A 115343-nucleotide genomic window follows, 5' to 3' on the forward strand; every position below is an offset into this window, starting at 1 on the left:
CAACACCTCTTTTACACCGCTTTCGACCGAGTGGATCGAACCGTTAATAGAGCCAAACACCACTGCCCCAGTAACTCCTTCCGGCTTCGCTAAACTGAAGCTCAAGCGCTGTCGAAAACTGCGCAACTCTTTGTTTACCAAGGAGTTTTCCGTTTCGACTGCGCCGGAAGTGGGGCGAATTATAGGCTTCCAGATTCTGCCGTCAAGGGTTAATTGACGCTTTATTCAGGCTTTAGCGTAATACGCGCAAAAGCCTTCTTACCAGCCTGACAAACATGGGTCGCACCCAATGCATATATATAGGTACGATCAACCACCTCACCATCTATACGCACACCACCAGAACCAAGAAGGTCGCGCGCCACTGCCGAATTCTTCACCAGGCCCGCCTTATTAAGGACGGCGGCAATCGGCATATCTTCGGTAGCAGTCAATTCGATCTCAGGCAGATCATCCGGCAACTCACCATCCTTCATGCGATTGCCAGCCGCGCGATGAGCATTCGCCGCAGCCTCTTCACCATGGAAGCGCGCTACGATTTCTTCAGCCAGCTTGATCTTTATGTCACGAGGATTGGCGCCAGCCTCTACATCAGCCTTAAATACGGCAATCTCATCCATCGAGCGGAAGCTCAGCAACTCGAAGTAGCGCCACATCAGCGCATCCGGAATAGACACCAGCTTGCCATACATCACGCCTGGCGCTTCCTGAATCCCGACGTAGTTGCCCAGAGACTTGGACATCTTCTTCACGCCATCCAGGCCTTCAAGCAAAGGCATGGTGAGGATGCACTGCGCCTCCTGCCCATAAGAACGCTGTAACTCGCGCCCCATCAGCAGATTGAACTTCTGATCTGTACCGCCCAGCTCGACATCGGCACGCAGCGCCACCGAGTCATACCCCTGAACCAGCGGATAAAGGAACTCATGGATCGCGATCGGCTGATTGGTCGAGTAACGATTGTTGAAGTCGTCGCGCTCAAGCATGCGCGCTACGGTGTACTGCGAGGTGAGACGAATGAAATCCGCCGGCCCCATCTTGTCCATCCAGGTGGAGTTGAACGCCACCTCGGTCTTGGCCGGATCAAGAATCTTGAATACCTGACTCTTGTAAGTCTCGGCATTTTCGAGGACCTGCTCACGAGTCAACGGAGGACGCGTTACGCTCTTGCCGCTCGGATCACCAATCATTCCGGTGAAGTCGCCTATCAGGAAAATCACCTGATGCCCCAAGTCCTGGAACTGACGCAGCTTATTGATAAGCACCGTATGACCCAGGTGCAAATCCGGCGCGGTCGGATCGAAACCAGCCTTAATACGTAGTGGCTGACCACGCTTGAGCTTTTCGACCAGCTCGGACTCGACCAACACCTCTTCCGCACCACGTTTGATCAGCGCTAGCTGTTCTTCAACCGACTTCATAACAGACCCGCAAGGCTCAGATTCAAAGGGAACCAACCATACAAGATCGCGGACTAATTACAAGTTTTGCCCGGCGTACGGAGGCCAATCCACGAACAGAGTGTCCGCGGGCTTGCTTCACAGATGATTTGGTTATATTTTATACAGTTATTTCATCTTCATCATGTCATTCATCTTTTCCAATTCATCTTTATCAAAGTCAAATTACCTATGCTCACAGAACCGACTAAGGCGCCGCCGCTTTATCCGAAGACCCACCTGCTCGCCGCAAGTGGTATTGCCGCTCTTCTCAGCCTGGCGCTCCTGGTATTCCCTTCAAGCGATGTAGAAGCCAAAAGAACGACTCTGAGTCTTGACCTGGAAAGCCCGGTTCAGCAACTGACACAAGATCAAGACGCTTCCGATGCGGAACAAGCCACAAATGAAGCGCTAGCGCCCCCATTTGCACAAATCGAAAACAGCCCCGAAGACAGCAAGGAAACCGCTCAGGCACGGCCTGTTCCAGCGGTTGTAGAAGAGAAAAAAACCCCTCTTCACAGGGAAGTTATTGTTGCCAAAGGCGACACGCTCTCCACACTGTTCGAGAAAGTCGGTCTGCCAACGACATCGGTGCATGAAGTCCTGGCCAGCGACAAACAGGCCAAACTGTTTACTCAGCTCAAGCACGGCCAGAAACTCGAGTTCGAATTGAGCCCCAATGGCCAGTTGAACAACTTGCACAGCAAGGTCAGCGACCTGGAAAGCATTAGCCTGACCAAAGGTGCCAAGGGCTTTGCTTTCAACCGTGTCACCACCAAGCCCACAGTACGCTCCGCCTACGTTCATGGCGTGATCAACAGCTCGCTCTCGCAATCCGCCGCACGTGCCGGTCTGTCTCATAGTCTGACCATGGATATGGCCAGCGTGTTCGGCTATGACGTCGACTTCGCCCAGGATATTCGTCAGGGTGACGAATTCGATGTGATCTACGAACAAAAGGTCATCAACGGTAAAACCGTCGGCACCGGCCCGATCCTTTCCGCACGCTTCACCAACCGCGGCAAGACGTACACCGCCGTGCGCTACACCAACAAGCAAGGCTCCAGCAGCTACTACACCGCTGATGGCAACAGCATGCGCAAAGCCTTTATCCGTACTCCCGTGGACTTCGCCCGCATCAGCTCGCGCTTCTCCATGGGGCGTAAGCACCCGATCCTGAACAAGATCCGCGCCCACAAAGGTGTCGACTATGCAGCCCCTCGCGGTACGCCGATCAAGGCCGCCGGTGATGGCAAGGTTCTATTGGCCGGCCGCCGCGGTGGCTACGGCAACACCGTGATCATCCAGCACGGCAATACCTATCGCACGCTCTATGGCCACATGCAGGGCTTCGCCAAAGGCATCCAGACTGGCGGCAACGTCAAGCAGGGCCAGGTTATCGGTTATATCGGCACCACCGGGCTCTCCACTGGTCCACACTTGCACTATGAGTTCCAGGTCAACGGTGTACACGTCGACCCGCTGGGCCAGAAGCTGCCAATGGCCGACCCGATCGCCAAAGCGGAACGTGCGCGCTTCCTGCAGCAAAGTCAGCCGCTGATGGCGCGGATGGAGCAAGAGAAAGCCACCATGCTGGCTTCGAGTAAACGCTAAGTCATGGCGCTCTATATAGGTGTGATGTCCGGGACCAGCCTTGATGGCCTGGATATCGCGCTGATCGAGCAAGCACCGGCGATCAAGCTGATCGCCACGCATTACATCCCCATGCCTGAAACCCTGCGCGCCGAGATGCTTGGCTTGTGTGCCAGCGGCCCGGACGAGATTGCCCGCTCCGCCATCGCCCAACAGCACTGGGTGCAACTGGCCGCTCAGGGCATCCGCACCCTCCTCGCTCAACAGAAACTGAAGCCTGAAGATATTCGAGCGATTGGCAGCCACGGGCAAACCATTCGCCATGAGCCTGCACGGGGCTTCACTGTCCAGATCGGCAATCCAGCCCTGCTGACCGAGCTCACCGGCATCACCGTCGTCAGCGACTTCCGCAGCCGTGACGTTGCCGCTGGCGGGCAGGGTGCTCCGCTGGTTCCAGCCTTCCACGAAGCGCTGTTTGATGAGCGTGCAGGCAATCGCGCAGTGCTGAATGTCGGCGGATTCAGCAATCTCAGCCTGATCGAGACTGGCAAGCCCGTCGCAGGCTTTGACTGCGGCCCCGGAAACGTTTTGCTTGATGCCTGGATTCACTCGCAGCGCGGCGACAACTTTGATCGCGATGGCCAATGGGCCGCCAGTGGGAAGGTAGGGCCCGCGCTGCTGAAAGCCTTGCTCAGCGACCCCTTCTTCCTGGCCAAAGGCCCAAAGAGCACCGGTCGTGAAGTATTCAATCTTGAATGGCTCCAGCAGCATCTGCGCTGCCTGCCAGAATTTTCCGCCGAAGACGTGCAAGCGACACTGCTTGAATTGACCGCACTGACCATCGTCGAGTCATTACAAGCAGCGCAAAACGGGACGCAAGAGCTGCTGGTCTGCGGCGGTGGCGCCCACAACGCAGCATTGATGAGCCGCCTCGCCGCCCTGCTGCCAAACACCAAAGTCAGCAGCACCGCTGCTTACGGCGTAGACCCGGACTGGGTCGAAGCCATGGCGTTTGCCTGGCTGGCCCATTGCTGCCTGGAAGGCATTGCAGCCAATCGCCCCAGCGTCACCGGTGCTCAAGGCTTGCGTGTACTCGGTGCTATCTATCCCGCTTGATCGATAGACAGCAAAACGCCGCAGAGCTCTGAAGCCATGCGGCGTTGAGTGAAACGGGTACAGCGCTGATCGATCAGATCGAGAACGAAGAACCGCAACCACACGTCGTAGTGGCATTCGGGTTCTTGATTACGAAACGAGAACCTTCCAGACCTTCCTGATAATCCACCTCGGCGCCTGCCAGGTACTGGAAGCTCATCGGATCGACTACCAGACTGACGCCTTCGCGCTCAACGATGGTGTCGTCATCGGCCACTTCTTCATCGAAGGTGAAGCCGTATTGAAACCCAGAACAACCGCCGCCCGTAACGAATACGCGCAGCTTCAAGCGATCATTACCCTCTTCATCGACCAGGCTCTTTACCTTGTGCGCGGCACCGTGGGTAAATTGCAAAGCCGTGGGGGTGAAGGATTCGACGCTCATGCTGACTATCTCCCGGCGTTACGCCGCCATAATGCGTGATGACGCGCATTATCCGCTTCTCCTAGAAAAGCGGTCAACTATTGTTATGGTATAGCAAGTAGGAGCGAGCTTGCTCGCGATGGTCGTTAACGGTGACACGTACTTCCTGGATAAACGTGGCGCCTTGGAATCCATCGCGAGCAAGCTCGCTCCTACAGGAGATAACTCCCTTACGGCAGCATCCCGGCGTGGGACAGGCCCAAGCGCTCATCCAGACCGAACAGGATGTTCAGGTTCTGTACCGCCTGACCCGACGCTCCTTTGACCAGGTTATCGATCACCGACAACACGACCACCAGATCACCGTCTTGTGGGCGATGAACGGCGATACGGCAGACATTGGCGCCGCGTACGCTACGGGTTTCCGGATGACTGCCCGCCGGCATGACATCGACGAATGGCTCATTGGCATAGCGTTTTTCAAATAACGCCTGCAGATCCACCGACCTGTCCACAACGGTCGCGTAGAGCGTCGAGTGAATACCACGAATCATTGGCGTCAGATGCGGGACGAAGGTCAGGCCGACATCCTTGCCGGCTGCGCGACGCAGTCCCTGGCGAATCTCAGGCAAATGACGATGCCCTTTGACCGCATAGGCCTTCATGCTTTCGGAGGTCTCGGAATACAGCGAACCAACGCTGGCACCGCGACCGGCGCCGCTGACACCCGACTTGCAGTCAGCGATCAAGCGTGTGGTATCTGCCAGCCCAGCCTCAAGCAATGGCAGGAAGCCCAATTGCGTGGCCGTTGGATAGCAACCCGGCACCGCAATCAGGCGCGCCTGTTTGATTTGCTCGCGATTGACTTCAGGTAAACCGTAAACGGCTTCTTCCAGCAGCTGTGGCGCGCCATGAGGCTGGCCGTACCACTTGGCCCATTCATCAGCATCCTGCAAACGGAAGTCTGCCGACAGGTCGATAACCTTGGTGCCCGCTGCCAGCAACTCGCCCGCCAATGCATGAGCAACACCGTGCGGTGTGGCGAAGAACACCACATCACAGGCAGCCAGTGTCTCGATGTCCGGCACGCTGAACGCCAGGCCGTCGTAATGGCCTCGCAGGTTCGGGTACATGTCGGCAACGGCCAGGCCCGCCTCGGATCGGGAAGTGATCACTACCACTTCAGCTTGCGGATGCTGTGCCAACAGACGCAACAGTTCGACACCGGTGTAACCCGTGCCGCCGACGATACCGACCTTGACCATATACCTGCCCTCAACGAACCACTGGAAAGCCGTCGATAATAGGGGCCGCGCAGGCCTGCGACAACCGTCAAGGTGACGTACGGAGGCTCAAGCCTCTACTATTCGGACTACCGTGAACCTGGGAATAACTAAAAATGCTGTATCTGTGGCTCAAAGCTTTTCACATTATCAGTCTGGTCTGCTGGTTTGCCGGCCTGTTTTACCTGCCGCGACTATTCGTCTACCACGCGCAAAGTGAAGACAGCGTTAGCAAAGAGCGCTTCAGCATCATGGAGCGCAAGCTATACCGCGGGATCATGGGCCCGGCGATGATCGCCACGCTGGCATTCGGGATCTGGCTGATCAGTCTCAACCCGAGCACCTACTTCGGCCAAGGCGCCTGGATGCACGCTAAGTTGACCCTCGTGGTAATCCTGATTGGCTACCATCATATGTGCGGCGCACAGGTAAAACGCTTTGCCCGCGGCGAAAACACCCGCAGCCACGTTTTTTATCGCTGGTTCAATGAAGTGCCTGTTCTGATATTGCTGGCAATCGTAATTCTGGTCGTTGTGCGGCCGTTCTAAATCCTACTAGTCGCAACTATTCGGGGTACTTTCAATGTCGCTGCCCGCCCTGCTAGAAGAACGCTTGCGTCTGCCTGTCGTGGCAGCGCCGATGTTCCTGATTTCCAACCCGCAGTTGGTACTGGCTTGCTGTCGTAACGGCGTGGTCGGGAGCTTTCCCGCTCTCAACCAACGTGAAAGCAGCGGTTTCAAAGCCTGGCTCGAGGAAATTGAAGCAGGACTGGCGGCGCTGGAAAATCCTGCGCCCTATGCCGTGAATTTGATCGTTCACCATAGCAACCCGCGGCTTGAGGCGGATCTGGCGATCTGTATCGAACACAAAGTGCCGATTGTCATCACCAGCCTCGGCGCGGTGAAAGAGCTCGTCGATGCGGTACACAGTTATGGAGGGCTGGTGTTTCACGATGTCACAACTCGTCGCCACGCTGAAAAAGCCGCTGAAGCTGGCGTGGACGGATTGATTGCGGTCGCCGCCGGTGCTGGCGGACATGCCGGGACCTGGAGTCCGTTCTCACTGATTGCCGAAATCCGCCAGTTCTTCGACAAGACCCTGCTACTGGCCGGTTGCTTGAACCACGGCCACGAGATTCTTGCCGCACAACTGCTCGGTGCGGATCTGGCGTATTTCGGCACACGCTTTATTGGCACAACCGAAAGCCACGCACCTGAAGCTTATAAAGAGATGCTACTGAGCTCCAAGGCCGCCGACATCATTCACACCCCAGCGGTGTCCGGCGTCCCCGCAAGCTTCATGCGCCAGAGCCTGGTAAATGCCGGTTTCGATTTGGGGGTGCTGCAGGGCAAGGGTGAAGTCAACTTCGGGTCGAAACTCAAGCCCCTCAGCGACGAAGCCAAAGCCTGGAAAACCGTTTGGTCGGCTGGCCAGGGGGTAGGTGAAATTGATGATCTGCCCAGCGTCGATCAATTGGTGGCACGCCTGGACGCCGAATACCGCAGCGCGCAAGAGCTTGCCACGCGATTGCCAAAACGCTGGCCGCGCTGAGGCCGTTGGACAGCACAACAGCCAAAGCGCTGTCTTCACTCTGGCTGGTCTCGCTTGCCGCGGTGCTCATCGACGCAATCGCTGGCGGCCTTACACTCTCAAAGATGAGTACGAGAGCAGCTCGCCGAGGAGCTACGAAAACATCGAACCAGCGACAGATGCAGCCCAATCAGCTCAGCCCCCTGTAGACTCTGCGCAAGAATGAAAAGCGCTCTGCGCCTGTGACACCTTTGTCCCAGGTGCGAAGCCGTTGCGATGGAGATTTGCATGACCCGTTACGCTCTGATCACTGGTGCTTCCAGCGGCATTGGCCTGGCCATGGCCGAAGCACTGGCAAGACGTGGCCGCAGCCTGATTCTGGTGGCCCGCCAACGTGATCAGTTGGAAAGCATTGCGATAGAACTGACCCAGCGCTTTGGCGTGGAAGTATTGTTCCGTGCCTGCGACCTCGGAGAGCCGCTGCGCCTCTCCGGCTTTTTGCTGGAGCTTGAAGAAGGTGACCGTCAGATTGATTTGCTGGTCAATTGCGCCGGCATCGGCACCTGCGGTCCGTTTCTGGCCCAGGACTGGATGACGGAACAAGACCTGATCGAAGTGAACATTCTCGCCCTCACCCGTTTGTGCCATGCCGTTGGCAACACCATGGCTCTTTATGGTGGCGGGCAGATTCTGAATGTCGCATCGATCGCGGCCTTTCACCCAGGCCCCTGGATGAGTACGTACTACGCCAGCAAGGCATATGTCCTGCATTTCTCGGAAGGTCTGCGCGAAGAGCTGAAAAAATGCGCGGTAAAGGTATCGGTGCTCTGCCCTGGGCCGACGCGCACTGCCTTCTTCCGCACCGCTCAGCTCGACGCAAGCAAGCTGGAAAGCAGCAAGCTGCTGATGAGCCCCGAGGAGGTTGCGCTCTACACCGTACGCGCTTTGGAAAAGAACCGCGCAATCATTATTCCCGGGCGTCGCAACCGCTGGCGCGCCTTTGTTCCACGCCTTGGCTCACGCTGGCTCATACGAAAAATTGCCGGTGTCATCAACAAGACTTACTGCCCGCGTTAACTCACAACCATGTAAAGGGCTGGGCGCAGGCAGGTCACCTGAGTACACTCAGCCCGGACCAACACAACGGAGCAACAGCTGTGGATACTCTGTTCACCAAGATCATCAACAGAGAAATACCCGCGAAGATCATCTACGAGGATGACCAGGTACTGGCCTTCCACGATATTGCCCCACAGGCACCGGTACACTTTCTGGTCATTCCGAAGAAACCGGTCCGCACGCTTAACGACCTCACAGAGGATGACAAGGCGCTGGCTGGACATATGCTGTTCACCGCCCAACGTCTGGCCAAAGAACTTGGCTGCGAAGCAGGCTTTCGTGTGGTCATGAACTGCAATGAGCTGGGCGGGCAGACCGTCTATCACATTCATATGCACGTGCTCGGCCAGCGTCAGATGCACTGGCCTCCGGGCTGATTGCTCTAGAACCCACCTTTGCGGCACACCCTTCGCACCATTGCAGCCAAGGGTGTGCTGATCCAGCGCAGGCTTCGCCTCATCGATTGGGGTAAACTGGCCACCGTGATTCTTCCCGGAGGTAAGCATGACTACCCAACGTCACTACTCGCCGATTGACCGTCTTTTGCTGCAAGCCGACGCGGCCATGCGCACCCTGCTGCCTTTCAGCGGCCAGCCCTATCGCCCTTCACCGGCCATCGTGCAGCCTGACGCGCAGTTGAGCGATGCGGACGCCCGGCACGTTGCCGGCCTGATGCGCATCAACCATACCGGCGAAGTCTGTGCCCAGGCGCTGTATCAGGGCCAGGCCCTGACCGCCAAGCTGCCGCAGGTGCGGGCCGCGATGGAGCATGCCGCCGAAGAAGAGATCGACCACCTGGTCTGGTGCGAACAACGCATCCGCCAATTGGGAAGCCATACCAGCCTATTGAACCCGTTGTTCTACGGCATGTCGTTCGGCATTGGCGCGGTTGCCGGGCTGATCAGCGACAAAGTCAGCCTCGGCTTCGTGGCCGCGACTGAAGATCAGGTATGCAAACATTTGAATGAACACCTGGAGCAACTGCCTGCCGAAGACGAGAAGTCCCGGGCAATTCTCGAGCAGATGCGCATCGATGAAGAGCTGCACGCCGAAAGCGCCCTGGATGCCGGTGGTTTCCGCTTCCCGGCGCCAGTCAAGTTCGGCATGAGTCTGATGGCCAAGGTCATGACCAAGAGCACCTATCGGATCTAGTCTGTAACCAAAACTGCGGGCACAAAAAAGGGCGCTGAATAAGCGCCCTTTTTTTGCTTGGCAGATCAGCTCGACATGTTGCGAGCGTAGAAGATCTCCAGCATTTCGTGCTTCACCCGCTCAGTAACCTGAGCGCGCTGTTCGACCGACAAGTTGCTGGTGGCGTCGCCGAACAGGTAGTTATCCAGTTCGAAGTTCTTGAGCAGCATCTTGGTGTGGAACAGGTTCTCTTGGTACACATTCACGTCGGTCATCTGGTAACCGTCGCGGGTGTCCTCGGAGAGGTAATTCTGAATCGAGTTGATCTCGTGATCGATGAAGTGCTTCTTGCCTTCAACATCACGGGTGAAACCGCGCACGCGGTAATCCACGGTAACGATATCCGAGTCGAACTGGTGAATCAGATAGTTGAGCGCTTTAAGCGGTGAAATAACCCCGCACGTCGACACATCGATATCCACACGGAAAGTCGCGATACCGTCCACCGGATGAATCTCCGGATAGGTATGTACGGTGATGTGGCTTTTGTCGAGGTGAGCCAGGATGGTCTCGGGCAGTGGCCCCGGGGATTCTTCGATCTGGCTGTCGGTAGGTGTCACCGGCTGCTCGGAAATCAGAATGGTCACGCTGGCGCCTTGCGGATCGTAATCCTGACGGGCGATGTTCAGGATGTTGGCACCAATGATATCGACAACATCGGTAAGAATCTGCGTCAGGCGTTCGGCGTCGTACTCTTGGTTGATGTACTCGACGTAAGCCTGTTGGTCCTGCGGGGTTTCCGCGTAGCAGATGTCATAGATGTTGAAGCTCAAGGTCTTTGTCAGGTTATTGAACCCGTGGAGCTTGAGTTTGCTTTTCACCGTTAAAAACTCTCTTTGTATGCGGCCCGGCCGCGTGATCAAGCATGCCCGTCAGATGCGAACGACGCACCTGCGTAGGACGGTTAACACCTCTTCGCGATGGCGATTTTGGTTGTCTGCTCGGGCAAGTGACCTGCCTTGAAAGCGATCACTGCCCTGAAAAAAGTGGCGCATTATGCAGACCTCGGCCAATGATCGCCAGAGTCTGCACTGCTTTTATGATACTTGAATGTCGATTCAACCGAGTTCGACAATCTCATAGTCGTGAGTAATGGCGACGCCGGCGGCACCGAGCATGATCGACGCCGAGCAATACTTCTCGGCCGACAGCTCGATCGCGCGTTTGACCTGAGCTTCTTTGAGGGCCCGCCCCTTGACCACGAAATGCAGGTGAATTTTGGTGAAGACTTTAGGGTCTTCAGTGGCGCGCTCAGCCTCAAGGAAGGCTTCGCAGCTTTCCACTGCCTGGCGAGACTTCTTCAAGATGCTGACCACATCGAAATTGCTGCAACCGCCAAGGCCCAGCAGGAGCATTTCCATGGGCCGCACACCCAGGTTGCGACCGCCGCTTTCTGGCGGACCATCCATTACGACCACATGACCGCTGCCCGATTCACCGAGGAACATGGCTTCGCCAGCCCATTGGATGCGTGCCTTCATCGCCAAGACTCCACTGCTAAAAAAGGGTCGCCAGCTTAGCACAGGGCTCAGAAAGGACAGCGTTTTGCATCCAGCTCAGAGACTGCCGCTTCCGATAGGTAAATTCCCGAATCTCTACAGAATGCGTCTGTTAAGCTGGCGCCAAATCAATGGCGTTTGGCCAGCTATTTGCAGCATCTTGCGCTCGATAAAAAAGCTAAAACGAAACCACACCGTGCAGTCTTTTCGGGATTCAACCATGGTTGCTATTACCCCCACACCCAAGATCAAGAACCTCGACAAATTGTTGATGCACTGCCAGCGCCGACGCTATCAGGCCAAAAGCAACATCATCTGTGCTGGCGATCGTTCGGACACGCTGTTTTTCATCATCAAAGGTTCAGTCACCATCCTGATCGAGGACGACGATGGCCGGGAAATGATCATCGCCTACCTCAACTCAGGTGACTTCTTCGGTGAGCTGGGCTTATTTGAACAAGCCGGTCATGAACAGCAACGCAGCGCCTGGGTACGGGCCAAGATCGAATGTGACGTGGCGGAGATCAGCTACAGCAAGTTCCGCGAACTGTCCCGGCAGGACCCGGATATTCTCAACGTCGTCAGCGGCCAGATTGCCCAGCGCCTGCGCGATACCACGCGCAAGGTCGGCGACCTGGCGTTCTTCGACGTCACCGGCCGGGTAGCCCGTTGCCTGCTGGAGTTGTGCAAGCAACCGGATGCCATGACCCATCCAGACGGTATGCAGATCAAAGTGACCCGTCAGGAAATCGGTCGGATCGTCGGCTGTTCACGAGAAATGGTCGGGCGCGTACTCAAGGACCTGGAAGAGAGCAACCTGGTAAATGTCAAAGGCAAGACCATGGTGGTATTCGGCACTCGTTAAGCCGGCAGCAACTTCGCCAGTAGCTGTCGATACAGGGTATCCAGCCGCTTGATTGCATCCGGGGCGGCGAATTGCTCATGTAAGGCGATGTGGCTCTGAGCACGAACACGCTGTTCAAGACCACAGGCTTCATTGAAACGGTTGACCGCCGCGACCATCGACTCGCGCTCGTTGTCCAGTAACAGCGCACCGTGCACCAACCCCACCGGACGCTGGCCGCCCTTGCTCTGACGCCAACGCTGAGCGGTGCCCACCATCTTGCGACCATCGAGATTGACGTTAAAACGCCCGTCGCAGAATGCGCCGTCGACTTCTCCCAGAGAAGGTGTGCCGCCGAGTTCAGCGAGCAGCTCACAGATCGGATCGCACAACCGGCGATAGGCGATTTCGATCCGGCCCTGATCACCTTCACTGCGTGGCGGCGCGTAGACCAGTGCAATATTGATGGTTGCCGAAGATTGCGGCACCGGCTCACCACCGGTCTCGCGCAACAACACCGGCCAGCCGCTGGCGGCCAGCTCAATACTTGCCGCCTCAAAGCCTGGCAGGCGGCTCAAACGTCTGGGCATAACCAGCGCTCGATCACTCGGCTGCCAGAACAACAGGCCAAACTCGAGTTCGCCAGCGCAAACAGAGGCCAGCAAATCCTGCTCGGCGCGCAAACCGGCTTCAACGGTCAAGGCAATGGGCTGAGTCATGGCAGTACGAATCCTTTGCAATGGCGCACGTATGTATAAAAAAAGCCGGCATCGCCGGCTTATTCACTCAATCAGGTTCAGTCGAGAGTGGAGCCGCTCACCGGCACACCACGCTCAGGGAAAAACAACCGTTGCAGCTCAGTCCCTGGATTCTCCGCGCGCATGAACGCCTCGCCAACCAGGAACGAATACACTTCGCTGATCTCCATCAGCTCGACATCGGCACGATTGAAGATGCCACTCTCGGTAATCACCAGGCGATCACGCGGGATACGCGGCAGTAGATCCAGGGTGGTTTCCAGGTTGACGTCGAAAGTATGCAGATTGCGGTTGTTAACGCCCACCAGCGGTGTGTCGAGGGTTTTCAAGGCCCGCTCCAGTTCGTCACCGTCGTGCACTTCAACCAGCACATCGAGGCCAACGCTTTTCGCCACGGAGGCCAGCTCGGCCATTTTCACGTCATCCAGAGCGGAAACGATCAACAACACGCAATCAGCGCCCAGCGCCCGGGCCTCAACGATCTGATACGGATCGACCATGAAATCCTTGCGGATAACCGGCAACTTGCACGCTGCCCGCGCCTGTTGCAGATAAGCGTCGGCACCCTGGAAGAAATCGATATCAGTGAGCACTGACAGGCAAGTCGCGCCGCCTTTCTCGTAGCTCCTGGCGATATCTGCCGGCACGAAGTTCTCGCGGATCACGCCTTTGCTTGGCGAGGCCTTTTTGATCTCGGCAATCACTGCCGGGTGTTTGAGCTTGGCCTGGGCGATCAGCGCCTTGGCAAAACCGCGAGGCGCATCAGCTACCTTGGCCAGTGCTTCCAGCTCGGCAAGCGTCACGCGAGCGCTGCGCTCAGCGACTTCTTCAACCTTGCGCGCGAGAATCTTTTCCAGAACCGTCGGCACACTCATCCTTCATTCTCCATCTTGAATACCGCGGTGAACGCGCCCAACTCTTCGAGCTTCTCCCGAGCCAGCCCGGTGTGCAGTGCATCGTGAGCCAGGGCAACACCCTCTTTGAGGCTACTCGCATGATCGGCGGCATACAGCGCGGCGCCGGCATTGAGCACGATCATTTCCGCAGCTTTGTGGCCGTTCTCGGTTTTACGACGCCCAAGGGCATCGCGAATCAATTCAAGCGACGCCGCCGGGCTTTCGACCACCAGGCCGAACAGACTCTGACTTTTTATACCAAGGTCTTCCGGCTGGACCCAGTACTCGGTTATTTCGCCATCTTTCAGTTCAGCAACAAAGGTCGGTGCCGCGAGGCTGAATTCGTCCAGACCATCCTGGGAATGCACCACCAGCACATGCTTGCTGCCCATACGCTGCAACACTTCGGCCAATGGACGGCACAACGCCTGAGTAAACACGCCAACCACCTGATGCTTCACGCCGGCCGGATTCGTAAGCGGGCCAAGCATGTTGAACAGCGTACGCAGGCCCAAATCGCGGCGCGGCCCGGCGGCGTACTTCATTGCGCCGTGATGGGACTGAGCGAACATGAAGCCGATGCCGACATTATCGATGCAACGGGCTACTTGAACGGGTGTCAGGTTCAGGTAGATGCCGGCTGCCTCCAGCAAATCGGCACTGCCGCTTTTTCCGGAAACCGCACGGTTACCGTGCTTGGCCACAGTACAACCGGCCGCGGCGACCACGAACGAGGCCGCTGTCGACACGTTGAAAATGTTCGCGCCGTCACCGCCGGTGCCGACCACATCGACCACGCCATCGAGGGTTTTCAGTTCGACCTTGTCCGCCAGCTCACGCATGACCGACACCGCCCCGACGATTTCGTCGATGCTCTCGCTTTTCATGCGCATGGCCATCATAAAGGCGCCGATCTGCGCGTCAGTGCATTGCCCGGTCATGATCTCGCGCATGACATCGCGCATCTCATCAGTACTCAGGTCCAGGTGGCCGACGATACGGCTCAGGGCAGTCTTGATATCCATGGAAAGTCCTTAGCGCGTGCCGCCGCTCTGTTTGAGGAAATTGGCGAACAGCTCGTGGCCCTGCTCGGTGAGGATCGACTCTGGGTGAAATTGCACACCCTCAATGTTCAGCGTTTTGTGGCGAAGGCCCATGATCTCGTCGATGGAGCCGTCTTCACATTGAGTCCAGGCAGTCAGTTCCAGGCAATCGGGCAGGGTTTCGCGCTTGACGATCAGCGAGTGATAACGCGTAACCGTCAGCGGATGATTCAAGCCTTCGAACACACCCTTGTCCTCGTGGAATACCGGGCTAGTCTTACCATGCATGACTTGACGGGCGCGCACCACATCGCCGCCAAAGGCCTGGCCGATGGACTGATGTCCAAGGCACACACCCAGAATGGGCAACTTGCCGGCGAAGTGCTTGATGACTTCCAGGGAAATGCCGGCTTCAGTTGGAGTGCACGGGCCTGGGGAGACAACGATGCGCTCGGGTTTGAGGGCTTCGATTTCGGCAATGGTGAGTTCATCGTTACGCACCACTTTGACGTCTGAACCCAGCTCGCCGAGGTACTGCACAACGTTGTAGGTAAAAGAGTCGTAGTTATCGATCATCAGCAACATGTGGGTTACAACCTCTTGAATTCACTGACTTTTAATACGGCCTTCGTATGATTTACCCGCAGCGTCTCCCGCTCTGTCAGTCGCTGGACTTCAACCAGCACAAGCGGTGTTTTACACGGGCAAAGAAGGCAAATCGGTACAGGTCCGGCCGGGCCGGCAGAGAAAAGTTAGGCGCGCCAACGCCAACGGGCGTGGGCCTTAACAACTCGCATCAAGAGTTTGCTGACGATCAACACAGGGAAGGTCTCATTCATACGTCCCGGCACAGTAACTTAGCTGAGCAGAGGGTGCAATATGGCGCAGCCCAAGCCTGAACAAACAATCGATGCGGCCTTTGGCCATAGCTTAAGCGCAAAAGTTTTTGGTACTGTCGTTTCGTTCTCTACAACAATAAATAAATGGACTTGCTCATGATCAAACAGACGTTGTTCGTACCGCTCGCCGGCTGTCTTCTCGCGCTGGCTTGCGCTCAAGCGATAGCGGCTCCCTCCCCCTATTCCAAATTCATCGTGTTCGGCGACAGCCTGAACGATGCCGGGCAGTTCACCGATCCGGGTGGCCCGGCCGGTGCGACGTTGCGCTTCACCAACCGCACCGGCCCGATCTACCTGGATGGCAGCGGTGAAATTCGCGCCGCCAATTCGACGCAGCTGCTGGGGGGAAAACTGGGGTTTTCGCCTGACCAGACGGCTGCCTCGACCTCGGCAGTACGCGCCAACCAGGGCCTGCCTGACGGCAACAACTGGGCTGTCGGCGGCTACCGCACCGACCAGATCCTCGACTCGATCACCACCACATCAGACACAGGCGAACGCAGCCGAGCGGGTTACCTGCCGACGAATAACTTCCGCGCCGACCCGAATGCACTGTATTACCTCTCGGGCGGTGGCAACGACTTTCTCCAGGGTCGAGTGACCAGCCTTGACGGGGCTAACGCCGCCGCCGATCGCCTGGTCAGCAGCGTGCAAACCCTGCAACAGGCCGGTGCCCGCTACATCATGGTCTGGCTGCTGCCAGACATCGGACTGACCCCGGCTATCAACGGCACACCGCTGCAAGCGTTCACCTCCCAGCTCAGCGCCCAGTTCAACACCGAACTGGTGAGCCGACTGCAGAGCGTCAACGCCGAGATCATCCCGCTCAACATTCCGCTGCTGCTTAAAGAGACGTTCGCCAACCCGGCACAGTTCGGCTTGGCCACCGACCAGAACCTGACCGCCACCTGCTTCAGCGGCGACAGCTGCACCGAGAACGCCCGGTACGGCATCAACAGTGCCACCCCTGACCCGACCAAGCTGATCTACAACGACTCGGTCCACCCGACCGAAACGGGGCAACGCCTGATTGCCGATTACGCCTACTCCCTGCTGGCCGCGCCATGGGAGCTGACGTTGCTGCCGGAAATGGCCCAGGGCACCCTACGCGCGCATCAGGATGAATTGCGCAACCAGTGGCTGGCTGACTGGGAAAACTGGCAAGGCGTTGGCCAATGGCGAGCAATTGTCGCTGGTGGCGGCCAACACCAGGACTTCGACACCCAAAGCAGCGGCGCAAGCGCCGACGGCAACGGCTACAACCTGAACATCGGCGGCAGCTACCGTCTCGATGAAGCCTGGCGCGTCGGTGTGGCTGCCGGTTTCTACCATCAGAAGCTTGATGCAGGTCAGGACGACTCGGAATACAAACTCAACACGTACATGGGCACAGCGTTCGCCCAGTACCAGCAGAACCGCTGGTGGGCTGACGCCGCAATGACCGCCGGGCATCTGGACTACGACAGCCTCAAGCGCAAGTTCGACCTTGGCGTTAACGAACGCGGGGAAAAAGGCGATACCAGCGGCTATGTGCTGGGCATCAGCGGTCGCCTGGGTTACGACATCGCGCAACAGGCAAGCAGCCCATGGCACCTTTCGCCGTTCGTGAGCGCCGATTTCGCCAAGGTAAAAGTCGATGGTTACTCGGAAAATGGCACCGACGCTACTGCGCTGACGTTCGATGACCAGTCCCGCAACTCCAGGCGCCTTGGCGTCGGTATCCAGGGCAAGTATCAGGTTACCCCGCAGACGCAAGTGTTTGGCGAGTTTGCCCACGAACGCGAGTACAACGACGACACCCAGCACCTGACCATCAACCTTAACAGCCTGCCGAACAACCGGTTCACCCTGGCCGGTTACACCCCGCAGACCAACCTGAACCGCCTCAACCTGGGCGTGAGTCACAAACTCACTCAGGACCTGGCACTGCGGGCCAGCTACAACATCCGCAAGGATGACGACTTCACCCAACAAGGCATCAACGTGGGTGTCAGCCTGGACTTCTAAAGGGCAAACGAAGGTTGTTGCCTGGACGGTCGACAAGATCAAAAGATCGTCCGAACGCGGCCCAAACCTCCGGCAGCTCCTACATGGGGAATTGAAGGCAATAAAAAACGCGGCGCCCTCGCAGGCACCGCGTTTTTTATGGATCAGCGTTAAGGCGTCTGTTCGGCGAGGGCAACAGCGCGGAACATTGCGCGGCGCTTGTTCAGCGTCTCTTCCCACTCCAGCGCAGGCACTGAGTCAGCGACGATACCGCCACCGGCCTGCACATGCAGTTCGCCGTTTTTGATCACCGCCGTGCGAATCGCAATCGCGGTGTCCATGTTGCCGTTCCAGGCGAAATAACCCACCGCGCCGCCGTAAACGCCGCGCTTGACCGGTTCCAGTTCATCGATGATTTCCATCGCACGGATCTTCGGCGCGCCGGACAAGGTGCCCGCCGGCAGAATCGCCCGCAGCGCGTCCATTGCCGTCAGGCCGGCTTTCAGTTGGCCAGTGACATTGGAGACGATGTGCATCACGTTGGAATAACGCTCGATGACCATCTTCTCGGTGAGCTTCACTGATCCGATTTCCGAGACCCGGCCAGTGTCGTTGCGACCCAGGTCGATCAGCATCAGGTGCTCGGCGATTTCCTTGTCATCGGACAGCAAGTCTTCTTCCAGCGCCAGGTCGGCCTCTTCATTGGCCCCGCGTGGGCGGGTGCCAGCGATTGGCCGGACGGTGATCAGATTGTCTTCGACCCGTACCAACACTTCCGGCGAGCTACCGACGACATGGAAGTCGCCGAAGTTGAAGAAGTACATATAAGGCGTCGGGTTGAAGCAACGCAGCGCCCGATACAGATCAATCGGCGCCGCCTTGAAGTCGATGGACATGCGTTGCGACGGCACGACCTGCATGCAGTCACCGGCGAGGATGTATTCCTTGATGGTGTCCACCGCCCGCTCGTAATCGTCCTGGGTGAAGCTGGAACGGAATACGGGATCTGCGGCCTGTTGCTTGCTGAAGTCCAGACCGCGACGCGGGGTGATCGGCTGGCGGAGTTTTTCCAGCAGCTCTTGCAGGCGCGCCTGCCCATTCTCGTAAGCGTTTTCCTGGGAAGGATCAGCCAGGACAATCGCATGCATCTTGCCAGCGAGGTTGTCGAACACCACCACGGCATCGGAAACCATCAGCAGAATGTCCGGTACGCCCAGTGGATCCGGGTTCGGGCATTTACCCAAACGCTTCTCCACATAACGCACGCAGTCATAGCCGAAGTACCCCACCAGCCCGCCGTTGAAACGCGGCAATCCGGCGATGCTCGGCACGTTGTAGCGTGCCTTGAACGCTTCAACGAATGTCAGCGGATCTTCGGATTCATGGCTTTCGATCTCCACACCATCGTGGGTGACACTGATGTGATGATCATGGACACGCAACACGGTGCGGCATGGCAGGCCGATGATCGAATAACGCCCCCACTTCTCACCGCCCTGCACGGACTCCAATAGATAGGAGTTCGGCTGATCGGCCAGTTTCAGGTAGATCGACAGCGGTGTGTCGAAGTCGGCAAGGGTTTCACAGGCAAGCGGGATGCGGTTGTAGCCGGCAGCGGCCAAACGCAGGAATTCTTCGCGGATCATGAGTAGCCTCGTGGCTTGAGGGTCTAACGGTCAGTAATGCAAACACGCCGGATAGCCGGCCAGAATCAAGTCAGGCGCGCCAACGCCAGCGGGCCAGGGCCTTGATGACTTTCATCCAGAGCTTGCGAGTGACCACCACGATGGAATCTCTTGGAGGGGGTTGAGCAACGTCGGGCAACGTTATCTCAGCGGCAGGATCCAGGCAACCGGGAATTAAAAAGCGCAGATCATCGATCACCAGCGCCGGCGACTCTTCGGCAATCGGTCGACCGTGATTGTAGCCATAGCTAAGCGCGACACACTTCACACCTGCCGCTTTCGCCGCCAGTACATCGCTGCGCGAATCACCGATGAACAGCGATTGGGAGGCTGGCACGTTGGCCATTTTCATCACGAAAAACAGCGCCGCAGGATCGGGTTTCTTCTGCGCCAAGGTGTCGCCGCCGATGATCCAGCGGAAATACCGGCCGATCTTCATCTGATCCAGCAGCGGCGCGACAAAACGCTCAGGCTTGTTGGTGATCAGGGCCATTTCCACGCCCTGTTTGTGCAGCCATTTCAAGGTTTCGCGCGCGCCGGGGTAGACCACGGTCAGTTCATGACCGTCCGCATAGGCCTCCATGAAAATCTCCAAAGCCTGTTCGGCTTCGGCATCGTCGACGTCAGCATGATCAATGCTTTCGGCAAGCGCGCGACGAACCAGCACTTGCACGCCGTTACCGACCCACTCACGCACAGGCTCAATACCGACGGGCGAGCGTCCCAGTTTGAGCAGCATGTTATCCACAGCCACCGCGAGGTCAGGGACCGAATCGATCAACGTGCCATCCAGATCGAACATCACCAGCCGTGGCAAACGCCCGGGAAACAGCTGCTCAAAGCCATTCATGGGCGAGCCAGTGCCAGTTCGGAACGCATCTTTTCAATTACCTCCTGGTAATTCGGAGCATTGAAGATCGCCGAGCCAGCGACGAAGGTGTCAGCACCCGCCTCGGCGATTTCGCGGATGTTGTTGACGTTCACCCCACCGTCGATTTCCAGACGAATGTCACGCCCGGACGCATCGATCAGCGCCCGCACTTCACGCAGTTTGTCGAGGGTGGCGGGAATGAACTTCTGCCCGCCAAAGCCCGGGTTGACGCTCATCAGCAGGATCATGTCGACCTTGTCCATCACGTACTTGAGTACGTCCAGCGGGGTCGCCGGGTTGAACACCAGACCCGCCTTGCAACCGCCTTCGCGGATCATTTGCAAGGAACGGTCGACATGCAGTGTGGCTTCCGGGTGGAAGGTGATGTAGGTCGCACCGGCTTCGATGAAGTCGCCGATAATGCGATCCACCGGGTTGACCATCAGATGCGCGTCGATTGGCGCGGTGATGCCGTATTTGCGCAGCGCGGAACAGACCATCGGGCCGATGGTCAGGTTCGGCACGTAGTGGTTGTCCATGACATCAAAGTGGACGATGTCGGCGCCAGAGGCGAGAACGTTATCCACTTCCTCACCCAGACGGGCGAAATCGGCGGAGAGAATCGACGGAGCAATAGCGAAGGGCTGCATGACGCACCTTTTCTGAGCAGAATCACGATGGCGCGCATTGTATACCTCATGCTTTCCAACGCGCACTGTGGCCTCAATGATCTAGTACGCGGTGCGATAGATTTTCTCGATATCGACAGCGCTCAGTTTACGCGGATTGTTGCGCATCAAACGCTCGATCCCCGCGGCCTCCACAGCCATGGCCGGTATCGCCTCCTCAGGCACCCCGAAACTACGTAACCCTTGGGGTATCTCCACGGTGGCACACAACTCGGCCATCGCCTCCACGGCCCTATCGGCCGCTTGATTGGCACTCAGCCCGGCGGTTTTCACGCCCATGGCCTGGGCAATATCCTGCATGCGCTCGACGCAGGCCATCTTGTTCCAGGTCATGACATGCGCAAGCAACAAGGCATTGCTGACGCCGTGGGCGATATTGAACCGCCCGCCCAGCGGATAGGCCAACGCATGCACCGCGCCGACTCCGGCATTACCGAACGCCATACCGGCCATCAGGCTGGCGGTGGCCATGTCTTCGCGGGCCTGCAGATTGGAAGGATTGGCGTAGGCCTTGGGCAGCGCTTTGGTGATGAGTTTTATCGCGCCGATGGCCAGTGAGTCGGTGATCGGCGAAGCGTTCAGCGACAGGTAGGACTCAATGGCGTGAACCAGCGCATCCATACCGCTGGCGGCGGTGACGCTGCGCGGACAGGTCAGGGTCATCTGCGGGCTGACCAGCGCCACATCCGGCAGCAGGTAATCACTGATGATGCCTTTCTTCAATTGCGCGACCTTGTCGGAAAGAATCGCCACATTGGTGACTTCCGACCCCGTACCGGCGGTGGTCGGGATCGCGATCAGCGGCGGGCCTTTGCGCGGCACTTGATCAATGCCGAACAGATCCTCGAGGGCACCGTGGTAGCCGGCGTACGCGGCGACACTTTTGGCAATATCGATGGCACTGCCGCCGCCCAGGCCGATCAGACCGTCGTGCCCGCCTTCGCGGTAAACGCGCATGCAGTCTTCGACAATGGCGATTTCCGGGTCAGGCAGAACCCGGTCGAAAATTTCATAAGAGCGTTCACCCATTTGCGCCAGCGCAAGCTCCACCGTGCCGGATCTCACCAGCGCGGCATCGGTGACAATCAATGGGTGGTCAATGTCCAGGCGGGTCAGCTCGGCGGCCAATTGCTCGATGGCGCCAGCGCCGGTGATTAGCTTGTGGGCGATTTTGAAGGAAGACAGACTCATCGGCTCGGCCTCTTATAGTTTTGGGGGCTGGGCACAAGAGTAGCTGGGGATTGGGGTTTGTCTGCTATTGATCCGGTGAATGTAACAAAGATCCAATGCGGGGACTTGCTCGCTATGACGGCGAAACATTCGACATTTATGCCGACTGACAGACCGCTGTCGCGAGCAAGCCCGCTTGAAAAACTTCTACCTTCAGACTGGCGCCGTACGCAGCTTCTCGCTGCGCCCACGCAACCATTCCAGGGTCAGCAGCAGGATCACCGAAAAAGCAATCAGCAGCGTCGCGGCGGCGGCGATGGTCGGGCTAAGGTTTTCGCGGATGCCGCTGAACATCTGCCGAGGCAACGTTGCTTGCTCCGGGCCGGCGAGGAACAGCGTTACCACTACCTCATCGAACGATGTCGCGAAGGCAAACAGTGCCCCGCTGATCACCCCAGGCGCGATCAACGGCAACGTCACCCGACGGAAAGCCGTCAGCGGTGATGCGCCCAGACTGGCGGCAGCACGCACCAGGTTTTGATTGAAACCTTGCAACGTAGCCGACACGGTAATGATCACGAACGGCACACCCAACACCGAATGCACGACGATCAGCGAGGTATAGCTGTTGCCAAATCCCAGCGGGGCGAAGCACAGATAGCTGGCAACACCAATGATCACCACCGGCACCACCATCGGCGAAATCACCAACGCCATCACCAACGGTTTGCCGGGGAAGTCGCCGCGCGTCAGGCCGATGGCTGCCAGCGTGCCGAAAACCATCGCCAATACAGTTGCTGCCGGGGCGACGATGATGCTGTTCTTCAGGGAGCGCATCCACTCCGCCGAGGCGAAGAAATCCTGGTACCAATGCAGCGAGAAACCTTGCAGCGGGTAAACCAGGAAGCTGCCCGAGTTGAACGACAGCGGAATGATCACCAATACCGGCAAGATCAGGAACAACAGAACCAGCCCGCAGAGAATGCGCAAGCTGTAGAACCAGACCCGCTCAACGGGCGACTTGTAAGGGCTCAACATTTCGATTCTCTCCTTAGCTCAGGCGCAGGCGACTGGCGCCCACCAGCCAGCTGTAAATCAGGTAGAGCACGATGGTCGCCAATAGCAGCAAGCCACCGAGCGCAGTCGCCATCCCCCAGTTGATACTGGTGTTGGTGTAGAAGGCGACGAAGTAACTGACCATCTGATCGTTCGGGCTGCCGAGCAGCGCCGGGGTGATGTAGTAACCAATTGCCAGGATGAACACCAACAGGCAACCGGCGCCGACACCGGCATAGGTCTGCGGGAAGTACACCCGCCAGAAGCTGGCAAACGGATGGCAACCGAGGGAAATCGCCGCCCGCATATAGGTTGGCGAGATGCCTTTCATCACGCTGTAGATCGGCAGAATCATGAACGGCAGCAGGATGTGCACCATGGAGATGTAAACCCCGGTACGGTTGAACACTAGCGCCAGCGGTTTATCAATCACACCCATCGCCATCAGCGCGCTGTTGATCAGGCCACCCGACTGCAGCAAGACAATCCACGCCGCGACTCGCACCAGAATCGAGGTCCAGAACGGCAACAGCACCAGAATCATCAACAGGTTGCTTTGCCGGGACGGCAGATTGGCCAACAGATAAGCCAGCGGATAAGCCAGCACCAGGCAGATAGCGGTAATGATCAGGCCCATCCAGAAGGTGCGGGCGAAGATATCGAGGTAAATAGCCTGGTCTGGTGTGGCCGGGGCCACTTCGCCCAGGTCGTCGATGCGGTGATCGACAGCCGCCAGCAGGTAATAGGGTGTAATGCTGCTGGTGTTGCGGCGGATCGCCTGCCAGTACGCCGGATCGCCCCAACGCTCGTCGAGACTTTCCATCGCGTCTTTATAAGAGGCCGGTTCAGTCTTGAACGGCAGCGCTCGCGCGGTTTTGGTCAGCAGGCTGCGATAGCCGGCCAACTCCATGTTCAGTCGCTTGGACAGATCGCCCAAGGTTTGATTCTTGCGGGCTTCGGCCAGGTCTTCGCTGACGGCCTTGTAAACTGGCTCAGCCGGCAAACCTCGACCATCCCAGGCAGTTACCGCCGCCACAGTGCGCGGCATACCACCGACCACTTCCGGGTTACCGACGCTCTTGTAGAGCAGCGCCACAATCGGCACCAGGAACACCAGCAACAGAAACAGCACCAAGGGCGCGATCAAAGCCTGGGCCTTCCAGCGGTTGACCCGCTCGGCATGTGCCAGACGCTGCTTCAAGGTGGGGCTGGTGACCTCGTTCAGGGGAACGGTGATGGCCATAGCAAACTCCGGAAATCTTTAAACGTTTCAGAGGGCGGCATCCCGTTTCGGAATGCCCCCCTGCTCATCTGAAAATACACAACTGTTGCAGGAGCAAGGCTAACTCGCGATCGAGATGATGCGGTCTTTCAGCAAAACCGCGTGTACCTCATCGCGGGCAAGCCCGGCTCCCACAGGAGCGTGATTACTTCGCAGCCCACGAGTTGAAGCGCTGCTCCAGTTGCTCACCGTTATCAGCCCAGAAGCTGACGTCGATCTGCACCTGGTTGGCGATGTTTTCCGGAGTGGTCGGCATGTCTTTCAGAACATCTTTGGCCAACAGCGGTACGGCTTGGGTATTAGCCGGGCCGTAGGCAATGTTTTCTGAATAAGTCTTCTGCTGCTGCGGCATGACCGAGAACGCGATGAATTTCTTCGCAGCTTCGGCACGGGCTTTATCCAGACCTTTTGGGATCGCCCAGGCGTCGAAGTCGTAGATACCGCCGTTCCATACGACTTTCAGGTTGCTTTCTTTCTGCACGGCAGCGATCCGGCCGTTGTAGGCCGAGCTCATCACGACGTCACCAGAGGCCAGATATTGCGGCGGCTGAGCGCCCGCTTCCCACCACTGAATGCTTGGCTTGAGCTCATCGAGCTTCTTGAAGGCACGGTCCTGACCATCTTTGCCGGCCAGCACTTTGTAGACATCTTTGGGCGCGACGCCGTCGGCCATCAAAGCGAACTCCAGGGTGTACTTGGCGCCTTTACGCAGGCCACGCTTGCCCGGGAATTTCTTGGTGTCCCAGAAATCCGCCCAACTGGTCGGTGCGCTTTTCAGCTTGTCGGCGTTGTAGGCGAGCACGGTCGACCAGACGAAGAAGCCAACGCCGCAAGGCTGAATAGCACCTTTGACATAGTCTTCGGATTTGCCGAACAGGGCTGGATCGAGCTGCTCGAACATGTCTTCGTCACAGCCGCGGGACAGCTCTGGCGACTCCACTTCCACCAGGTCCCAGGACACGCTCTTGGTGTCGACCATGGCTTTGACCTTGGCCATTTCACCGTTGTATTCGCCGGCGACGATTTTGCCGTGGCCCGCGGCTTCCCAAGGTGCGTAGAAGGCTTTGGCCTGAGCCGCCTTGTTCGCCCCGCCGAAGGACACCACCGTCAGGTCCGCGGCCGCCATTGCGTGTGCCGCACCCATCATGCCCAAAGCCAGGGCGGTGAATTTCAGGGATCTCAACATTTATTGTTCTCTCCACGTGCAGGGTTTGTGTTGGTGAAGCAAGGGGGCGATCAGTTCGCCTCTAGAAGTGGGTCGAGCGCGCGAACGTGTTCGACCTGCCAGCCAAGCGGTACCACATCACCAACCGCCAGAGCCGGATCCAGCTCGGCGATCGGTTGTTTCACGAAGAAGTCGGTCTTGCCACAGACTTCCAGGCGAACGCGGACGTGGTCGCCCAGATAGATGAATTCCGCCACGCGCCCCGAGAAGCGGTTGACGCAGGATTCGCTGGAGCCATTGAGGCTCACGCGCTCCGGACGAATGGACAGGGTCACTGGCTCGCCGGTCTTGCCGACATTCACCGCCAGCGCTTCGACCTTTTCACCGCGCCCCAGCTCAACCACGCAGCGATCGCCGTTGTGGCTGTGCAAACGGCCGTTGAGACGGTTGTTCTCGCCGATGAAGTTGGCGACGAAGGTATTTTTGGGCTTTTCATAGAGCTCGCGCGGTGGCGCAATCTGCTGGATTTCGCCTTGATGGAATACCGCCACGCGGTCGGACATGGTCAGGGCTTCGCCCTGGTCGTGGGTCACGTAGACCACGGTCACGCCCAGGCGTTGGTGCAGGTGTTTGATCTCCATCTGCATGTGTTCACGCAGTTGCTTATCCAGTGCCCCCAGTGGTTCGTCCATCAGCACCAGTTGCGGTTCGAACACCAACGCCCGGGCCAGAGCCACACGCTGCTGCTGACCACCGGAAAGCTGCGCCGGATAACGCTTGGCGAATGCATCGAGCTGAACCATGCTCAGCACGCGCTTGACCCGGTCACTGACGTCGCTTTTGTTCAGGCCACGCACGGTCAGCGGGAACGCCAGGTTCTCGGCCACTGTCATGTGCGGGAACAACGCGTAGTTCTGAAACACCATGCCGATGTCGCGTTTATGCGGCGGCACGTTGTTGATCGAACGCCCGGCCAGCTGGATTTCACCGGCGGTCGGGGTTTCGAAACCGGCCAGCATCATCAGACTGGTGGTCTTGCCGGAGCCGGAAGGCCCGAGCAGTGTGAGGAATTCGCCTTTGCGAATCTCCAGGTTGAGGTCTTTGACGATCAGGTTCTCGCCGTCGTAGCTCTTTTGCACTCCACGAAAGCTGACCAGAACATCATTTGCCCCAGCACTTGAATCGACCTCGCTCATACCCACACCTTTTGTTTTTGACTGCCGTGGACTAAGCCTAGTGGAGCCTCACAACCACGCAAATCGGGGGGTATGAGAGATTCGCCTAAGCCGGATGGAAGGTTCGGGGTAGGGATTGCCCTACACGAATGGCGTGATTGGGCATGTCACGAGGGAATGGGCGCGATGGCCTGTATTGGAAGCCATATAACGCGGGAATCGGACCTTACAGGCATGTCGTAAATGGGTATGGCTACACGCACTTCGTAGCAGCTGCCGAAGGCTGCGTTCAAGTGCGAAGCGCTCGCAAGTCAGGCAATCGAGATTTATCCGGGTAAATCGCGTTTGGAAGTTTTACGACCGCTTCGCGGCCGAACGCAGCCTTTGGCAGCTGCTACGGTTATGTGGCGTCCAAAGGAGACGCGTTACAGGAGCTTGTGTTTCATTGCGTATTTCACCAGCTCGGCCAGCGAAGTGATATTGAGTTTTTGCATCAGCCGCGCCTTGTGGGTGCTGATGGTTTTGCTGCTCAATGCCAATTGCTGGGCAATGTCGTTAACGTTCGCGCCTTGGGCCAGCCGTTCGAACACCGAAAACTCACGTTCAGACAGCAATGAGTGCAACGGCCGCGAGTCGGTCAGCCCCACTTCAAACACCATCCGGTCGGCCAGATCCGGGTCGATATAACGCCCACCTGCCGCGACCTTGCGGATCGCGGTCAGCAGCAGTGCCGGATCGCTGTCCTTGGTGGCATAACCGGCAGCCCCGACTTTCAACGCACGAGCGGCCATTTGCGCTTCGTCATGCATCGACAGCACCAGAATCGCCGGAGGATTGTTCAGCGCGCGAATCCGCGGGATCGCCTCCAGGCCATTGACGCCGGGCATGGAGATATCCAGCAACACCACTTCACAAGGGACATGTCGCAAAACGTCCAATAGCTGCTCGCCATTGCACGCCTCACCCACCACCAACAGGTCCTTGGCCAGGCCAATCAACTGTTTGATGCCTTCGCGGACGATGGTGTGGTCTTCGGCTACCAGTACACGGATCACGCATCTCTCCTAATCCAACGGCACTCGCACGCTCAATGTCGTGCCTTCGCCCAGCTCACTTTCCAGCGACAGACTGCCGCCCATGATCAACACCCGCTCGCGCATGCCCACCAGACCAAACGAAGTCGGGCGGCCTGTCGCCGGGACAAATCCCTGACCATCGTCGCTGACAGTCAGGCATAAATCGCCACCTTCGCGGGTCAGTGTCAATTCAACAGTATGCGCCTGAGCATGGCGCATGACATTGGTCAGCGCCTCCTGAAGGATACGGAACAGGCCAATGGCCTTGGCGTCGCTAAGGACCGGCAAATTTTCCGGTACCTGGACCAGACACGGAATCTGCGTACGCGCCTCGAAACGTCGCGCCTGCCACTCGATGGCCGAGGCGATGCCTGCATCAAGAATTGGTGGACGCAGCGCCGTGGCAACATCGCGCACCAACTGGAACAGCTGCGCGATCAGACGCTTCATGCTGTTGAGCCGTTCGTTCAAACCCGGGTCAAGATGCGCGTAAGCCAGCTCGCACATAGAGGTTTCCAGTTTGAGCACGGTCAGCATCTGCCCCAACTCATCGTGAACCTCCCGGGCAATGCGGGCCTTTTCCTCTTCCCGCACACTTTCCAGGTGAGCGGACAACTCGCGCAGTTGCTCGCGAGAACCGGCCAACTCCAGCTCGATACGCTTGCTTTCGCTGATGTCCCACACAATCCCGTCCCAGACCGCCGCGCCGTCTTCGAGACGACGGGTGATCGCCTTGATTTCCGCCCAACGCTGCTCGCCCTGACGCGTCACAATCCGCCCTTGCCAGGACCAGTCGCTATCCGTATCCAGCGCTTGATCCTGGGTCTGGTGATAGCTGGCTTTGTCGTCGGGATGGACCAGGCTGCGCAAGCCTTTGTCGCGATGGCTCAACGTCGCCGGCGAATAGCCCACCAGGTTTTCACTGCCTTCACTGATATAGGCGAAGTCGATCTGCCCGGTGACCGGCGCCCGCTCCAGGCGAAACACCAGTCCCGGTACGTTGGCGGCGATGCCTTGTAGTCGCGCCTCGCTTTCCTGCAAGGCGGCCAGGGCACGTCGACGCTCAGTGACGTCGTTGAGATAGACCACCAGATACTCACTATCGCGAAAGCGCAGGAAGCTCAGCGACACGTCAGCAGGCAGGATGCTGCCATCGGCACGAACACAGCTGGTTTCGAAGCTCTGCGGTCCGTCGTCACTGGCACGGGCGCGCTTCCAAAGCGTCAGCCAACGGTCCATATGCAGGTCAGGCTCGAAGTCGATCAAGGGTCGGTCGATGACGCCGCCCGGTGCATAACCGAGCATTTCTTCGGCCGCCCGATTGGCGTAGCGGACATGGCTGTCCCAGTTGACCCAGAGGATCCCCACGGTGCTTTGGTCGATGGAAAACTGCGTCAGGCGCAAGGCTTCTTCGCTGGCCTCACGATGGGCGATGTCCTCTCTGGCTGCCAACAAACGCTGCTCAAGGCATCGTCGCTGGCGACGCAGCCAGGTGACGATGGCCATGCTGCTGAGCAACAACACCGCCAGCAATAGACAGAGGTTCTGCCAAAAACCCGGCGACTCGACCAGACGCGGGTATTTGGGTTGCAGCCAGCGACTGTGTAGCTGTTCCAGATCTCGCGCCGGAATCGCATGCAGCGCCCTTTCAACGATCCCCGCCAGCTCAGGCCAGTCACGTCGCGTGGCGACTCGCAGCAATTGCGGCAGGCCGATATCACCGACCACCGCCAGACCGGTGAACTCCGGCTCGGCCGACAAACGACTGAGCTGCGCTTCATCCACCACGGCATACCGGGCTTGCTGGCTCAAAAGCAACTGCAAGGCCTGACGCTCCATCGGCACACCCTGCAAATTGAGATGGCCGTAAGTGCTGCGCAGGTAGTCGGCAACCGCACTGGGCATGCGTACAGCGACACGGGACTGGCTGTCGAGCTTCTCCAGGTCCACCGCACCGGCGCCTTTACGCTCACTGACTACCAGTTGTGGTACACGCATATAAGGATCGGAAAACTGCCAGAGTCGCAGCCCCGCCGGGGTTTGAGTCAGGCCGGGGGCAATGTCGACTTCACCGTCACGCACGGCGGCCTCCAACTGTTCCTGATCTGCAAAGTTGCGCCAACTCAGCTCGACCTTGAGGGCTTGGGCCAGCCACTGCATGAGCTCGACATTGGCCCCGGACAATCGCTGCAAGCGGCGATCAAATTGGGCGTATGGCGCTTGCATCACTAGCCCGACACGCAGCTCGGCGTGTTGCTCAAGCCATTGACGCTGATCGACATTCAACTGCGCGGGCGCAGGGGCCGCCAACGCGATCAAGGGAAGGCAAAAACAGCCGATAACCAACAGGCAGCGAAAACGCATCATCTGAAGTCTCACACACTGACAAATACTGACCAACCCATTAGGCTGCCGGGATTACTTCTGGCCTGGAATATCCGATGCCCCCTGTCTACCGCTTGGCACTGCACGCATTGTGCCTGTCGCTGATCCTGCCTTGTGCCTTTTCAGTCGAAGCTGCCGATCCTACCGGCGCCACGGCAAAAACCGCAGAAGAAAAACCGGTAGAGCGCCAGCTGCTGCTTGAGCGTAGTCAGGAAGAAGCGACGGCCCTTGAGCGACAAATCCCACAGCAGGAGCAGCAACAGTTGCAGGCCGGCAGCGACAGCTTCCTCACACTCTGGAAACCGGCCAATGCCAGTGAACCCAGCGGTGCGGTCATTATCATCCCCGGCGCCGGCGAAACCGCTGACTGGCCTCAAGCAATCGGTCCATTGCGGCAAAAATTGCCAAACGCCAACTGGGGCAGCCTGAGTATTACCTTGCCCGACCTGCAGAGCGACGCCAGCCAGCCGCGCAGTGTCGAAGCCGCGCCCGCGCCTGCCCCTGTGGACACTAGCAGCAAAGACGCCAGCACCGCTGCACCCAAACCCATCGAACAAGCGGCTGGCGGTGAGGCTGACATCACTGATCGTGCCGCCGCCGATAGTTCTGAGGAGAAAATCAAGGCTGACGCCGAGCGGATCTTCGCCCGAATCGATGCGGCAATTGCCTTTGCGCGGCAGCAAAACGCTCGCAGCATTGTCCTGCTGGGACATGGTACCGGGGCTTATTGGACCGCGCGTTACCTGAGCGAGAAACAACCGCCGCACGTAGAGAAGTTCGTAATGGTCGCCGCGCAAACGCCACTTAATGGAAAACCTGAGCTGGCACAACTGACGCCGACCTTGAAAGTCGCAACTGCCGACTTTTTCTATAATGACAAGGAGCTGGCACGCAGCGCCGCTTTGGCACGTCTGCAGGCGAGTAAACGCTTGAAGAGCGCACGCTTCACTCAGGTGTCTTTGAAGGCGTTGCCTGGAAACAGCACCGCCGAACAAGAGCAACTGTTTAGGCGCGTTCGCGGCTGGTTAAGCCCACGGAACACCGGCAACTGAACGGCCCTATTCGCGGGCAACCCGCCAGGATCGCAGCCAGCGGCAGCTCTTGCGCCGAGCGGATCTCGACCTGGCACCGAGGATATACACCGAACCGTAGGCGATGCCAAAGGTTCGGGTCGTGCTCGGATGATCTTTTCAGGGTCACCTGAATGCCTAACGAAAATCCCGCCGCTCACGGATCAACGCATAAGCGTTGTGCAGCTCGCGAGTTTTCTCGGTTGCCTCGCGCACTTGAAACGGGGTCGCGCCAGTGCCAGCAATCTTGTCCGGGTGATGGCGGCTGAGCAGGCGCCGGTAAGCACGCTTGATCTGCAATGGCTCGCTGGTGGCCGTCACACCCAGCACCTGCAAAGCCTCTTGATAAGCCCTGCCACTGTTGGCCAGGCTTTTTTTATGCGGCTCGTAGTCACTGGCCAGCGCTTGCACCTGTTGAGGTGTCCAGCCCAGCCATTTACCCCATAGATTAATCAGCTCTCGTTCGGCGCTGCTGGCTCGACCATCAGCCCAGACCATACGCCAGCAGGCGCGCAAAACGCCCTCGGCTGCATGCGGTTGGGTACTCAAGCGGCGCAAATACCCATGCAAGCGATCATGCCCGGACTTACCCCGATTGAACGCAGCGATGGCTCGCTTTTGCGCCGGTCCACTCATATCGAGTGAACGCATTTCCTGACGAGCCTGCTGGATATGCCCCTCAACCACCTGGCCATCGCTCTTGGCCAGTCGCCCTAACAATACGAACAACAGCTCATCATTGCGCAGCGCCGAACGCCCGCTCAAACGTTGGCGCAAATGGTCCCAACTCTGCAGTTGCAAGCGCCTATCCAGCGCCTGCCCCAACAATGCACCTAACATGGCCCCCGGAATGCTGGCTATGGCAAAGCCCGCTCCGGCTCCGATCAGAGTCCCTGGCCACAACATATCAGCGGCTCGCTTCCAGCAATTGTTCTACTTGCGCCAGACGTTCAAGGGTTCCGACATCAATCCAGCATCCATGCATGTGTTCGCCCGTGACCTGCCCTTGAGCCATGGCTTCGCGCAACAGCGGCGCCAATTTGAAGGAACCGGCGACGCACGTAGAGAACAGCCTTGGATGCAAAACCGAAATACCACTGTAAGTCAGCGCGGCTGAACCCGTCCCGGCGTCGTGTATCTGACCGTCCACCAGACAAAAGTCCCCCCCTGTCGGGTGATGCGCCGGGTTGTCGACCATCACCAGATGAGCAAGTCCGGCAATCGGTTGGCGCAAAGCCGTGAAGTCGTAATCAGTCCAGATGTCACCATTGACCACCAGGAACGGTTCATCACCCAACAGCGGCAACGCCCGAAAAATACCGCCTCCGGTCTCCAGCGGTTCCCCCTCCGGCGAATACTGAATGCTCACACCAAACTGCGATCCATCGCCCAGATAGTCTTCAATTTGCTGACCCAGCCAGGCATGGTTGATGACGATCTCGGTAAAACCTGCCACCGCCAATGCCCGAATGTGGTACTCGATCAATGGCACACCCGCGGCACGAATCAATGGCTTGGGCGTCGCCAGGGTCAGCGGACGCATGCGCTCACCTTTACCGGCCGCGAGAATCATTGCTTTCATACGGGCGCTCCAACCGGCTGGCGCAGGCTCGCCAACAGCTCACCCAACTCCGCCAGCTCTGGCCTGCGGGCCAGCACTGCTTCTATATAGGCAAAGAAACGCGGTACATCGCCCAGATAACGCGGCTTACCGTCACGGTGGCAGATGCGGGCAAAGATCCCGATCACCTTCAAATGACGCTGCACGCCCATCAGATCGCTGGCACGCAGGAAGTCTTCAAAATCAGACTGTACCGGGATACCCAATTTACCCGCCTGGTGCCAATAGTCTTTCAGCCAGCCATGCACGCGAGCGTCAGGCCAACTGAGGAATGCATCCTTGAACAGGCAGGTCACGTCATAAGTGACCGGGCCGTAGACTGCATCCTGGAAGTCCAGCACGCCCGGGTTCTGCTCGCTCAACATCAGGTTGCGCGGCATGTAGTCGCGATGTACCAGCACCTTGGGTTGGGCCAGAGCGCTGTCGATCAATAGATCGCTGACCCGTTGCCAGAGCGCCAGTTGTTCCTGATCAAGCTTGATACCCAGCTCACGGCCCACGTACCACTCGGGGAAGAGTTCCAGTTCGCGGCGCAGCAACGCCACGTCATAACTGGGAAGCACGGCATCCATTGGCAACTGCTGGAAGGCCAGCAATGCCTGCAGCGCGTCCTTGAACAAATCGTCGGCATTTTCGCCGTCGATCACGTCCAGATAGGTCTTGTTGCCCAGGTCATTGAGCAAAAGAAATCCGCGCTCGAGGTCCTCGGCATAAATTATCGGGACGTTTATTCCGGATTTCGCCAGCAATAAAGCGATATCCACGAAGGGTTTACAGTTTTCCTGAGGCGGTGGAGCGTCCATCACGACGAAGCTACGACCCTCCCCTTCCCAGCGAAAATACCGCCGAAAACTCGCGTCGCTGCTGGCCGCAGTCAACGTAGCCGGGGGCACGGCGCCCCAGCCGCGTGCTGTAAACAGAGTTGCCAATTGCTCATCGAGCCAAACTTTCAGGTGTTGCAAGCGTACATCTTGGTCAGGCATTGCAAGGGTCTCCGACGGCGCTAGCCGTCAAGCGGGTCATGCTTTATTATCCAGCATCTTTTTCAGACCATCGAGAGGCGTGCGGCCCACACCGCGGGCAGATGGCACGCAGGAAGCCCGGACTAATAAGATGGCATTGAAATCCCCCGCGTTTCGTAAAAAATTTCCGTTGTTGGTTACCGGCAGTTTGCTGGCCCTGCAACCTTTAGCCACTCAGTACGTGGTCGCCGCGGAACAGTATGACTGCTCAGTGTCTACTTCGGGTGCCTGGGACTGCGCACCAAAATCCAACGCTGCTCAATTGCCTCCGCGCCCTGTGCATGACGCGAATGCAGTCAGTTCCACCGGCGAGAGCCCGGCAGCCAACAGCGCCGGCAACGAAACCGCTACCAAGACCACGCTCGTCACCGAGGCCAAGGGCCGCGGCCTGCAGTCGCGCAGTGCCGACTACAGCCACCTTGACTGGGTGCCTCGTGAGAAGCTGACTGCTGCGCAATTGGCCGAGACCGGTCCTTATTGCTCTGGTTCCTATATCGAACCGATTCGTCCGGGCATGAATGACACGACGAATAAAAGTGACGCTCCAACGTTTATCGGCGCCAAAGCATCGCGCTATGAGCAAGAGCAACAGGTCGCGACCCTGGCCGGTGACGTGGTCATGCGTCAGGGCAGCATGCAGGCCGAGGCCGACGAAGCCAGCCTGTATCAAGCTGAAAGCCGTGGCGAGCTGAGCGGCAATGTCCGCATTCGCGACAACGGCGCGCTGCTCGTCGGCGATCACGCCGATGTGCAGCTCGATACCGGCGAAGCCAAAGTCGATAACGCTGAGTACGTGATGCACAAGTCGCGCGTGCGCGGCAGCGCGCTGTACGCCAAACGTGCCGAGAACGCCATCATCCGCCTCAAGGATGGTACGTACACCACGTGCGAACCGAACAGCAACGCCTGGCAGCTCAAGGGTAACAACATCACCTTGAACCCGGCGACCGGCTTCGGCACCGCGACCAACGTGACGCTGCGGGTCAAAGACATTCCGGTGTTCTACACCCCGTACATCTACTTCCCGATCGATAACCGTCGCCAGTCCGGCTTCCTGCCACCGACCATTGGCAGCGGTACCAAAACCGGCCTGTTGCTGGTCACCCCGTACTACTTCAACCTGGCACCCAACTACGATGCCACGTTGTATCCGCGCTACATGAGCAAGCGCGGGATGTTGATGGAAGGCGAGTTCCGCTACCTGACCAAGAGCAGTGAAGGTCAGTTTGGTGCTGCTTACTTGAATGACGACGACACTGAACGCAGCAAGCAGACCGGTTACGAAAAAACCCGCTACATGCTCAACTGGCAGCACAAGGGCGGACTTGATTCGCGCACACTGACAGAAGTCGACTACACCAAGATCAGCGATCCGTATTATTTCCAGGATCTGGAAACCGATCAGATTGGTGTCAGAACTGCCGACTACGTGAACCAGCAGGGTGTCGTCACCTACCGCGGCGACGATTACGTCGCGCGAATCAACGCACAAGCCTATCAGCTGGCAACCGTCTCCAATATCACACCGTACAACCGCTTGCCGCAGATCACCTTCAACGGTGCGCTGCCGTACCATCCAGGCGGGCTGAATTTCGCGTACAACACCGAAATCGTACGCTTTGACCGTAATTTGAAAAACGGCGACTTTATCGATGAAAACGGCAATGCCTCGCCACGGCTAGATACAAACGTTGTGGGTCTGGCGCGTGCAAACGGTGACCGCCTCGATCTTGAGCCGGCTGTCAGTCTGCCGCTCAACTGGACTTACGGCTTCCTGAAACCATCGCTCAAGTACAAGTTCACCCAGTACGATCTGAGTCTCGACGGAACAGGCAAGAGCCAGATCGTTGCGCAACAGCAAGCAGCGGCAGCGGCCGGTACCGATAACATCAATGGCGACTTCAACAACAATCAGAACCGCGGCGTGCCTATCGCTAGCATCGACAGCGGTCTGTACTTCGATCGCAACACTCAATGGTTCGGCAAAAACTACCGCCAGACCCTTGAGCCGCGCCTGTTCTATCTCTATGTCCCAGAGAAAGACCAGACCGACATCCCGGTCTTCGACACTGGCGAGTACACGTTCAACTACGCTTCGCTGTTTCGCGACAACCGCTTCTCTGGCTCTGATCGTGTCGGCGACGAGAACAAGCTGTCGCTGGGCGTGACCAACCGCTGGATCGAAGACAATGGCTTTGAGCGCCAACGCATCAGCGTCGGCCAGGCCGTTTACTTCAAGGATCGCGAAGTCCAGTTGCCGGGCATCGATGCAACCACCCGCAACGATGCACACTCCAAGGTTTCGCCTTACGCGCTTGAGTACGAATACCGCTTCAACCGTGACTGGCGCACCACCGCCGACTACAACTGGGACCCGGACAGCCGCAGCCCTCGCTCCGGCAGCGCGATGTTCCATTACCAGCCGGAAGACAACCCGAACAAGGTCATCAACGCCGGTTATCGCTATCGCAATGATCAGGTCCGTTATGACCAGACCACCGGTAAGTGGACAGTGGGTGGTGGCGACTACGGCACTCCAGGCACTCCGGGATTCGTGAAAGACTATTACAAGATCAAGCAGCACGATTTCTCGGTGATCTGGCCGGTCGTGCCGCAATGGAACGCCATCAGCCGCTGGCAGTACGACTACAACCGCAACCGCACTCTGGAAGCCTTCGGTGGTTTCGAGTACGACAACTGCTGCTGGAAACTGCGCCTGATCAACCGTTACTGGGTTTCCTATGACGAGTTCAGTCAAGAAGCCCCGCAAAACGAAAAAGGCGACCATGGCATCTTCCTCCAAATTGTTCTGAAGGGTCTCGGTGGCGTTACTGGCACCAAAGTAGAGAGCTTCCTTAACAAAGGCATTCAAGGTTATCGTGAACGTGAAGACCAAGCTTTCTGATTGTCTGCGCCCGCTGATGCTGGGCGCGCTGTTACTGGGTACCGCAGCGAACGCTGCGGTGCAGTCCATCGATAAAGTGGTGGCCATCGTCGATAACGACGTAGTCATGCAGAGCCAACTGGACCAACGGGTTCATGAAGTTCAACAAACCATCGCCAAGCGCGGTGGCGGCATGCCGCCAACCGGCGTGCTGAACCAGCAGGTGCTCGAACGCCTGATCGTCGAAAACCTGCAACTGCAGATCGGCGAACGTTCCGGCATCCGTATCACTGATGAAGAGCTGAACCAGGCGATCGGCACCATTGCCCAGCGCAACAATATGACCGTGGACCAGTTCCGCGCCGCCCTGACCCACGACGGCCTGTCTTATGAAGACGCTCGTGATCAGGTTCGCCGCGAGATGATCATCAGCCGTGTACGTCAGCGCCGTGTGGCTGAGCGTGTTCAGGTATCAGAGCAGGAAGTGAAGAACTTCCTGGCCTCGGACCTGGGCAAAATGCAGCTGTCCGAAGAGTTCCGTCTGGCCAATATCCTGATTCCTACTCCGGAAAGCGCAAACTCTGAAGCGATTCAGAATGCCGGACGCCAGGCTGCCGATGTCTATAGGCAACTCAAGCAAGGCGCCGATTTCGGTCAGTTGGCAATCGCCAGGTCCGCCAGTGAAACCGCGCTGGAAGGCGGCGAGATGGGCTGGCGTAAAGCCGCGCAACTGCCACCACCGTTTGATCGCATGCTGAGTTCGATGTCTGTCGGCGAAGTGACCGAGCCGATGCGTACTCCAGGCGGCTTCATCATTCTGAAGATCCTGGAAAAGCGTGGAGGCCAGACTCAGGTGCGCGACGAAGTGCACGTGCGCCACATCCTGATCAAACCAAGCGAAATTCGTAGCGAAGAAGAAACCAAGCGTCTTGCCCAGAAACTCTACGACCGGATTGAAGCCGGCGAAGACTTTGCTGAACTGGCGAAAAGATATTCGGAAGACCCGGGCTCCGCGCTTAACGGCGGCGACCTGAACTGGATCGACCCGAACGCCCTGGTGCCCGAGTTCCGCGCAGTGATGGCCAAAACCCAACAGGGCCAGCTGTCCAAACCGTTCAAGAGCCCTTACGGCTGGCACGTCCTGGAAGTCCTTGGCCGCCGCGCCACCGACAGCACCACCCAGGCCCGCGAGCAGCAAGCGATGACTGTACTGCGTAACCGCAAATACGACGAAGAGCTGCAAACCTGGTTGCGTCAGATCCGTGACGAAGCCTACGTAGAGATCAAACTCCCTGGCGCTGACCGGGCATCGCAGTGAAACCCAAACGTTTCGCGCTGACACCGGGCGAGCCTGCCGGTATAGGTCCCGACCTGTGCCTGCTGCTCGCCGCGCACCCCCAGCCGCATCCCCTGATTGCCATTACCAGCCGCGACCTGCTCCTTGAGCGGGCCGTGCAGCTGGGTGTGGTTGTCGACCTGCTACCGGTTACCCCGGATAGCTGGCCCGATCAACCCGCCCCAGCTGACAGCCTGTATGTCTGGGACACCCCACTGCAGAGCAAGGTCATCGCCGGTCAGCTGGATAAATCCAATGCATCGTTTGTACTGGAAACCCTGACCCGCGCCGGCCAAGGCTGTCTGGACGGGCACTTTGCCGGAATGATCACCGCACCTGTGCATAAGGGCGTGATCAATGAGTCGGGAATCGCTTTCTCCGGCCACACCGAGTTTCTCGCAGACCTGACCCACACCCCTCAAGTGGTGATGATGCTCGCCACACACGGCTTGCGGGTCGCGCTGGTCACCACGCACCTGCCACTGCGGGAGATTGCCGATGCAATCACCCCTGAACGCCTGGAGCGGGTCACACGGATTCTGCACACCGACCTGCAACAAAAATTCGGCATCGCCCAGCCACGCATCCTCGTCTGCGGACTCAACCCGCATGCCGGCGAAGGCGGACACCTGGGCCACGAAGAAATCGACATCATTGAACCAACCCTGGAGCGTCTGCGCGCTGAAGGCATGGACCTGCGTGGTCCCTTGCCCGCCGACACTCTGTTTACCCCCAAGTATCTGGAGCACTGCGACGCGGTGCTGGCGATGTACCACGACCAGGGTCTGCCCGTGCTGAAATACAAAGGCTTCGGCGCGGCAGTCAACGTGACCCTCGGTTTGCCGATCATCCGCACCTCAGTCGACCACGGCACCGCCCTGGACCTGGCTGGTAGCGGAAAAATCGACACCGGCAGCCTGCAAGTCGCCCTGGAAACCGCCTACCAGATGGCCGAGACCCGTTTATGACCGAGCATTACCAACACCGGGCGCGCAAGCGTTTCGGCCAGAACTTCCTGCACGATGCCGGCGTTATCGACCGCATCCTGCGCTCCATACACGCCAAAGCCGAAGACCGCCTGCTGGAAATCGGCCCGGGTCAGGGTGCGCTCACCGAAGGCCTGCTCAACAGCGGCGCCCAACTGGACGTGGTTGAACTGGACAAGGACCTGATCCCGATCCTCAACCAGCAATTCGCCGGCAAGAGCAATTTCAACCTTCACCAGGGCGATGCACTGAAGTTCGACTTCAGCAGCCTGAATGCCGCCCCCAACAGCCTGCGCGTCGTCGGCAACCTGCCGTACAACATCTCCACGCCGCTGATCTTCCACCTGCTGAACAATTCAAGCCTGATCCGCGACATGCACTTCATGCTGCAAAAGGAAGTGGTCGAGCGTCTGGCCGCAGGTCCCGGCGGTGGCGATTGGGGCCGTCTGTCGATTATGGTTCAGTACCACTGCCGGGTCGAACACCTGTTCAACGTCGGCCCCGGCGCGTTCAACCCGCCACCAAAAGTTGACTCGGCGATCGTCCGCCTGGTGCCGCACGCCGTGCTGCCGCACCCGGCTAAAGACCATCGTTTGCTGGAGCGCGTCGTTCGCGAAGCCTTCAACCAGCGCCGCAAGACCCTGCGCAACACCCTCAAAGCCTTGCTGAGCAATGCTGAAATCGAAGCCGCCGGCGTTGATGGCAGCCTGCGCCCAGAGCAGCTCGATCTGGCGGCCTTTGTCCGTCTGGCCGACAAGCTCAGCGAACAAGTCGCCGAGCAACCTGCCGACATCTGACAGACCAGAAGCGTTATCGGGTAGGACACCGGCCCTCATGTCTGGTTTACTACCCGATACTTGGCCTAGACTGACCTCAATCAGTTACGCCCCGCGTCCCGCTTTGCTTTTAAGGCCCTTTGCATGTCCGATCCTCGTTATCAGGTCGACGTCAGCGTCGTCACTCGCTATCTGGCAGAACAGTCACAGCCCGAGCAAGACCGCTTTGCCTTCGCCTACACCATTACCGTAAAGAACAATGGCCTGCTACCGGCCAAGTTGCTCTCTCGGCACTGGGTCATTACCGATGGCGACGGGCATGTCGAAGAGGTTCGCGGTGCAGGTGTGGTTGGCCAGCAACCGCTGATCGACGTCGGCCAGAGCCACACCTACAGCAGCGGCACCGTGATGACTACCCGCGTGGGCAACATGCAGGGGACTTATCAGATGCTCGCCGAAGACGGTAAACACTTCGACGCCATCATCGCGCCTTTCCGCCTGGCGGTGCCCGGAGCCCTGCACTGATGGCGACGTACGCCGTCGGCGACCTGCAAGGCTGCCTCGAACCACTGCAATGCCTGCTCAAGCGGGTCGCCTTCGATCCCGCCAAAGATCGCCTCTGGCTGGTGGGTGACCTGGTCAACCGCGGCCCGCAGTCGCTGGAAACCCTGCGTTTTCTCTACAGCATCCGCGAATCGCTGGTTTGCGTTCTCGGCAATCATGACCTGCACTTGCTGGCCGTCTGGCAGGACATCGAGCGTCTGAAGAAAGCCGATACCTTGCGCGAGATTCTCGAAGCGCCGGATCGCAAAGAGCTGCTTGAGTGGTTGCGCCAGCAAAAGCTGATGCACTACGACGAACAGCGCGAAATAGTACTGGTCCACGCCGGCATACCGCCGCAATGGACGCTGAAGAAAGCCCTGAAGTGCGCAGCCGAAGTCGAAGAAGCGTTACATGACGACAACCTCTTCGCCCCTTACCTGGATGGCATGTACGGCAACGAACCGGTGAAATGGGACAGCGACCTCAAAGGCACTGCTCGCCTACGGGTGATCACCAACTATTTCACTCGCATGCGCTTCTGCACCAGCGAAGGCAAACTCGATCTCAAAGGCAAGGAAGGCATAGATACAGCCCCGCCAGGTTATGCACCCTGGTTCCAGCACAAGGAACGCAAGACCAAAGGCCTGAAGATCGTCTTCGGTCATTGGGCCGCCCTCGCAGGCCAATGCAATGAGCCAGGCCTCTTCGCCCTCGACACCGGCTGTGTCTGGGGCGGCGCCATGACGCTGCTGAATATCGACACCGGTGAACGCCTGGAGTGCAAGTGCGATGCTCAAGGCCACGTCAAACCGCCTGCCACCGACTCCACCCCCGAACAATTACTGACCACCGAAAAGCGCTGAACCGCGCTTTTAGCCAGGCCACAGGAGCCCGCCATGAGCGAATTCAAACGCATCCCCCCCGAACAAGCCCATGCCCTGCGTGAGCAAGGTGCAGTGGTGGTCGACATCCGCGACCCGCAGACCTATGCCCTGAACCACATTAGCGGCTCACTGCATTTGGACAACCACTCCATCTCCGACTTTATCCGCGCTGCGGACCTGGATGCACCACTGGTCGTAGTCTGCTACCACGGCAACTCCAGTCAAAGCGCGGCCGCGTATTTGATCAGCCAAGGCTTCTCCGACGTCTACAGCCTGGACGGCGGCTTTGAGCTATGGCGCACAATTTACCCCTCGGAAATCGCGCAAGGCGTTTCTGAATAATTTTTTTCTAAAGCTCTAGCCCGCGCCCCCCGTGGGCTTGCGCCCTGGCTGACGAACGGTCGACCAGAACTAATTGCGCATTGCGCCTTGACCTCTCTGATTCCGAACTATCCTTAGGCACAGGCCATCCAAATTAGGGGAGAGCCGGTACACCGGCGTTCGGGTCATCGGTATTAGCTTTCAAGGTCAATAGCTTTGAAAGTGTTCTGGGGGGGTACAAGGCAACTGGATTTCAGTTGCACCAGCACTCGACTGACTGATCCGGCGTCGGCTCCACGTATCGAGCGAGGTGACGTCATGAGCATTTTTAGCCACTTCCAACAACGTTTCGAGTCCACACGCCAGGAAGAACTTACGCTGCAAGAGTATCTAGAGCTCTGCAAAAAGGATCGCAGCGCCTATGCCTCTTCAGCCGAACGCCTGCTACTGGCAATCGGCGAGCCGGAATTGCTGGATACTTCTGCCAACTCGCGGCTGTCTCGAATCTTTTCCAACAAGGTGATCCGCCGCTATCCGGCCTTTGAAGACTTTCATGGCATGGAAGAGTGCATCGATCAGATCGTCTCCTACTTCCGCCACGCCGCTCAGGGCCTGGAAGAGAAGAAGCAGATCCTCTATCTGCTTGGCCCCGTCGGTGGCGGTAAATCGTCCCTGGCCGAGAAGCTGAAACAGCTGATAGAGAAAGTGCCCTTCTACGCAATCAAGGGCTCGCCTGTTTTCGAGTCACCTCTTGGGCTGTTCAACTCCACAGAAGATGGCCAGATCCTCGAAGAAGACTTCGGTATCCCACGGCGCTACCTCAGTACCATCATGTCGCCTTGGGCAACCAAGCGCCTGGCCGAGTTTGGCGGTGACATCAGTCAGTTCAGGGTGGTCAAGCTCTACCCATCGATCCTCAATCAGATCGCCGTCGCCAAGACCGAGCCTGGGGATGAAAACAACCAGGACATTTCTGCCTTGGTGGGCAAGGTCGATATCCGCAAACTGGAAGAGTTCCCGCAGAACGACGCAGACGCCTACAGCTACTCCGGAGCTCTGTGCCGGTCCAACCAGGGCCTGATGGAGTTTGTCGAAATGTTCAAGGCACCGATCAAGGTGCTGCACCCATTGCTGACGGCAACTCAGGAAGGCAACTACAACAGTACCGAAGGCTTGGGCGCCATTCCGTTTACCGGCATCTTGCTGGCGCACTCCAACGAATCGGAATGGCACACCTTCCGCAACAACAAGAACAACGAAGCGTTCATCGACCGGATCTACATCGTCAAAGTGCCATACTGCTTGCGCGTCAGCGATGAAGTGAAGATCTACGACAAGTTGCTGTTCAACAGCTCTCTGGCCAAGGCCCATTGCGCGCCCGACACCCTGAAAATGCTTGCGCAATTCACCGTTCTTTCGCGACTCAAGGAGCCGGAGAACTCCAATATCTACTCGAAAATGCGCGTGTATGACGGCGAAAACCTCAAAGACACGGACCCGAAAGCCAAGTCGATTCAGGAGTACCGCGATAACGCAGGGGTCGATGAGGGTATGAATGGGCTCTCGACCCGATTTGCGTTCAAGATCCTGTCCAAGGTCTTCAACTTCGACCCCCACGAGATCGCCGCCAACCCCGTACACCTGCTCTATGTGCTCGAACAACAGATTGAACAGGAGCAATTCCAGGCGGAAACCCGCGAGCGCTACCTGCGCTTCCTCAAGGAGTATCTGGCACCACGTTATATCGAGTTCATCGGCAAGGAGATTCAGACAGCCTACCTCGAGTCCTACAGCGAGTATGGCCAGAACATCTTCGACCGGTACGTGCTCTACGCTGACTTCTGGATTCAGGATCAGGAGTACCGCGATCCGGAAACCGGAGAAATTCTCAACCGCGTAGCCCTGAACGAAGAACTGGAGAAAATCGAGAAACCGGCCGGCATCAGCAATCCCAAGGATTTCCGTAACGAAATCGTCAACTTCGTGTTGCGCGCCCGGGCCAACAACAACGGCAAGAATCCAACCTGGCTCAGCTACGAGAAGCTACGGGTGGTGATCGAGAAGAAAATGTTTTCGAACACCGAGGATCTGCTGCCGGTTATCAGTTTCAACGCCAAGGCCAGCAAAGAGGACCAGCAAAAACACAACGACTTCGTCACACGGATGGTCGAGCGCGGCTACACCGACAAACAGGTACGACTGCTCTCCGAGTGGTACCTGCGGGTCAGAAAATCACAGTAACCCGCTGCCGGTCGCACCGGTTGTCGTTAGCCAGAGGCCTGTGTCAACGATTTCTGTTACACAGGCTTCAGGGAGGTGTTTGAAAGTCGGTAGCGAGGCTCAGACAGAGAACGGGTGGCCCGCACGACGCAGAAATGCGCGTGGCGCCACCCCACTCGACACAGCCCGACCCGCTCTCGGCTTTTCAAGACAGCTTCTAAGGAGCAGTCATGAGCTATGTGATCGACCGACGTCTCAATGGCAAGAACAAGAGCACGGTTAACCGCCAACGGTTTCTGCGGCGTTACCGTGATCATATCAAGAAGGCAGTTGAAGAAGCCGTCAGCCGTCGCTCCATCACCGACATGGAGCATGGCGAACAGATCAGTATTCCCGGCCGCGATATCGACGAGCCGGTGCTTCACCATGGGCGCGGCGGCAAGCAAACGGTGGTTCACCCCGGAAACAAAGAGTTCAGCAGCGGTCAGCATATCCCTCGCCCACCTGGTGGAGGTGGCGGAAAAGGTCCTGGCAAGGCCGGTAATTCCGGCGAAGGCATGGACGAATTTGTCTTCCAGATCACCCAGGAAGAGTTTCTCGAATTCATGTTCGAGGACCTGGAACTGCCCAACCTGGTCAAACGCAACCTGGCCGGAACCGACACGTTTAAAACCGTCCGCGCCGGCATCAGCAATGAAGGCAACCCTTCGCGGATCAATATCATCCGCACGCTGCGCTCAGCCCACGCCAGACGTATTGCGCTGTCCGGCAGCAGTCGGGCAAAACTGCGTGAGGTAAAGGACGAGCTGGAGCGCCTAAGACGCGAAGAGCCAGATAATTTCGGCGATATTCAGGAAATGGAAGCGGAAATCGAGCGTCTTAGCGCCCGCATCAATCGTGTGCCATTTCTCGACACCTTCGACCTCAAGTACAACCTGCTGATCAAACAGCCCAACCCCAGCTCAAAAGCCGTCATGTTTTGCCTGATGGATGTCTCCGGCTCCATGACACAAGCGACCAAGGACATCGCCAAACGCTTCTTTATCCTGCTGTACCTGTTCCTCAAGCGAAATTACGAAAAGATCGACGTGGTGTTCATCCGCCACCACACCAGCGCCCGGGAAGTCGACGAGGAAGAGTTTTTCTATTCCCGCGAAACGGGCGGCACCATCGTTTCCAGCGCCTTGAAGCTGATGCAGGAAATCATGGCCGAACGCTATCCAAGTAATGAATGGAACATCTACGCGGCCCAGGCTTCCGACGGCGACAACTGGAACGATGATTCGCCGATTTGCCGCGACATCCTGATCAACCAGATCATGCCATTCGTGCAGTACTACACTTATGTTGAGATTACCCCGCGCGAACATCAGGCTCTATGGTTCGAATATGAACGGATCGCCGAAGCCTTTGTAGACACTTTCGCCCAGCAACAATTGGTCTCGGCCGGAGATATCTATCCGGTCTTTCGTGAACTCTTCCAGCGCAGGTTAGTGACATGACCGCCAGAGAGCAGAAACGTATCCCTATATCCACCGGCTCAGAATGGACGTTCGAGCTGATTCAGGCCTACGACCGCGAAATCAGTCGTATCGCGAATCGCTACGCGCTCGATACCTATCCCAATCAGATCGAAGTGATTACCGCCGAGCAAATGATGGATGCCTACGCCTCTGTCGGCATGCCACTGGGCTATCACCATTGGTCCTATGGCAAACACTTTCTCAGCACTGAAAAGTCCTACACTCGCGGCCAGATGGGGCTGGCCTACGAAATCGTGATCAACTCAGACCCGTGCATCGCCTACCTGATGGAAGAAAACACCATCTGCATGCAAGCACTGGTGGTTGCCCATGCCTGCTACGGACACAACAGTTTTTTCAAAGGCAATTACCTGTTCCGCACCTGGACCGATGCCAGCTCAATCATCGATTATCTGGTGTTCGCCAAGCAGTACATCATGCAATGCGAAGAACGCCACGGGATCGATGCGGTAGAAGACCTGCTGGACTCCTGCCACGCTCTGATGAACTACGGCGTCGACCGCTACAAACGCCCGTATCCGATCTCGGCGGAGGAAGAACGGCGCCGGCAGAAAGACCGGGAAGAACACCTGCAAAAGCAGATCAACGACCTCTGGCGCACAATTCCCAAAGGGGCGGACAAATTCAGCGACAAGGATAATGCGCGCTTCCCCGCCGAACCTCAGGAAAACATCCTCTATTTCATCGAAAAACACGCGCCATTACTGGAGCCATGGCAGCGGGAAATCGTGCGCATCGTGCGCAAGATAGCGCAGTACTTCTACCCACAACGCCAAACCCAGGTGATGAACGAAGGCTGGGCTACGTTCTGGCATTACACCTTGATGAACGACCTGTATGACGAGGGGCTGGTCACCGATGGGTTCATGATGGAGTTCCTGTCCTCCCATACCAGCGTGGTCTTTCAACCTGGATTCGACAGCCCCTATTACAACGGGATCAACCCCTACACCCTCGGTTTTTCCATGTACCGCGATATCCGGCGGATGTGCGAAGCGCCCACCGAAGAAGACTACCGCTGGTTCCCGGAAATCGCCGGTACCGACTGGCTCTCCAGCATCAAATTCGCCATGAGCAGCTTCAAGGACGAGAGCTTCATCCTGCAGTACTTGTCACCCAAGGTGATCCGCGATCTGAAGCTGTTCAGCATCCTGGATGACGATCAGAAGGAAGATCTGCTGGTTCCGGCGATACACGACGAAGACGGCTATCGGATCATCCGCGAAACCCTGGCGGCGCAATACAACCTGGGCAATCGCGAGCCTAACATACAGATCTACAGTATCGACCGGCGGGGAGACCGCTCGCTTACCTTGCGTCACCAGCAGCACGACCGTAAACCGCTGGGAGATTCCACCGACGAAGTACTCAAGCATCTGCACCGGCTCTGGGGCTTCGATATCCACCTGGAAACCCTGCAAGGCGACCAGGTGATGAAAACCCATCACGTACCGCCGAAAGGCGAGCATAGCGAGGGCGATTACGGCCGACTGGACCTGGCAGTCATCCACCTTTGATTCCCCCAAAACCTCCGTAAGTTCGACGCAAGGGTTATCCTGTCGAGCTAACGGAGGTTTTTTTATGCAGATTTATAAAGTCGGCGGCGCAGTGCGTGATCGCTTGTTGGGCAGGCCTGTCACCGACATCGACTGGGTTGTGGTGGGCGCCACCACGGAAGAAATGCTCGCGAAGGGATATCGCCCGGTAGGCGCCGACTTCCCGGTATTTCTGCATCCGCAGAGTGGTGAGGAATACGCGCTCGCCCGGACCGAACGCAAAAGTGGTCACGGCTATTGCGGCTTCACTTTTCACGCAAGCCCGGAAGTCACGCTTGAAGAAGACCTGATCCGCCGCGACCTGACAATCAACGCCATGGCCGAAGATGACCAAGGCGCCTTGACCGACCCCTATCATGGCCAGCAAGATCTTGATGCCCGCGTACTTCGTCACGTTTCACCCGCATTCGCCGAAGATCCACTCCGGGTTCTGCGGGTAGCCCGCTTTGCCGCACGCTATGCCGAGCTTGGTTTCAGCGTCGCCCCTGAAACCCTCGAACTGATGCGCCAGCTCAGCGAATCAGGCGAGCTTGAAGCACTGACGGCGGAGCGCAGCTGGAAAGAAATTTCCCGCGCCCTGATGGAAAACCAGCCTCAGGTGTTCATTCAAGTGCTGCGCGATTGCGACGCACTTAAAGTATTGCTTCCCGAAGTTGATGCCCTGTTCGGCGTGCCGCAACCCGAAGCTCATCACCCGGAAATCGACAGCGGCGCGCACACCCTGAGCGTCCTCAAACAAGCTGCTCTGTATGCTCAACCACTGACAGTACGCTGGGCGTGCCTGCTACACGACCTTGGAAAAGGGCTGACACCAGAAAGTCAGTGGCCGAAACACATCGCCCATGAACACAAGGGATTGCGCCTGATCAAGGCGGTGAACGAACGCTTCAAAGCGCCAAGGGATTGCCAGGAGCTGGCCTTGCTGGTCGGCGAGTACCACACTCACGGGCATCGCGCCCTTGAACTCAAGCCCTCGACATTACTGGAGCTGCTGCAGAGCTTTGATGTCTATCGTCGACCGCAGCGCTTTGAAGAGTTCATCGCAGCCTGCGAAATGGATGCACGGGGTCGCAACGGCTTCGAGCAGAGAAGTTACCCACAGGCGCAATATTTGAGAGGCGCAGCGAACGCAGCGCGGAACGTGGCGGTTCAGCCGTTATTGGAGCAAGGTTTCAAAGGGCCGGAACTGGGCGAAGCTTTGAAACAAGAACGCCTTAAGGCGCTGAAGAATTACAAAGAGCAGCAATAAGCAAAATCAAAAGATCATCCGAACGCGCCCCTAACCTTCGGTAGCCCCTACACGGATCAGCGTAGGAGCTGCTGAGGGCTGTGATCTTGTCGACCCTGCCTTGCACCCCGTCACAACAGATTCGAAGGCGTTAGCTGCTCACCACGCCACTCAAATGCCACTGGCGCCAAAACCTGATCTATTCGCGCTTCGCTCCACAGTGAAGCAAAGCTCTTGCCGACACCCGGATGCAGTCTGTCGGGCGCGATCAACGACAACGGCCACAGTACAAACGCGTTTTTCAGGATTTCTGCGCGAGGCAGGATCAAACCGTCGAAATTGCCCACCAGATCACCATAAAGCAGCACATCGATGTCCAGCGGCAAGCCCTTGCGATCCGGCGCATAACGACCGTTGTCCGCCTCGATGAATTTCAGTCGACGATCCAGCTCCACGAGTGGCAGATCGGTGTAGGCCGATACCACCAGATTGAAGAACGGACCGCTCTTGATGCCCACCGGCTGGCTTTCAAACACCGCCGAACAGCGCACATCCACCAGAAAACCGGCTAGAGCATCCAGCCCCGCCTGCAAATGAGGTTCGCGCGCGATATTGCTACCGAGACCTAGAAACACCTGAATTAGCGACATCCGCGCTCGATCTCCACACCCACACCCGCGGCGGCGGCAACTGCGCCTGGCTTGGTCAGCTTGAGGTGCAGCCAAGGGATTTGAAACTCACTCATCAGCACTTGCGCAAGACGCTCGGCAAAGGTTTCCACCAGCTGGAACTGCGCCTCTTCGGCAAACGCCTGAATGCGCGAGGACACACTCGCATAATCCAGCGCCAGAGTCAGGTCATCGCCTGCGGCTGCCGGGCGGTTATCCCAGGCGAAGCTCAGATCAAGACGCAGGCACTGTCGGATACCCCGCTCCCAGTCGTAGGCACCGATCACCGTGTCGACTTCCAGGCCCTCGATAAATACTCTGTCCAAGCACTCTTCTCCGCAGCACGACAAGGGCGCAATGCGCCGTTAGAATCAGGGCGTCCTCGCCCGGAATAGTTAGCATGTTTTGGTTACTGGCAATCCTCGCCTACCTGCTTGGCTCTCTGTCCTTTGCCATTTTGCTCAGCCGCCTGACCGGTAACCCCGATCCGCGAATGAGTGGCTCGGGTAATGCCGGCGCAACCAACATGCTGCGCCTGGCCGGTAAAAAGCTGGCCGTCCTGACCCTGCTCGGCGACCTCTGCAAGGGCCTGCTGCCGGTACTGATCGCCAATCTGGCCGGCTTGCCGCTACAGCAACAGGCCTGGGTCGGATTATGCGCCGTCATCGGCCACTTGCTCCCGCTGTACTTCCGCTTTCGCGGCGGTAAAGGCGTCGCCACTGCCGCCGGGATGCTGCTGGGGCTGTACCCGCCTGCTGCACTCCTGGCCATCACTGCCTGGCTGCTGACCTTCTACCTCACCCGCACCAGCTCGCTGGCCGCCTTGATCGCTACACCGCTGAGCCTGCCGCTGCTCGCCTGGCGTGAGCCTGCCGCCTTGCTGCCCATGAGCGTGCTCACAGTGCTGATCGTCTGGCGTCATCGGGGCAATCTACGCGACCTGCTTGCCGGGCGCGAACGGCATTTTTAAATCCCGATGGTGAAGCGACCCAGGATCATCGGCCGCTCCCAACAGGACACAAGCTTACAAAGGCGACAATTGCTCCATCGGCCAGCGGGCCTGCACGCTGATTGCCAGACTTTCCCGCTGTCCGGCCTGTAAACGCTGACAACCGGCAAATGCGATCATCGCGCCGTTATCCGTGCAGAACTCCGGGCGTGCGTAGTAAACATCGCCCTTCATGTCGCCGAGCATTTTTTCCAGTGAAACCCGCAACGCCGCGTTGGCACTTACGCCACCCGCGATGACCAGGCGCTTGAGACCGGTCTGCTTCAAGGCTCGCTTGCACTTGATGGTCAAAGTCTCCACCACTGCCTGCTGGAAGGCCAGCGAGATGTCGCAACGGGTTTGCTCACCGTCGTCCCCAGCGCTGACAAACTGTTGCCAGGTGTTCAAGGCAAAGGTTTTCAAGCCGCTGAAACTGAAATCCAGACCCGGGCGATCGCACATCGGGCGCGGGAAGACGAAACGTCCGGCAACGCCTTGCGCCGCCAATCGAGCGATCTCCGGTCCACCCGGATAATTGAGCCCCATCATCTTCGCCGTTTTGTCGAAAGCCTCACCGGCGGCATCATCGAGCGTCTCGCCCAATAGTGCGTATTGGCCGATCCCGTCGACCCGAACCAGCTGGGTATGCCCTCCAGAAACCAACAAAGCGACGAACGGAAACTCCGGAGGTTGCTCCTCCAGCATCGGCGCCAGCAAATGACCTTCCATGTGATGCACGCCAAGGGCTGGAATACCCCAGGCAAACGCTAGCGCCTGAGCGCATGAGGCGCCGACCAGCAACGCCCCGACAAGCCCGGGCCCCGCGGTGTAGGCGATGGCATCGATCTCGGTCGGCACGCAATCGGCCTCTGCCAAAACCTGACGAATCAAGGGCAGCATGCGCTTGACGTGATCGCGTGAAGCCAGCTCTGGCACCACGCCACCATAGGCACGGTGCAGGTCGATTTGACTGAACAGCGCATCGGCCAGCAGGCCGCGTTCACTGTCGTAAAGTGCGACGCCGGTTTCATCGCAGGAGGTTTCTAATCCCAGTACTAGCATGGGTTTGCGCCTTGTAGAGGCTAAATTCGAAGGCGCGCATAATAGTCGTCACTTCCGGCCCCTACCAGCGGTTTTCGATCAGAGGCTTTGCATTCCTAGCGATGAGGGGTTAACATCCGCAACCCTTAAAAACCGACGTCTTCAAGTGCACTTTTGCCGCGAGGATGTTGACCCCGGTAATGAATGAAGGTAGCTCTGGATGCCAGCCGTCAAAGTTAAAGAGAACGAACCCTTCGACGTAGCTCTGCGTCGTTTCAAGCGCTCCTGCGAAAAAGCCGGTGTTCTGGCTGAAGTTCGTAGCCGCGAATTTTACGAGAAGCCGACTTCTGAGCGTAAACGTAAGGCAGCAGCCGCTGTTAAGCGTCACGCCAAGAAAGTTCAGCGCGAGCAGCGCCGCGCCGTTCGTCTGTACTAATACGCAGACGTTCGTAGCAAGCTTCTGCCAAGCCCGGCCCTCAGCCGGGCTATTGGCATTTGCGGATATCGCTTGATGCTTCACCGTCAAAGCCGCCGATGCGACCGAGACAAATCTGCTTCATCACGTCAGGCCTGGCTTTTTGCCAGCGGTGCACGTCTTTTCTGACGAGCCTTACAAGGCTACCGACGAGCACACCTTACCTGATTCCTCGACAGACGATCAGCCCAAGGCACACTCTCCTGTGCCCGCTTATGAGCTATCCGAGGCCTGCCATTGGCCGCTGCCGGACTCAGAGCAACACATTCAAGTAGTCGAATACTGATTGGAACTAACGTCAGTGGATTTTCGGCAGATACACTTCCCGACAGCGATCACGCAGACGACATCCGGTCGAGCCGCATACTGTTGCGCCTCGAAACAACGACCAGACATCGACCGCCCTTCGCTTGGGTTTAATTTCCGCGCAGTGATGACGAGCACGCCATGGCCGGGCTAATTCCCCAGAGCTTTATTGACGACCTTCTGAACCGCACCGACATCGTCGACGTGGTCAGCTCGCGCTTGCAAATGAAAAAGGCTGGCAAGAATTACACCGCCTGCTGCCCGTTCCACAAAGAAAAAACCCCCTCCTTCAGCGTCAGCCCCGACAAGCAGTTCTACTACTGCTTCGGCTGCGGCGCTGGTGGCAACGCCCTCGGCTTCATCATGGACCACGATAACCTGGACTTCCCCCAGGCCGTCGAAGAGCTGGCCAAAGCCGCCGGCATGGAAATACCCCGAGAAGAAAGTGGCCGACCACACAAACCCCGGCAACCGACCGACTCACCGCTCTACCCGCTGCTCACCGCTGCTGCCGATTTCTACCGCCAGGCGCTGAAAAGCCATCCCGCGCGCAAAGCCGCCGTCGATTACCTCAAGGGCCGCGGCCTGACCGGTGAAATTGCCCGGGACTTTGGCCTCGGATTCGCCCCGCCCGGCTGGGACAATCTGTTCAAGCATCTGAGCAGCGACACACTGCAACAGAAAGCCATGATCGATGCCGGCCTGCTGATCGAGAATGCTGAAACCGGCAAGCGCTACGACCGCTTCCGTGATCGCGTCATGTTTCCGATCCGCGACAGTCGCGGGCGGATCATCGCTTTCGGCGGTCGGGTACTGGGCGACGACAAACCCAAATACCTGAACTCACCGGAAACTCCGGTATTCCATAAAGGCCAGGAACTCTACGGCCTGTTCGAGGCGCGCAAGAACAATCGCAACCTCGATGAAATCATCGTCGTCGAAGGCTACATGGATGTCATCGCTCTCGCCCAACAAGGCTTGCGCAATGCCGTCGCCACGCTAGGCACCGCCACCAGCGAAGAACACCTGAAACGACTGTTTCGCGTTGTCCCCAGCGTATTGTTCTGTTTTGACGGCGATCAGGCGGGACGCAATGCCGCCTGGCGCGCGCTTGAAGCTGCCTTGCCGAGCCTGCAGGACGGACGGCGTGCGCGCTTTCTGTTCCTGCCTGAAGGTGAAGACCCGGACACTCTGGTCCGCTCCGAAGGCACTGACGCCTTCCGGGCGCGCATCAACCAGCACGCACAGCCTTTGGCCGATTATTTTTTTCAGCAGTTGACCGAAGAATCCGATCCGCGCTCCCTGGAAGGCAAGGCCCATATGGCCACCCTCGCAGCGCCGCTGATCGACAAGGTTCCCGGCGCCAACCTGCGCACGTTAATGCGTCAGCGACTCACTGAAATCACCGGACTCAACAGCGAGGCGGTCAGCCAATTGGTGCACAGCGCACCACAGGAAGCTCCGCCCGCCTACGACCCTGGCATTGACTATGACGCCATGCCTGATTACGCCGATTACCACCAACCTCAAGAGGCATATACACCTCAACAGGAGTGGACGCCGAAAAAATCAGGGACTGGCGGCAAGAAATGGGAAAACAAACCCTGGGACAAAAAGGGCAAGCGTCAGGACGATCGCGACCAGCCTCGCGGCCCACGTACCCCGGCAGCCGTGGAGCCGCCAACGCTGGCAGCACTGCGCACGCTGCTTCATCACCCGCAACTGGCCGAAAAAGTTGAAGACGCCGGGCACTTTGCTGCCGAGGACCACACTAATACACAACTGTTGGTAGCACTGCTCGAAGCCGTACAAAAGAATCCTAAGCTAAACTCATTTCAACTGATTGCGCGTTGGCATGGCACCGAACAGGGGCGCCTGCTCAAAGCGCTGGCAGAAAAGGAATGGCTGATTGAGGGCGATAACCTTGAACAACAGTTTTTCGACACCATTACTAGGCTATCTGCACGTCAACGCGAACGAAACCTGGAACAACTTATCAAAAAAGCGAACCAATCTGGGCTGAGTCCAGAAGAAGCAAACCAGATGCGCGACCTGCTCCGTCAAAAGGTTTCCGCATCAAACCCGACCTCAACTGGCGCGTGAGGTCATAGCTCAGGTATAATCCTCGGCTTGTTTTTTGCCCGCCAAGACCTTCAGTGGATAGGGTGTTATGTCCGGAAAAGCGCAACAGCAGTCTCGTATCAAAGAGTTGATCACCCTGGGTCGTGAGCAGAAGTATCTGACTTACGCAGAGGTCAACGACCACCTGCCGGAGGATATTTCAGATCCGGAACAGGTGGAAGACATCATCCGCATGATTAATGACATGGGGATTCCCGTACACGAGAGTGCTCCGGATGCGGACGCCCTTATGCTGGCCGACGCCGATACCGACGAGGCAGCCGCTGAAGAAGCGGCCGCAGCGTTGGCAGCGGTTGAGACCGACATTGGCCGCACCACTGACCCCGTGCGCATGTATATGCGTGAAATGGGTACAGTTGAGCTCCTCACACGGGAAGGCGAAATCGAAATCGCCAAACGTATCGAAGAGGGCATCCGTGAAGTGATGGGCGCAATCGCGCACTTCCCTGGCACGGTTGACCACATACTCTCCGAGTACACTCGCGTCACCACCGAAGGTGGCCGCCTGTCCGACGTTCTGAGCGGTTATATCGACCCGGACGACGGTATTGCGCCGCCTGCCGCCGAAGTTCCGCCGCCTGTCGATTCGAAAACCGTGAAAGCGGATGACGATTCCGACGACGACGACGCCGAAGCCAGCGCTGATGACGAAGAAGAAGCCGAAAGCGGTCCGGATCCGATCATCGCTGCACAGCGTTTCGGCGCAGTGTCCGATCAGATGGAAGTCACTCGCAAGGCGCTGAAGAAGCACGGTCGCGACAACAAGCTGGCAATCGCCGAAATGTTGCTCCTGGCTGAGCTGTTCATGCCGATCAAACTGGTTCCGAAGCAATTCGAAGGCCTGGTTGAGCGTGTGCGTAGTGCTCTCGATCGTCTGCGTCAGCAAGAGCGCGCGATCATGCAGCTCTGCGTTCGTGATGCACGCATGCCGCGTGCCGACTTCCTGCGCCAGTTCCCGGGCAACGAAGTTGACGAAAGCTGGACCGACGCACTGGCCAAAGGCAAAAGCAAATACGCTGAAGCCATTGGTCGCTTTCAAGCCGATATCGTTCGTTGCCAGCAGAAGCTGACTGCGCTCGAGGTAGAAACCGGTTTGAAGATTGCCGAGATCAAGGACATCAACCGTCGCATGTCGATCGGTGAGGCCAAGGCCCGCCGCGCGAAGAAAGAGATGGTTGAAGCGAACTTGCGTCTGGTGATCTCCATCGCCAAGAAGTACACCAACCGTGGCCTGCAATTCCTCGATCTGATCCAGGAAGGCAACATCGGCTTGATGAAAGCGGTGGACAAGTTCGAATACCGTCGCGGCTACAAGTTCTCGACTTATGCCACCTGGTGGATCCGTCAGGCGATCACTCGCTCGATCGCCGACCAGGCCCGCACCATCCGTATTCCGGTGCACATGATCGAGACGATCAACAAACTCAACCGTATTTCCCGGCAGATGCTGCAGGAAATGGGTCGCGAGCCGACTCCGGAAGAGCTGGGCGAACGCATGGAAATGCCTGAGGACAAAATCCGCAAGGTATTGAAGATCGCTAAAGAGCCGATCTCCATGGAAACCCCGATCGGTGATGACGAAGACTCCCACCTGGGTGACTTTATCGAAGACTCGACCATGCAGTCGCCAATCGATGTCGCCACTGTTGAGAGCCTTAAAGAAGCGACTCGCGAAGTACTGTCCGGCCTCACTGCCCGTGAAGCCAAGGTTCTGCGCATGCGCTTCGGCATCGACATGAATACCGACCACACCCTTGAGGAAGTCGGTAAACAGTTCGACGTTACCCGCGAGCGGATTCGTCAGATTGAAGCCAAGGCGTTGCGCAAGCTGCGCCACCCGACGAGAAGCGAGCATTTGCGCTCCTTCCTCGACGAGTGATCAAAAAACCCCCAGCCCTGCTGGGGGTTTTGCTTTCAACAGATTAAATCCCCCGCACTTCACTCCCGCCAAAATGCCCGTCTACACTCGAAACAATCCCCCCGAGCCATAACGAGACCGTTATGCCCAGAATGCTGGCCGTGCTTTTGCTGTCACTGCTTGCCTGGACCTCAACGGCCGGCGCGTTGACGCTCACCGACGAAGAACGTAGCTGGCTTACGACCCACCCGGAACTGCGTCTGGGTGTCGATGCGTCCTGGCCACCTTTCGAGTATCGCGATGAAGAGGGCCGCTACCAGGGGCTGGCGGCGGACTACATCAAGCTGATCAAGGAACGCCTGGGCATCAAAGTCATCCCCATTGAGCCAGTCAGCTGGACCGAGGTGCTGGAACAGGCCAAACAAGGCAAGCTGGACCTCTTGCCAGGGATCATGTCGACGCCTGAGCGCCAGCGCTACCTGTCCTTCACCCGCCCCTATCTGGACTTTCCGATCGTGATTCTTGCTCACGAACGTGGGGCACAACCACAAAAAATCGAAGATCTGTACGGCCTGAAAATTGCCGTGGTGGAGAACTACGCCCCTCATGAACTATTGCGCGCACACCATCCAGACCTGAATCTGGTCGCTTTGCCAAATGTCAGTTCAGCGTTGGAGGCGCTCGCTACCGATCAGGTGGATGCGGTCGTGGGCGATCTCGCCTCCAGTATCTGGAGTCTGCGGCAGCTCAAACTCGATGGGCTCTACGTCAGCGGCGAAACGCCTTATCGCTATCAATTGGCGATGGCCGTACCACAAGGCAATAAGATTCTGATCGGCATCCTCGATAAAGTAATGGCGGATATGAGCCCTGCAGAAATCAACGCCATTCAGGAACATTGGGTGGGGAACGTCCTCGACCACCGCACTTTCTGGTCCGACCTTTTGCTCTACGGCCTGCCCGGCGTCCTTCTGCTGTTCACCGTGTTGGCGGTAGTGATCCGCATCAATCACCGACTCAGCTCGGAGATCTCCCGCCGGGTTGCGCTGGAACAAGAGCTGCGCAGCAGTGAATACCATTACCGCGGCCTGGTAGAGAGCCTTTCAGCGATTGCCTGGGAAGCCCGTATCAGCGACTTCACTTATAGCTATGTATCACCCCATGCCGAAGACTTGCTCGGCTATCCCCTGTATCAATGGCTGATTCCAGGCTTTTGGCGCAACATCATTCATCCCGCCGACCTGACTCGAGCCCAAGCCTTTTGCGACCATGAGGTATTGCTTGGCCGCGATCACAGCCTCGACTACCGCGTCATCACCGCCGACGGCCGCTGCCTGTGGGTTCGCGATATCGTCAGCCTGATTGAACATGGCCATGAACCGGTTCTGCGCGGCTTGATGATCGATATCAGTGAAACCAAGAGAACCGAAGAGGCCTTGCGTCTGTCCGAGCAGAAGTTCGCGTCGGTATTTCAGCAATGTCCGGACATTCTGGTGATCGCACGGCTGTCCGACGGCTGTTTGCTGGAGGTCAATGAAGCCTTTGAGGAGCAGATAGGCCTGAGTGCCGAGGAAGTCATCGGCCAATCCGCCACCGACCTGAATATCTGGGGGATAGAGGGCGTCGGCCCCGTTCTCTTGCAGCGTTTGCAGGGCGGTAGTCTTCGCAATCTGGAGATGCCATTCAGACGTAACAATGGGCAGGTGTTCACCGGTTTGATCTCCGCCGAACCGTTCGAACTCGACACTACCCCCGCACTGGTGGTGGTGGTGCGCGACATCAGTCAACTCAAAGAAACCCAGCAACAACTGCAAACCTCCGAAGAGAAATTCGCCAAAGCCTTCCATGCATCGCCCGACGGCCTGCTGCTGAGCCGCCAGCGCGATGGCCGGTTGATTGAAGTCAATGAGGGTTTCAGTCGCATTACCGGCTTCAATAGTGCGACGTCCCTGGACCGTTCCACACTGGAACTGGGTATCTGGGTGAACCTGAACGAACGCAAACAGTTACTGGAGATGCTGCAACGAGACGGCTTTGTACGCGACTTCAGCTGCCACATCCGCCGAAACGACGGGCAGATCCGTTTATGCGAGCTTTCCAGTCGCCCACTGCCTATTGCCGGCGAGGACTGCATGCTGACGATTGCCCGAGACATCACCGATCGCCACCTGATGCAGGAAAAACTGCAACAAGCCGCCACGGTGTTCGAGAGCACCGCCGAAGGGGTTTTGATCACCGATACGCAACAACACATCAGCGCGGTCAACCGGGCCTTCACGCAAATCACCGGCTACAGCGAAACCGAAGCCCTGGGCCATACCCCCAGGCTACTTGCCTCAGGCTTGCACGACAGCGCCTTCTACGCGGCCATGTGGCATCAACTGACCGCCGAAGGTCATTGGCAGGGGGAGATTTCCAACCGACGCAAAAATGGTGAGCTGTATCCAAGCTGGCTGACCATCAGCGCCGTGCGCAACCGGGACAGACTCATCACCCATTTCGTTGCGGTGTTCGCGGACATATCCAGTTTGAAGCACGCCCAGGCGCGTCTCGACTACCAGGCCCACCATGACCCGCTGACCGGTCTACCCAACCGCACCTTGTTCGAAAGTCGCTTGCTGACGGCGCTGAACGGCCAGCAAGAGCACGGCGGCCAGGGCGCCGTGCTGTTCCTCGACCTGGACCGTTTCAAGCATATCAATGACAGCCTTGGTCACCCGGTCGGCGACCTGCTGCTCAAAGGCATTGCCGTGCGCTTGAAAGAGCAATTGCGCGACATTGACACCGTGGCCCGACTAGGGGGCGATGAATTCATCATCCTGCTTCCCGGCCTGCAGCAAGCCAGTGACGCTGAACACATCGCCACCAAGCTGCTCAATTGCTTTGCTGCGCCCTTCCAGGCCGGCGAGCACGAGTTTTTCATCAGTGCCAGCATTGGTACCAGCCTCTACCCCAAGGACGGCTGTGACGTCGCCACACTGGTCAAGAATGCCGACGCAGCCATGTACCGATCCAAAGCCAAGGGCCGCAACCGGGTTGAAAGCTACACTCGTGACCTCACCGCCCAGGCCAGTGAACGCATAGCGCTGGAACATGAACTGCGCCGCGCCATCGAGCGCAATGAGCTATGTCTCTATTACCAGCCAAAAATCAGCCTGAAGGACCGGTGTGTAGTGGGTGCCGAAGCCTTGATTCGCTGGCGTCACCCAAACTTCGGCGACGTACCGCCCGAGCACTTCATCCCTTTGGCCGAAGAAAACGGCATGATCCTGCAAATTGGCGATTGGGTACTGGAGCAGGCCTGTCAGCAGATGTTCGCGTGGAATAGGGACTACGACGGCTTCGGCCCGCTATCGGTCAACCTGGCCGGCGCTCAACTGCGTCAACCGAACCTGCTCAGCCGGATCGAACAGCTGCTTAAAGATAACCGCCTTAAACCCGGTTTCCTGCAACTGGAAATCACCGAAAGCTTCATCATGAGCCAGGCCGAAGAAGCGCTTGAAGTCCTGCATCAACTCAAACGACTGGGCGTACAACTGGCTATCGACGACTTTGGAACTGGCTACTCCTCCCTGAGCTACCTCAAGCGCCTGCCGCTGGACTTCCTGAAAATTGACCAATCCTTCGTCCGCGGCCTGCCTGACGACCCCCATGATGCGGCCATCGTCCGCGCCATCATCGCGTTGGGTCGCAGCATGCAATTCACCATCATCGCCGAGGGTGTCGAGTCTCTGGCGCAGCAGGAATTCCTCGCCGCCGAGGGCTGCGAACAGATCCAGGGCTACATCGTCAGCGTTCCCCTCCCTGCCGACGAATTCGCCACAAGCTTTCTTCATATAAACGTTTCGGATTTTTCGGATAGCACAGCCGAGAAACCATCGCTATAATCCGCGGCCTACCAAGGGCCTATAGCTCAGTTGGTTAGAGCAGGGGACTCATAATCCCTTGGTCGCAGGTTCGAGTCCTGCTGGGCCCACCAAACAAAAAAGCCGCGCACTGCGCGGCTTTTGCGTTTCTGCGATTCAGCGTTTACTCAGGCAACGCATAAGCAATCACATCATGCCGACCGGGACTTGCCGCAGTCCAATTGCTGCAAGAAATCTCATGGACGGTTCCGAGATCAGCCGCAGGCACGCTCTTCACTAAAAACATAAAATTCCAGCCAGTATTGATCTGGAATATTTATTTCAATAGTGTGAGACCCATAACTCCTGAGCGCAGCTTTTCTGCACCACCCGACAATAAAAAGGATCAAACGACATGATGCGTTTTCTCGGATGTGTATGCGCACTGCTGCTGTCCGTTTCTGCCCAGGCCGAGTTACGCATCGGAGTCACCGTGGGTCAGTACGACAATTACATTTCCTATCTGGTGCAGGCCATGCAGGACCGCGCCAAACAGGTGCCGGGCGGTGCCAGGTTGCAAATTGAAGATTCCGGCAGCGATGTGGTGCGCCAGCTGAGTCAGGTCGAGAGCTTTATCAGCCAGAAAGTCGACGCGATCATCGTCAACCCCGCCGATACCTCGGCGACCAGGAAGATCAGCGAGAAAGTCATCGCTGCCGGCATCCCGCTGGTATACATGAATAGCCGCCCTGAAGTGGAAACCTTGCCGGCCGGCGTAGTTTTCGTCGGCACCGACGAGCACGCCATCGGTCGCATGCAAATGCAATACCTCGCCGAGAAGATGGGCGGCAAAGGCAACCTCGCGGTAATTCTCGGGCGCCTCGCCCACAGCGATACCGGCAAGCGCACCAGCGGGGTCAAGGAGGTATTGGCCAAGTACCCGCAGATCAACATCGTCGAAGAACAATCCGGCGATTGGCAGCGCGAGAAAGGCATGGACCTGATGAACGAATGGCTGACCAAAGGCCAGACCATCAATGCCGTGGCCGCCAACAATGACGAGATGGGCATCGGCGCGGCCATGGCCCTGCGTCAGGCCGGGCGCGATGACATTCTGGTGGGTGGCATCGACGGTACGCCTGATGGTTTGCAGGCGCTGAAAAAAGGCCAACTCGCTGTCAGTGTGTTCCGCGACCCGGTGGCGATTGGCGCAGGCTCCCTCGACGCGGCCGTGAAGCTGATCAACCACGAAGCCCTGCAAGGTGATGTGTGGATCGCTACGCAACTGGTCACACCACAAAACTACGCACAATTGCAGCGCAAGTAAGCGATTCGCTCCTGTGAGCATCGGTGCGTGCGAGTCTGTAACATGCTCGTCTACTGATGCATGCTGCCGGAGAAGACCTTGCCTGACACCCGCCCTCCCGTTCTCGACGAGATCGACCGCCAATTGATCGCGGCGCTGCAGATCAACGCCCGTGAAAGCGTCGCCATGCTCGCCCGGCAGCTGGGCATCGCCCGCACCACCGTAACCTCACGGCTGGCGCGGTTGGAAAAGGCTCGGGTGATTACCGGCTACGGCGTACGTCTCGGTCAGCGGGTGGTCGATGGCGGGTTGCAGGCGTACGTCGGGATCACCGTGCAACCGCGCTCCGGCAAGGAAGTGCTGCGACGGCTCAGCGCCATGGCACAGGTCCAGCAACTGTGTGCGGTCAGCGGTGAGTTCGATTACGTGGCGTGGCTGCGCACCGATTCGCCGGAACAGCTCGACCAGTTGCTCGACCAGATCGGCAGCGTCGATGGCGTAGAGAAAACCACGACCTCGATCATCCTCAGCAGCAAGATTGATCGTGGGCAGCCGGTTTAAGGGTTTAACCGAGCCTTTGGGGACGGCGATTATCCCCTGCGCACATTGAGCCAAACATTCATTTAGCTCAACATTCTCGTCATATTGCTCAATAAGCATCCAGATTGACGACACATTGCGTCTTATTAACGTGCTCCAGGCTCCCTAGAATGGCTGTCATCTTTTCCTATACTCAGCGCTCAACGCCGAGTCGACAGCAAGGTCAGCCATGAACAAGAAAAATCGCCATCCTGCAGACGGTAAAAAACCGGTCACTATTTTCGGCCCGGACTTCCCCTTCGCTTTCGATGACTGGATCGAGCACCCGGCAGGCCTGGGTAGCATTCCGGTGCAAAACCACGGCGCCGAAGTGGCGATCGTCGGTGCCGGGATCGCCGGGTTGGTAGCGGCTTACGAGCTGATGAAGCTGGGCCTGAAACCCGTGGTGTATGAAGCCTCGAAAATGGGTGGCCGTTTGCGCTCTCAGGCCTTTGAAGGAGCTGAAGGAGTCATCGCCGAACTGGGCGGCATGCGCTTCCCGGTGTCGTCCACCGCGTTTTACCACTATGTCGACAAACTCGGCCTGGAAACCAAACCCTTCCCCAACCCACTGACGCCCGCCTCGGGCAGCACAGTGATCGACCTCGAAGGCCAGACCCACTACGCACAAAAACTCGCCGACCTGCCGGCGCTGTTCCAGGAAGTCGCCGACGCCTGGGCTGATGCACTGGAGGAAGGTTCGCGCTTCGGCGAGATCCAGCAAGCGATCCGCGACCGCGATGTGCCACGTCTCAAAGAGTTGTGGAACACGTTGGTCCCACTGTGGGATGACCGCACGTTCTACGACTTCGTCGCCACCTCCAAAGCCTTCGCCAGGTTGTCGTTCCATCACCGCGAAGTGTTCGGCCAGGTGGGCTTCGGCACCGGTGGCTGGGATTCGGACTTCCCCAACTCGATGCTGGAAATCTTCCGCGTGGTCATGACCAACTGCGATGACCACCAGCACCTGGTGGTCGGTGGTGTCGAGCAAGTGCCGCTGGGCATCTGGCGCCATGCACCCGAGCGTTGTGCTCATTGGCCGGAAGGCACCAGCCTGAGCTCGCTGCACAGCGGCGCACCGCGTACCGGGGTGAAACGCATTGCCCGCGCCGCCGATGGCAGCTTCAGCGTCACCGATAACTGGGGCGACACCCGCGAATACGCTGCGGTGCTGACCACCTGCCAGAGCTGGTTGCTGACCACCCAGATCGAGTGCGAAGAGTCGCTGTTCTCACAGAAAATGTGGATGGCACTGGACCGCACGCGCTACATGCAGTCGTCGAAAACCTTCGTGATGGTCGACCGGCCATTCTGGAAGGACAAGGACCCGCAAACCGGTCGCGACCTGATGAGCATGACCCTCACCGATCGCCTGACCCGTGGCACCTACCTGTTCGACAACGGCGACGATAAGCCGGGGGTTATTTGCCTGTCGTACTCGTGGATGAGCGACGCACTGAAAATGCTTCCGCAACCGATCGAAAAACGCGTGAAGCTGGCGCTTGACGCGTTGAAGAAGATCTACCCCAAAGTCGACATCGCGGCGCGCATCATCGGCGATCCGATCACTGTGTCCTGGGAAGCCGATCCGCATTTCCTCGGCGCCTTCAAGGGTGCACTGCCGGGTCACTATCGCTACAACCAGCGTATGTACGCGCACTTCATGCAGCAAGACATGCCCGCTGAGCAGCGCGGGATCTTTATCGCGGGCGACGATGTTTCATGGACGCCGGCGTGGGTTGAAGGCGCGGTACAGACGTCGTTGAATGCGGTGTGGGGCATCATGAAACACTTCGGTGGCGAAACTCATGCGCAAAACCCGGGCCCGGGCGACGTGTTCCATGAAATCGGCCCGATCGCACTGGCCGAGTAACGGGAGTCCGATATGCGCGTAGCTCTCTACCAATGCCCGCCGCTACCGCTGGATGTCGCGGGTAATCTGCAACGTCTGCAAAAACTGGCGATGAAAGCCAAGGACGCTGATTTGCTGGTGCTGCCGGAGATGTTCCTGACCGGCTACAACATCGGTGTCGAGGCGGTCGGCGCTCTGGCCGAGGCGCGAGACGGGGCCTCGGCGCAACACATTGCGGGCATCGCCAAGGCTTCGGGTATCGCCATTCTCTATGGCTACCCGGAGCGGGCCGATGACGGTCAGATCTACAACGCCGTGCAAGTGATCGATGCCAAGGGCCAAAGCCTGTGCAACTACCGCAAGACGCACTTGTTCGGCGAACTTGATCACTCGATGTTCAGTGCCGGCCCCGATGAGTTTCCACTGGTGGAATTGAACGGCTGGAAACTCGGCTTTTTGATCTGCTATGACCTGGAGTTCCCGGAAAACGCCCGCCGTCTGGCCTTGGCCGGTGCCGAGCTGATTCTGGTGCCGACTGCGAATATGGTGCCGTATGACTTTATTGCCGACGTCACCGTCCGCGCTCGCGCCTTCGAAAACCAGTGTTATGTGGCCTACGCCAATTACTGCGGCGATGAAGGTGACATCCACTACTGCGGCCAAAGCAGCATTGCCGCGCCAGATGGCACTCGCATCGCCCAGGCCGGTCTCGATGAAATGCTGATCTCCGGAACGCTGGATCGTCAGTTGATGCTCGACTCCCGCGCTGCCAATCGCTATTTCCTTGACCGCCGCCCCGAGCTTTATGGCGACCTGAACAAGCGCTGATCGGACATTATCCGCTAGCATGAGTGCTTCTCTGTTCTGGAAGTGCTCATGCCCGCGCTGAACCACCCCCATCATCACACTGAAACCCTGGCCAACGGGCTGCAGGTTTCACTGCGTCACGCACCACATTTGAAGCGCTGCGCAGCCGCGTTGCGAGTTGCCGCCGGCAGCCACGACGTGCCGCTCGCCTGGCCCGGGCTCGCGCACTTCCTCGAACATCTGTTATTTCTTGGTACCGCGCGTTTTCCCGCAGACCAAGGATTGATGGCCTACGTGCAAGGTCACGGCGGACAAGTGAATGCGCGCACCAGCGAGCGCACCACGGATTTTTTCTTCGAATTGCCTGCACAGGCATTTGAAGGTGGAGTCGAGCGTTTGAGTGACATGCTTGCCCACCCACGCCTGCACCAGGCCGATCAACTGCGCGAACGGGAAGTGCTGCACGCCGAGTTTATCGCCTGGTCTCGGAATGCATCGGCGCAACAACAGTTCAGCCTGTTCAATGGCCTCTCTGCGGCCCATCCGCTGCGGGCCTTTCATGCCGGGAATCGCTATAGCCTGCTGGTACCGCACCCGGCTTTCCAGCAGGCATTGAGCGAGTTCTATCAACGCTTCTATCAGACCGGTCAAATGACCCTGAGCCTGGCTGGGCCACAGCCTGTTAGCGAGTTGAAGGCCCTGGCGGAGGCGTTCAGCGCAACCCTCGCCACCGGCCAGAAGGTGATGCAGAGTGCGCCACCCGCATTGATGGCGACCGCCGACACCCGTTATCAACAGGCTGGCGAGCACTGTCTGAACCTGCTGTTTGCCTTTGAGCAGCTGCCCGACTCATCACCAGAGGCGCTGGACTTTCTGTGTACGTGGCTAAACGCCTCAAAACCCGGCGGGTTGCTCGCCGGGTTACAAGGTCGCCAACTGATCGATACCCTGAAAACCGCGCCGCTGTACCAGTTCGCCGGGCAAGCGTTGTTGAACATTGAATTCACACTCACCGCCAGCGGATCGAAACAACATCCGTTGATACATGAGCTGTTTTTCGACTGGCTCAGCTTCTTCAACGAGAACGCTGACTGGCCTCAATTGCGCGAGGAATATGCCCTGCTGCAACAGCGCAGGCAGCAGGTCAGCGGCGCACTGGAGCTGGCCCGTCTGGACAAAGAGCAATGGGAGCCGGGCTTGAGCGAACAAGGTGTCGCCGCACTCAAAGCACTCTTGAAGCAGATGCAGCCAACCTCTGTAGATAAACCAGCAGGCGCCTGGCAGCTGCCACCGCCCAACCCCTTTCTACGCCAAGTCACTGCACCCGCCCGGGCCGGGCTGATTCGTGGGCAAACCAGCGCTCACCGCGGCCTGCGGACCTTTGCCCAGGATCGCTCGCGCGGCCGGCGTGATAATTCGAGCATGCTTTTCAGCCAGCAACTGCCAGACAATACCGGCGATGCCGCTGTTTACCTGCGCTGGCGCCTGGACTCTGCGATGCAGGCCAGCCTTCAGCCGAAGCTCGAAAGCAGCCTGTCGGACTTGCGAGAAGACGCCCGTCAGGCCGGTGTCGATTTTTCCTTCAGCGCGCAGGGCAATGAATGGCTGCTGAAACTGTCCGGCGTTCATGGGCCGATGCCGGCGATTCTCGAACAGGCGTTGCAGCGTCTGACAAAACCCGACGCCGACTTCTGGCAAGAACATGGCGAGCCAACCAGGACTCCCCCGCTGATCCCCATTCGGCAGTTGCTAAAAGCACTGCCCGAGCATTGCCTGGGATATTTCCAGCAACCAGCGCAGCAGGCAGTCACTGTGACCGAACTGCAACAACTCTGGTCGAGCGCTCACTGGGATGGGTTGGCACTAGGTTTGCCTGCCCACACACAGACCGCGATCAGTGGCGCACTGAACCGAATGCCGGGCATCCCCGACAACCAGGTATCACCTGCGCGATCGATTCGCTCACAGCGTCTATGGAGTGAGGTGCCAACCGAGTCCAGCGAACACGCGCTGTTGCTGTTCTGCCCGACACCCACCCAGGACATTGCCGACGAAGCCGCCTGGCGTTTACTCGCGCAGGTTTGCCAGTCACCTTTCTACCAGCGCCTGCGGGTGGAGTTGCAACTGGGTTATGCGGTCTTCAACGCGGTGCGGCAGTTCAATGGGCAAACCGGGCTAGTGTTCGGCGTGCAGTCACCAGGCACTTCATTGCGCGACATCCTCGAACACATCGAAATCTTCCTTCAGCGGATTCCTGAACTAATCTTGGCTATTGATGATTCGTCTTTCATTCACCAGCGTCAGACACTCGCGGCACAATTGGACAGCAGCGCCCTGCCCGTCGCCCAAGCCGCGGAACTGCTGTGGCAAGGCAGATTGGCCGGCCATCCGCTGGATTACCTGGAGCCATTGCACAAGGCTGTTTTGACGCTGGACCGACGCACAGTGCTGGACGCCGCTCACCGACTGAATCAGGCCGAAGGCGGCTGGAGGTGTCTAGCCAACGGGCCGTCCCCGGATGATTCCTGGCAAGTGGCAAAATGATCATTACCGGGCTGCAATAAGCTTGCTTCAAGCGTGGAGGCTAATCACCAGCTGGAACTTGCCAAGATAGCCACCTGAGCATCTGAAATCTCCCACTGGAGGTGGACTCTATGTGTAGGTGTCAACCGTCCCACCCACCTGAAGGAGCAACACCATGTCCTGGTCCAAACCCGCTTACACCGACCTGCGTATCGGCTTTGAAGTCACCATGTACTTCGCAAACCGTTAATTTGTAGCGCAGTGCAACGCCTCGGCCAGCCGGGGCGTTTTTATGTTCAGCTTCTGTGTGAAGGAGCGGCCATGTTTGTCCGGATTCTGGGTTCCGCTGCCGGCGGTGGTTTCCCGCAGTGGAACTGCAACTGCGTGAACTGTGCAGGCTTTCGCGACGGCAGCCTGAGGGCCGAGGCGCGTACTCAATCATCCATCGCGATCTCCGATGATGGCGTGAACTGGGTGCTGTGCAACGCCTCGCCGGACATCCGCGCACAGTTGCAGAGTTTCGATCCGATGCAACCGGGCCGCACTCTGCGCGATACCGGGATCAGCGCGATCATCCTGATGGACAGCCAGATCGATCACACCACCGGCCTGCTCAGCCTGCGCGAAGGTTGCCCGCATCAGGTCTGGTGCACCGACATGGTCCATGAAGACCTGAGCACCGGCTTCCCGCTGTTCACCATGCTCACTCACTGGAACGGCGGGCTGAGCTGGAATCGTATCGGGCTCGACGGCACATTCACCATCCCGGCCTGCCCGAACCTGCGCTTCACCCCCCTGCCGCTACGCAGCGCCGCGCCGCCCTATTCGCCGCATCGCTTCGACCCGCACCCCGGCGACAACATCGGACTGATCGTCGAAGACCTGCGCACCGGCGGCAAGCTGTTCTACGCCCCTGGCCTGGGCAAGGTCGACGCACCGCTGCTGGAAATCATGGCTGGCAGCGACTGCCTGCTGGTGGACGGCACGATGTGGGATGACGACGAAATGCAGCGTCGTGGCGTCGGCACCCGAACCGGTCGGGAAATGGGACATCTGGCACAGAACGGCCCCGGCGGCATGCTGGACGTGCTGGAGCGGTTGCCCAAGCAGCGCAAAGTGCTTATCCACATCAACAACACCAACCCGATACTCGATGAAGACTCGGCCGAACGTGCCGAACTTGTACGACGAAATGTCGAGGTGGCTTACGACGGAATGAGTATTGAGCTGTAACAGGGATCGTCTCACGATCAATCGCGGGCAAGCCTCGCACCTCCTGAAACCGCAATTCCCTGTGGGAGCGAGCTTGCTCGCGATGGCGCCCGACCAGACGACATAAAAATTCACGGTTGTTCCGCTGGAGAACCGAAATGCCTGACACACCGCTGTCCCCCGCCGAATTCGAACAGGCGCTACGCGCCAAGGGCGCCTACTACCACATTTATCACCCCTACCATGTGGCGATGTATGAAGGTCGGGCGACCCGCGAGCAGATCCAGGGTTGGGTCGCCAATCGCTTTTACTATCAGGTGAACATCCCGCTCAAGGACGCCGCGATCCTGGCCAACTGCCCGGATCGGGAAGTGCGCCGCGAATGGATTCAGCGTCTGCTCGACCACGACGGCGCGCCCGGTGAAGAAGGCGGCATCGAAGCCTGGCTACGTCTCGGCCAATCCGTCGGTCTGGACCCGGATCAGCTACGCTCCCAGGAGCTGGTCTTGCCCGGAGTGCGCTTTGCCGTGGACGCCTACGTCAACTTCGCCCGCCGGGCCCGTTGGCAGGAAGCTGCCAGCAGCTCGCTGACTGAACTGTTCGCCCCGCAAATCCACCGGTCGCGACTCGACAGTTGGCCACAGCATTACCCGTGGATCGACCCGGCCGGTTATGAGTATTTCCGCACTCGCCTGGGCCAGGCTCGACGTGATGTAGAACATGGTATGGCGATCACTCTGCAGCACTACACTACTCGGGAAGGCCAGGAGCGCATGCTGGAAATTCTCCAGTTCAAACTGGACATCCTTTGGAGCATGCTCGATGCCATGAGCATGGCCTACGAACTGAACCGCCCGCCTTATCACAGCGTGACCGGGCAACGGGTCTGGCATAAGGGAATCACCCTATGAGCTTCGATCGCGGCAAGATCCCGAGCTGGCGGACCGGCTACCGTTACCAGTACGAACCAGCGCAAAAGGGCCACGTGCTGCTGTACCCCGAAGGCATGATCAAACTCAACGAGAGTGCCGCGCTGATAGGCGGCCTGATCGACGGTGGGCGCGATGTCGCGGCAATTATTGCCGAACTGGACGCCCGGTTCCCCGGCGTACCCGAGCTCGGTGACGACATCGAACAATTCATGGAGGTCGCCCGTGCCAAGCACTGGATCGAACTCGCCTGAGCAGGCTCAGCCGCTACCGCCCAGGCCTGAGATCGGCCTGCCATTGTGGCTGCTGGCCGAGCTGACGTACCGCTGCCCGCTGCAATGCCCCTACTGCTCAAACCCGCTGGATTTCGCTGAGCAAGGCAAGGAGCTGAGTACCGAACAGTGGATCAAGGTGTTCCGCGAAGCACGGGATATGGGCGCCGCGCAGTTGGGCTTTTCCGGTGGCGAACCGCTGGTGCGTCAGGACCTGGCCGAGCTGATCGGTGAAGCCCGTAAACTCGGTTTCTACACCAACCTGATCACCTCGGGCATCGGCCTCACCGAGCAGAAAATCAGCGACTTCAAGAAAGCCGGGCTGGACCATATCCAGATCAGTTTCCAGGCCAGCGACGAGCAGGTGAACAACCTGCTCGCCGGCTCGAAAAAAGCCTTCGCGCAAAAACTCGAAATGGCCCGTGCGGTGAAAGCCCACGGCTATCCGATGGTGCTGAACTTCGTCACCCATCGGCACAACATCGACAAAATCGACCGCATCATTGAACTGTGCATCGCGCTGGAAGCGGACTTTGTCGAGCTTGCCACCTGCCAGTTCTACGGCTGGGCGCAGCTCAACCGCGTCGGACTGTTACCGACCAAAGAGCAACTGGTTCGTGCCGAGCGCATCACCAATGAGTACCGCGCCAGACTGGAAGCCGAAGGGCATCCCTGCAAGCTGATTTTCGTTACCCCGGACTACTACGAAGAACGCCCCAAAGCCTGCATGAACGGCTGGGGCAGCCTCTTTCTCACCGTGACCCCGGACGGCACCGCCCTGCCGTGTCACGGCGCGCGGCAGATGCCGGTGCAGTTCCCGAATGTTCGCGACCACAGCATGCAGCACATCTGGTACGACTCGTTCGGCTTCAACCGCTTTCGCGGCTACGACTGGATGCCCGAGCCGTGCCGCTCCTGCGATGAAAAGGAAAAGGACTTCGGCGGCTGCCGCTGCCAGGCATTCATGCTCACGGGTGACGCCAGCAACGCTGACCCGGTGTGCAGCAAGTCAGAACATCACGGCGTGATCCTTCAGGCCCGCGAAGAAGCCGAACACGCTACCCAGACCATCGAACAACTGGCCTTTCGCAATGAACGAAACTCACACCTCATCATTAAAGGTTGAACCCATCAGCGCCGCCGAAGCCGTTGCTGCCGGTATCGACTTCGCTGAATTGCGCGTCGGCCCGCACGGCCTGTTCTGGAATGAATACCGTCCCGAAGACGCTACCTGCCGAATCTGGTACCGGTACGACGGCCAGGCCAGCTGCCTGACGCCGTCGGGGTTCAGCGTACGCAGTCGAGTCTATGAATATGGCGGCAGTTCGTTCTGCCTGAGCGTTGACGGGCTGGTGTTCGTCAACGAAGCGGATCAACAGCTTTATCGGCAATCGCTGCAAGGTGAGACGCCCCAGGCGTTGACCCAGGGCGAGTGCCGCTATGGCGATTTGCAGTTCGCTGACGGCCAGGTTCTGGCCGTCGAGGAAAACCACAATCAACACCGACTGATCGCTATCGATGTCGCCAGTGGACAACGCCGGTTACTGGTTGAAGGCGCCGACTTCTATGCCGCGCCGACCCTGAGCCCAAACGGTCAGCGACTGGCGTGGATCGAATGGAGTCGCCCGCACCAGCCGTGGACCTCTACGCGATTGATGGTCGCCGAGCGTCAGGCCGACAGCAGTTGGAGCGCGCCGCGCTGTGTAGCCGGTGATGGCACTGAAGAATCCCTGCAACAACCTCGCTTTGATGAGGCCAATCGCCTGTATTGCCTGACCGATCGCGGCGGTTTCTGGCAGCCATGGATCGAATCCGAATCAGGCTTGAACCCGCTCTCCAGCGCTGAAGCGGATCACGCACCCGCGCCTTGGCAACTGGGTAGCAGCACATGGCTGCCGCTGGGTGAAGGTGCCTATCTGGCGAGCTGGACCGAGAATGGTTTTGGCCGACTCGGACTGTGCCAAGGCGATGGTTCGCTACAGGATTTCACCGGCGACTACAGCCGCTTTCGCAATCTGGCGCTGGATGAACAGTTTATTTACTGCATCGCTGCGTCACCAATCAGCCCATCAGCGGTGGTCGCCATCAACCGCGACACTCATCGAGTCGAGGTGTTGGCTGGCGGCGTTGCGCCGTTGCCCGCCGACCAGATCAGCTGTCCGCGAACCTTGCGCTACCCAAGTGGCAAGGGTGAAGCCCATGGTTTTTTCTACCCCGCCATGAACGGCGCCACTAAACCGCCTCTGGTGGTGTTTATCCATGGGGGCCCAACCTCCGCCTGCTATCCGATGCTCGATCCACGCATCCAGTATTGGGTGCAACGGGGCTTTGCCATCGCCGACCTCAACTATCGCGGCAGCACCGGCTACGGTCGCGCCTATCGACAGGCGTTGCATTTGAGTTGGGGCGCAGTGGATGTCGAGGACGCTTGTTCGGTCGTCGCCTACCTCGCTGGACAAGGGTTGATCGACGGCGAAAAAGCCTTCATTCGCGGTGGCAGTGCTGGCGGTTACACCACCCTGTGTGCACTGGCGTTTCAGAATGTATTTCGTGCCGGCGCCAGTCTGTACGGCGTCAGCGATCCGACCGCCCTGGTCCGCACCACCCACAAATTCGAGGGTGATTACCTCGACTGGCTGATCGGCGACCCCGAACAGGACGCCGAACGTTACAACGCCCGGAGTCCACTCCTGCACGCAGGCAATATCCGCGTGCCGGTGATTTTCTTCCAGGGTGAGCTCGACGCAGTGGTCGTGCCGCAACAGACCCGCGACATGATCAAGGCCTTGCAGGACAACGGCCTCCCGGCCGAAGCGCATTACTACCCCGATGAACGTCATGGCTTTCGCAAGGCCAGCAATCTGGCCCATGCGCTAGAGCAGGAGTGGTTGTTTTATCAGCGGGTGATGGAGCTGATGGATTTGTAATCAGTCGATGCCACCCAGGCGTCCCGAAAAAATCGTTCGAACGCGCCGCTTCAAGCGAGTATTTCGATACCGTACTTCTGCACGATACTCAGTAGCTTGAGCGCCATGCCACTGGGGTGCTTGTCACCCGACTCCCACTGTTTGACGGTGGAGGCGCTGGTATTCAGATAGCGCGCGAACACTGGCTGGCTGACATTGCTGCGCTCGCGCAATCGTTTGATTTGCTCCGCTGGAATTTCAGCAGGCACCGTCGCCAGGCATGATTCATCGAATTGGCGCATGGTGGTCTTGCTGATAGCCCCGACCGAAAGCAGAGCACTGGCCGAATCATGGATCGACTCAAGTGCTTCACTCTTGAATTTCCTACTCATGGTTTATCTCCACAAACTCTTTCATGTCCAACAACTGCTGGACTTGCCTGTCACTCAGGCCCTCATAGGCCTTGGCCAACTCCCGGAAAGCAACCAGCTCCGACCTGCTGATGTTGCTTTGGTTCTGCTTGGCAAACAAAAACTGAAAATCCAGTAACAACCACCCTTGGCCAAGACAATCGAGCGGTGGCGATTTGCGTCCAAGCGTTTCTTCCACACTCCGCCGCCGAGATTGTCAGCCTGTCCGCTGAGCATTTCGCTGAATGCAGCAATCGGGGCTGCGTCGCAAATCAACGCTTTGCTGGCTTGAGTCGCAAAGCGTTTGGTCTTGAATAACCTGAACATCATAGACATCCCTTTCACAAACATACCACTCAGTGGTATATATCTCCAATGTCAGCCACTGTGGAAACTTTTCGCAGTGGCAGCAGCAGTCCATGCCGATTCCGTTAAAAAGCCATTGTTCTAACAATCGCTCAAGCACGAGGTGGTGTTTTGCAAAGCGCGGAGACAAAAAAACGCCCCATACCAAAAGAATCAGGCATGAGGCGACGCGTTATACCGCGAGACGGTTCGGGAGTCAGAGAGGGGCCAAATTGAGCTGAGCGCGATGGTGCAGACCGGCACCCGGATTGATCAGCGCCTGGGCCTGAGAGGCAATGGCATTCACCAACACCGAAGGGCTGTGACCAAGACTGTTGGCCGCACCAGCTTGAGTGAAATCCAGATACGCGCGGTCTGCGCTGTCCCACAGCCAGGAACCCTGGCCACGAACAAAAATCTGCCGGGGTCGTTCGACACTGGGCATCAGGCACTCGCTGGAAAGGTTATCGCACCGGGATGACCAACACTGATCCGCCGTTAAATCATCAAGGCTTGGGGAATTGCGACGCAGGTTGAACAGACTCATGCACGCAGCCCCTCAAGCGGTAGGCCGAGCAAACGTGAAGACCAGTCTTCGACCCGGCCAGTGCGCATGCGCTTGATCGCAATATCGCGCCAGCGTGAGGACAGCGTCGGGCAATCCACCAGTTTCTTCAAACCTGCATGCTCCAGAGGCTCCTGATAAAAACAGCGTAAGGCCCAGGCCACGGTCAGCCCGGGGTAGCTGCGCTGGATCAGCTCGAATGGCTGATCGGCACTGACGAAACCAGGCTTGAGCACTCGATAGAACCAGCCGCAACGACCTGTGTCCTGCGCCTGTTGCGGCAGAGACTGCAACCCCCAGCGATGGCTCAGGCGATAACACGGCGAACGCGGCTGGCTGATCTGCAGCAAAGAGCCGCCCCAGCGGAACATGTCGCCCAGACACACCTGCTCCTCCGTCAAACCATGGGTCGAGAGGTTTTCGCCGAACGCCGGTGCACACCAACCGATCTGTGGATAACGTTTGCGCCAATAGACATAGTGCTCGGCCGGGTAATGATGCAGAGCGCGTTCCGGGCCGGTGTGAAAACGCGGATCGCCATGCTCATCGCTGCCCAGGCCTTGCGGCCACAGCCAGAGTCGATTTTCAACCCGGTGCTTATCCGTATCGCTGATTAAACCTTGCCCGAGGTTTTTTGCCTTGCCTATGTAAACACCATCAACGTAAACGGTATTCATCGCGCTCTATGGCCCTGTAAGCCTTGTGAAGGCGGTTAGACTAGGCTTCTGAACGGCCATGGGCCATTTCGATTTTCCAGCTTCTTCGATAAGAATTACTTATGGATTTCAAACAACTGCGTTATTTCGTCGCGGTGTATGAAGAAGGCCATGTGGGACGGGCCGCAGAGCGCTTGTCAATCTCCCAGCCGGCGCTCTCGCAACAGATTCGCCAACTGGAACAGAACCTCGACGTCAGCCTGTTCGAACGCAGCAGCAAACGCCTGTTGCCGACCCTGGCCGCCCACACCTTGTATAACCACGCCCTGCCCTTACTCGATGGCATGCAGCGGGCCCGTGAGGCGCTGCGCAACTTCAAGGGGCAGGCGCTGCGAACGCTGGCCATCGGCGTACTGCAGACCGTACACACCAGCCTGGTGCCACAAATGCTGGAGCGGGTGCGCAAAGCGCAACCGCACCTGGTGGTGCAGATCTATGAGCTGACGGGACTTGAAATCGAAAAACGGCTGCTTAACGGTTCACTGGACATTGGCATCAGCTATCTACCGCCGCGCCAACCGGGGCTGCAGGGTGTGCTGTTGTATGAGGATGAGTTGACCCTTGTCATCCCGGCCGAGCATCCGCTGCGCGAATTCAAGAAAGTCTCAATGAGCCAGGCTGCAGAATTACCAATGTTATTGCTGGGAGAGGAGTTCCAGGTGCGGCAGATCTGGCAGGCGCAATTGGCCAATCTCGGACGACGCCCGCAGGTGCAGGCAGAACTGAACAACATGGCCGGGATTCTCGACAGCCTGCCCCACACAAAACTGGCCACCGTATTGCCCGGCCGCTCCCGGCAGGAACACAGCAACAAGGCGTTGCTATGGAAACCGTTGAGTGAGCCGCGGGTACCGCTGAAAGTCGGTCTGGTGTGTCGCGATGTACAACGTCAGCAAGCCACGCTCGAACTTCTGCGCACTTTGCTGGAAGAGGTGATGAATGGCCCGGACGGACGGATGGCGAGCCCGGCAACACTGGATGTGCTGGGCTGAGAGCAGGTTCCTTGCCACAACAACTTTTCTCGCCACAAAAAGAAAACCCCGCCGAAGCGGGGCTTTGCAGACTGTTTCCCTGACATCCATTTCACTCCGCCATCCTGGCAGAATCCTACGTGTCCGTGTTGTTGCTTTGCGCTTCCTGCGCGACGTCCATGTGAAGTAGATTAGCTGTGGATCCAATCTGAGGCTATGGGAGAACGACAGTACGTAATGTAAGAGAATGCTTACATTAGGTAACATTCTTCAGAACTGCGCTGCATCCAGCAGAAACAGCGATTCACTGCCCGCCTTGACCGAGGCGCTCAGCGAGTGAATCCGCGGCAACAGGCGGGCGAAGTAGAAACGTGCCGTGCCCAGTTTGCTGGCGTAGAAGTCATCCTGCGCTTCCTTTCCGAATGCCGCCTTGGCCATCAATGCCCACATGTAGGCATAGGCCATGTAGCCGAATGCCTGCAGATACTCGACCGACGCGGCACCAATCTCGTTTGGATTGTTCTTCGCGCGGTCCAGCAGCCAGGCCGTCAGCTCGTCGAGGGTATCGACGGCATCATTCAACGGTTTGCTGAACTCGGCCAGGTCGGCACTGGCGGTCGCAGTGAAATGACGAATCTCGTCGGCGAACAGTTTATAGAACGCCCCGCCACTACCGACGATCTTGCGACCCACCAGGTCCAGCGCCTGAATACCGTTGGTACCTTCGTAAATCTGGGTAATGCGCACGTCACGAACCAATTGCTCCTGGCCCCACTCGCGGATATAGCCATGGCCGCCGAAGATCTGCTGGCCATGAACGGTGGTTTCCAGCCCCAGGTCCGTGAGGAATGCCTTGGCGACCGGCGTCAGCAAGGCCACCAGATCATCAGCGCGCTTACGGGTAGCGGCGTCTTCGCTGAACTTGGCGGTGTCCAGTTGCATCGCCACGTAAGTGGAGAACGCACGGCCGCCTTCATTCGAGGCTTTCATGGTCAGCAACATGCGACGCACGTCAGGGTGGACGATGATCGGATCAGCAACTTTGTCCTTGGCTTGTGGACCGGTTGGCGAACGGCTTTGCAGCCGATCACGGGCGTACTCGACCGCGTTCTGGTAAGAGCGCTCGCCAGACGCCAGGCCTTGAATGCCGACGCCCAGACGTTCGTAGTTCATCATGGTGAACATCGCCGCGAGGCCTTTGTTCGGCTCGCCGACGATGTAACCCACCGCCTCATCGAAGTTCATCACGCAGGTGGCGGAAGCCTGGATGCCCATCTTGTGTTCGATCGAACCGCAGGTCACCGGGTTACGCTCACCCAGGCTGCCATCGGCATTGACCATGAATTTCGGCACCAGGAACAGCGAGATACCTTTAGGCCCGGCCGGTGCGTCCGGCAGCTTGGCCAGCACCAGATGAATGATGTTTTCGGTCAGGTCGTGCTCACCGCCGGTAATGAAGATCTTGGTTCCGCTGACCTTGTAGGAACCGTCGGTCTGCGGCTCAGCCTTGGTGCGGATGATCCCCAGATCGGTCCCGGCATGAGGTTCGGTCAGGCACATGGAGCCCGCCCAGACGCCGGCGTACATGTTTGGCAGGTACGTAGCTTTGAGCTCTTCGCTGGCATGGGTGTTGATCGACACACAGGCGCCAGAGGTCAGCATCGGATACAGACCGAAGGCCAGGCTGGACGAGTTGATCATCTCTTCGACCTGGGCCGAGACCGCCTTAGGCATGCCCATGCCGCCGAAAGCAGGATCGCCACCGACACCCACCCAGCCACCTTCAGCGTAGGTCTGATATGCCTGTGGGAAACCTTGCGGCGTGGTGACCACACCGTCGCTCCAACGGCAGCCTTCTTCGTCAGCGTTACGGCTCAGCGGCGCGATGCTTTTGCTGGTGACTTTGCCGGCTTCTTCGAGAATCGCCTCGACGGTTTCAGCATCAACTGTGTCAGCCAGAGCAGGCAGTTCGGCCCAGAGTTTGGCGACCTCGAAAACTTCATTGAGGACGAAGCGCATATCGCGCAGGGGCGCTTTGTAGTCAGCCATGGCAAACCTCGTGAGAACTTGACAAGTGATTCGTAGGATCGGTTTTACGCTAGATCCCGAGTGTAACCGAACAACTTTTAAGACACATAGGGTCAGCTAGTGACTATTTTGTAAAGTTTAGTCATCAAGACCAGGCTATAGATTTTCAGTGTAGGTGCGTATGTTTCGCGGGCAAGCCTTGCGGCGCCGACACTCAACCCGCAGCGGCGTCCATACGCACTGCGCCACGGCGGTTTTGACCGAATGCCATGACGCAGTTACGCCCCGCACCCTTGGCACTGTACAGCGCCTGATCCGCCGATTTGAGCACTTCTTCCGGGGTTCGTTGCTCGATCCGCTCGGCCACCCCGATGCTGACCGTTACCGAAACGCTGGAGGCCGAGGCGCCGGCCCGGCGCTGTCGCCCCTGCTGATCGTCCTGAGGGCGGCTGTCCTGGTTGCGCAAATGGATGTCGTAGGTAGCAATCGATTCGCGGATGACCTCAAGGTGCGGCATGCACTCTTCCAGGGTCTTGCCGGCGAATACCAGAGCGAACTCTTCACCACCGTAGCGATAGGCGCGTCCACCGCCGCTGATTTTCGACAGTTTGCTGGCCACCAGACGCAGCACCTGGTCGCCGACGTCGTGGCCGTGGGTGTCATTGAATTTCTTGAAATGATCGACGTCACCCATCGCCAACACATAGTTGCGGCCCAGGCGCTGCAAGCGTTCGTTCAGGGCGCGGCGTCCGGGCAGGCCGGTCAGCTCGTCGCGGAAGGCCATTTGATAGGCTTCGTGAGCGACCGCCGCAGCGATCATCAACATCACCTGGCTGCACATGATGTTCAGGGTGAACGGCAAAATGAAGGTCTTTGGCAACATCCAGAACAGCCCGAGCAAACCCACCAATTGCGCCGCATGCAGCGGCCTTGGGTTGCTCCAGTACTGCACGGCCAGCAGCAGGAACGCGGCGAAGAACACCGGGTAAGACAACTGGATCAGACTCATCCAGCTGCCATACAACGCTGGCCAGCGGATCTCCGCCAACCAGGCCAGCAGCGCTTGCGGAAAACTTTGCTCCAGGCTCAGTGCGACACTGCCAAACACCAGCAACACGGCGAAGCGCGCCACCATGTCCTGAAACAAATGAGTGCGCTCCTGCCAGGCGGCGAACAATCCATACAGCAAAGGCAGCAGCAGGCAGCACAGATGGAACACTACCGCAGCGTCTTCACGGACTTTTCCGTTGTCGCGGTAATAGTCGGTCTGGGTGTCGAGCAGAAAATAGGCGGTGTACACCGTGACCATCAGAAACAGTTCACGCTGACGTCGATAAACCGCGCAGTAAGAACCGCCAAGCAACAGTACCAAGGTCGGCAGCACGTTGAACAACGAGGTGAAGAAGACGTTGAGATCCTTGACGTAGGCAGCCGCAAGCCCCGCGAGCAACAACAGTAATGAGGGCAAAAAATGACTGAAACGTACAGCGCTGGAACGCGGCAAGGGTAAAACTCCGACCCGGCAAATCAATAGATGGCATTGTGCCTGCATTTCTCGCAATTAAGCACACACAGAGTGACGCGCATCACACTGCACACCCTTTAACGGCAGCAAAAGCGTTCTACTTAGCGTTTTAGTCGGGAATTTTTTGCGATTAAGTCGGTGCTGCTGAGTCCTGCAGGAGCGAGCGGTGCGGCGATCCGACTTGCCCGCGAAACAGACGCTGCGGTCCTGCAGATGGACCGCATGGTCTTTCATCGCGGGCAAGTCTCCCTGAAACGCCGGCTTCCCGAGGTACCACCTGACCCGATTTCAGCTCGTCCTTGAGCCGGTAGCTCTGCCCGCAGACCTGCACGACGTGAGATCCAGCAGCACGGAGGTCATCCAGATCAAAGGTCGTTGTTGAATGGCTGCAAAGGCCCCTCTTTGATGGTGCGACCTTTTGCACCGACGGCTTTGAGCGACAACCGCGCATCTACCGCCTGCGAGCTCGTTACCTTGAGACTAAGCGGCCGTGCCACCACGGAGTTTTCGTCACCCAACTCACCTTGTGGAATCACAAGCGACGGATGATCGAATGGCGCTCGCTCCCAGGCGACTCGCGGATCGGTCAACCCGACCTCCAGGAACTTGACCAGTGCGTCCATTTCCGTGGGGGTGAAGTTTATAGGGGCAATATCCGGATCGAGGTTCGAGGTGTTGTGCTGATTCGCGCCGGGATTATCGAATCCACTGGTGTTGTTCGCATCCTGGCCACGCCGATCACCGCCGCGGTTGTAGAACTCTACGACCTGTTGGAGCGTCGCCCGGCTGCCATTGTGGAAATACGGCCCGGTCAAAGCGATGTTGCGCAGCGTCGGCACCTTGAAGGCGCCATCGACGGCATCGCGGAAGCCGATTTTGGGCGTGAGCGTCGGGTCACAGGGTATCGCCGAGCTCAATGGCACTGCGAACAAGCACACGTCGACAGTAAAAGGGTCAGGCACCTGGCCGCCTTGCAGCATGGTGTTGTATTCGCGAGTGAATGACAGCGGGTTACCCCATGGATCCTTATCGCCGACCCCCACGTCCTCAGAGGTCGGGCGCACACCTATGTTGTAGAAGGAGTTGTCATAGAGTGTGGTCAGGCCGTCAGCCATCACCATACGTTCGACGCGCTCATGGGGCGAGAGGCGCAAACGGGTGGCTGCGCCGGTCAATTCCGGCCCGCCGTGGCAATTGATGCACCTGCCCTTGCCAGTGAAAAGATTCATACCCTCCACTTGCTGGGCATTCAATGCCTGACTATTACCTTGCAAGTAGGTATCCAGCGGCGTCTGATCCGAGACCAGGGTGGATTCGTACATCTGGATCGCGAGCCCGAAGAAGAGCGGGAAATTGGCCTCCATCTGGCTATACGGCGCGCCACCCAGCGAAACCTGCTGCGTCGCGTTCCACAGCCGTGGCTGGAAGGCCTTCTGGACCAGTGCACGATAGGAAGGTCGGTGGCCGACAGTGGGGGCCAATACCGAATCGGTTAATGAGATCTGCTGCTGCTTGAGTATCAGATTGTCGAGCATGCGTCGGCCGATGTCCGCGAAGGTGCGCCCGCCGCAGGACATTTCGACTGGGCTGCCGGGAGGTCCTACGGCCTGCGAGGCGGCAGAGGCATCGTTGAGTGCTAGCCGCACCTTGGTCGCAACCCCGCTGGCATCGTTGGTAACGAAGATGGCGGCATCGGGATCGCGATTGCCGAACGGCGAGAAGCCATTGAAGACGTTGTTGGCCCGACCATCCCAGAAATTGCGCACGTTGAAGGCGGCGTTGATCACCGTAGGTGCGTTGCGCCCGGTACTACGACGGACATTGATGCCATTGACCTGGAAGATACCGTCCGGCTGCCGCGTGCAATCGTCGAAACGCGATTGACGCGGCCTGACGAAGTTGGCGTCGAACACGCCTTGTGAGCCGGTCACATCGTCGGTCGAATAGAGGATCGGTGAATTGCGATCGAGCGGATCGGCCAGCACATGGGTCGGAAAGTCGGTTTTCTTGAGCGTGTAGTTCGGGCCGCCCTTGCCACCGGATCTGGTCGTGTATGAGGCCACGTCGCCAGGAATGTCGGCCGCTGCGAACGGCTTGTTGAAGAGCGACGCGACGTTCGCATTGGTGTTTCTCTGGCCGGGGTTGATCTGGTTGGTGATCCGGTGATCGGCCCCGGCGTGAAAGTGGCAAGTCGCGCAAGCGGTGGAGCCATCGCTGCCGACCTCCATGTCCCAGAAAAGGGCCTTGCCCAATTGGATCACCGCTGTGCGATTTTGCACGTAGTCGCCCATCAGAGTGACTTCACGTCCGCCTTCGGTTCCCGAGGGGTCGGGCGGTGTGATACCGCGCAACGACTGCAGGGTGGGTAGTACATCCAGCGCCGGTGGCGCTGCAGGGACGATCTGTGGCACTGCTGTAGCGGCGAGGGTACTCTTGAAGGGCAGACTGACTGCAACCAGGCCGCCTGCGATCGCGCAGGTCAAACGGACAGTTCGAAAGATGTTCATGTGCTTCATCATGATCACACTCCGGGTTCGGGGGTTGTCCCGTTGCGAGATGAACTCCTGGCCAGAAATCTTGCTGCTCGCGCGAGTTATAACACCGACCCTAAGTTGGCTGGCGTGAGACGTAGTTGAACTGGCAAAGTGCTCTCTTTCCCTAGGCTAAATTAAAACGCTCTTTGTCGCCCCGTGGCGGGCGTCTAGGTGGACTGTAGCTGTAATGGAAAATTTTAGTAGTCGAATTTCAAATATTTTTTTGTGTCGAGCGAGCAATTCGTTAGTTTAAATAACAACCGAGCGCAGATGAACAGCAACAAGCAGAAAGAGCGGTTACCCCCCCTCAACTTCGGTGTGAAATTCCCCACTATTGGGTGCAATCCCCCAGTAGCATCCGCGTCTTGATCCACCCAGGATTTCAGCCAACAGCCAATGTTTACGGGGCCTTCATGGCAAATTAAATATTTTTCATACGGCTGGCAGAGTAAATGCAGAGTGGGTTCACCCATCCATAAAAGTTGGAGAGTCGGGAAATAGCAAGTGCCCAATATGCGTGATGATATGGACCGTTGGTTTGCGCCATGAACACCCTGAACATACGAGCGTGCAGGTCGCACTACATTGGTTATCGGCATTGATTATTCCATGGTCATTGAGTGCCGATTCTTACGCTGCCTTATTCAATGTATCGGCAGACGTCAAACTAACCATTACCACATTGAATATTTCGATAACGACATTGCTCATACTGTTTTTTATGGCGCGTGTATGTTTGCGCTTTAACAATTTACGCAAAAGCTCGTCCAGGCCGGGTGAATTACCGGCCGCCTTTGTCCTGCTCTCAGCCCGCGAGAAAGGCTTAATCGACAACTCACGGCGGCCAGCGACATCAGACGGGCTATCCAAGCCAATCCCTGTACTCCCCCCCCCCACACAAAATCACAAAAAATACTGCGAGAAAAAATCACTGCATTGCTCGGTACCGGTACGAGCGATCTGCGGTTGACGGTTGAGGCGGTGCGCCTGGGTTGTGGCCTGACACAGCAGGCCTGCCCCCATCCTCAACTTCGCGCCACACTCCCCGTGTCTGGGGACATATCCCCCCACATCTGCGCTTCGAACAGGCCTGTGCGGAGTGCAAAAAAAGACGCCGCAGCCAGCATTTCCGCGCTTTAGCGACTGATTGTGCAATTAGGCACGACAACTGCTTTACACGCTCCAGGCTCAGGGAAATATCTCTCGCGAGCCCCAATTCGACGCTGCTCTGCTCCGTATTTTTTGCGCAAGCCTTAGTGCATCACCGGGTAGGCGAGTCGATTGACCGGCAACTGGCCCAGCAAGATACTGGAGAGGACCATGAGCATACGTGAAAAAGCAAAAACGCTAGCCACACCACCGTTTCACAAACGATTCAACGGCATCATCGCTCGTCCCACACTGATCGCCGGTGCGGTCGCCTTCGCACTGGTCCTTGGGGGGGGAGGTTATGCACTTGCCAAGGGTGGGACCGCCAGGCCCCCCGCCGCGGGCGGAACAGCGCAGTTCCCAACGCCCACGCTCCCTGACCCGCTATTCGCGAACCCGAATGCGGTTCACCAATTCGACGTCGTTGGCTTTATCCAGAACATGACCCTGGACACCAGCAATGCGGGCTGCCCTAACACCAGCGCCCCTGGCCGCTTTGGTGGTACGGTCCAACTGAATGGCGTCACGTATACAGTCCCTTGCAACACTGTTATCCAGATGCCGGCCAATACCCTGACGTGGGCCCAATTCGTCAACGGCGGATCGCTGGCCCTCAATAAAGTCCCGCCTGCTTACCCATCGTTCGAGATCCATGTGGTTGGCAATACCGTCGGCACCAAGCAAATCGCCGGGCTGATCACTGTCTCCCAGCAATCAGTCAACGCCGGCAGCGGCGTCATCACCAACATCGACTACGCCACTGGCAACATCCAGGTTGACAGCGGCAACCCGCTGCAGCCGACGATCATCCAGATCAACGATCCGAATGGACGCTTTGGCCGTCCCCAGAGCCCTGACCCTCGCTTCTCCGTCGATGACGCCAACCCGACTATCTACGCCGCCACCGGCTACCCGATGTGCGTGCCACGCACGGCAGGTGGGAGCGACGCACTCTGCCCAGAGAAAAACCGGCCAAAGGTCGTTTCCGCGACCAGCTCTAACAACTGCCGAAACTTCAGCCAGGCCGGCGTAGTTCCCCCTGCAAGCGGAGAGCTTCCCCCGCCGATTCTGGGCCAGCTCTATTGCAGCCAGTACGTCATGAAGAAATTCAGCGATCCTACACGCACGGCGACGGACCCCGACCCGACCCAGCAAGCGCCGTTCGAAGTCGGCGACTTTATCAAATACGCTGGCACGCTGTTCAAGTCGACTACAGTGGGTGCCCCGGACTTCATCTCGGCGCACACGATAGAGGCCAGCATCGGGATCTACACTCAGCCTGGTACGCAGCCCAGCTACCTGGCTATCGGAGGGTTTGGCATCGGCAGCGCCGACCCCGCGGCGACGGCTATCAACGGTGCGGCGCAGGAGGCGGCGAATCGGATTTTCCTCGAAGCATTGACTACCGACGTCAAAACTCCGGTCGACATTTACCTGATGGACGTCGATCCCTCGACTGGCGCGCAAACCAACCGCTGGGTGACACCTTATGAGATGACGGGTGAGTGCAACCCTGCACTGACCCTTCCAACGAGCTGTTTCGGAGCCTCGGGTGGCATCACGACCCAGAACGTTGGCCCTCAGCCGCAACGTGCCAGGATTCGGGCGACCAAGGCGCCGCTTGGGCTCCTCAGCCAGCCAACTCGTACCCTGCGCGTCATGGTGCGCTCACTCTGCGTTCCGACGGCGACCGCCAGCCAGACTGTAGTGGACAGTTGCTTGCAAAATGCCAGTAAGGTAACAGTGGCCAACGGTCTGATTGCGGGACAGTATGTGGCGCCGGTGTTTGAGTTCATCTTTCCGGAAAACATCAGACCGGGCGACCCCATCGTCCCGAACGACTTCTGGCACCTGCCGTTCCTGCGCAATGGGGAAGGTGCAAGCACCCCGACTGGCGTCGGCCCGCTGGAGCCTACCCCGTGGTGAGCATGGTCTGACTACTCAGGAGCAAAGCCTTACAAGCCCGGATGCAAGGTCCGGGCTTTTTTCATTCAAAAAAAAAACCGCGGCTCCCGGAGGAGCAGCGGCTTTTGAAGGACTGCGTCAGGGCTTAGTAACCCAGACCGAAGTCTTCTTCTTTCATGCCCATCAGGTTGCTGGCACCCGACAGCATGGTGGCTACGTGAGTGCGGGTACGCGGCAGGATGCGCTGGAAGTAGAAGCGCGCAGTCTGCAGCTTGGCGGTGTAGAACGCCTCTTCGGTGGTGCCGGCAGCCAGTTTTTCCGCCGCCAGACGCGCCATGTCAGCCCAGAAATAAGCCAGGCAGGCATAACCGGAGTACATCAGGTAATCCACCGAAGCGGCACCGACTTCTTCGCGATCTTTCATGGCAGCCATACCGACCTTCATGGTCAGCTCGCCCCACTCTTTGTTCAGCGCAGCCAGAGGTTCGACGAACTCTTTGAGCGCTTCGTTGCCTTCGTTGGTCTGGCAGAACTTGTGGACAATCCTGGTGAAGCCCTTCAGAGCCTCGCCTTGAGTCATCAACACTTTACGGCCCAGCAGGTCCAGCGCCTGAATACCCGTGGTGCCTTCGTACAGCATGGAAATACGGCTGTCGCGAACGTTCTGCTCCATGCCCCACTCGGCGATGAAGCCGTGGCCGCCGTAGATTTGCACGCCGTGGTTGGCGGATTCAAAGCCCACTTCAGTCATGAAGGCTTTGGCGATAGGAGTCATGAAGGCCAGCAAAGCGTCGGCTTTCTTCTTCTCTTCCTCGTCCACACCGTACTTGACGATGTCGACCTGTTTGGCAGTGAAGTAAACCATTGCACGGTTGCCTTCGGCGAAGGCCTTCATGGTCAACAGCATGCGGCGTACGTCAGGGTGCACGATGATCGGGTCAGCGGCTTTGTCCGGCGCTTTCGGGCCAGTCAGGGAACGCATTTGCAGGCGATCGCGAGCGTATTTCAGGCCGCCCTGGAAACCGATCTCGGCGTGAGCCAGACCTTGCAGAGCAGTGCCCAGACGCGCGGTGTTCATAAAGGTGAACATGCAGTTCAGGCCTTTGTTCGCCGGGCCGATCAGGAAACCGGTGGCCGCGTCGAAGTTCATCACGCACGTCGCGTTACCGTGGATACCCATCTTGTGTTCCAGGGAACCGCAGGTCACAGCGTTGCGCGAACCGACCGAACCGTCAGCGTTTGGCAGGAACTTGGGAACGATGAACAGGGAAATGCCTTTGGTGCCGGCCGGTGCATCCGGCAGACGTGCCAGAACGATGTGGACGATATTGTCGGCCATATCGTGCTCACCGGCCGAGATGAAGATCTTGGTGCCGGTGACTTTGTAGGAACCGTCAGCCTGAGGTTCGGCCTTGGTGCGCAACATGCCCAGGTCGGTGCCGCAGTGCGGTTCGGTCAGGCACATGGTGCCGGTCCATTCGCCGGAGACCAGCTTGGTCAGGTAAGCCTCTTGTTGCTCAGGTGTACCGTGTTCGGAAATGGTGTTCATCGCGCCATGGGACAGGCCTGGGTACATGCCCCACGACCAGTTGGCTTCGCCAACCATTTCGCTGACTGCCAGCCCCAGCGACTCAGGCAAGCCTTGGCCGCCATGCTCTACGTCATGGGCCAGACTCGGCCAGCCACCTTCGACGAATTGCTTGTAGGCTTCTTTGAAGCCCGTCGGGGTCTTAACGCCGGTTTCGCTCCAGGTGCAGCCTTCGGTGTCACCCACACGGTTCAGCGGAGCCAACACCTGCTCACAAAACTTGGCGCCTTCCTCGAGAATGGCGTCAACCATATCCTTCGTTGCGTCCTGGCAAGCCGGCAGGCTCTGATAGTGCGCTTCGTAACCGAGCAGTTCGTCACGAACGAAGCGAATATCACGCAAGGGGGCCTTGTAGTCAGGCATAGCGATAAACCTCTGCTGATGAAACCGGGAATGAACGACCGCGTTGGTTTGTCGTGGCGGTCAAACAGTTGTTTGAAACATACGTTTACGACCAAACCTTGTCAAGCGTCGATCATTTGCCGTTCGTCATCGCCTGCCGCAACGCCACGCACGCAAAGGCCCACAGCCATTACCTGCGCAAAGACGGTGTAGGAAATATTAGTTGAAAGAGAAGGACATACCCGACAGAACGCCATGCAACGCACGGCGCAGGAGCAAAGAAAATCAGCGAGCGATCACGCGTAGGTATTGATCAGCGTACCGAGCATTTCATCGGACGCCTTGGCGACTTTGACGCCCAGTTCCGCCTGAATCTTGCCCATGGACATATCGACCATGCTGCTGGCCAGATCCGATTGCTGGCTGCGATCTACCGAGCGCAGGCGATCGACCTGGGCTTCGGAAGACTGGCTGGTGAGCGCGCGTTCGACAGTTGTGTTGGCGATCTGGCCGGCGGCCTGATCGACACGATTCTGCCCTGTCTGGAGAGTGCTCAGACCAGCGTAGAAAGCGGTATTCCCTGAGATTTCCATGGAAGAACTCAATCCTGCAGAGGATAAACAGCGTCCATTGAAGCAGACCCACCCGGAAAAGGCCCGACAAAAACACTAATGGCATAGTGCCTTATCATAGGCAAAATCTAGTCTAGAAGGTCCAGTTGCAAATACTCGGCCACCGCTTCTGCTGTGACAACCTTGAGCTTGGGCACCCGACCGAGACACGGCGCGGGCAACCGTTCGGCCAGAGTCGCGAGATTCTCCTCCAGACGCGAAGTCTTGGGGTCGATGATGTTGGCCACCCAACCCACCAACTGCAGACCGTCCCGGGCAATCGCCTCGGCCGTCAGCAACGCATGACTGATGCAACCCAGTCGCACACCCACTACCAGAATCACCGGCAAAGCCAGGGCCATCGCCAGGTCCGACAGGTTGTCCTGATCGGCCAACGGCACTCGCCAACCGCCAGCGCCTTCGATCAACGTGAAGTCGGCCTGCTGGCCCAGAATATGCCGCATCGGCGCCAACAACGACTGAACAGTGAGCGCCACACCCGCCTCGCGGGCCGCCAGATGGGGTGCGATCGCCGGCTCGAACGCCACCGGGTTGACCTCGGCGTAACTCAGCGGCAATGAGCATTCAGCCAGCAACGCCAGTGCATCGGCGTTGCGCAGCCCCTTGGGCGTCACCTCACAGCCGGAGGCCACCGGTTTACCCGCCGCCGTGCTCAATCCCGCCGAGCGTGCAGCATGCAACAGACCTGCGGCGATGGTGGTCTTGCCGACATCGGTATCAGTGCCGGTGATGAAATAGGCTGCACTCATAAAGGTTTCTCCAACACCGCGTAGACCACCTGGTAAGTCGCAGGCAGCCCTTGTGCCTGACGAAACTGTTCATAGGCCTGGATCAAACCGAGTATCCGCGCCCGGCCCGTCAAACCACCCGGCCGACCGGGGTTCAGATTGTGCGCGCCCAAGGCTTTGAGCTCGTGAGTCAGGCTGCGCACGTCCGGGTAATGCAACACATGCGGGCGAGTTTCCAGGCTGACTACACGCAAACCGCTGGCAGCACACAGCTGCTGATAAGCGCTGAACTGGCGGAAGCGATTGACGTGAACCATGCCATCCACCTGGCTCCAGCTATCGCGCAATTCATACAACGTACCGACGCACAGACTGGCAAACGCCAACACGCCGCCAGGCTTCAGTACGCGATGCGCCTCACTCAGCACTGAGGTGAAGTCCGCACACCACTGCACCGCCAGGCTGGAAAAAACAAGCTCGCAACTCTGCGCCTGCAACGGTAAACGCTCGGCATCGCCAGCGATGAAATGTACTGCACCACCTAACGGGCGAGCGTGGTTGAGCATGCCTTCGGCAATGTCCAGCGCCAGCCCTTCGCTCTCGGGGAATGTCTGACCCAGAACGCGACTGAAATAACCCGTGCCGCAGCCCATATCCAGCCAGCGACCGGGGGAGAAGTCACCCGGCAAGCGGCTCAGCAATTCACCGCCAACCGCCCGCTGCAACTCGGCCACGCTGTCATAACTGGCCGCCGCGCGGGAAAAGGACGCCGCTACCTGACGCTTGTCGGGCAGGCCGCCGGGAAGATTGGGAAGGGACAAATCAGTCATCACCGGACTCATGCAAAAAGGCCTGGATCGCCCCCGCCACACCGTGGGGGTCTTCCAGAAGAAACGCGTGGCTGGCCTGTTCAATCAGACCGATTTCGACATCCGGCAACAACGCCAGCAACGCCCCCGCCGCTTCGGCCGGGACCAGGCCGTCGAGCCCGGCAAACAGATGCAACTGCGGGCCACGGAAGGATTGCAAGGCCTGGCGGGTATCCAGTTGCGCGAGCAACTCCAACCCGCTCAACAGGGCTGAAGGCGGTGTATTCGGCGCACCACCGAGCAACAGACGCGCTATGCCGCGCGGGTCATTGGCGCCTTGGGCGCAGAGCAGGCCGAAGCGCTTAAGCGTCCCCCGCGGGTCGGCCCCGCACCCGGCAAGAAACGCATCAAAGGTTTCCCCCTGCATCGCGCTCGGCCATTCGTCATGGGCAACAAAACAAGGATTACTGGCCATCGTCAGCAAACCGCAGCAACGATCGCCACGTCGGGCGGCCAGTTCCGAGGCGAGCATGCCACCCAGTGACCAACCACCCAGCCAGGCATTGTCCGGCAGGATTGCGTCGAGTTCGTCGAGCCACTCATCCAGGTCACCCGATTCAAGCTCCGGCAACGGTTCGATATCGACCCGCAGGTGTTCGTCCAGCCCCTGCAAAGCAGCCGCCAGCGGCTCCAGCGGCGAAATGCCGAGGCCCCAACCAGGCAGCAGAATCAGTCGATCACGCATGGTTTGGCTCCGGTCCCAATTCGCTAAAGCAGTCTGCCAGTCCATTTAACAATAGCTGGACCTGAGCCTCGCTGTGGGCCGCGGACAAAGTCACACGCAAACGTGCGCTGCCGGCCGGCACGGTCGGCGGACGGATCGCAGTGACCATCAAGCCGCGCTCGCGCAACATCTGCGAAAAGCGAACGGCGCGCCCGCTATCGCCGATCATGATCGGCTGGATCGGCGTAAAACTGTCCATCAATTCCAGACCAATCTGCTCGGCGCCGTGGCGGAACTGGCGGATCAGCGCATTCAGGTGCTCACGTCGCCAATGCTCGCTGCGCAGCAGTTCGAGGCTTTTGAGCGTGGCACAAGCCAGTGCCGGCGGTTGGCTGGTGGTGTAGATGTACGGCCGGGCGAACTGGATCAGGCTTTCGATCAGCTCTTCGCTACCGGCGACGAACGCCCCCGCCGTGCCGAAGGCTTTACCCAGCGTGCCGACTAATACCGGCACATCCTCCTGACTCAAACCAAAGTGCTCGACGATCCCGCCACCGTTGGCACCCAACGGACCAAAGCCGTGGGCGTCATCGACCATCAACCAGGCGCCTTTGGCTTTGGCTACCCGGGCCAGTGCGGGCAAATCGGCGAGGTCGCCGTCCATGCTGAACACGCCATCGGTCACCACCAGCGTGTTGCCGGTGGCTTTTTCCAGACGCTTGGCCAGGCTGATCGCATCGTTATGCAGATAGCGATTGAAGCGAGCGCCGGACAACAGCCCGGCATCCAGCAACGATGCATGATTGAGCCGGTCTTCCAGCACCGTATCGCCCTGCCCGACCAGCGCCGTAACCGCGCCGAGGTTGGCCATGTAACCGGTGGTGAACAGCAGCGCCCGCGGGCGGCCGGTCAAATCGGCCAAGGCTTCTTCCAGCGCATGGTGCGGGGCGCTGTGGCCGATCACCAGATGCGAAGCGCCACCGCCCACGCCCCAACGAGCCGCCCCGGCGCGCCACGCTTCAATCACTTGCGGGTGATTGGCCAGGCCCAGGTAATCGTTGTTGCAGAACGCCAGCAACGGCTGACCGTCGACCACCACTTCCGGACCTTGGGGGCTTTCAAGCAGAGGACGATGGCGATAGAGGTTTTCGGCACGACGAGCAGCAAGGCGTGCGGCGAGATCGAAAGACATGCAGGCCTCGGGGGCAGATCACAGGATGTGGGTAATTGCCCAATCCCAATGTAGGAGCGAGCTTGCTCGCGATGACGGTCTGACATTCAACATTGATGTTGACTGTGCCACCGCTATCGCGAGCAAGCTCGCTCCTACAGGGGGGCGAGGTTCAAACAGCGGCGTTATAAAACTGCTCGCTGCTCTTCTGTTCCACCAGCGCCTGCTCGATGGCCGCCTGATGCACTTCGTCAGCGTGCTCTTCGCGAGCTTCCGGCAGGATGCCCAGGCGCGAGAACAGTTGCATGTCCTTGTCAGCCTGCGGGTTGGCGGTGGTCAGCAATTTATCGCCGTAGAAAATCGAGTTGGCACCGGCAAAGAAGGCCAAAGCCTGCATCTGCTCGTTCATCGCCTCACGGCCAGCGGACAGACGCACGTGGGACTGCGGCATCAGGATTCGCGCAACCGCCAGCATGCGGATGAAGTCGAACGGATCGACGTCATCGGCGTTTTCCAGCGGCGTACCGGCGACTTTTACCAGCATGTTGATCGGCACCGACTCCGGATGCTCTGGCAAGTTGGCCAGCTGGATCAGCAGATTGGCGCGGTCATCGAGGGACTCACCCATGCCGAGGATGCCGCCGGAGCAGATTTTCATTCCGGAATCACGCACGTACGCCAGCGTTTGCAGGCGCTCGCCGTAAGTACGAGTCGTGATGATGCTGCCGTAGAACTCGGGCGAGGTATCCAGGTTGTGGTTGTAGTAGTCCAGACCGGCCTGGGCCAGGGCTGCGGTCTGGTCCTGATCGAGACGGCCAAGAGTCATGCAGGTTTCCAGGCCCATGGCCTTCACGCCTTTGACCATTTCCAGCACGTAGGGCATGTCTTTGGCCGACGGATGTTTCCAGGCTGCACCCATGCAGAAACGGGTCGAACCAATGGCCTTGGCGCGAGCGGCCTCTTCGAGGACCTTCTGCACTTCCAGCAGTTTTTCTTTTTCCAGCCCGGTGTTGTAGTGACCGGACTGCGGACAATATTTGCAATCTTCCGGGCAAGCACCGGTTTTGATCGACAGCAGCGTCGAGACTTGCACGCGATTGGCGTCGAAATGCGCGCGGTGCACCGTCTGCGCCTGGAACAGCAGGTCATTGAAGGGCTGAACGAACAGCGCTTTGACTTCGGCTAAAGACCAGTCATGACGCAGGTTGGCAGTGGTGCTGGCGCTCATTGGCAATTCCTTGTTTATGCTTGGCAAGCGGCTGCGGCATGTAATACCCACAGACGCGACACGGATGTTCGGCATATTTAAGGAAGAGACATGCACTGTCAACCACAATACAAAGGACCGGTTTACATCTGGTTAAAAAACAAACAGACCTGTTTGCTCTGTGACGAACTCACCGACACCCCTCACCCCATCTGCACACCTTGTGAAAGTGAGCTGCCCTGGCTCGGTGATCACTGCCAGGTTTGCGCCCTGCCCTTGCCCATGGCCGGTTTGACTTGCGGCCAATGTCTGAAAAAGCCCCCGGCCTTTCAACAGGTCGTGACACCCTTTACTTACAGCTTTCCGATCGACAGCTTGATTACCCGTTTCAAGCACAACGCAAAGTGGCCGTTTGGGCGCTTGCTGGCCGAACTACTCAGCCAATCGCTGCAACATCGCTTTGATGAAGACCTCGCACGGCCCGACGCCCTGGTCCCTGTGCCCTTGGCCAACAAGCGCCTGCGCGAGCGCGGCTACAACCAGGCGGCGATGCTCGCTCACTGGCTCGGCGACAGCCTGAACCTCCCCTGCGAGGAACGCCTGCTGTTGCGGACTCAGGACACTGCCGCGCAACAGGACCTGGATGCCAAGGCGCGAAAACTCAACCTGCGAAGGGCATTCACCCTGCAGCCCGATGCGCAGATCAAAGGCCGGCACCTGGCTTTGATCGACGATGTACTGACCACCGGCGCCACCGCCGAAAGCCTCGCCCGCTTGTTAATGAACGCGGGAGCCCGACGGGTCGACGTCTATTGCCTGGCCAGAACCCCCAAACCCGGCGAGTTGACCTGACTTGACTCTCACGCGCCAAGGCGCCAACGTCCAACCCCATCAATACAGCTCGTAGCGCGCCGCCATGTCCTTGCCCACGCTTTTGACTCAACACATCGTCCGTCGTCCACAGCGCATCGCCTTGCTGCAACACATTGCCGAGCAAGGCTCGATCACACGCGCCGCAAAAAGCGCGGGATTGAGTTACAAGGCGGCCTGGGATGCCATCGATGAGTTGAACAACCTCGCACAGAAGCCTTTGGTCGAACGCAGCGTCGGTGGCAAGGGCGGCGGTGGCGCGAAGTTATCCACAGAGGGTGAGCGGGTATTGCGGCTCTATCAACGTCTGCAAGCCTTGCAAGCTCAGGTGCTGGAGGCCGCGGAAGATGCCAGCGACCTGGACCTGCTCGGCCGTTTGATGCTCAGGACCAGCGCGCGTAATCAACTGCACGGCAAGGTCGTGGCCATCGACAGTCAGGGGCGCAATGATCTGGTCCGCCTGGAGCTGGCCGAAGGACTGACGATCCAGGCGCAGATCACCCACGACAGCACCCTGCGATTAGAGCTGGAAATGAGCACTGAAGTGGTCGCGTTGATCAAGGCTGGCTGGCTCGATTTGCTGGCCATCGATCAATCTGCAACACCTGGACACAATTGCCTGAGCGGGATTATCGAAGAAATTCTCGACGCCGAAGACGGCCCCAGCGAGGTACGGATCGCCCTGCCTAACGGGCAAACCTTATGTGCGTTGGCCGAGCCGTTACACCTTAGAACCTTGGTGCTGACGACTGGAAAACCCGTCCTGGTGCAGTTCGCACCGTCCAACGTATTGCTCGGCACACCGCTATAACCAAGGGCGGACGCATATCCCGTAGCAGCTGCCGAAGGCTGCGTCCGGCTGCGTGTAGCAGCTGTCGAGCCTGCGAGGCTGCGTTCGGCTGCGCAGCAGTCGTAAATTCAGGCACTGCAATTCTGACCTTTTATTGAGTTAACCGGATTGCGAGTGCTTCGCCCTCGGACGCAGCCTTCGGCAGCTGCTACGGGGGCTCGGCGCAGCTTGAAAAATTATTGAAACATTTCCTTCATCGGCGCTCGTTAAGGTGCCTGCAAAAACCTGCAGGGAGCTTGATGTGAATCTATTGGAAGAAAACCAGCCCACCGACCTCGAAAAAATTGTCGGCCTCAGCCGCCGCGGCTTTATCAGTGCCGGCGCCTTGTGTGGCGCGGCAATGTTTCTGGGCGGCAACCTGCTGAGCCGCAGCGTTCTGGCAGCCAGCGTCAGCACCGGCTCAAGCGAACTGCTGGGTTTCAACAGCATTGCCACCGCCACCAGCGACACCATCACCCTGCCGCCGGGCTACACATCGTCGGTACTGATCAGTTGGGGCCAGGCGCTGCAAAAGAACGGCCCGGCCTTCGACCCGAGCGGCAATGGCACAGCCCAGGCCCAGGAAGTCCAGTTTGGCGACAACAATGACGGCATGAGCCTGTTTGCCTTCCCCGGCGACCACGACCGCGCGCTGATGGCGATTAACAACGAATACACCAACTACCGCTACCTCTACCCCCATGGCGGCATGCCGCAGTCGGCGGAAGATGTGCGCAAGGCTCTGGCCAGCGAAGGCGTCTCGGTGATCGAAGTGCAACGCAAAAACGGCCAGTGGCAATTCGTCCAGGGCTCGCGCTACAACCGCCGCATCCACGGCAACTCGCCGCTGCGCCTGAGCGGCCCGGCCGCCGGGCATGACCTGTTGAAAACCAGCAATGACAAGCACGGCAAAAAAGTCCTCGGCACATTCCAGAACTGCGCCAACGGCAAAACGCCGTGGGGGACCTATCTGACCTGTGAAGAGAACTTCACCGACTGCTTCGGCAGCAGCAATCCCGAGCAGAAATTCGACACCGCGCAGAAACGCTATGGCGCGGTAGCGACCAGCAAAGAAATCAACTGGCATCAACACGACCCGCGTTTCGACCTGGCGAAAAACCCCAACGAACTCAACCGTCACGGCTGGGTCGTGGAGATTGACCCGTTCGACCCACAGTCAACCCCGGTCAAACGCACCGCCCTTGGCCGCTTCAAACATGAAAACGCTGCACTGGCCGAAACCAGCGATGGTCGCGCCGTGGTGTACATGGGCGACGATGAGCGCGGCGAGTTCATTTACAAGTTCATCAGCCGCGACAAAATCAATCACCGCGACCCGAAAGCCAACCGCGACCTGCTGGATCACGGCACGCTGTATGTTGCGCGTTTCGATGCCGGCGACGGCAACCCGGATCATCCAAAAGGTCAGGGCCAGTGGCTTGAGTTGACCCATGGCAAAAACGGCATCGATGCCGGCAGCGGCTTTGCCGACCAGGCGCAAGTGTTGATCCACGCGCGCCTTGCCGCCAGCGTGGTCAACGCCACACGCATGGACCGTCCGGAATGGATCGTCGTCAGCCCCAAAGACGGCCAGATCTATTGCACCCTGACCAACAACGCCAAGCGCGGCGAAGACGGCCAACCGGTCGGCGGCCCGAACCCGCGGGAGAAGAACGTCTATGGGCAGATTCTGCGCTGGCAGGAAAACCGTGACGACCACGCGGCCATGAGCTTTTCCTGGGATCTGTTTGTAGTGGCGGGAAATCCTGCCGTACATGCCGGTAAACCCAAAGGCGGCTCGTCGAACATCACCCCGCAGAATATGTTCAACAGCCCGGACGGCCTGGGTTTCGACAATGCTGGCCGACTGTGGATTCTCACCGACGGCGACGTCAGCAACAGCGGAGACTTCGCTGGCATGGGCAACAATCAGATGCTCTGCGCCGATCCGGCCAGCGGTGAGATCCGTCGGTTCATGGTCGGCCCGGTGGGTTGCGAAGTAACCGGTATCAGCTTCTCGCCGGATCACAAAACCCTGTTCGTCGGTATTCAGCACCCGGGCGAGAACGGCGGTTCGACCTTCCCGGAGCACTTGCCCAACGGCAAGCCGAGGTCGTCGGTAATGGCGATCACCCGTGAAGATGGCGGAATCATCGGCGCGTAACGATCGTTCCCTACGCTCTGCGCGGGAATGCAGCCAGTGAGCTTTGCGTCACTGCCCAAGCGATGCTGCGCGTCCAGTGAGACATTCCCACGCAGAGCGTGGGAACGATCAACCACTAAAGACGCTCCGTCTGCGCTACCATGTCTGGCCGGACGCGGCAGCCTGCTGCGCGCAGGAGTCAGCATGGCCCATCCGTTTGAAACCCTTACACCCGACCTGGTGCTCGATGCTGTTGAAAGCATCGGCTTTCACAGTGACGCCCGTATTCTGGCGCTCAACAGCTACGAAAACCGCGTTTACCAGGTCGGCATCGAAGACTCCGAGCCGCTGATCGCCAAGTTCTACCGCCCACAGCGCTGGACCAACGAGGCGATCCTCGAAGAACACCGCTTTACCTACGAACTCGCCGAATGCGATGTTCCAGTGGTAGCCCCCATTGTGCACAACGGCGAAAGCCTGTTCGAACACGCGGGTTTTCGTTTCACCCTGTTCCCACGCCGTGGCGGCCGTGCGCCAGAGCCGGGCAACCTGGATCAGCTGTATCGCCTCGGGCAATTGCTTGGCCGTTTGCATGCGGTCGGTGCCACCCGTCCATTCGAACACCGCGAAGCCCTCGGGGTGAAAAACTTTGGCCAAGATTCACTGACGACCTTGCTCGAAGGCAATTTCATTCCTCGCAGCTTGCTTCCTGCCTACGAGTCGGTCGCCCGCGATCTGCTCAAGCGGGTGCAAGAGGTCTACCAGGCCACGCCCCATCAGAACATCCGCATGCACGGTGACTGCCACCCCGGCAACATGATGTGCCGCGATGAAATGTTCCACATCGTCGACCTTGACGACTGCCGCATGGGCCCGGCGGTGCAGGATGTGTGGATGATGCTCGCCGGCAACCGTCAGGAATGTCTCGGTCAGCTGTCCGAATTGATGGACGGCTACAGCGAGTTCCATGACTTCGACTCGCGTGAGCTGGCGCTTATCGAACCGTTGCGCGCGCTGCGTCTGATGCACTACAGCGCCTGGCTGGCCCGACGTTGGGATGATCCGGCATTCCCCCGCAGCTTCCCGTGGTTCGGTACAGAGCGTTATTGGGGCGATCAGGTATTGGCATTGCGCGAGCAGCTTGCCGCACTCAATGAAGAACCTTTGAAGTTGTTCTGATCCCTTGTAGGAGCGAGCTTGCTCGCGATATGGACGTTAACGATAACGCGTGTTTTCTGAATAAACGCGTCGCCCTTGAGTCCATCGCGAGCGAGCTCGCTCCTACAAAAAAAGCGAACACGACACATCTATACAACCACCCTACAATCACTGCTTTGTTAGCTGCCTAAGCAAGGATTCTGCATGCAAGCCGCCAACCCGCGTCGCGGGTACACTCTGGGTCTGACCGCCTACATCATTTGGGGACTGTTCCCGCTCTACTTCAAAGCCATCGCCAGCGTGCCCGCTGTGGAAATCATCGTCCACCGGGTGCTCTGGTCTGCGCTGTTCGGCTCACTGCTGCTATTGGTCTGGAAGCACCCTGGCTGGTGGCGCGAACTGCGCGAAAACCCGCGGCGACTGGCGATTCTGGCCTTGAGCGGCATGCTGATCGCGGCCAACTGGCTGACCTATGTGTGGTCGGTGAATAACGGCCGCATGCTCGAAGCCAGTCTCGGCTATTACATCAATCCGCTGGTGAACGTGCTGCTGGGCATGCTGTTGCTGGGCGAGCGTCTGCGGCGCATGCAGTGGTTGGCAGTGAGCCTGGCGACCATTGGTGTGGCGCAGCAAGTCTGGCAAGTCGGCAACCTGCCGTGGGTATCGCTGATACTGGCGCTGACCTTTGGTTTCTATGGACTGATCCGCAAGCAGGCACCGGTCAAGGCGTTACCCGGGCTGGTGGTGGAAACCTGGATGCTGGTACCGATTGCCCTTGCGTGGTTGCTGCTCAACCCGGTAGCGACCAGCGCTCAGGTTGAGTTCTGGGGGACTTCCCAAGCGTGGTGGCTGGTGGCCGCAGGGCCAATCACCCTGGTGCCGCTGGTGTGTTTCAACGCGGCGGCACGACACTTGCCCTACACCACCCTGGGCTTCCTGCAATACATAGCGCCGACCCTGGTGCTATCGCAGGCAGTGCTGTTGTTTGGCGAGCATTTGTCTTCAAGCACCTTGATCGCATTCGTGTTTATTTGGGCAGGTCTGGCAATTTACAGCGTGGATGCCTGGATCAGCCTGCGCCGGCGCGCCTGATCAAAAAACACACAAAGCTCTGCAGGCCAGGATTGACGTGGCCTGCAAGCATCTTTCCCAAGGTTATCCACAGCGTGATCCCCGCCGTTTGTGCACAAGCCCTTGAAACTGTTCGTTTTTTGCTCAGTTCCTGAAGAACCCCGGCCGGCCCGGGCTTGCGGTGCATCTCTACAGGTTATCCACAGGCAGGTGCACGTTTTACTTGGATAACCTTTGCCTCTGGCTTACACCTCGCTACGCAACACCAATTCGACCATCAAGTCATCCGCCAGAGTTTCCAGGCGCGCCTGCAATACATCCAGGGACAAGGTCAACGGCACCGCCAGAATGGCTTCGGCATGGAACAGCGGTTCGCTACTCATGGGTGCCGGCCGCACATCAGTGACCAGCCGCTCCAGGTTCACACCCTGTTCGGTCAACAGCCGCGTGATATCGCGCACAATCCCCGGCCGGTCATTGCCCACCAGCTCCATAGCGATCGGCTTCCAGGTGCAGGATTGCTCGATACTGCTTTCGGCAATCATCACGCGGATACCTTGCTCTGACAGCCCTTGCAGCGCATCCACCAATTCATCATAGGCTTCGGCCGGCACGCCGACCCGCAGGATCCCGGCGAATTGCCCAGCCATGCGCGACATACGACTTTCCAGCCAGTTGCCGCCGTGCTCGGCAATGCACTGGGCGATGCGCTCGACCTGACCGGCTTTATCCGGGGCGAATACGGTAAGTACGAGGTGGTCCATGGCGCAGCCCTCTTGTCATGACTTTTATTATAGAAGGGCAAGTATAGGCAAGCCTTGCATCCATGCGGTCAAACTGCCTTGCTGCTTACCCTGTAGGAGCGAGCTTGCTCGCGATGCTGTCAGAGGCGCCGCCACATTGAACTCTGCTTGTGTCTGTCCGGGCCTCATCGCGAGCAAGCTCGCTCCTGCAGAAAACTAATCGTGTACTGTTTTTATATTTATCTGGAACAATCCAATAGTTTTTTGAGAACATCCTGTCCCCCAGCGTGACCGGATAGCTGGCTTAAGTCGCTAAACGACGTATTTAGTCTAATTTTCACAACCGCAATTCATCATGTAGTATGCCGTAGCGCGCACTACATAACGTTGGATCGATGTCTGCCAAGGCGCCATCGCAACCCCGAAAAGCCCTATCAGCAAGGCTTGGAGCCGTTGATTGGACCCACCCAGCCGCCAGCAATGGCATGTACTGGTGCGGGGGTTTGTGGTTTAAATGGCCAGAGGCTTCATTGTTAAATTGAAGAGCTGAAAAGCGAAATAGCTGAGCAGAGTGAGGCAAGCAATGACTGAACACGTTCAAGTCGGTGGCCTGCAGGTCGCCAAAGTCCTGTTCGACTTCGTGAACAACGAAGCCATTCCCGGTACCGGCCTCACCGCCGATAAGTTCTGGGCCGGTGCTGACAAGGTCATTCATGACCTGGCACCGAAGAACAAAGCCCTACTCGCCAAACGCGACGACCTCCAGGCGCGAATCGATGCCTGGCACCAGTCCCGAGCAGGCCAGGCCCATGACGCCGTGGCCTACAAAGCCTTTCTGCAAGACATCGGTTATCTGCTGCCAGAAGCGGCCGATTTCCAGGCAACGACGCAAAACGTCGACGACGAAATCGCTCGCATGGCCGGTCCACAACTGGTCGTACCGGTGATGAACGCCCGCTTCGCCCTCAACGCCTCGAACGCTCGCTGGGGCTCGCTGTACGACGCGTTGTATGGCACTGACGCCATCAGCGAGGCCGACGGCGCAGAGAAAGGCAAAGGCTACAACAAGGTCCGTGGCGACAAGGTCATTGCCTTCGCCCGCGCCTTCCTCGACGAAGCCGTGCCATTGGCGGCCGGCTCCCACGTCGACTCCACCGGCTACAAGATCGTCGACGGCAAACTGGTGGTCAGCCTTAAAGGTGGCAGTAACAGCGGCCTGCGCAACGACGCACAGCTGATCGCCTTCCAGGGCGACGCCGCGGCGCCGTCCGCGATCCTGCTGAAAAACAATGGTCTGCACTTCGAAATCCAGATCGACGCCAGCTCCCCCGTCGGCCAGACCGACCCTGCCGGCGTCAAAGACCTGCTGATGGAAGCTGCGTTGACCACCATCATGGACTGCGAAGACTCGGTCGCCGCTGTCGATGCCGATGACAAAGTGGTGATCTACCGCAACTGGCTCGGCCTGATGAAGGGCGACCTGTGTGAAGAAGTGTCCAAGGGCGGCAAGACTTTTACTCGCACCATGAATGCCGACCGCCGCTACACCGCGCTCGACGGTAGCGAACTGAGCCTGCACGGCCGTTCCCTGCTGTTCGTGCGTAACGTTGGCCATTTGATGACCATCGACGCGATTCTCGACAAAGACGGCAACGAAGTGCCGGAAGGGATTCTCGACGGTCTGGTCACCAGTCTCGCAGCGATTCACAGCCTCAACGGCAATAGCTCGCGCAAAAACAGCCGCACCGGCTCGGTCTACATCGTTAAACCGAAAATGCACGGCCCGGAAGAAGCGGCGTTCACCAACGAGCTGTTCGGTCGCATCGAAGAGGTTCTCGACCTGCCACGCAACACCCTCAAAGTCGGCATCATGGACGAAGAGCGGCGTACCACGGTCAACCTCAAGGCCTGCATCAAAGCGGCCAGCGAGCGTGTGGTGTTCATCAACACCGGTTTCCTCGACCGCACCGGCGATGAAATCCACACCTCCATGGAAGCGGGCGCGATGGTGCGCAAAGCGGCCATGAAGTCAGAGAAGTGGATCGGCGCCTACGAGGACTGGAACGTCGATATCGGTTTGAGCACCGGCCTGCAAGGTCGCGCCCAGATCGGTAAAGGCATGTGGGCCATGCCCGACCTGATGGCCGCGATGCTCGAGCAGAAAATCGCTCATCCGCTGGCCGGCGCCAACACTGCCTGGGTGCCATCGCCGACCGCAGCGGCACTGCACGCGCTGCACTACCACAAGGTCGACGTGTTCGCCCGTCAGGCCGAGCTGGCCAAGCGTGGTCGCGCGTCGATCGACGATATCCTGACCATCCCGTTGGCGAGCAACACCCACTGGTCGGCCGAAGAAGTCCAGAACGAACTGGATAACAATGCCCAGGGCATCCTCGGTTATGTGGTGCGCTGGATCGACCAAGGCGTGGGTTGCTCGAAAGTACCGGACATCAACGACGTCGGCCTGATGGAAGACCGTGCCACGCTGCGTATTTCCAGCCAGCACATCGCCAACTGGTTACGTCACGGCATCGTCAATGAGGCCCAGGTACTGGAAAGCCTCAAGCGCATGGCGCCGGTGGTTGATCGCCAGAACGCCAACGACGCGCTGTACCGTCCGCTGGCACCGGACTTCGACAGCAACATCGCCTTCCAGGCGGCCGTCGAACTGGTAATCGAAGGCACCCAACAGCCGAACGGTTACACCGAGCCGGTCCTGCACCGTCGTCGCCGCGAGTTCAAGGCCAAGAATGGTCTGTGAATAAGCGTTAGCGGTAGATAACAAAAAGCCCTGATCGCAAGATCAGGGCTTTTTTGTGTTCGCTTGGATTGTGCAGTGAGTCCATCGCGGGCAAGAACTAGGCGTCCCCCCTGCTCCTACGGATTGCATGTACCTGTAGGAGCGAGGCTTGCCCGCGATGGCGATATGACAGGCAACCTAAATTCGCCCCCTACGGCACCACTCCCAGCTCATGCTTCACCAGCGCCAATAACTGGCCAGCATCGATCGGCTTGAGCAGGAAATCCACCACACTCAAGTGCATCGCATCAATGGCATCGCGGACATCGGCGTCCCCGGAAATGATGATTATTGGCAGCTCCGCCCGCTCCGACTCGCGCACCTTGCGTATCAAATCCAGACCATTGCACGGTGCCATCCGCAGATCGGTGATGAGCAGACCAATCGATTTATTCGAGTCCAATAGTTCCAGCGCCGCTTTGCCGCTGGCTGCGGTCATGCAGCGAATGCCATCCAGACCAAGAATTTCCGCCAACAGCTCGCGCGCGTCCTTATCGTCATCGGCGATCAACACGCGCTGCGGCGGCAGATCCGGTTCCAGCATGACGGCGCTCAGCGCCTCGCGCTCGGCATCACTCAAAATATCGTGGTCAGACATACGTTTCTCTACGTTTTCTAATCAATCCCCTAGCACAGTGGTCTGACATCGCTAAGCCAGCCTCCAATGTGCACTTCGTCGGATAATTTTCCAAGAGGGCTTATGAAAGGTTTTTCGCACTTATTGCGTAAGACAACTCCCACTAGTACAGCGGCTACATAGACTTACGTCCAATGGGCACCCTGCGCAGAGGGGCCGACCATGGCTAATGATCTGACAACGACAATTCAAAAAAGACTGCGGTAATGGTTATGAGTAAAGCGGATGCCTTCACCCAGGCAGGGAAAACCGCCGTGTTGCAGAACATCCACGGCACCATGCAATTCCTTCAGCGGTTCCCGCCGTTCAATCAAATGGAAAACGCTCACCTGGCTTACCTGGTCGAGCAATGCCGGCTGCGCTTCTATGCGCCGGGCGACAGCATCATCAAACCCGCCGACGGGCCGGTTGAGCACTTTTATATCGTCAAGCAAGGGCGAGTGGTCGGTGAACGCCCGCACACCGCCAAGGGCGGTACCGAAACCACCTTCGAAATCACCACTGGCGAGTGTTTCCCGCTTGCCGCACTGCTCGGCGAACGTGCGACCCGCACCGAACACCTGGCGGGGGAAGACACCTTTTGCCTGCAACTGAACAAGTTAGCCTTTATCAAGTTGTTCGCACTATCGAGCCCGTTCCGCGACTTCGCTCTGCGCGGGGTCAGCAGCCTGCTTGATCAGGTCAACCAGCAAGTTCAGCAAAAAGCCGTGGAAACCCTCGGCACCCAGTATTCGCTCAACACCCGCCTGGGCGAGTTGGCCATGCGCCACCCGGTGTCCTGCAGTCCGATGACGCCATTGCGCGAAGCGGTGACGCTGATGCACGAGCAGCAGGTCGGCAGCATCGTCGTGGTCGATGAACAAAAAGCCCCAATCGGCATTTTCACCCTGCGCGACCTGCGCCAGGTGGTCGCCGATGGCACCAGCGATTTCAACCAGGCCATCGAACAGCACATGACTCAGGCGCCGTTTTTCCTGACGCCGGATCACAGTGCCTTCGATGCTGCAATTGCCATGACCGAACGGCATATCGCGCATGTCTGCCTGGTCAAGGATCAACGCCTGTGCGGCGTGGTCTCGGAGCGTGATCTGTTTTCCCTGCAACGGGTCGATCTGGTGCACCTGGCGCGGACCATCCGCAACGCGCCTCGGGTGGAAAACCTGGTGGCGATTCGCGGCGAAATCGGCCAACTGGTGGAGCGCATGCTCGCCCACGGCGCATCCTCGACCCAGATCACCCACATCATCACCTTGCTCAACGACCATACGGTGTGCCGCGTTATCGAGTTGACACTGGCGGACAAGGGCGACCCCGGTGTGCCGTTCAGTTGGCTGTGTTTTGGTAGCGAAGGTCGTCGCGAGCAGACGCTGCATACCGATCAGGACAACGGCATTCTCTTCGAAGCGAAAGACGCCGCACACGCCGCCGAGATCCGTAGCAAGTTGCTGCCACTGGCGCAGCAGATCAATCAGAGCCTGGCGCTGTGCGGTTTCACGCGGTGCAAGGGCAACATCATGGCCGGCAACCCCGAGCTGTGTTTGTCCCGTGCCGAGTGGGCCCGGCGTTTTGCGGCGTTCATCCGTGAAGCGACTCCGGAGAACCTGCTGGGTTCGAGCATCTATTTCGACTTGCGGGTGGTCTGGGGTGATGAGCAGGGCTGTGAGCAATTGCGCCGTAACATTCTCCTGCAGGTTGCCGACAACCCTCTGTTCCAGCGCATGATGGCGCAAAACGCCTTGCGCCATCGCCCGCCCGTGGGGCGTTTGCGCGAGTTCGTCCTGGCCCGCAAAGGCAACGAAAAAGCCACACTGGATCTGAAAGTTCAGGGGCTGACCCCCTTCGTCGACGGCGCACGACTGTTGGCTCTGGCCAACGGCATTGAAGCCAACAACACCCTGGAACGCTTGCGCCAACTGGTGGCCAAGGAGGTTATCGAACGGCTGGACGGTGCTGCCTATGAGGAGGCCTACCACTTCATCCAGCAAACCCGCATGCAGCAACATCAGCTGCAATCGCGCGAAAACCTGCCCTACTCCAACCGGGTCGATCCCGACAGCCTCAATCACCTGGATCGGCGAATCCTGCGTGAGTCATTGCGCCAGGCCCAACGCCTGCAAAGCAGTCTGATGCATAGGTATCAGCTATGAACCTGTTCTCCTGGCTACGTCTCAACAGCCCGACACTGACCGCCGAACAGAAACTGCGACTGGAACGCTTGGCGGTCCCCCCGGAGCCGGGCGAATGCAGCCTGCGCGAGCAGTGTTGGGTGGTGCTCGATCTGGAAACCACCGGGCTGAACCTGAACAAGGATCTGGTGCTGTCCATCGGCGCGGTGGTGATTGAGGACGGCGCTATCGATTTCAGCCAGCAATTCGAGCGAACCCTGCAGCGCCCTGAGCACAAACTCAGCCCCAGTGTGCTGATCCACGGTCTGGGTCCCAGCGCCATCGCCGCCGGGAGCGATCCGGTCGAAGCCTTGCTGGACTTCATGGAGTTCGTCGGCGACAGCCCGTTGCTGGCCTACCATGCGCCGTTCGATCAGCACATGCTCGGGCGAGCCTTGAAGGACAGCCTGGGTTATCGCTTGCAGCATCCATTTCTGGACATCGCGGACATGGCGCCGCTGCTCTGTCCCCAGGTGCACATCCGCGAAGCCGGACTGGATGACTGGCTCAAGCATTTCAAATTGCAGGTCGGCGAACGCCACCACGCCAGCGCTGACGCCCTGGCCACCGCCGAACTGGCGCTGATCCTGTTCAGCCGTGCCCGGCAGCAGCAGATTCATAGCCCGCTGAATCTGCAACAGCGCCTGAGCCAGTGGAAACGCCGGCAACAAGCGCATTCGTTTTAACAAATAATCGCCGGCCCCTATGGGGAGGTGGTCACCCCAGGATGAAGGTGCAGGAGCGAAGCTTGCCCGCGAAGCGATTCCACCAGCGACACAGAACCCTCGCCAGCAGTCCCGGAACTTACTAGGCTAAGCCCCTGTTCCCTGATCACCGCCGAGGAAAGCCATGTTCACCCCCAGCATGACCTTGTTCCACAACCCTGCCTCGCCCTACGTTCGCAAAGTAATGGTGCTGCTCCACGAAACCGGTCAACTGAACCGTGTGGCGCTGCAAAACAGCCAACTCAGCCCGGTCAGCCCGGACGCTGCCCTCAATCAGGACAACCCGCTGGGCAAAATCCCGGCCCTGCGCCTGGCCGACGGCAACGTGCTGCACGACAGCCGGGTGATTCTCGATTACCTCGACCATCAACACGTCGGCAATCCACTGATCCCCCGTGATGGCTCGGCCCGTTGGCGGCGCCTGACCCTGGCCTCGATGGCCGATGGAATCATGGATGCCTCGGTGCTGGTGCGCTATGAAGTCGCCCTGCGCGCCCCGGAAAAACACTGGGACGAGTGGCTCGACGCCCAACGCGACAAAATCCGCCGCGCCCTGGCCGTTCTTGAGCAAGACGCCATCGCCGAACTCACCTGCCATTTCGACGTCGCCGCCATCAGCGTCGCCTGCGCCCTCGGCTACCTGGACTTCCGCCACCCGGACCTGAACTGGCGCGCAGCCAATCCAAAACTTGGCGCCTGGTATGCCGAAGTCAGTCAGCGACCGTCGATGATCGAAACTCAGCCGCCGGTTTGAACTCAGTACTGATCGTCCCCACGCACCAGCGTGGGTGCGATCAAAAACAACTCATGAATCAGGCCCCGCGGTAAAGCCGAATCAGCAATCGGGCTTATCCGCCGTAAAGCGCCGCGCCGGGTTCACCGCCGCACCGAACTCACGCAACGCCTTGGCGCCGATCAGTAGCGGGTAGTTGAAGCTGCTGCGGTCGGTCAGGTTGACCTCGACGGTGCGTTTGATGTTGCCCAGACACAATTCCAGATCGACGACCGGGCGCTTGCTGACTTCGCTCACGCCGTCGTCTTCTTCATCGGCGCGGTTTTTGATTTTGCTGATCCGCGCGATCTTGTGCTCATAGACCTTGCTGCTTGCGCCCTTGGTCGCCAGGCGGAAACGCACCCAGTTTTCGCCATCACGGGTAAAGGTCTCGATGTCCTTGGCCGACAGCGATGCGGTCAGGGCCCCGGTGTCCATTTTGGCTTGAAGGGTCTCACCGAGCTCCGGCAGCTTGATGTATTCGTAGCGCCCGTAAAGGGTCGGCTCGGCGGCCATGACCGGCAGGGCCAGGAGGGACAACAGAACAAGAACGGATTTCACGGTGGGAGGGTTCCTTGGGGGAATGGGGCGATGACGTCGAATTCTAGACCGCAAAAAGCACAGTAAGTTAGATCGTTCCCACGCTCTGCGTGGTAACGCAGCCCGTGACGCTCTGCGTCACAAGAGCGGACGCAGAGCGTCCAGCGAGGCATTCCCACGCAGAGCGTGGGAACGATCATCTAAGGGATCTGCGTTGCGATTCGAAAACCACCCTACCCAACCAAAGGTGAAACATTCGTCAGTGCGTCAGCATTTGGCCTCTGACCCCAAGCTGCTTATCATGGCGCGCCCTGATGATCTCAAGAGTTATTTATGCGCCGCCTGCTCACCGGCAGTTTCGTTACCCTGCTGCTGTTGCTCAACACCCTGGCCCTGTTCGGACCGCTAATGATGTTTGCCCTGTTCAAACTGATCCTGCCCGGCCGCTTGCGCGATTACGCCTCCTGGGCGGTGATGTGGATCGCCGAAACCTGGGCCGAAATCGACAAGCTGATCTTCGCCCGGTGCATCCCCACCCAATGGGACATTCGCGGCGGTGAAGGTCTGCGGCAGGACACCTCCTACCTGGTGATCAGCAACCACCAGTCCTGGGTCGACATCCCGACGCTGATCCAGACCCTCAACCGACGCACGCCGTTCTTCAAATTCTTCCTCAAGAAAGAACTGATCTGGGTGCCGTTTCTCGGACTCGCCTGGTGGGCGCTCGACTACCCGTTCATGAAGCGCTACTCCAAGGCGTTTCTGGCCAGACACCCGGAGCTGCATGGCAAGGATCTGGAGATCACCAAAGTCGCCTGCGAGCTGTTCAAGCGTCAGCCGGTGACCGTGGTCAACTACCTGGAAGGGACCCGTTTCACCCCGACCAAACGGGCGCAGCAACATTCACCGTTCACCCATTTGCTCAACCCCAAGGCTGGCGGCGTGGCCTTCGTGCTGGCGGCCATGGGCGAACAGCTGGATGCGGTTTTGGATGTTACTGTGGTTTACCCGCAGGAAAAGATCCCGGGGTTCTGGAGTTTGATCAGCGGTGATGTGCCCAAGGTGATCATCGACATCCAGACCCGAGAGCTGACTCCTGCGTTATGGCAGGGTGATTACGAAAACGATCCGGTGTTTCGCCAGACCGTCCAGAACTGGGTCAACCAGCTCTGGACCGAGAAGGACCAGCGCATCGACGCCTTGCGCGCCGAGCGTCGTTGAATCAGCTACCGGCGCCCCAGATCCCGCCCAGGCTTTGCAGCAGCGAACCACCAACGCCCTGCTGACCGAGGAATTGCAAAATCACCGGGGCAAACAGGCCGACCATTCCGCTGTCCATGCCCAAGGCGCCGAAGGCGTTGTTCAGGTCGTTGGTGTCTTTGACATTGCCCAGCAGGCCGTCCAGCAATGGAGATTGGCCAGACTGGCCGCCGAGCATTGTGCTCAAACCACCCAAGCCGCCCAATGCACCGTTACCCGTGAGCTGATCCAGGCCCGGCACGCTTTTGCCCAGCAGCGAATAATCACCGCTGCTCAGCTGATTTCTCGCCAGCCCGAGCATTGCGCCGGTACCGCCGATCGCCTGTTCCGGAGTGATGTTGAGCTGCGAACCGAGCGTGTCGAGCAAACCGGCCGCTTGCGGTATTGCCGCGACCGCTGCGTCGCCGCTCTGATTGCCTTGCGCACCGGAGACTGCGTTGGCCACATCGCTCAGGTTGAAAGCGGCAAAAACCGGGCTTGCCGCCAGGGTCATGAGCGAAGCCAGTGCAATACCGCGTGAAATCTTCATCGAGACAACCTCTTGGGCCATGAATGCCACCCAACGGGTGGCGCAAAACAGTCCGTTGGACTGGCAAGGACCAGGATTGTTCCCCGCGTCCGCTGCGTTGCGCCAGCCGTTCGGCAAGCCTTGTGGAATCCAGCCGAAATAAATTTTCCGCGCACCGCATCCAGTGTTCGCCCGCCTGCGTATATCAAGCACGGACAGACATTCCTGGCCGATTCTCCTAATAAGGATCATCACCATGAAACGCACTTCGATTAAAACCCCGTTGATCGCCAGCCTGCTGACCCTGGCCCTTTCCAGCGGCCTGACGATGACCATCGCACAAGCAGCCGACATGAGCCACGACAGCGTGATGGTCGGTGGCCAAAGCATGATGCCGAGCAAAGACATCATCGATAACGCCGTCAACTCAGCCGACCACACCACCCTGGTCACCGCCGTGAAAGCCGCCGGGCTGGTCGACACGCTCAAAGGCAAAGGTCCGTTTACCGTGTTCGCGCCGGTCAACTCGGCGTTCGCCGCCCTGCCCGCCGGCACCGTCGACACCCTGCTCAAACCGGAAAACAAAGCCACCCTCACCCATATCCTTACCTACCACGTGGTCGCCGGTAAGCTCGACATGACGGAGCTGACCAAACGCATCAAGGCCGGTGGCGGCAAGGCCGAACTGACCACTGTCAGCGGCGGCAAGCTGTGGATCATGATGAACGGCCCGCACAACATCGTGCTCAAGGATGAGAAAGGCGTCACTGCCGACATCACCACCTACGACGTTAACCAGTCCAACGGCGTGATCCAGGTCATCGACAAAGTGCTGCTGCCTAAAAGCTGAGCATTGATGCCGGCCCTGCGCATCAGGGCCGGCGTTTGCTTTGAGGGACCTGCCCGTGAATGGAACAACGGCGCACCGTGAACTAACCTCTGCCTGCAACCGGCACAGTGCGCAGCCAACCGTCCCTATATCGTCCACCTGGAGAACCGTCATTTCCACCGACGACGCCGATCAGCTCAAACAGCTTCTGGCTCAGTGTTCACTGGGCGATCGAGGCGCGTTTGAAACCCTCTACCGCCGCGTTGCCCCGCGTTTGCACGGCGTGGCGTTGCGCTTCATGGGACATCGCGATCTGGCTGAAGATGTGCTGCAAGAGAGCTTCGTGCGGATCTGGAACAACGCGTCACGCTACCAGGCGCACCTGTCGGCGCCACTGACCTGGATGATCAACATCACCCGCAATCAGGCCATCGACCAGTTGCGCAGGCATCGTGACCGGGCTCTGAGCAAATTCGCGGAGCAATCGCTGGTCGACGACGCCCCTTCTGCCCAGGAACTGCTGAGCAATGCGCGCGACGTCAGAGCCTTGAACCGCTGCCTGGAAAACCTCGAAGGCATGCAGCGTCAATCGATCACTGTCGCCTACTTTCAGGGCTTGTCGTGCTCTGAGCTGGCCGAACAGTTGGCCGCGCCATTGGGCTCGGTCAAATCCTGGATTCGCCGCGGTATGGAGCGCCTGCGCAGGTGCCTTGAAGCATGAACGACCTGACCCCCCGCCTGCGCCGCGCGCTGGCCGCCGATTACGCCATTGGCCTGATGCCCGCTGCGGCCCGCCGGCGTTTCGAACAACTGCTGCGCGAGGATGCCGCGCTGCGCGCTGAACTGGCCCGGTGGCAGGAAACCCTCGTCAGCCTGAACGAGCCGCTGGTCGAAGAGCCGGTGCCGGATCGCGTGTGGCGGGCCATCACCGCGCGCATCGAACCGCAGCGATTACATGTGCCCGAGAAACGCCCGTTCTGGAATTGGCTACGCGTCACGGCTGCGGTGTGCTCGCTGCTGGTGGCCGTGACCCTGGGCATTCTCTACACCCGCGACGACGCCCGTTACAGCGCGACACTGCTCAGTGCTACCGAACAACCTGCGCTGCGGATCAAGGCCCATGACGACTACCTGCAAGTCGAGCCGCTGACCCTCGCCGCCGTTACGCCTGGGCGCAGCCTGGAATTGTGGGCCATTCCGGCTGATGGCAAACCCATCTCCCTTGGCCTGCTGCCGGCTGACGGCAAAGGCCGGATCAACCTGAGCGAAGAGCAGCAAATCCTGCTCGGCACACCGATTGCGTTGGCCGTCAGCCTTGAACCCCAAGGCGGCTCGCCGACCGGACAACCGACCGGGCCAGTGTTGTATCAGGGGCCGTTGGCGGCGTTGTAGGTTGCAGTTGATCGTTCCCACGCTCCGCGTGGGAACGATCAGGCAGCTCAGGTCTTACACCTTTCTCGGAAATCCCCTCACGCGCGCGCCTTGCACCGCCCGAAGCATGAAGCTTATAGTCCGCCCGTCGCCCACATGGCGATTCAGGTTTGGCGACCTGACATCAGAGAGAATGCAAAAAGTTGTCTGCTTGCAGGTACTTTTGCACCCGCAAAGCCGCTTGTTTTATGGCGGCTGTGCGCGGGAGACTTTCGAGTCTGCCGGTTTTCTCTGTTGCCGGTTCGCCAACCCGCGTACAGCCGCCACCCTTCGTTTGGCGACGAATAGTGACGGCATTCAGCGAACAAAATAGAGAGCAAACCATGAACCGATACATGCCCATCACCGGCATCGACAACGACTTCCACTCCCTGCTCATCGACACTCAGGCACCCCTCGACGTGCTCCACGACACGGCCGCCTACCGCATCCGCGCCGTGACCCAGCTGCTGGAAAACCTTGCCCTGCGCGAAGAAATCAGCAGCGACGCGCTGGTCCTCCACGACTTCGCCCGAGTCCTCGCCATCCCCCTGCGCGACGGCTGCGACTTGATGGACGTGATCGGACGGCGATTGCAGACGCAAGCTTCGGCATAAAAAACTCACGCCGATCGTTCCCACGCTCCGCGTGGGAATGCAGCCCGTGACGCTCTGCGTCACATCCAAGAGCGTCCAGTGAGGCATTCCCACGCGGAGCGTGGGAACGATCAACCCGCTTTTGAGACAGTCAACCGCCCGTCCGAAACACCAGACTCGTCGATGCAACCTGTAATTTCTGACAGTAGACGAAACATCATCCAGGACTTACAAATTTATCAACAGGGTTTCACCCCTACAGACGGACACCTTGCACATCACTGTCTAACTAATAAAAGGAACTTAAATGATTACTTACATCTACACCGCCCGCGCGGTTAATGGCACTCACAGTAACCAATATGGATCAGTGGACGCAGACACCGCCAAAGAAGCAAAAAAGAAAGTCAAAGGCAAATTCACTTATCCAGTGAAGGTCGAAGTTATAGTGTTCCCAGAAGCGGCGACAAAAAACAGACTTATTTAAAGCACTCACCTCAAACCTCGATTTAACCTCGCGGCCCATCGTCGATGGTTGATGATTTCGGCCTCTTGCGTCCCCCAACCCTAGCAGTTCTGCTAGTAGGCAGCCTTGGCCAATTCAGGGAGAGTAATAACCTGAATCGACGCACCTCTCAGGGAACTCATCCCATGCCGATGAACCGCGAAACCCTGCTCTGCCGCTACCACTACGACCCACTGGATCGCCTCGCCGCTTGCACGCCATCGGCGCAGGCCAGCACCCAACGCTTCTACCTGAAAAACCGTCTGGCCACCGAGATTCAGGGCTCGATGCAGCGCTCGATTTTTCAGCAGGGAGATCAGCTGCTGGCGCAACAACAGCGCCAGGGCGGCACCGTTCAAACCACCCTGCTCGCCACCGATCAACAGCGCTCGGTATTGCGCGCGCTCGACGCGAAACAGCCCCATCCCATCGCCTACACACCTTACGGCCATCGCCCCCCGGAAAACGGCTTGCTCAGCCTGCTCGGCTTCAACGGCGAACACCCGGACCCGGTGACCGGGCATTATGTGTTGGGCAATGGCTATCGAGCGTTTAACCCGGTGTTGATGCGAATCAACAGCCCGGACAGTTGGAGTCCGTTTGGGGGAGGGTGGGTTGAATGCGTATGCGTATTGTGTGGGGGATCCGGTGAACCTGGGGGATCCGACGGGGCATGTCAGTTGGCTGGTTTTAATGGCAAAACACTTTCCAAAAGCAATGAAAACGGCCAGGAAACTAAATACCGCCACTCCGCTGGGTTACTTTGAAAAAATCAACGGAGCACCCCATATAACAGAACAGATTTTAAAATCCTTGCCATCCAAAGACCTGGGCTCTCTTGCCTCTACGTCTACAACCATGAAGAAAACAGTTGATGCAGTATCTGATCGGTCATTGGCACAGATTATCCCTGCCCAAGGAGAGCTGAACTTGGAGATATTGACACCCGCAATGCAAGGAGAAGCTAACGGCATCCTCCCCTACAGAGCAGTTGTTATGCACAACGAGATCCAAAACAATATGAACAACTACAACAGCGTCATGTGGCAGCTTGCAGTTAAAGAATCCAACAGAATGTTACGTCTTGTACTAAAAAGCATACGGAGCTAATCGCCCACTCAGACTAAACAGGTTCTTTTCCAGCCATAAAAACGCATTAAAAATGGAAGCTCCAAAGAGCTTCCATTTTTCATTGCAACTCCGTTATCACGCCGCACTAAACAACTTATGCGGATCAATCACAAACTTCTTCGGCACGCCGGCATCGAACTCGCCGTAACCACGTGGCGCGTCATCAAGGCTGATGACTTCAACACCCACGATGTCGGCGATTTTGATGCGGTCCCACATGATGGCTTGCATCAGTTGGCGGTTGTACTTCATGACCGGGGTCTGGCCGGTGTGGAAGCTGTGGGATTTGGCCCAGCCCAGACCGAAGCGAATGCTCAGGCTGCCCATTTTCGCGGCGGCGTCGACTGCACCCGGATCTTCGGTGACGTAGAGGCCAGGGATGCCGATTTTGCCAGCAACACGAACCACGCCCATCAACGAGTTGAGCACGGTGGCCGGTGCTTCGTGTTTCACGCCGGCATGGCCGTGACCACGGGCTTCGAAACCGACCGCATCGACGGCGCAGTCCACTTCCGGCTCGCCCAACAGTGCAGCGATCTGCTCGTGCAACGGGGTGTCCTGGGACAGGTCGGCGATTTCAAAACCCTGGGCCTTGGCGTGAGCCAGGCGGATCGGATTGACGTCACCGATGATCACCACTGCCGCGCCTAACAGGCGAGCGGAAGCGGCAGCGGCCAGACCGACCGGACCGGCACCGGCGATGTACACCGTGCTACCTGGGCCAACACCAGCGGTCACTGCACCGTGGTAACCGGTGGGCAGAATGTCGGAGAGGCAGGTCAGGTCACGGATTTTTTCCATGGCCCGGTCGCGATCCGGCAGTTTCAGCAGGTTGAAGTCGGCATACGGCACCATCGCGTATTCGGCCTGGCCGCCAGTCCAGTCACCCATGTCGACATAGCCATAGGCACCGCCGGGACGCGCCGGGTTAACGCTCAGGCAAACACCAGTGTGCATCTCTTTGCAGGAACGGCAACGGCCACAGGCGACGTTGAACGGCACCGACACCAGGTCGCCGATCTTCAGGTTCTCGACATCACTGCCTTTCTCGATCACTTCACCAGTGATCTCGTGGCCCAGAACCAGACCGGTCTGGGCCGTGGTACGGCCACGCACCATGTGCTGGTCCGAACCACAGATATTGGTAGACACCACACGCAGGATGACACCGTGTTCGATCTTCCTGCCGCGCGGGTCCTGCATTTTGGGATAGTCGATTTTTTGTACTTCGACCTTGCCATTGCCCAGATACACCACACCACGATTACCAGACATGCTTTCACCTCGCTGTTGTTTTTATGTAGCGCTCGCGTCGCCAATGGGAGGCAGCGCGTTGATTGCTCGGGTTTATTGCCTGTGTGTTTCTGTATCGTTTGAGAGGACGCCTCGCGGGCAAGCCTCGCTCCTACAGGGGTACGCGCTCGTCGTAGGAGCGAGGCTTGCCCGCGATGGGTCGCGAAGCGGCCCCCAAAATCTAAAGAACGACGGTTCTATTGGCGTTTAGAAATACGCGTCGTTCTATGTGATACCCAACCGCCCGCGCCAACGTCAGCCCTTCGATGTCACGCCCCTTGGCGATCAGGTCTTCGGGATAGTGGCTGTGGTCCACCGCTTCCACACCCTGGGCGATGATCGGGCCTTCGTCCAGGTCGTTGTTGATGTAGTGCGCAGTCGCGCCGACCAGTTTCACGCCTTTGTTGTACGCCTGGTGATACGGCTTGGCGCCTTTGAAACCCGGCAGCAAGGAGTGATGAATATTGATCGCCTTGCCATCGAGTTTGCGGCACAGCTCCGGCGACAGCACTTGCATGTAGCGGGCAAGGATCACCAGTTCGGCACCAGACTCTTCAATGACTTGCCACACCTGACGCTCTTGCGCCGGCTTGTCGTTCGGGTCCAGCGGGAAGTGGTAGTAGGGAATTCCATGCCAGTCGGCCAGGGGCTTGAGGTCCGGGTGATTGGAAACCACCGCAGCCACGTCCATGGACAACTGGCCGATGCGTTGGCGGTAGAGCAAGTCGTTGAGGCAGTGATCGGCCTTGGAAACCATGATCACTACTTTTGGCCGGTGGTGCGGCGGTGTCAGTTCGAAAATCATCCCGAAAGCGTCGGTCCGCTCGGCCAGACCTGCGCGGAACGCCTGTTCGTCGAAGTCGTCGGGCTGACGGAATTCCACACGAATGAAGAAGCGGCCGGAAAGCCGATCATCGAAGGAGTGGTGCTCGGTGACGTAGCAACCCTGTTCGAACAGAAAACGGGTCACCGCATCCACCGTGCCCAGGACGCTGGGGCAATCGGCGGTCAAAATCCATGTGTCTGGGGCGCGGCTCATAGTGCGGTGACTCCTGTAGCGAACTGATCGTTCCCACGCTCCGCGTGGGAACGCCGCCATGGACGCTCTGCGTCCGTTTTTGTGACGCAGAGCGTCACGGGATGCATTCCCACGTGGAGCGTGGGAACGATCATCCGTATCAGGCCTGAACGCTAAGGCCGTATTCCGCAGCTGCATCCTGCAACCACAGCCACCAGTAATCGGAGAAGCTGCGGCGGATCAGCAGTTCCCAGGTGTCTTCGGCGGTGTGGCGGATCACCAGTTGCGACTTGGCGAACACGGTGCCGACGGCTTTGCCCACCGGAAAGTTGTTGGGGTGCACGTCGTAGCTGGTGGACTTCATCAGCACTTCGCGGACTTTCGGGCCACTGAGTTCGAGAATCTGTTGGCCGCCGCTGACGTTGACGATGGAGATGTGCAGAGCACCCAGCGCTTCACGCAGTTTTTTCTCGGCAGCAAATTCTTCACCACCCGGCACGATCAGCAGCCATTCGTCCGGCCCCATCCATTGCAGACTGGTTTCGCCTTTGGCGATGACGGTCAGGGCCACTGGCAATTCCAGGCCCAGGGCCTTGTGCACGCCAGCGGCGAACGCTGGGTCATGGCCGTCGCCACGAATGGTCAGATGGCCGAGGAGTTTCTTTTCACGCACGGTGACACCGGCGTTTTTACGGCCCTTGCCCACCAGGCTTTGCAGGGCTGCGTGATGCAGCGACGACTCGGCCTTTGCCCCGGTGGTTGGGCGCTGTTGGTAAACGTTGGCTGTGGTCATGTGGGACACCTGTCTGAATTCTGTATGTTGATCGTTCCCACGCTCTGCGTGGGAATGCCGCCATGGACGCTCTGCGTCCGCTCTTGTGACGCGCAGCGTCACGGGATGCATTCCCACGCGAAGCGTGGGAACGATCGACTTACACGTTCTGGCGATCGCCTTTCGGATCGAAGAACACCGAAGAAACGATTTCCGCTTCGATCACGCTGCCGTCGGCCAGAGGTGCGAAGACTCGCTCGCCCAGACGCTTGAGGCCGCCTTTGACCACAGCCAGGGCAAACGAGTAGCCCAGGGAGTTGTGGGCATAGCTGGAGGTCACATGACCGACCATGCTCATCGGAATCG

General features: G+C 58.5%; 101 protein-coding genes, 1 tRNA gene and 2 pseudogenes (1 of these 104 running past the window's edge). 57 read left to right on the plus strand and 47 right to left on the minus strand.

What is annotated here, in order from left to right; genetic code table 11:
• On the plus strand, positions 1-217 hold a 217-nt coding region (locus AC07VR_RS17175; RefSeq protein WP_495011945.1), incomplete at its 5' end, for a hypothetical protein.
• Between the two features lie 4 nt (positions 218-221).
• Here the strand turns inward: AC07VR_RS17175 and tyrS are convergent.
• The gene (tyrS, locus tag AC07VR_RS17180; protein ID WP_495011946.1) at positions 222-1421 is read right to left on the minus strand and encodes a tyrosine--tRNA ligase; all 1200 of its coding nucleotides are present in this window, start codon (positions 1419-1421) and stop codon (positions 222-224) included.
• Between the two features lie 210 nt (positions 1422-1631).
• Between tyrS and AC07VR_RS17185 the strand changes: the two genes are divergently transcribed.
• The gene (locus AC07VR_RS17185) at positions 1632-3053 is read left to right on the plus strand and encodes a peptidoglycan DD-metalloendopeptidase family protein (protein WP_495011947.1); all 1422 of its coding nucleotides are present in this window, start codon (positions 1632-1634) and stop codon (positions 3051-3053) included.
• Positions 3054-3056: 3 nt separating this feature from the next.
• On the plus strand, positions 3057-4148 hold the full coding sequence (locus tag AC07VR_RS17190; protein ID WP_495011948.1) for an anhydro-N-acetylmuramic acid kinase: 1092 nt from the start codon (positions 3057-3059) through the stop codon (positions 4146-4148).
• 73 nt (positions 4149-4221) lie between these two features.
• On the opposite strand, the gene erpA is transcribed toward AC07VR_RS17190, so the two are convergent.
• Together erpA and argC are read right to left on the minus strand one after the other, a co-directional pair.
• Positions 4222-4572, minus strand: coding sequence for an iron-sulfur cluster insertion protein ErpA (erpA, locus tag AC07VR_RS17195; protein WP_007906865.1), 351 nt, complete (start codon positions 4570-4572; stop codon positions 4222-4224).
• 209 nt (positions 4573-4781) lie between these two features.
• Positions 4782-5816, minus strand: coding sequence for an N-acetyl-gamma-glutamyl-phosphate reductase (argC, locus tag AC07VR_RS17200; RefSeq protein ID WP_494990527.1), 1035 nt, complete (start codon positions 5814-5816; stop codon positions 4782-4784).
• 134 nt (positions 5817-5950) lie between these two features.
• Between argC and hemJ the strand changes: the two genes are divergently transcribed.
• The 5 genes from hemJ (at position 5951) to coq7 (ending at position 9635) form a co-directional block, all read left to right on the plus strand.
• Positions 5951-6382 carry a protoporphyrinogen oxidase HemJ gene (gene hemJ / locus AC07VR_RS17205; RefSeq protein WP_494990528.1) on the plus strand — a complete coding sequence of 144 codons (432 nt, stop codon included), beginning with the start codon at positions 5951-5953 and terminating at the stop codon, positions 6380-6382.
• A gap of 34 nt (positions 6383-6416) precedes the next feature.
• Entirely contained in the window at positions 6417-7385 is a 969-nt protein-coding gene (locus tag AC07VR_RS17210; protein ID WP_494990529.1) for an NAD(P)H-dependent flavin oxidoreductase, read from the plus strand.
• Positions 7386-7652: 267 nt separating this feature from the next.
• Positions 7653-8441 carry an SDR family NAD(P)-dependent oxidoreductase gene (locus AC07VR_RS17215; protein ID WP_494990530.1) on the plus strand — a complete coding sequence of 263 codons (789 nt, stop codon included), beginning with the start codon at positions 7653-7655 and terminating at the stop codon, positions 8439-8441.
• 80 nt (positions 8442-8521) lie between these two features.
• Positions 8522-8860: a histidine triad nucleotide-binding protein gene (locus AC07VR_RS17220; RefSeq protein ID WP_494990531.1), complete on the plus strand. Its 339-nt coding sequence runs from the start codon at positions 8522-8524 to the stop codon at positions 8858-8860.
• 127 nt (positions 8861-8987) lie between these two features.
• On the plus strand, positions 8988-9635 hold the full coding sequence (gene coq7, locus AC07VR_RS17225) for a 2-polyprenyl-3-methyl-6-methoxy-1,4-benzoquinone monooxygenase (RefSeq protein WP_494990532.1): 648 nt from the start codon (positions 8988-8990) through the stop codon (positions 9633-9635).
• Between the two features lie 65 nt (positions 9636-9700).
• Here the strand turns inward: coq7 and speD are convergent, their stop codons facing one another.
• Together speD and AC07VR_RS17235 are read right to left on the minus strand one after the other, a co-directional pair.
• Positions 9701-10495 (minus strand): adenosylmethionine decarboxylase, encoded by a 795-nt coding sequence (gene speD, locus AC07VR_RS17230; protein ID WP_494990533.1) that lies wholly within the window; start codon positions 10493-10495, stop codon positions 9701-9703.
• Positions 10496-10732: 237 nt separating this feature from the next.
• Positions 10733-11155 (minus strand): OsmC family protein, encoded by a 423-nt coding sequence (locus tag AC07VR_RS17235; RefSeq protein WP_495011949.1) that lies wholly within the window; start codon positions 11153-11155, stop codon positions 10733-10735.
• A 238-nt stretch (positions 11156-11393) separates the two neighbouring features.
• Between AC07VR_RS17235 and crp the strand changes: the two genes are divergently transcribed.
• Positions 11394-12038, plus strand: a complete 645-nt coding sequence (crp, locus tag AC07VR_RS17240) for a cAMP-activated global transcriptional regulator CRP (RefSeq protein WP_494990535.1) — start codon at positions 11394-11396, stop codon at positions 12036-12038.
• Here crp and AC07VR_RS17245 read toward each other — a convergent pair.
• The 4 genes from AC07VR_RS17245 to AC07VR_RS17260 form a co-directional block, all read right to left on the minus strand.
• Positions 12035-12736: a lipoate--protein ligase family protein gene (locus tag AC07VR_RS17245; protein WP_495011950.1), complete on the minus strand. Its 702-nt coding sequence runs from the start codon at positions 12734-12736 to the stop codon at positions 12035-12037. The genes crp and AC07VR_RS17245 overlap by 4 nt on opposite strands.
• Positions 12737-12813: 77 nt before the next feature.
• Positions 12814-13650 (minus strand): indole-3-glycerol phosphate synthase TrpC, encoded by an 837-nt coding sequence (gene trpC, locus AC07VR_RS17250; RefSeq protein ID WP_494990537.1) that lies wholly within the window; start codon positions 13648-13650, stop codon positions 12814-12816.
• A complete protein-coding gene (trpD, locus tag AC07VR_RS17255; RefSeq protein WP_494990538.1) occupies positions 13647-14696 on the minus strand; it encodes an anthranilate phosphoribosyltransferase in 1050 nt (349 codons plus the stop codon). Before trpD ends, trpC begins: the two co-directional genes overlap by 4 nt.
• 9 nt (positions 14697-14705) lie before the next feature.
• Positions 14706-15299 carry an aminodeoxychorismate/anthranilate synthase component II gene (locus tag AC07VR_RS17260; protein ID WP_494990539.1) on the minus strand — a complete coding sequence of 198 codons (594 nt, stop codon included), beginning with the start codon at positions 15297-15299 and terminating at the stop codon, positions 14706-14708.
• A gap of 410 nt (positions 15300-15709) precedes the next feature.
• Between AC07VR_RS17260 and estP the strand changes: the two genes are divergently transcribed.
• Positions 15710-17620, plus strand: coding sequence for an esterase EstP (gene estP / locus AC07VR_RS17265; RefSeq protein ID WP_495011951.1), 1911 nt, complete (start codon positions 15710-15712; stop codon positions 17618-17620).
• A 149-nt stretch (positions 17621-17769) separates the two neighbouring features.
• Here estP and trpE read toward each other — a convergent pair whose 3' ends face one another.
• The 10 genes from trpE to AC07VR_RS17315 all read right to left on the minus strand — a co-directional run bounded on the left by trpE (position 17770) and on the right by AC07VR_RS17315 (position 30135).
• On the minus strand, positions 17770-19245 hold the full coding sequence (gene trpE / locus AC07VR_RS17270) for an anthranilate synthase component I (protein WP_494990541.1): 1476 nt from the start codon (positions 19243-19245) through the stop codon (positions 17770-17772).
• A 70-nt stretch (positions 19246-19315) separates the two neighbouring features.
• Positions 19316-20134, minus strand: a complete 819-nt coding sequence (locus AC07VR_RS17275) for a phosphoglycolate phosphatase (protein ID WP_495011952.1) — start codon at positions 20132-20134, stop codon at positions 19316-19318.
• Positions 20131-20805: a ribulose-phosphate 3-epimerase gene (gene rpe, locus AC07VR_RS17280; RefSeq protein ID WP_494990543.1), complete on the minus strand. Its 675-nt coding sequence runs from the start codon at positions 20803-20805 to the stop codon at positions 20131-20133. Before rpe ends, AC07VR_RS17275 begins: the two co-directional genes overlap by 4 nt.
• A gap of 81 nt (positions 20806-20886) precedes the next feature.
• Positions 20887-22035, minus strand: coding sequence for an iron-containing alcohol dehydrogenase (locus tag AC07VR_RS17285; RefSeq protein ID WP_495011953.1), 1149 nt, complete (start codon positions 22033-22035; stop codon positions 20887-20889).
• Between the two features lie 192 nt (positions 22036-22227).
• Positions 22228-23052 (minus strand): ABC transporter permease, encoded by an 825-nt coding sequence (locus tag AC07VR_RS17290; protein WP_494990545.1) that lies wholly within the window; start codon positions 23050-23052, stop codon positions 22228-22230.
• Between the two features lie 13 nt (positions 23053-23065).
• The gene (locus tag AC07VR_RS17295; RefSeq protein ID WP_494990546.1) at positions 23066-24313 is read right to left on the minus strand and encodes an ABC transporter permease; all 1248 of its coding nucleotides are present in this window, start codon (positions 24311-24313) and stop codon (positions 23066-23068) included.
• A 184-nt stretch (positions 24314-24497) separates the two neighbouring features.
• Positions 24498-25538, minus strand: coding sequence for an ABC transporter substrate-binding protein (locus AC07VR_RS17300; protein WP_494990547.1), 1041 nt, complete (start codon positions 25536-25538; stop codon positions 24498-24500).
• Between the two features lie 50 nt (positions 25539-25588).
• The gene (locus AC07VR_RS17305) at positions 25589-26713 is read right to left on the minus strand and encodes an ABC transporter ATP-binding protein (RefSeq protein WP_494990548.1); all 1125 of its coding nucleotides are present in this window, start codon (positions 26711-26713) and stop codon (positions 25589-25591) included.
• Between the two features lie 404 nt (positions 26714-27117).
• The gene (locus AC07VR_RS17310) at positions 27118-27747 is read right to left on the minus strand and encodes a response regulator (RefSeq protein WP_494990549.1); all 630 of its coding nucleotides are present in this window, start codon (positions 27745-27747) and stop codon (positions 27118-27120) included.
• 9 nt (positions 27748-27756) lie between these two features.
• Entirely contained in the window at positions 27757-30135 is a 2379-nt protein-coding gene (locus AC07VR_RS17315; protein ID WP_495011954.1) for a PAS domain-containing sensor histidine kinase, read from the minus strand.
• A 74-nt stretch (positions 30136-30209) separates the two neighbouring features.
• On the opposite strand from AC07VR_RS17315, the gene AC07VR_RS17320 reads away from it, so the two are divergent.
• A complete protein-coding gene (locus AC07VR_RS17320; protein ID WP_495011955.1) occupies positions 30210-31205 on the plus strand; it encodes an alpha/beta hydrolase family protein in 996 nt (331 codons plus the stop codon).
• A gap of 156 nt (positions 31206-31361) precedes the next feature.
• Here the strand turns inward: AC07VR_RS17320 and AC07VR_RS17325 are convergent, their stop codons facing one another.
• The 3 genes from AC07VR_RS17325 to AC07VR_RS17335 are packed head-to-tail and all read right to left on the minus strand — an operon-like array spanning position 31362 to position 33827.
• Complete coding sequence (locus AC07VR_RS17325) at positions 31362-32129, minus strand: TerB family tellurite resistance protein (RefSeq protein WP_495011956.1); 768 nt, start codon at positions 32127-32129, stop codon at positions 31362-31364.
• 1 nt (position 32130) lies between these two features.
• A complete protein-coding gene (murU, locus tag AC07VR_RS17330; RefSeq protein WP_495011957.1) occupies positions 32131-32805 on the minus strand; it encodes an N-acetylmuramate alpha-1-phosphate uridylyltransferase MurU in 675 nt (224 codons plus the stop codon).
• Entirely contained in the window at positions 32802-33827 is a 1026-nt protein-coding gene (locus AC07VR_RS17335; protein ID WP_494990554.1) for an aminoglycoside phosphotransferase family protein, read from the minus strand. Before AC07VR_RS17335 ends, murU begins: the two co-directional genes overlap by 4 nt.
• 130 nt (positions 33828-33957) lie before the next feature.
• Between AC07VR_RS17335 and AC07VR_RS17340 the strand changes: the two genes are divergently transcribed.
• The 11 genes from AC07VR_RS17340 to AC07VR_RS17390 all read left to right on the plus strand — a co-directional run bounded on the left by AC07VR_RS17340 (position 33958) and on the right by AC07VR_RS17390 (position 48165).
• Positions 33958-36771 (plus strand): LPS-assembly protein LptD, encoded by a 2814-nt coding sequence (locus AC07VR_RS17340; RefSeq protein WP_495011958.1) that lies wholly within the window; start codon positions 33958-33960, stop codon positions 36769-36771.
• The gene (gene surA, locus AC07VR_RS17345; RefSeq protein ID WP_495011959.1) at positions 36752-38068 is read left to right on the plus strand and encodes a peptidylprolyl isomerase SurA; all 1317 of its coding nucleotides are present in this window, start codon (positions 36752-36754) and stop codon (positions 38066-38068) included. The genes AC07VR_RS17340 and surA overlap by 20 nt, the downstream gene beginning before the upstream one ends.
• Positions 38065-39054 carry a 4-hydroxythreonine-4-phosphate dehydrogenase PdxA gene (gene pdxA / locus AC07VR_RS17350; RefSeq protein WP_494990557.1) on the plus strand — a complete coding sequence of 330 codons (990 nt, stop codon included), beginning with the start codon at positions 38065-38067 and terminating at the stop codon, positions 39052-39054. Before surA ends, pdxA begins: the two co-directional genes overlap by 4 nt.
• Positions 39051-39869 carry a 16S rRNA (adenine(1518)-N(6)/adenine(1519)-N(6))-dimethyltransferase RsmA gene (gene rsmA, locus AC07VR_RS17355; RefSeq protein ID WP_495011960.1) on the plus strand — a complete coding sequence of 273 codons (819 nt, stop codon included), beginning with the start codon at positions 39051-39053 and terminating at the stop codon, positions 39867-39869. The genes pdxA and rsmA overlap by 4 nt, the downstream gene beginning before the upstream one ends.
• Before the next feature lie 123 nt (positions 39870-39992).
• The gene (gene apaG, locus AC07VR_RS17360) at positions 39993-40373 is read left to right on the plus strand and encodes a Co2+/Mg2+ efflux facilitator ApaG/CorD (RefSeq protein ID WP_494990559.1); all 381 of its coding nucleotides are present in this window, start codon (positions 39993-39995) and stop codon (positions 40371-40373) included.
• Complete coding sequence (locus tag AC07VR_RS17365) at positions 40373-41254, plus strand: symmetrical bis(5'-nucleosyl)-tetraphosphatase (RefSeq protein ID WP_494990560.1); 882 nt, start codon at positions 40373-40375, stop codon at positions 41252-41254. Before apaG ends, AC07VR_RS17365 begins: the two co-directional genes overlap by 1 nt.
• A 33-nt stretch (positions 41255-41287) precedes the next feature.
• Positions 41288-41617, plus strand: a complete 330-nt coding sequence (glpE, locus tag AC07VR_RS17370; protein WP_494990561.1) for a thiosulfate sulfurtransferase GlpE — start codon at positions 41288-41290, stop codon at positions 41615-41617.
• Between the two features lie 297 nt (positions 41618-41914).
• Positions 41915-43837: a PrkA family serine protein kinase gene (locus AC07VR_RS17375; RefSeq protein ID WP_494990562.1), complete on the plus strand. Its 1923-nt coding sequence runs from the start codon at positions 41915-41917 to the stop codon at positions 43835-43837.
• A gap of 209 nt (positions 43838-44046) precedes the next feature.
• Entirely contained in the window at positions 44047-45318 is a 1272-nt protein-coding gene (locus AC07VR_RS17380; protein WP_494990563.1) for a YeaH/YhbH family protein, read from the plus strand.
• The gene (locus AC07VR_RS17385; RefSeq protein ID WP_494990564.1) at positions 45315-46877 is read left to right on the plus strand and encodes a SpoVR family protein; all 1563 of its coding nucleotides are present in this window, start codon (positions 45315-45317) and stop codon (positions 46875-46877) included. Before AC07VR_RS17380 ends, AC07VR_RS17385 begins: the two co-directional genes overlap by 4 nt.
• 64 nt (positions 46878-46941) lie before the next feature.
• On the plus strand, positions 46942-48165 hold the full coding sequence (locus tag AC07VR_RS17390; protein WP_494990565.1) for a multifunctional CCA addition/repair protein: 1224 nt from the start codon (positions 46942-46944) through the stop codon (positions 48163-48165).
• Positions 48166-48275: 110 nt separating this feature from the next.
• Here AC07VR_RS17390 and folK read toward each other — a convergent pair whose 3' ends face one another.
• Complete coding sequence (folK, locus tag AC07VR_RS17395) at positions 48276-48794, minus strand: 2-amino-4-hydroxy-6-hydroxymethyldihydropteridine diphosphokinase (protein ID WP_494990566.1); 519 nt, start codon at positions 48792-48794, stop codon at positions 48276-48278.
• Entirely contained in the window at positions 48785-49138 is a 354-nt protein-coding gene (gene folB, locus AC07VR_RS17400) for a dihydroneopterin aldolase (protein ID WP_494990567.1), read from the minus strand. Before folB ends, folK begins: the two co-directional genes overlap by 10 nt.
• A 74-nt stretch (positions 49139-49212) precedes the next feature.
• On the opposite strand from folB, the gene plsY reads away from it, so the two are divergent.
• Positions 49213-49782 (plus strand): glycerol-3-phosphate 1-O-acyltransferase PlsY, encoded by a 570-nt coding sequence (gene plsY / locus AC07VR_RS17405; RefSeq protein ID WP_494990568.1) that lies wholly within the window; start codon positions 49213-49215, stop codon positions 49780-49782.
• Between the two features lie 54 nt (positions 49783-49836).
• On the opposite strand, the gene tsaD is transcribed toward plsY, so the two are convergent.
• The gene (gene tsaD, locus AC07VR_RS17410; protein ID WP_495011961.1) at positions 49837-50862 is read right to left on the minus strand and encodes a tRNA (adenosine(37)-N6)-threonylcarbamoyltransferase complex transferase subunit TsaD; all 1026 of its coding nucleotides are present in this window, start codon (positions 50860-50862) and stop codon (positions 49837-49839) included.
• A 199-nt stretch (positions 50863-51061) separates the two neighbouring features.
• Between tsaD and rpsU the strand changes: the two genes are divergently transcribed.
• The 16 genes from rpsU to AC07VR_RS17490 all read left to right on the plus strand — a co-directional run bounded on the left by rpsU (position 51062) and on the right by AC07VR_RS17490 (position 71874).
• Complete coding sequence (gene rpsU, locus AC07VR_RS17415; protein WP_002551877.1) at positions 51062-51277, plus strand: 30S ribosomal protein S21; 216 nt, start codon at positions 51062-51064, stop codon at positions 51275-51277.
• A 486-nt stretch (positions 51278-51763) separates the two neighbouring features.
• On the plus strand, positions 51764-53725 hold the full coding sequence (dnaG, locus tag AC07VR_RS17420; protein WP_495011962.1) for a DNA primase: 1962 nt from the start codon (positions 51764-51766) through the stop codon (positions 53723-53725).
• A 67-nt stretch (positions 53726-53792) separates the two neighbouring features.
• Positions 53793-55643 carry an RNA polymerase sigma factor RpoD gene (rpoD, locus tag AC07VR_RS17425; protein ID WP_494990571.1) on the plus strand — a complete coding sequence of 617 codons (1851 nt, stop codon included), beginning with the start codon at positions 53793-53795 and terminating at the stop codon, positions 55641-55643.
• Between the two features lie 122 nt (positions 55644-55765).
• Positions 55766-59509 carry an EAL domain-containing protein gene (locus AC07VR_RS17430; protein WP_495011963.1) on the plus strand — a complete coding sequence of 1248 codons (3744 nt, stop codon included), beginning with the start codon at positions 55766-55768 and terminating at the stop codon, positions 59507-59509.
• Between the two features lie 15 nt (positions 59510-59524).
• Positions 59525-59601, plus strand: a tRNA-Ile gene (locus AC07VR_RS17435).
• Between the two features lie 281 nt (positions 59602-59882).
• Entirely contained in the window at positions 59883-60794 is a 912-nt protein-coding gene (locus AC07VR_RS17440; protein ID WP_495011964.1) for a sugar ABC transporter substrate-binding protein, read from the plus strand.
• 78 nt (positions 60795-60872) lie between these two features.
• A complete protein-coding gene (locus tag AC07VR_RS17445) occupies positions 60873-61334 on the plus strand; it encodes an Lrp/AsnC family transcriptional regulator (RefSeq protein WP_008067391.1) in 462 nt (153 codons plus the stop codon).
• Between the two features lie 208 nt (positions 61335-61542).
• Positions 61543-63225 carry a flavin monoamine oxidase family protein gene (locus AC07VR_RS17450; RefSeq protein WP_495011965.1) on the plus strand — a complete coding sequence of 561 codons (1683 nt, stop codon included), beginning with the start codon at positions 61543-61545 and terminating at the stop codon, positions 63223-63225.
• 12 nt (positions 63226-63237) lie between these two features.
• Positions 63238-64032 carry a carbon-nitrogen hydrolase family protein gene (locus AC07VR_RS17455; protein WP_495011966.1) on the plus strand — a complete coding sequence of 265 codons (795 nt, stop codon included), beginning with the start codon at positions 63238-63240 and terminating at the stop codon, positions 64030-64032.
• 48 nt (positions 64033-64080) lie between these two features.
• Complete coding sequence (gene pqqF, locus AC07VR_RS17460; RefSeq protein WP_495011967.1) at positions 64081-66555, plus strand: pyrroloquinoline quinone biosynthesis protein PqqF; 2475 nt, start codon at positions 64081-64083, stop codon at positions 66553-66555.
• A 154-nt stretch (positions 66556-66709) separates the two neighbouring features.
• Entirely contained in the window at positions 66710-66784 is a 75-nt protein-coding gene (gene pqqA / locus AC07VR_RS17465; protein WP_020295432.1) for a pyrroloquinoline quinone precursor peptide PqqA, read from the plus strand.
• Between the two features lie 71 nt (positions 66785-66855).
• Entirely contained in the window at positions 66856-67767 is a 912-nt protein-coding gene (pqqB, locus tag AC07VR_RS17470; protein WP_495011968.1) for a pyrroloquinoline quinone biosynthesis protein PqqB, read from the plus strand.
• Positions 67768-67904: 137 nt separating this feature from the next.
• A complete protein-coding gene (gene pqqC, locus AC07VR_RS17475) occupies positions 67905-68657 on the plus strand; it encodes a pyrroloquinoline-quinone synthase PqqC (RefSeq protein ID WP_495011969.1) in 753 nt (250 codons plus the stop codon).
• Positions 68654-68929, plus strand: coding sequence for a pyrroloquinoline quinone biosynthesis peptide chaperone PqqD (pqqD, locus tag AC07VR_RS17480; protein ID WP_494990579.1), 276 nt, complete (start codon positions 68654-68656; stop codon positions 68927-68929). Before pqqC ends, pqqD begins: the two co-directional genes overlap by 4 nt.
• Complete coding sequence (gene pqqE, locus AC07VR_RS17485) at positions 68901-70073, plus strand: pyrroloquinoline quinone biosynthesis protein PqqE (RefSeq protein ID WP_494990580.1); 1173 nt, start codon at positions 68901-68903, stop codon at positions 70071-70073. Before pqqD ends, pqqE begins: the two co-directional genes overlap by 29 nt.
• Positions 70039-71874 carry a S9 family peptidase gene (locus AC07VR_RS17490; RefSeq protein ID WP_495011970.1) on the plus strand — a complete coding sequence of 612 codons (1836 nt, stop codon included), beginning with the start codon at positions 70039-70041 and terminating at the stop codon, positions 71872-71874. Before pqqE ends, AC07VR_RS17490 begins: the two co-directional genes overlap by 35 nt.
• A 50-nt stretch (positions 71875-71924) precedes the next feature.
• Here AC07VR_RS17490 and AC07VR_RS17495 read toward each other — a convergent pair whose 3' ends face one another.
• The 4 genes and pseudogenes from AC07VR_RS17495 to AC07VR_RS17510 all read right to left on the minus strand — a co-directional run bounded on the left by AC07VR_RS17495 (position 71925) and on the right by AC07VR_RS17510 (position 73850).
• Entirely contained in the window at positions 71925-72245 is a 321-nt protein-coding gene (locus tag AC07VR_RS17495; protein WP_495011971.1) for a helix-turn-helix domain-containing protein, read from the minus strand.
• Positions 72238-72614: pseudogene (locus tag AC07VR_RS17500) on the minus strand (type II toxin-antitoxin system RelE/ParE family toxin). The gene AC07VR_RS17495 and the pseudogene AC07VR_RS17500 overlap by 8 nt, the downstream one beginning before the upstream one ends.
• 220 nt (positions 72615-72834) lie before the next feature.
• A pseudogene (locus AC07VR_RS17505) lies at positions 72835-73155 on the minus strand (aspartate aminotransferase family protein); the annotation flags it as partial.
• Positions 73152-73850 carry an MOSC domain-containing protein gene (locus tag AC07VR_RS17510; protein WP_495011972.1) on the minus strand — a complete coding sequence of 233 codons (699 nt, stop codon included), beginning with the start codon at positions 73848-73850 and terminating at the stop codon, positions 73152-73154. The pseudogene AC07VR_RS17505 and the gene AC07VR_RS17510, both read right to left, overlap by 4 nt.
• 101 nt (positions 73851-73951) lie before the next feature.
• Here AC07VR_RS17510 and AC07VR_RS17515 point away from each other — a divergent pair, with 101 nt between their 5' ends.
• Positions 73952-74881, plus strand: coding sequence for a LysR family transcriptional regulator (locus AC07VR_RS17515; protein ID WP_494990584.1), 930 nt, complete (start codon positions 73952-73954; stop codon positions 74879-74881).
• Positions 74882-75130: 249 nt separating this feature from the next.
• Here AC07VR_RS17515 and AC07VR_RS17520 read toward each other — a convergent pair whose 3' ends face one another.
• The 3 genes from AC07VR_RS17520 to AC07VR_RS17530 form a co-directional block, all read right to left on the minus strand.
• Positions 75131-76909, minus strand: a complete 1779-nt coding sequence (locus AC07VR_RS17520; protein WP_495011973.1) for an acyl-CoA dehydrogenase C-terminal domain-containing protein — start codon at positions 76907-76909, stop codon at positions 75131-75133.
• A 193-nt stretch (positions 76910-77102) separates the two neighbouring features.
• Positions 77103-78392 carry a GGDEF domain-containing protein gene (locus AC07VR_RS17525; RefSeq protein ID WP_495011974.1) on the minus strand — a complete coding sequence of 430 codons (1290 nt, stop codon included), beginning with the start codon at positions 78390-78392 and terminating at the stop codon, positions 77103-77105.
• Between the two features lie 386 nt (positions 78393-78778).
• Positions 78779-80920: a cytochrome-c peroxidase gene (locus AC07VR_RS17530; RefSeq protein ID WP_495011975.1), complete on the minus strand. Its 2142-nt coding sequence runs from the start codon at positions 80918-80920 to the stop codon at positions 78779-78781.
• A 1347-nt stretch (positions 80921-82267) separates the two neighbouring features.
• Between AC07VR_RS17530 and AC07VR_RS17535 the strand changes: the two genes are divergently transcribed.
• Entirely contained in the window at positions 82268-84022 is a 1755-nt protein-coding gene (locus AC07VR_RS17535; protein WP_495011976.1) for a hypothetical protein, read from the plus strand.
• Positions 84023-84146: 124 nt separating this feature from the next.
• Here the strand turns inward: AC07VR_RS17535 and AC07VR_RS17540 are convergent, their stop codons facing one another.
• The 7 genes from AC07VR_RS17540 to bioB all read right to left on the minus strand — a co-directional run bounded on the left by AC07VR_RS17540 (position 84147) and on the right by bioB (position 91223).
• A complete protein-coding gene (locus AC07VR_RS17540; protein ID WP_495011977.1) occupies positions 84147-85952 on the minus strand; it encodes a phenylacyl-CoA dehydrogenase in 1806 nt (601 codons plus the stop codon).
• 275 nt (positions 85953-86227) lie between these two features.
• Positions 86228-86524, minus strand: a complete 297-nt coding sequence (locus AC07VR_RS17545) for a pyrroloquinoline quinone biosynthesis protein PqqE (RefSeq protein WP_494990590.1) — start codon at positions 86522-86524, stop codon at positions 86228-86230.
• A 107-nt stretch (positions 86525-86631) separates the two neighbouring features.
• Positions 86632-87312, minus strand: a complete 681-nt coding sequence (gene bioD, locus AC07VR_RS17550; RefSeq protein ID WP_494990591.1) for a dethiobiotin synthase — start codon at positions 87310-87312, stop codon at positions 86632-86634.
• Positions 87309-88121: a malonyl-ACP O-methyltransferase BioC gene (gene bioC / locus AC07VR_RS17555; protein WP_495011978.1), complete on the minus strand. Its 813-nt coding sequence runs from the start codon at positions 88119-88121 to the stop codon at positions 87309-87311. Before bioC ends, bioD begins: the two co-directional genes overlap by 4 nt.
• Entirely contained in the window at positions 88114-88845 is a 732-nt protein-coding gene (locus AC07VR_RS17560) for an alpha/beta fold hydrolase (protein WP_494990593.1), read from the minus strand. Before AC07VR_RS17560 ends, bioC begins: the two co-directional genes overlap by 8 nt.
• Positions 88838-90016: an 8-amino-7-oxononanoate synthase gene (gene bioF, locus AC07VR_RS17565; RefSeq protein WP_495011979.1), complete on the minus strand. Its 1179-nt coding sequence runs from the start codon at positions 90014-90016 to the stop codon at positions 88838-88840. The genes AC07VR_RS17560 and bioF overlap by 8 nt, the downstream gene beginning before the upstream one ends.
• A gap of 151 nt (positions 90017-90167) precedes the next feature.
• Positions 90168-91223: a biotin synthase BioB gene (bioB, locus tag AC07VR_RS17570; protein ID WP_495011980.1), complete on the minus strand. Its 1056-nt coding sequence runs from the start codon at positions 91221-91223 to the stop codon at positions 90168-90170.
• Between the two features lie 90 nt (positions 91224-91313).
• Between bioB and AC07VR_RS17575 the strand changes: the two genes are divergently transcribed.
• The 5 genes from AC07VR_RS17575 (at position 91314) to rarD (ending at position 97294) form a co-directional block, all read left to right on the plus strand.
• A complete protein-coding gene (locus AC07VR_RS17575; protein WP_495011981.1) occupies positions 91314-92054 on the plus strand; it encodes a ComFC family protein in 741 nt (246 codons plus the stop codon).
• A 64-nt stretch (positions 92055-92118) separates the two neighbouring features.
• The gene (locus AC07VR_RS17580; protein WP_494990597.1) at positions 92119-92883 is read left to right on the plus strand and encodes a TOBE domain-containing protein; all 765 of its coding nucleotides are present in this window, start codon (positions 92119-92121) and stop codon (positions 92881-92883) included.
• Between the two features lie 280 nt (positions 92884-93163).
• Positions 93164-95065, plus strand: a complete 1902-nt coding sequence (locus AC07VR_RS17585) for a PhoX family protein (protein WP_495011982.1) — start codon at positions 93164-93166, stop codon at positions 95063-95065.
• 183 nt (positions 95066-95248) lie between these two features.
• Positions 95249-96223 carry a serine/threonine protein kinase gene (locus tag AC07VR_RS17590; RefSeq protein WP_494990599.1) on the plus strand — a complete coding sequence of 325 codons (975 nt, stop codon included), beginning with the start codon at positions 95249-95251 and terminating at the stop codon, positions 96221-96223.
• A 183-nt stretch (positions 96224-96406) separates the two neighbouring features.
• A complete protein-coding gene (gene rarD / locus AC07VR_RS17595) occupies positions 96407-97294 on the plus strand; it encodes an EamA family transporter RarD (RefSeq protein WP_495011983.1) in 888 nt (295 codons plus the stop codon).
• A 224-nt stretch (positions 97295-97518) separates the two neighbouring features.
• Here rarD and AC07VR_RS17600 read toward each other — a convergent pair whose 3' ends face one another.
• Positions 97519-98037, minus strand: a complete 519-nt coding sequence (locus tag AC07VR_RS17600) for a glycine cleavage system transcriptional repressor (protein WP_494990601.1) — start codon at positions 98035-98037, stop codon at positions 97519-97521.
• 562 nt (positions 98038-98599) lie between these two features.
• Between AC07VR_RS17600 and AC07VR_RS17605 the strand changes: the two genes are divergently transcribed.
• Entirely contained in the window at positions 98600-100777 is a 2178-nt protein-coding gene (locus AC07VR_RS17605) for a malate synthase G (protein ID WP_495011984.1), read from the plus strand.
• A 190-nt stretch (positions 100778-100967) separates the two neighbouring features.
• Here AC07VR_RS17605 and AC07VR_RS17610 read toward each other — a convergent pair whose 3' ends face one another.
• Complete coding sequence (locus tag AC07VR_RS17610) at positions 100968-101414, minus strand: response regulator (protein ID WP_494990603.1); 447 nt, start codon at positions 101412-101414, stop codon at positions 100968-100970.
• 245 nt (positions 101415-101659) lie between these two features.
• Here AC07VR_RS17610 and AC07VR_RS17615 point away from each other — a divergent pair, with 245 nt between their 5' ends.
• From AC07VR_RS17615 to AC07VR_RS17625, 3 genes are all read left to right on the plus strand, one after another.
• Complete coding sequence (locus tag AC07VR_RS17615) at positions 101660-103600, plus strand: putative nucleotidyltransferase substrate binding domain-containing protein (RefSeq protein WP_495011985.1); 1941 nt, start codon at positions 101660-101662, stop codon at positions 103598-103600.
• Positions 103597-104304 carry a 3'-5' exonuclease gene (locus AC07VR_RS17620; RefSeq protein WP_495011986.1) on the plus strand — a complete coding sequence of 236 codons (708 nt, stop codon included), beginning with the start codon at positions 103597-103599 and terminating at the stop codon, positions 104302-104304. The genes AC07VR_RS17615 and AC07VR_RS17620 overlap by 4 nt, the downstream gene beginning before the upstream one ends.
• 163 nt (positions 104305-104467) lie before the next feature.
• The gene (locus tag AC07VR_RS17625; protein WP_495011987.1) at positions 104468-105097 is read left to right on the plus strand and encodes a glutathione S-transferase; all 630 of its coding nucleotides are present in this window, start codon (positions 104468-104470) and stop codon (positions 105095-105097) included.
• Positions 105098-105178: 81 nt separating this feature from the next.
• On the opposite strand, the gene rloA2 is transcribed toward AC07VR_RS17625, so the two are convergent.
• Entirely contained in the window at positions 105179-105676 is a 498-nt protein-coding gene (gene rloA2, locus AC07VR_RS17630) for a retropepsin-like aspartic peptidase RloA2 (RefSeq protein WP_495011988.1), read from the minus strand.
• Between the two features lie 312 nt (positions 105677-105988).
• On the opposite strand from rloA2, the gene yihG reads away from it, so the two are divergent.
• Complete coding sequence (gene yihG / locus AC07VR_RS17635) at positions 105989-106876, plus strand: 1-acylglycerol-3-phosphate O-acyltransferase, YihG family (RefSeq protein ID WP_495011989.1); 888 nt, start codon at positions 105989-105991, stop codon at positions 106874-106876.
• Between the two features lies 1 nt (position 106877).
• On the opposite strand, the gene AC07VR_RS17640 is transcribed toward yihG, so the two are convergent.
• Positions 106878-107444, minus strand: a complete 567-nt coding sequence (locus AC07VR_RS17640) for a DUF2780 domain-containing protein (protein ID WP_495011990.1) — start codon at positions 107442-107444, stop codon at positions 106878-106880.
• 235 nt (positions 107445-107679) lie between these two features.
• Here AC07VR_RS17640 and AC07VR_RS17645 point away from each other — a divergent pair, with 235 nt between their 5' ends.
• From AC07VR_RS17645 to AC07VR_RS17670, 6 genes are all read left to right on the plus strand, one after another.
• On the plus strand, positions 107680-108273 hold the full coding sequence (locus tag AC07VR_RS17645) for a fasciclin domain-containing protein (RefSeq protein ID WP_495011991.1): 594 nt from the start codon (positions 107680-107682) through the stop codon (positions 108271-108273).
• 55 nt (positions 108274-108328) lie between these two features.
• Positions 108329-108973 carry a sigma-70 family RNA polymerase sigma factor gene (locus AC07VR_RS17650; protein ID WP_495011992.1) on the plus strand — a complete coding sequence of 215 codons (645 nt, stop codon included), beginning with the start codon at positions 108329-108331 and terminating at the stop codon, positions 108971-108973.
• The gene (locus tag AC07VR_RS17655; protein ID WP_494990612.1) at positions 108970-109644 is read left to right on the plus strand and encodes an anti-sigma factor; all 675 of its coding nucleotides are present in this window, start codon (positions 108970-108972) and stop codon (positions 109642-109644) included. The genes AC07VR_RS17650 and AC07VR_RS17655 overlap by 4 nt, the downstream gene beginning before the upstream one ends.
• Positions 109645-110006: 362 nt before the next feature.
• Positions 110007-110279, plus strand: coding sequence for a hypothetical protein (locus tag AC07VR_RS17660; RefSeq protein ID WP_495011993.1), 273 nt, complete (start codon positions 110007-110009; stop codon positions 110277-110279).
• 286 nt (positions 110280-110565) lie between these two features.
• Positions 110566-110745, plus strand: coding sequence for a hypothetical protein (locus AC07VR_RS17665; protein WP_495011994.1), 180 nt, complete (start codon positions 110566-110568; stop codon positions 110743-110745).
• A gap of 170 nt (positions 110746-110915) precedes the next feature.
• Positions 110916-111530 (plus strand): RHS repeat-associated core domain-containing protein, encoded by a 615-nt coding sequence (locus AC07VR_RS17670; protein WP_495011995.1) that lies wholly within the window; start codon positions 110916-110918, stop codon positions 111528-111530.
• A gap of 439 nt (positions 111531-111969) precedes the next feature.
• Here AC07VR_RS17670 and fdhA read toward each other — a convergent pair whose 3' ends face one another.
• From fdhA to AC07VR_RS17690, 4 genes are all read right to left on the minus strand, one after another.
• A complete protein-coding gene (gene fdhA / locus AC07VR_RS17675; protein WP_123581242.1) occupies positions 111970-113169 on the minus strand; it encodes a formaldehyde dehydrogenase, glutathione-independent in 1200 nt (399 codons plus the stop codon).
• Positions 113170-113368: 199 nt separating this feature from the next.
• Positions 113369-114226 carry a formyltetrahydrofolate deformylase gene (gene purU, locus AC07VR_RS17680; protein ID WP_494990616.1) on the minus strand — a complete coding sequence of 286 codons (858 nt, stop codon included), beginning with the start codon at positions 114224-114226 and terminating at the stop codon, positions 113369-113371.
• Between the two features lie 139 nt (positions 114227-114365).
• Positions 114366-114998 carry a sarcosine oxidase subunit gamma gene (locus tag AC07VR_RS17685; RefSeq protein ID WP_494990617.1) on the minus strand — a complete coding sequence of 211 codons (633 nt, stop codon included), beginning with the start codon at positions 114996-114998 and terminating at the stop codon, positions 114366-114368.
• 139 nt (positions 114999-115137) lie between these two features.
• Positions 115138-115343 carry the end of a sarcosine oxidase subunit alpha gene (locus AC07VR_RS17690; RefSeq protein ID WP_495011996.1) on the minus strand. It continues 2812 nt past the right edge of the window, so only the last 206 of its 3018 coding nucleotides appear in the window; its start codon lies beyond the right edge, outside the window; the stop codon is at positions 115138-115140.

The organism is Pseudomonas sp. GW821-FHT02H09, assembly GCF_059421425.1.

Coding starts and splice junctions, on each gene's coding strand:
- AC07VR_RS17335 (WP_494990554.1), bottom strand. CDS start 33,827: ATGCCTGACCAAGATGTACGCTTGCAACACCTGAAAGTTTGGCTCGAT.
- glpE (WP_494990561.1), top strand. CDS start 41,288: ATGAGCGAATTCAAACGCATCCCCCCCGAACAAGCCCATGCCCTGCGT.
- trpC (WP_494990537.1), bottom strand. CDS start 13,650: ATGAGTGTGCCGACGGTTCTGGAAAAGATTCTCGCGCGCAAGGTTGAA.
- AC07VR_RS17275 (WP_495011952.1), bottom strand. CDS start 20,134: ATGAATGGCTTTGAGCAGCTGTTTCCCGGGCGTTTGCCACGGCTGGTG.
- plsY (WP_494990568.1), top strand. CDS start 49,213: ATGTTTTGGTTACTGGCAATCCTCGCCTACCTGCTTGGCTCTCTGTCC.
- AC07VR_RS17520 (WP_495011973.1), bottom strand. CDS start 76,909: ATGGCTGACTACAAAGCGCCCCTGCGCGATATGCGCTTCGTCCTCAAT.
- pqqB (WP_495011968.1), top strand. CDS start 66,856: ATGTTTGTCCGGATTCTGGGTTCCGCTGCCGGCGGTGGTTTCCCGCAG.
- AC07VR_RS17390 (WP_494990565.1), top strand. CDS start 46,942: ATGCAGATTTATAAAGTCGGCGGCGCAGTGCGTGATCGCTTGTTGGGC.
- folK (WP_494990566.1), bottom strand. CDS start 48,794: ATGTCGCTAATTCAGGTGTTTCTAGGTCTCGGTAGCAATATCGCGCGC.
- AC07VR_RS17515 (WP_494990584.1), top strand. CDS start 73,952: ATGGATTTCAAACAACTGCGTTATTTCGTCGCGGTGTATGAAGAAGGC.
- AC07VR_RS17340 (WP_495011958.1), top strand. CDS start 33,958: ATGGCATTGAAATCCCCCGCGTTTCGTAAAAAATTTCCGTTGTTGGTT.
- argC (WP_494990527.1), bottom strand. CDS start 5,816: ATGGTCAAGGTCGGTATCGTCGGCGGCACGGGTTACACCGGTGTCGAA.
- tsaD (WP_495011961.1), bottom strand. CDS start 50,862: ATGCTAGTACTGGGATTAGAAACCTCCTGCGATGAAACCGGCGTCGCA.
- AC07VR_RS17235 (WP_495011949.1), bottom strand. CDS start 11,155: ATGAAGGCACGCATCCAATGGGCTGGCGAAGCCATGTTCCTCGGTGAA.
- AC07VR_RS17590 (WP_494990599.1), top strand. CDS start 95,249: ATGGCCCATCCGTTTGAAACCCTTACACCCGACCTGGTGCTCGATGCT.
- estP (WP_495011951.1), top strand. CDS start 15,710: ATGATCAAACAGACGTTGTTCGTACCGCTCGCCGGCTGTCTTCTCGCG.
- AC07VR_RS17575 (WP_495011981.1), top strand. CDS start 91,314: ATGCACTGTCAACCACAATACAAAGGACCGGTTTACATCTGGTTAAAA.
- AC07VR_RS17365 (WP_494990560.1), top strand. CDS start 40,373: ATGGCGACGTACGCCGTCGGCGACCTGCAAGGCTGCCTCGAACCACTG.
- AC07VR_RS17660 (WP_495011993.1), top strand. CDS start 110,007: ATGAACCGATACATGCCCATCACCGGCATCGACAACGACTTCCACTCC.
- AC07VR_RS17670 (WP_495011995.1), top strand. CDS start 110,916: ATGAACCGCGAAACCCTGCTCTGCCGCTACCACTACGACCCACTGGAT.
- AC07VR_RS17305 (WP_494990548.1), bottom strand. CDS start 26,713: ATGAGCGAGGTCGATTCAAGTGCTGGGGCAAATGATGTTCTGGTCAGC.
- fdhA (WP_123581242.1), bottom strand. CDS start 113,169: ATGTCTGGTAATCGTGGTGTGGTGTATCTGGGCAATGGCAAGGTCGAA.
- bioB (WP_495011980.1), bottom strand. CDS start 91,223: ATGAGCGCCAGCACCACTGCCAACCTGCGTCATGACTGGTCTTTAGCC.
- AC07VR_RS17185 (WP_495011947.1), top strand. CDS start 1,632: ATGCTCACAGAACCGACTAAGGCGCCGCCGCTTTATCCGAAGACCCAC.
- rpoD (WP_494990571.1), top strand. CDS start 53,793: ATGTCCGGAAAAGCGCAACAGCAGTCTCGTATCAAAGAGTTGATCACC.
- AC07VR_RS17450 (WP_495011965.1), top strand. CDS start 61,543: ATGAACAAGAAAAATCGCCATCCTGCAGACGGTAAAAAACCGGTCACT.
- murU (WP_495011957.1), bottom strand. CDS start 32,805: ATGAAAGCAATGATTCTCGCGGCCGGTAAAGGTGAGCGCATGCGTCCG.
- rpsU (WP_002551877.1), top strand. CDS start 51,062: ATGCCAGCCGTCAAAGTTAAAGAGAACGAACCCTTCGACGTAGCTCTG.
- AC07VR_RS17325 (WP_495011956.1), bottom strand. CDS start 32,129: ATGTTGTGGCCAGGGACTCTGATCGGAGCCGGAGCGGGCTTTGCCATA.
- trpE (WP_494990541.1), bottom strand. CDS start 19,245: ATGATCCGCGAAGAATTCCTGCGTTTGGCCGCTGCCGGCTACAACCGC.
- AC07VR_RS17615 (WP_495011985.1), top strand. CDS start 101,660: ATGGTTATGAGTAAAGCGGATGCCTTCACCCAGGCAGGGAAAACCGCC.
- AC07VR_RS17285 (WP_495011953.1), bottom strand. CDS start 22,035: ATGAGTCTGTCTTCCTTCAAAATCGCCCACAAGCTAATCACCGGCGCT.
- coq7 (WP_494990532.1), top strand. CDS start 8,988: ATGACTACCCAACGTCACTACTCGCCGATTGACCGTCTTTTGCTGCAA.
- crp (WP_494990535.1), top strand. CDS start 11,394: ATGGTTGCTATTACCCCCACACCCAAGATCAAGAACCTCGACAAATTG.
- AC07VR_RS17315 (WP_495011954.1), bottom strand. CDS start 30,135: ATGATGCGTTTTCGCTGCCTGTTGGTTATCGGCTGTTTTTGCCTTCCC.
- AC07VR_RS17190 (WP_495011948.1), top strand. CDS start 3,057: ATGGCGCTCTATATAGGTGTGATGTCCGGGACCAGCCTTGATGGCCTG.
- trpD (WP_494990538.1), bottom strand. CDS start 14,696: ATGGATATCAAGACTGCCCTGAGCCGTATCGTCGGCCACCTGGACCTG.
- rpe (WP_494990543.1), bottom strand. CDS start 20,805: ATGCAGCCCTTCGCTATTGCTCCGTCGATTCTCTCCGCCGATTTCGCC.
- dnaG (WP_495011962.1), top strand. CDS start 51,764: ATGGCCGGGCTAATTCCCCAGAGCTTTATTGACGACCTTCTGAACCGC.
- bioC (WP_495011978.1), bottom strand. CDS start 88,121: ATGACTGATTTGTCCCTTCCCAATCTTCCCGGCGGCCTGCCCGACAAG.
- AC07VR_RS17645 (WP_495011991.1), top strand. CDS start 107,680: ATGAAACGCACTTCGATTAAAACCCCGTTGATCGCCAGCCTGCTGACC.
- AC07VR_RS17560 (WP_494990593.1), bottom strand. CDS start 88,845: ATGCGTGATCGACTGATTCTGCTGCCTGGTTGGGGCCTCGGCATTTCG.
- AC07VR_RS17215 (WP_494990530.1), top strand. CDS start 7,653: ATGACCCGTTACGCTCTGATCACTGGTGCTTCCAGCGGCATTGGCCTG.
- AC07VR_RS17625 (WP_495011987.1), top strand. CDS start 104,468: ATGTTCACCCCCAGCATGACCTTGTTCCACAACCCTGCCTCGCCCTAC.
- AC07VR_RS17655 (WP_494990612.1), top strand. CDS start 108,970: ATGAACGACCTGACCCCCCGCCTGCGCCGCGCGCTGGCCGCCGATTAC.
- AC07VR_RS17510 (WP_495011972.1), bottom strand. CDS start 73,850: ATGAATACCGTTTACGTTGATGGTGTTTACATAGGCAAGGCAAAAAAC.
- AC07VR_RS17455 (WP_495011966.1), top strand. CDS start 63,238: ATGCGCGTAGCTCTCTACCAATGCCCGCCGCTACCGCTGGATGTCGCG.
- AC07VR_RS17535 (WP_495011976.1), top strand. CDS start 82,268: ATGAGCATACGTGAAAAAGCAAAAACGCTAGCCACACCACCGTTTCAC.
- AC07VR_RS17495 (WP_495011971.1), bottom strand. CDS start 72,245: ATGAGTAGGAAATTCAAGAGTGAAGCACTTGAGTCGATCCATGATTCG.
- AC07VR_RS17430 (WP_495011963.1), top strand. CDS start 55,766: ATGCCCAGAATGCTGGCCGTGCTTTTGCTGTCACTGCTTGCCTGGACC.
- AC07VR_RS17385 (WP_494990564.1), top strand. CDS start 45,315: ATGACCGCCAGAGAGCAGAAACGTATCCCTATATCCACCGGCTCAGAA.
- AC07VR_RS17210 (WP_494990529.1), top strand. CDS start 6,417: ATGTCGCTGCCCGCCCTGCTAGAAGAACGCTTGCGTCTGCCTGTCGTG.
- AC07VR_RS17545 (WP_494990590.1), bottom strand. CDS start 86,524: ATGGAAATCTCAGGGAATACCGCTTTCTACGCTGGTCTGAGCACTCTC.
- bioD (WP_494990591.1), bottom strand. CDS start 87,312: ATGAGTGCAGCCTATTTCATCACCGGCACTGATACCGATGTCGGCAAG.
- AC07VR_RS17600 (WP_494990601.1), bottom strand. CDS start 98,037: ATGGACCACCTCGTACTTACCGTATTCGCCCCGGATAAAGCCGGTCAG.
- yihG (WP_495011989.1), top strand. CDS start 105,989: ATGCGCCGCCTGCTCACCGGCAGTTTCGTTACCCTGCTGCTGTTGCTC.
- AC07VR_RS17490 (WP_495011970.1), top strand. CDS start 70,039: ATGAACGAAACTCACACCTCATCATTAAAGGTTGAACCCATCAGCGCC.
- AC07VR_RS17665 (WP_495011994.1), top strand. CDS start 110,566: ATGATTACTTACATCTACACCGCCCGCGCGGTTAATGGCACTCACAGT.
- AC07VR_RS17580 (WP_494990597.1), top strand. CDS start 92,119: ATGTCCTTGCCCACGCTTTTGACTCAACACATCGTCCGTCGTCCACAG.
- tyrS (WP_495011946.1), bottom strand. CDS start 1,421: ATGAAGTCGGTTGAAGAACAGCTAGCGCTGATCAAACGTGGTGCGGAA.
- pqqD (WP_494990579.1), top strand. CDS start 68,654: ATGAGCTTCGATCGCGGCAAGATCCCGAGCTGGCGGACCGGCTACCGT.
- AC07VR_RS17290 (WP_494990545.1), bottom strand. CDS start 23,052: ATGTTGAGCCCTTACAAGTCGCCCGTTGAGCGGGTCTGGTTCTACAGC.
- AC07VR_RS17685 (WP_494990617.1), bottom strand. CDS start 114,998: ATGACCACAGCCAACGTTTACCAACAGCGCCCAACCACCGGGGCAAAG.
- bioF (WP_495011979.1), bottom strand. CDS start 90,016: ATGTCTTTCGATCTCGCCGCACGCCTTGCTGCTCGTCGTGCCGAAAAC.
- pqqC (WP_495011969.1), top strand. CDS start 67,905: ATGCCTGACACACCGCTGTCCCCCGCCGAATTCGAACAGGCGCTACGC.
- AC07VR_RS17380 (WP_494990563.1), top strand. CDS start 44,047: ATGAGCTATGTGATCGACCGACGTCTCAATGGCAAGAACAAGAGCACG.
- AC07VR_RS17320 (WP_495011955.1), top strand. CDS start 30,210: ATGCCCCCTGTCTACCGCTTGGCACTGCACGCATTGTGCCTGTCGCTG.
- AC07VR_RS17540 (WP_495011977.1), bottom strand. CDS start 85,952: ATGCCTGACTACAAGGCCCCCTTGCGTGATATTCGCTTCGTTCGTGAC.
- AC07VR_RS17620 (WP_495011986.1), top strand. CDS start 103,597: ATGAACCTGTTCTCCTGGCTACGTCTCAACAGCCCGACACTGACCGCC.
- AC07VR_RS17300 (WP_494990547.1), bottom strand. CDS start 25,538: ATGTTGAGATCCCTGAAATTCACCGCCCTGGCTTTGGGCATGATGGGT.
- AC07VR_RS17260 (WP_494990539.1), bottom strand. CDS start 15,299: ATGTTGCTGATGATCGATAACTACGACTCTTTTACCTACAACGTTGTG.
- AC07VR_RS17440 (WP_495011964.1), top strand. CDS start 59,883: ATGATGCGTTTTCTCGGATGTGTATGCGCACTGCTGCTGTCCGTTTCT.
- AC07VR_RS17530 (WP_495011975.1), bottom strand. CDS start 80,920: ATGAACATCTTTCGAACTGTCCGTTTGACCTGCGCGATCGCAGGCGGC.
- rsmA (WP_495011960.1), top strand. CDS start 39,051: ATGACCGAGCATTACCAACACCGGGCGCGCAAGCGTTTCGGCCAGAAC.
- AC07VR_RS17245 (WP_495011950.1), bottom strand. CDS start 12,736: ATGACTCAGCCCATTGCCTTGACCGTTGAAGCCGGTTTGCGCGCCGAG.
- apaG (WP_494990559.1), top strand. CDS start 39,993: ATGTCCGATCCTCGTTATCAGGTCGACGTCAGCGTCGTCACTCGCTAT.
- rarD (WP_495011983.1), top strand. CDS start 96,407: ATGCAAGCCGCCAACCCGCGTCGCGGGTACACTCTGGGTCTGACCGCC.
- pqqF (WP_495011967.1), top strand. CDS start 64,081: ATGCCCGCGCTGAACCACCCCCATCATCACACTGAAACCCTGGCCAAC.
- AC07VR_RS17610 (WP_494990603.1), bottom strand. CDS start 101,414: ATGTCTGACCACGATATTTTGAGTGATGCCGAGCGCGAGGCGCTGAGC.
- AC07VR_RS17375 (WP_494990562.1), top strand. CDS start 41,915: ATGAGCATTTTTAGCCACTTCCAACAACGTTTCGAGTCCACACGCCAG.
- AC07VR_RS17605 (WP_495011984.1), top strand. CDS start 98,600: ATGACTGAACACGTTCAAGTCGGTGGCCTGCAGGTCGCCAAAGTCCTG.
- hemJ (WP_494990528.1), top strand. CDS start 5,951: ATGCTGTATCTGTGGCTCAAAGCTTTTCACATTATCAGTCTGGTCTGC.
- AC07VR_RS17295 (WP_494990546.1), bottom strand. CDS start 24,313: ATGGCCATCACCGTTCCCCTGAACGAGGTCACCAGCCCCACCTTGAAG.
- AC07VR_RS17640 (WP_495011990.1), bottom strand. CDS start 107,444: ATGAAGATTTCACGCGGTATTGCACTGGCTTCGCTCATGACCCTGGCG.
- erpA (WP_007906865.1), bottom strand. CDS start 4,572: ATGAGCGTCGAATCCTTCACCCCCACGGCTTTGCAATTTACCCACGGT.
- purU (WP_494990616.1), bottom strand. CDS start 114,226: ATGAGCCGCGCCCCAGACACATGGATTTTGACCGCCGATTGCCCCAGC.